This window comes from Klebsiella sp. BIGb0407 (genome assembly GCF_024807845.1).
Taxonomy (GTDB): domain Bacteria; phylum Pseudomonadota; class Gammaproteobacteria; order Enterobacterales; family Enterobacteriaceae; genus JGM124.
In genome coordinates this window covers 1-115,343 of the sequence record NZ_JANUEQ010000009.1, presented here as the reverse complement: position 1 = coordinate 115,343, position 115,343 = coordinate 1, and the positions used below count along the sequence as shown (strand labels likewise).

98 protein-coding genes, 1 tRNA gene, 1 other RNA gene and 1 pseudogene (1 of these 101 running past the window's edge) are annotated in these 115,343 nt (G+C 49.0%); 37 read left to right on the top strand and 64 right to left on the bottom strand.

The features are described from left to right. On the bottom strand, positions 1–1,534 hold the 5' portion of the coding sequence (malX, locus tag M2387_RS21860; RefSeq protein WP_259052632.1) for a maltose/glucose-specific PTS transporter subunit IIBC. The gene continues 62 nt to the left of window position 1, outside the view; 1,534 of the gene's 1,596 nt are visible here — the first part of the coding sequence; it begins with the start codon at positions 1,532–1,534; the stop codon falls past the left edge of the window. Between the two features lie 180 nt (positions 1,535–1,714). On the opposite strand from malX, the gene malI reads away from it, so the two are divergent. From malI to M2387_RS21840, 4 genes are all read left to right on the top strand, one after another. Then, positions 1,715–2,743 (top strand): Mal regulon transcriptional regulator MalI, encoded by a 1,029-nt coding sequence (malI, locus tag M2387_RS21855; RefSeq protein ID WP_259052630.1) that lies wholly within the window; start codon positions 1,715–1,717, stop codon positions 2,741–2,743. 444 nt (positions 2,744–3,187) lie between these two features. Continuing rightward, positions 3,188–3,511: an antibiotic biosynthesis monooxygenase family protein gene (locus M2387_RS21850; RefSeq protein ID WP_259052627.1), complete on the top strand. Its 324-nt coding sequence runs from the start codon at positions 3,188–3,190 to the stop codon at positions 3,509–3,511. Beyond that, a complete protein-coding gene (locus M2387_RS21845; protein ID WP_259052625.1) occupies positions 3,504–3,896 on the top strand; it encodes an amino acid-binding protein in 393 nt (130 codons plus the stop codon). The genes M2387_RS21850 and M2387_RS21845 overlap by 8 nt, the downstream gene beginning before the upstream one ends. A 1-nt stretch (position 3,897) precedes the next feature. Beyond that, on the top strand, positions 3,898–4,605 hold the full coding sequence (locus M2387_RS21840; protein WP_259052623.1) for an ArsR/SmtB family transcription factor: 708 nt from the start codon (positions 3,898–3,900) through the stop codon (positions 4,603–4,605). A 41-nt stretch (positions 4,606–4,646) separates the two neighbouring features. Here M2387_RS21840 and M2387_RS21835 read toward each other — a convergent pair whose 3' ends face one another. From M2387_RS21835 to M2387_RS21800, 8 genes are all read right to left on the bottom strand, one after another. Next, entirely contained in the window at positions 4,647–6,050 is a 1,404-nt protein-coding gene (locus M2387_RS21835) for an FAD-binding oxidoreductase (protein WP_259052621.1), read from the bottom strand. A gap of 27 nt (positions 6,051–6,077) precedes the next feature. After that, positions 6,078–6,893, bottom strand: coding sequence for an ABC transporter permease (locus M2387_RS21830; protein WP_259052618.1), 816 nt, complete (start codon positions 6,891–6,893; stop codon positions 6,078–6,080). Positions 6,894–6,897: 4 nt separating this feature from the next. Further along, on the bottom strand, positions 6,898–7,725 hold the full coding sequence (locus tag M2387_RS21825) for an ABC transporter ATP-binding protein (RefSeq protein ID WP_259052616.1): 828 nt from the start codon (positions 7,723–7,725) through the stop codon (positions 6,898–6,900). Then, positions 7,722–8,636, bottom strand: coding sequence for an ABC transporter substrate-binding protein (locus M2387_RS21820; RefSeq protein WP_409040246.1), 915 nt, complete (start codon positions 8,634–8,636; stop codon positions 7,722–7,724). The genes M2387_RS21825 and M2387_RS21820 overlap by 4 nt, the downstream gene beginning before the upstream one ends. Positions 8,637–8,718: 82 nt before the next feature. Then, positions 8,719–9,594, bottom strand: coding sequence for a creatininase family protein (locus M2387_RS21815; RefSeq protein ID WP_259052614.1), 876 nt, complete (start codon positions 9,592–9,594; stop codon positions 8,719–8,721). A gap of 29 nt (positions 9,595–9,623) precedes the next feature. Continuing rightward, entirely contained in the window at positions 9,624–10,085 is a 462-nt protein-coding gene (locus M2387_RS21810; RefSeq protein WP_259052613.1) for a RidA family protein, read from the bottom strand. Further along, positions 10,075–11,355 (bottom strand): amidohydrolase family protein, encoded by a 1,281-nt coding sequence (locus M2387_RS21805; RefSeq protein ID WP_259052756.1) that lies wholly within the window; start codon positions 11,353–11,355, stop codon positions 10,075–10,077. Before M2387_RS21805 ends, M2387_RS21810 begins: the two co-directional genes overlap by 11 nt. Positions 11,356–11,375: 20 nt before the next feature. Beyond that, complete coding sequence (locus M2387_RS21800; RefSeq protein WP_310572795.1) at positions 11,376–12,350, bottom strand: PDR/VanB family oxidoreductase; 975 nt, start codon at positions 12,348–12,350, stop codon at positions 11,376–11,378. A 202-nt stretch (positions 12,351–12,552) separates the two neighbouring features. Between M2387_RS21800 and M2387_RS21795 the strand changes: the two genes are divergently transcribed. Beyond that, entirely contained in the window at positions 12,553–13,476 is a 924-nt protein-coding gene (locus tag M2387_RS21795) for a LysR family transcriptional regulator (RefSeq protein WP_259052611.1), read from the top strand. Here M2387_RS21795 and M2387_RS21790 read toward each other — a convergent pair. The 3 genes from M2387_RS21790 to M2387_RS21780 are packed head-to-tail and all read right to left on the bottom strand — an operon-like array spanning position 13,473 to position 17,241. After that, positions 13,473–15,275 carry an ABC transporter ATP-binding protein gene (locus tag M2387_RS21790; protein ID WP_259052610.1) on the bottom strand — a complete coding sequence of 601 codons (1,803 nt, stop codon included), beginning with the start codon at positions 15,273–15,275 and terminating at the stop codon, positions 13,473–13,475. The two genes, M2387_RS21795 and M2387_RS21790, sit on opposite strands and share 4 nt — an antisense overlap. Next, positions 15,272–17,047 carry an ABC transporter ATP-binding protein gene (locus M2387_RS21785; RefSeq protein ID WP_259052609.1) on the bottom strand — a complete coding sequence of 592 codons (1,776 nt, stop codon included), beginning with the start codon at positions 17,045–17,047 and terminating at the stop codon, positions 15,272–15,274. The genes M2387_RS21790 and M2387_RS21785 overlap by 4 nt, the downstream gene beginning before the upstream one ends. A gap of 41 nt (positions 17,048–17,088) precedes the next feature. Further along, positions 17,089–17,241, bottom strand: a complete 153-nt coding sequence (locus M2387_RS21780; protein WP_259052608.1) for a hypothetical protein — start codon at positions 17,239–17,241, stop codon at positions 17,089–17,091. Between M2387_RS21780 and M2387_RS21775 the strand changes: the two genes are divergently transcribed. From M2387_RS21775 to M2387_RS21750, 6 genes are all read left to right on the top strand, one after another. Continuing rightward, complete coding sequence (locus tag M2387_RS21775) at positions 17,216–18,184, top strand: helix-turn-helix domain-containing protein (RefSeq protein ID WP_259052605.1); 969 nt, start codon at positions 17,216–17,218, stop codon at positions 18,182–18,184. The genes M2387_RS21780 and M2387_RS21775 overlap by 26 nt on opposite strands. Positions 18,185–18,273: 89 nt before the next feature. Continuing rightward, a complete protein-coding gene (locus M2387_RS21770) occupies positions 18,274–18,696 on the top strand; it encodes a hypothetical protein (RefSeq protein ID WP_259052602.1) in 423 nt (140 codons plus the stop codon). Beyond that, entirely contained in the window at positions 18,693–19,934 is a 1,242-nt protein-coding gene (locus M2387_RS21765) for an MFS transporter (RefSeq protein WP_259052599.1), read from the top strand. Before M2387_RS21770 ends, M2387_RS21765 begins: the two co-directional genes overlap by 4 nt. Before the next feature lie 123 nt (positions 19,935–20,057). Beyond that, on the top strand, positions 20,058–22,043 hold the full coding sequence (locus tag M2387_RS21760; protein ID WP_259052596.1) for a TonB-dependent siderophore receptor: 1,986 nt from the start codon (positions 20,058–20,060) through the stop codon (positions 22,041–22,043). Between the two features lie 325 nt (positions 22,044–22,368). After that, positions 22,369–22,647 carry a type II toxin-antitoxin system HicA family toxin gene (locus M2387_RS21755; protein ID WP_259052594.1) on the top strand — a complete coding sequence of 93 codons (279 nt, stop codon included), beginning with the start codon at positions 22,369–22,371 and terminating at the stop codon, positions 22,645–22,647. Continuing rightward, a complete protein-coding gene (locus M2387_RS21750) occupies positions 22,640–22,990 on the top strand; it encodes a type II toxin-antitoxin system HicB family antitoxin (protein WP_259052593.1) in 351 nt (116 codons plus the stop codon). The genes M2387_RS21755 and M2387_RS21750 overlap by 8 nt, the downstream gene beginning before the upstream one ends. 178 nt (positions 22,991–23,168) lie before the next feature. On the opposite strand, the gene M2387_RS21745 is transcribed toward M2387_RS21750, so the two are convergent. From M2387_RS21745 to licT, 7 genes are all read right to left on the bottom strand, one after another. Next, positions 23,169–24,539 (bottom strand): efflux transporter outer membrane subunit, encoded by a 1,371-nt coding sequence (locus M2387_RS21745; RefSeq protein WP_259052591.1) that lies wholly within the window; start codon positions 24,537–24,539, stop codon positions 23,169–23,171. Continuing rightward, complete coding sequence (locus tag M2387_RS21740; RefSeq protein WP_259052589.1) at positions 24,539–27,646, bottom strand: efflux RND transporter permease subunit; 3,108 nt, start codon at positions 27,644–27,646, stop codon at positions 24,539–24,541. Before M2387_RS21740 ends, M2387_RS21745 begins: the two co-directional genes overlap by 1 nt. After that, positions 27,646–28,767 (bottom strand): efflux RND transporter periplasmic adaptor subunit, encoded by a 1,122-nt coding sequence (locus M2387_RS21735; protein WP_259052587.1) that lies wholly within the window; start codon positions 28,765–28,767, stop codon positions 27,646–27,648. Before M2387_RS21735 ends, M2387_RS21740 begins: the two co-directional genes overlap by 1 nt. 42 nt (positions 28,768–28,809) lie before the next feature. After that, on the bottom strand, positions 28,810–29,370 hold the full coding sequence (locus tag M2387_RS21730; protein ID WP_259052584.1) for a TetR/AcrR family transcriptional regulator: 561 nt from the start codon (positions 29,368–29,370) through the stop codon (positions 28,810–28,812). Positions 29,371–29,531: 161 nt separating this feature from the next. Further along, positions 29,532–30,926, bottom strand: coding sequence for a glycoside hydrolase family 1 protein (locus tag M2387_RS21725; protein ID WP_259052755.1), 1,395 nt, complete (start codon positions 30,924–30,926; stop codon positions 29,532–29,534). Between the two features lie 12 nt (positions 30,927–30,938). After that, complete coding sequence (gene bglF / locus M2387_RS21720) at positions 30,939–32,801, bottom strand: PTS beta-glucoside transporter subunit IIABC (protein WP_259052581.1); 1,863 nt, start codon at positions 32,799–32,801, stop codon at positions 30,939–30,941. A 114-nt stretch (positions 32,802–32,915) separates the two neighbouring features. Continuing rightward, a complete protein-coding gene (gene licT, locus M2387_RS21715; protein ID WP_259052579.1) occupies positions 32,916–33,755 on the bottom strand; it encodes a BglG family transcription antiterminator LicT in 840 nt (279 codons plus the stop codon). Between the two features lie 251 nt (positions 33,756–34,006). Here licT and M2387_RS21710 point away from each other — a divergent pair, with 251 nt between their 5' ends. The 6 genes from M2387_RS21710 (at position 34,007) to M2387_RS21680 (ending at position 44,703) form a co-directional block, all read left to right on the top strand. Further along, positions 34,007–35,224 carry a nitrate regulatory protein gene (locus M2387_RS21710; protein WP_259052577.1) on the top strand — a complete coding sequence of 406 codons (1,218 nt, stop codon included), beginning with the start codon at positions 34,007–34,009 and terminating at the stop codon, positions 35,222–35,224. Between the two features lie 258 nt (positions 35,225–35,482). Beyond that, entirely contained in the window at positions 35,483–36,745 is a 1,263-nt protein-coding gene (locus M2387_RS21705; protein ID WP_259052575.1) for a CmpA/NrtA family ABC transporter substrate-binding protein, read from the top strand. Positions 36,746–36,757: 12 nt separating this feature from the next. Further along, positions 36,758–37,576, top strand: a complete 819-nt coding sequence (ntrB, locus tag M2387_RS21700; protein WP_259052573.1) for a nitrate ABC transporter permease — start codon at positions 36,758–36,760, stop codon at positions 37,574–37,576. A gap of 9 nt (positions 37,577–37,585) precedes the next feature. Further along, positions 37,586–38,383: an ABC transporter ATP-binding protein gene (locus M2387_RS21695; protein ID WP_259052571.1), complete on the top strand. Its 798-nt coding sequence runs from the start codon at positions 37,586–37,588 to the stop codon at positions 38,381–38,383. A 106-nt stretch (positions 38,384–38,489) separates the two neighbouring features. Further along, entirely contained in the window at positions 38,490–41,426 is a 2,937-nt protein-coding gene (gene nirB, locus M2387_RS21690; protein ID WP_259052569.1) for a nitrite reductase large subunit NirB, read from the top strand. 898 nt (positions 41,427–42,324) lie between these two features. Beyond that, positions 42,325–44,703 carry a membrane-bound PQQ-dependent dehydrogenase, glucose/quinate/shikimate family gene (locus M2387_RS21680; RefSeq protein WP_259052567.1) on the top strand — a complete coding sequence of 793 codons (2,379 nt, stop codon included), beginning with the start codon at positions 42,325–42,327 and terminating at the stop codon, positions 44,701–44,703. A gap of 128 nt (positions 44,704–44,831) precedes the next feature. Here M2387_RS21680 and M2387_RS21675 read toward each other — a convergent pair. The 4 genes and pseudogenes from M2387_RS21675 to M2387_RS21660 all read right to left on the bottom strand — a co-directional run bounded on the left by M2387_RS21675 (position 44,832) and on the right by M2387_RS21660 (position 49,686). After that, positions 44,832–46,427, bottom strand: a pseudogene (locus M2387_RS21675) (UxaA family hydrolase). Between the two features lie 34 nt (positions 46,428–46,461). Beyond that, positions 46,462–47,772 (bottom strand): MFS transporter, encoded by a 1,311-nt coding sequence (locus M2387_RS21670; protein WP_259052564.1) that lies wholly within the window; start codon positions 47,770–47,772, stop codon positions 46,462–46,464. An 18-nt stretch (positions 47,773–47,790) separates the two neighbouring features. Further along, complete coding sequence (locus M2387_RS21665) at positions 47,791–48,690, bottom strand: dihydrodipicolinate synthase family protein (protein WP_259052562.1); 900 nt, start codon at positions 48,688–48,690, stop codon at positions 47,791–47,793. A 228-nt stretch (positions 48,691–48,918) separates the two neighbouring features. After that, positions 48,919–49,686, bottom strand: coding sequence for an IclR family transcriptional regulator (locus tag M2387_RS21660; protein ID WP_259052560.1), 768 nt, complete (start codon positions 49,684–49,686; stop codon positions 48,919–48,921). 461 nt (positions 49,687–50,147) lie between these two features. Between M2387_RS21660 and M2387_RS21655 the strand changes: the two genes are divergently transcribed. Then, positions 50,148–50,936 (top strand): bestrophin-like domain, encoded by a 789-nt coding sequence (locus M2387_RS21655; protein ID WP_259052558.1) that lies wholly within the window; start codon positions 50,148–50,150, stop codon positions 50,934–50,936. Between the two features lie 53 nt (positions 50,937–50,989). Here the strand turns inward: M2387_RS21655 and M2387_RS21650 are convergent, their stop codons facing one another. The 7 genes from M2387_RS21650 to M2387_RS21620 form a co-directional block, all read right to left on the bottom strand. Beyond that, positions 50,990–53,074 carry a metallophosphoesterase family protein gene (locus tag M2387_RS21650; protein WP_259052555.1) on the bottom strand — a complete coding sequence of 695 codons (2,085 nt, stop codon included), beginning with the start codon at positions 53,072–53,074 and terminating at the stop codon, positions 50,990–50,992. Positions 53,075–53,087: 13 nt separating this feature from the next. Continuing rightward, positions 53,088–54,731, bottom strand: a complete 1,644-nt coding sequence (locus M2387_RS21645) for an alpha-glucoside-specific PTS transporter subunit IIBC (RefSeq protein ID WP_259052553.1) — start codon at positions 54,729–54,731, stop codon at positions 53,088–53,090. A gap of 39 nt (positions 54,732–54,770) precedes the next feature. Next, positions 54,771–55,859, bottom strand: a complete 1,089-nt coding sequence (gene bglB, locus M2387_RS21640; protein WP_259052552.1) for a beta-galactosidase BglB — start codon at positions 55,857–55,859, stop codon at positions 54,771–54,773. Next, positions 55,856–58,252 carry a hypothetical protein gene (locus M2387_RS21635; protein WP_259052551.1) on the bottom strand — a complete coding sequence of 799 codons (2,397 nt, stop codon included), beginning with the start codon at positions 58,250–58,252 and terminating at the stop codon, positions 55,856–55,858. The genes bglB and M2387_RS21635 overlap by 4 nt, the downstream gene beginning before the upstream one ends. Before the next feature lie 272 nt (positions 58,253–58,524). Then, positions 58,525–60,192: a hypothetical protein gene (locus tag M2387_RS21630; protein WP_259052550.1), complete on the bottom strand. Its 1,668-nt coding sequence runs from the start codon at positions 60,190–60,192 to the stop codon at positions 58,525–58,527. Between the two features lie 160 nt (positions 60,193–60,352). Beyond that, positions 60,353–60,607, bottom strand: a complete 255-nt coding sequence (locus tag M2387_RS21625; protein WP_259052549.1) for a hypothetical protein — start codon at positions 60,605–60,607, stop codon at positions 60,353–60,355. A gap of 575 nt (positions 60,608–61,182) precedes the next feature. Further along, entirely contained in the window at positions 61,183–61,692 is a 510-nt protein-coding gene (locus tag M2387_RS21620) for a YjjA family protein (protein ID WP_259052548.1), read from the bottom strand. A 176-nt stretch (positions 61,693–61,868) separates the two neighbouring features. Between M2387_RS21620 and M2387_RS21615 the strand changes: the two genes are divergently transcribed. Both M2387_RS21615 and M2387_RS21610 read left to right on the top strand, forming a co-directional pair. Continuing rightward, positions 61,869–62,318 (top strand): type II toxin-antitoxin system RelE/ParE family toxin, encoded by a 450-nt coding sequence (locus tag M2387_RS21615; protein ID WP_259052547.1) that lies wholly within the window; start codon positions 61,869–61,871, stop codon positions 62,316–62,318. A gap of 32 nt (positions 62,319–62,350) precedes the next feature. Next, on the top strand, positions 62,351–62,647 hold the full coding sequence (locus M2387_RS21610) for a helix-turn-helix domain-containing protein (RefSeq protein WP_259052546.1): 297 nt from the start codon (positions 62,351–62,353) through the stop codon (positions 62,645–62,647). A gap of 158 nt (positions 62,648–62,805) precedes the next feature. Here the strand turns inward: M2387_RS21610 and dagF are convergent, their stop codons facing one another. The 15 genes from dagF to M2387_RS21535 form a co-directional block, all read right to left on the bottom strand. Further along, complete coding sequence (gene dagF / locus M2387_RS21605; protein ID WP_259052545.1) at positions 62,806–63,546, bottom strand: 2-dehydro-3-deoxy-phosphogluconate aldolase; 741 nt, start codon at positions 63,544–63,546, stop codon at positions 62,806–62,808. Between the two features lies 1 nt (position 63,547). Further along, positions 63,548–64,660, bottom strand: coding sequence for a DgaE family pyridoxal phosphate-dependent ammonia lyase (locus tag M2387_RS21600; RefSeq protein WP_259052544.1), 1,113 nt, complete (start codon positions 64,658–64,660; stop codon positions 63,548–63,550). Beyond that, positions 64,644–65,783: an amidohydrolase/deacetylase family metallohydrolase gene (locus M2387_RS21595; RefSeq protein WP_259052543.1), complete on the bottom strand. Its 1,140-nt coding sequence runs from the start codon at positions 65,781–65,783 to the stop codon at positions 64,644–64,646. The genes M2387_RS21600 and M2387_RS21595 overlap by 17 nt, the downstream gene beginning before the upstream one ends. A gap of 64 nt (positions 65,784–65,847) precedes the next feature. After that, positions 65,848–66,498: a DUF4310 family protein gene (locus tag M2387_RS21590; RefSeq protein ID WP_409040198.1), complete on the bottom strand. Its 651-nt coding sequence runs from the start codon at positions 66,496–66,498 to the stop codon at positions 65,848–65,850. A gap of 2 nt (positions 66,499–66,500) precedes the next feature. Then, positions 66,501–67,292 (bottom strand): DUF4311 domain-containing protein, encoded by a 792-nt coding sequence (locus tag M2387_RS21585; RefSeq protein ID WP_259052541.1) that lies wholly within the window; start codon positions 67,290–67,292, stop codon positions 66,501–66,503. Positions 67,293–67,318: 26 nt separating this feature from the next. After that, on the bottom strand, positions 67,319–67,615 hold the full coding sequence (locus tag M2387_RS21580) for a DUF4312 family protein (RefSeq protein ID WP_259052539.1): 297 nt from the start codon (positions 67,613–67,615) through the stop codon (positions 67,319–67,321). Then, on the bottom strand, positions 67,615–67,980 hold the full coding sequence (locus M2387_RS21575; protein WP_259052537.1) for a glycine-rich SFCGS family protein: 366 nt from the start codon (positions 67,978–67,980) through the stop codon (positions 67,615–67,617). The genes M2387_RS21580 and M2387_RS21575 overlap by 1 nt, the downstream gene beginning before the upstream one ends. 18 nt (positions 67,981–67,998) lie before the next feature. Further along, entirely contained in the window at positions 67,999–68,337 is a 339-nt protein-coding gene (locus M2387_RS21570; RefSeq protein WP_259052536.1) for a transcriptional antiterminator, read from the bottom strand. A 484-nt stretch (positions 68,338–68,821) separates the two neighbouring features. Further along, entirely contained in the window at positions 68,822–70,759 is a 1,938-nt protein-coding gene (locus M2387_RS21565; RefSeq protein ID WP_259052534.1) for a BglG family transcription antiterminator, read from the bottom strand. A 218-nt stretch (positions 70,760–70,977) separates the two neighbouring features. Continuing rightward, entirely contained in the window at positions 70,978–71,601 is a 624-nt protein-coding gene (gene chuY, locus M2387_RS21560) for an anaerobilin reductase (protein WP_259052533.1), read from the bottom strand. Next, complete coding sequence (hutX, locus tag M2387_RS21555) at positions 71,601–72,095, bottom strand: heme utilization cystosolic carrier protein HutX (RefSeq protein ID WP_259052532.1); 495 nt, start codon at positions 72,093–72,095, stop codon at positions 71,601–71,603. Before hutX ends, chuY begins: the two co-directional genes overlap by 1 nt. An 11-nt stretch (positions 72,096–72,106) precedes the next feature. Then, entirely contained in the window at positions 72,107–73,444 is a 1,338-nt protein-coding gene (gene hutW, locus M2387_RS21550; RefSeq protein WP_259052531.1) for a heme anaerobic degradation radical SAM methyltransferase ChuW/HutW, read from the bottom strand. Between the two features lie 19 nt (positions 73,445–73,463). Further along, positions 73,464–74,303 carry a heme/hemin ABC transporter substrate-binding protein gene (locus M2387_RS21545; protein WP_259052530.1) on the bottom strand — a complete coding sequence of 280 codons (840 nt, stop codon included), beginning with the start codon at positions 74,301–74,303 and terminating at the stop codon, positions 73,464–73,466. Beyond that, the gene (locus M2387_RS21540) at positions 74,291–76,423 is read right to left on the bottom strand and encodes a TonB-dependent receptor plug domain-containing protein (protein WP_259052529.1); all 2,133 of its coding nucleotides are present in this window, start codon (positions 76,421–76,423) and stop codon (positions 74,291–74,293) included. The genes M2387_RS21545 and M2387_RS21540 overlap by 13 nt, the downstream gene beginning before the upstream one ends. Before the next feature lie 227 nt (positions 76,424–76,650). Further along, a tRNA-Phe gene (locus M2387_RS21535) sits at positions 76,651–76,726 on the bottom strand. Positions 76,727–77,113: 387 nt separating this feature from the next. On the opposite strand from M2387_RS21535, the gene M2387_RS21530 reads away from it, so the two are divergent. Continuing rightward, positions 77,114–78,301, top strand: a complete 1,188-nt coding sequence (locus tag M2387_RS21530; protein WP_259052527.1) for an SGNH/GDSL hydrolase family protein — start codon at positions 77,114–77,116, stop codon at positions 78,299–78,301. A gap of 42 nt (positions 78,302–78,343) precedes the next feature. Here the strand turns inward: M2387_RS21530 and M2387_RS21525 are convergent, their stop codons facing one another. From M2387_RS21525 to aspA, 4 genes are all read right to left on the bottom strand, one after another. Next, positions 78,344–78,919 carry a transcriptional regulator gene (locus M2387_RS21525; protein WP_259052525.1) on the bottom strand — a complete coding sequence of 192 codons (576 nt, stop codon included), beginning with the start codon at positions 78,917–78,919 and terminating at the stop codon, positions 78,344–78,346. Between the two features lie 38 nt (positions 78,920–78,957). Then, positions 78,958–80,664: a protein-disulfide reductase DsbD gene (locus tag M2387_RS21520; protein WP_259052523.1), complete on the bottom strand. Its 1,707-nt coding sequence runs from the start codon at positions 80,662–80,664 to the stop codon at positions 78,958–78,960. A gap of 237 nt (positions 80,665–80,901) precedes the next feature. Further along, on the bottom strand, positions 80,902–82,203 hold the full coding sequence (locus tag M2387_RS21515; RefSeq protein ID WP_259052521.1) for an anaerobic C4-dicarboxylate transporter: 1,302 nt from the start codon (positions 82,201–82,203) through the stop codon (positions 80,902–80,904). A 112-nt stretch (positions 82,204–82,315) separates the two neighbouring features. After that, a complete protein-coding gene (gene aspA / locus M2387_RS21510; protein ID WP_259052520.1) occupies positions 82,316–83,752 on the bottom strand; it encodes an aspartate ammonia-lyase in 1,437 nt (478 codons plus the stop codon). A gap of 334 nt (positions 83,753–84,086) precedes the next feature. Here aspA and M2387_RS21505 point away from each other — a divergent pair, with 334 nt between their 5' ends. From M2387_RS21505 to groL, 3 genes are all read left to right on the top strand, one after another. Next, a complete protein-coding gene (locus tag M2387_RS21505) occupies positions 84,087–84,566 on the top strand; it encodes an FxsA family protein (protein ID WP_259052519.1) in 480 nt (159 codons plus the stop codon). A gap of 135 nt (positions 84,567–84,701) precedes the next feature. After that, positions 84,702–84,992: a co-chaperone GroES gene (locus M2387_RS21500; protein WP_211992806.1), complete on the top strand. Its 291-nt coding sequence runs from the start codon at positions 84,702–84,704 to the stop codon at positions 84,990–84,992. A gap of 43 nt (positions 84,993–85,035) precedes the next feature. Continuing rightward, the gene (gene groL, locus M2387_RS21495) at positions 85,036–86,682 is read left to right on the top strand and encodes a chaperonin GroEL (protein ID WP_259052518.1); all 1,647 of its coding nucleotides are present in this window, start codon (positions 85,036–85,038) and stop codon (positions 86,680–86,682) included. 76 nt (positions 86,683–86,758) lie between these two features. Here groL and uxaC read toward each other — a convergent pair whose 3' ends face one another. Continuing rightward, positions 86,759–88,177, bottom strand: coding sequence for a glucuronate isomerase (gene uxaC / locus M2387_RS21490; RefSeq protein ID WP_259052517.1), 1,419 nt, complete (start codon positions 88,175–88,177; stop codon positions 86,759–86,761). Further along, entirely contained in the window at positions 88,174–89,367 is a 1,194-nt protein-coding gene (gene uxuA, locus M2387_RS21485) for a mannonate dehydratase (protein WP_259052515.1), read from the bottom strand. The genes uxaC and uxuA overlap by 4 nt, the downstream gene beginning before the upstream one ends. 373 nt (positions 89,368–89,740) lie before the next feature. On the opposite strand from uxuA, the gene M2387_RS21480 reads away from it, so the two are divergent. The 4 genes from M2387_RS21480 to M2387_RS21465 all read left to right on the top strand — a co-directional run bounded on the left by M2387_RS21480 (position 89,741) and on the right by M2387_RS21465 (position 94,873). Beyond that, positions 89,741–91,057 (top strand): MFS transporter, encoded by a 1,317-nt coding sequence (locus M2387_RS21480; protein ID WP_259052514.1) that lies wholly within the window; start codon positions 89,741–89,743, stop codon positions 91,055–91,057. A gap of 13 nt (positions 91,058–91,070) precedes the next feature. Then, on the top strand, positions 91,071–93,440 hold the full coding sequence (locus M2387_RS21475) for a glycoside hydrolase family 31 protein (protein WP_259052513.1): 2,370 nt from the start codon (positions 91,071–91,073) through the stop codon (positions 93,438–93,440). A 149-nt stretch (positions 93,441–93,589) separates the two neighbouring features. Then, positions 93,590–94,363, top strand: a complete 774-nt coding sequence (locus tag M2387_RS21470) for an FCD domain-containing protein (protein WP_259052511.1) — start codon at positions 93,590–93,592, stop codon at positions 94,361–94,363. Between the two features lie 153 nt (positions 94,364–94,516). Continuing rightward, positions 94,517–94,873 carry a DUF4156 domain-containing protein gene (locus M2387_RS21465; RefSeq protein WP_259052508.1) on the top strand — a complete coding sequence of 119 codons (357 nt, stop codon included), beginning with the start codon at positions 94,517–94,519 and terminating at the stop codon, positions 94,871–94,873. Positions 94,874–94,928: 55 nt separating this feature from the next. Here M2387_RS21465 and epmB read toward each other — a convergent pair whose 3' ends face one another. Beyond that, positions 94,929–95,975: an EF-P beta-lysylation protein EpmB gene (gene epmB / locus M2387_RS21460; protein ID WP_259052505.1), complete on the bottom strand. Its 1,047-nt coding sequence runs from the start codon at positions 95,973–95,975 to the stop codon at positions 94,929–94,931. Positions 95,976–96,015: 40 nt separating this feature from the next. Here epmB and efp point away from each other — a divergent pair, with 40 nt between their 5' ends. Further along, on the top strand, positions 96,016–96,582 hold the full coding sequence (efp, locus tag M2387_RS21455) for an elongation factor P (protein WP_259052503.1): 567 nt from the start codon (positions 96,016–96,018) through the stop codon (positions 96,580–96,582). A gap of 76 nt (positions 96,583–96,658) precedes the next feature. On the opposite strand, the gene M2387_RS21450 is transcribed toward efp, so the two are convergent. The 6 genes from M2387_RS21450 to frdA all read right to left on the bottom strand — a co-directional run bounded on the left by M2387_RS21450 (position 96,659) and on the right by frdA (position 102,151). Then, positions 96,659–97,252 carry a response regulator transcription factor gene (locus tag M2387_RS21450; RefSeq protein ID WP_259052501.1) on the bottom strand — a complete coding sequence of 198 codons (594 nt, stop codon included), beginning with the start codon at positions 97,250–97,252 and terminating at the stop codon, positions 96,659–96,661. 256 nt (positions 97,253–97,508) lie between these two features. Beyond that, positions 97,509–98,660, bottom strand: a complete 1,152-nt coding sequence (gene ampC, locus M2387_RS21445) for a class C beta-lactamase (protein WP_259052499.1) — start codon at positions 98,658–98,660, stop codon at positions 97,509–97,511. A 197-nt stretch (positions 98,661–98,857) separates the two neighbouring features. Then, positions 98,858–99,217 carry a fumarate reductase subunit FrdD gene (gene frdD, locus M2387_RS21440; RefSeq protein ID WP_259052497.1) on the bottom strand — a complete coding sequence of 120 codons (360 nt, stop codon included), beginning with the start codon at positions 99,215–99,217 and terminating at the stop codon, positions 98,858–98,860. Positions 99,218–99,227: 10 nt separating this feature from the next. Then, complete coding sequence (gene frdC, locus M2387_RS21435; RefSeq protein ID WP_259052495.1) at positions 99,228–99,623, bottom strand: fumarate reductase subunit FrdC; 396 nt, start codon at positions 99,621–99,623, stop codon at positions 99,228–99,230. Between the two features lie 10 nt (positions 99,624–99,633). After that, positions 99,634–100,368 (bottom strand): succinate dehydrogenase/fumarate reductase iron-sulfur subunit, encoded by a 735-nt coding sequence (locus M2387_RS21430; RefSeq protein WP_259052493.1) that lies wholly within the window; start codon positions 100,366–100,368, stop codon positions 99,634–99,636. Then, positions 100,361–102,151, bottom strand: coding sequence for a fumarate reductase (quinol) flavoprotein subunit (frdA, locus tag M2387_RS21425; RefSeq protein WP_259052491.1), 1,791 nt, complete (start codon positions 102,149–102,151; stop codon positions 100,361–100,363). Before frdA ends, M2387_RS21430 begins: the two co-directional genes overlap by 8 nt. 306 nt (positions 102,152–102,457) lie before the next feature. On the opposite strand from frdA, the gene epmA reads away from it, so the two are divergent. The 3 genes from epmA to M2387_RS21410 are packed head-to-tail and all read left to right on the top strand — an operon-like array spanning position 102,458 to position 104,669. Then, positions 102,458–103,435, top strand: a complete 978-nt coding sequence (gene epmA / locus M2387_RS21420) for an elongation factor P--(R)-beta-lysine ligase (RefSeq protein ID WP_259052489.1) — start codon at positions 102,458–102,460, stop codon at positions 103,433–103,435. A 35-nt stretch (positions 103,436–103,470) separates the two neighbouring features. Continuing rightward, entirely contained in the window at positions 103,471–104,007 is a 537-nt protein-coding gene (locus tag M2387_RS21415) for a GNAT family N-acetyltransferase (RefSeq protein WP_259052487.1), read from the top strand. Between the two features lie 32 nt (positions 104,008–104,039). Beyond that, the gene (locus tag M2387_RS21410; RefSeq protein WP_259052486.1) at positions 104,040–104,669 is read left to right on the top strand and encodes a LysE family translocator; all 630 of its coding nucleotides are present in this window, start codon (positions 104,040–104,042) and stop codon (positions 104,667–104,669) included. A gap of 62 nt (positions 104,670–104,731) precedes the next feature. Here the strand turns inward: M2387_RS21410 and yjgA are convergent, their stop codons facing one another. Beyond that, positions 104,732–105,280, bottom strand: coding sequence for a ribosome biogenesis factor YjgA (gene yjgA, locus M2387_RS21405; protein WP_259052485.1), 549 nt, complete (start codon positions 105,278–105,280; stop codon positions 104,732–104,734). Between the two features lie 99 nt (positions 105,281–105,379). Here yjgA and pmbA point away from each other — a divergent pair, with 99 nt between their 5' ends. Both pmbA and cybC read left to right on the top strand, forming a co-directional pair. Continuing rightward, on the top strand, positions 105,380–106,732 hold the full coding sequence (gene pmbA, locus M2387_RS21400) for a metalloprotease PmbA (protein ID WP_259052753.1): 1,353 nt from the start codon (positions 105,380–105,382) through the stop codon (positions 106,730–106,732). 61 nt (positions 106,733–106,793) lie between these two features. Beyond that, positions 106,794–107,183, top strand: a complete 390-nt coding sequence (gene cybC, locus M2387_RS21395) for a cytochrome b562 (RefSeq protein ID WP_259052484.1) — start codon at positions 106,794–106,796, stop codon at positions 107,181–107,183. A gap of 64 nt (positions 107,184–107,247) precedes the next feature. On the opposite strand, the gene dolP is transcribed toward cybC, so the two are convergent. The 4 genes from dolP to M2387_RS21375 form a co-directional block, all read right to left on the bottom strand. Next, positions 107,248–107,823 carry a division/outer membrane stress-associated lipid-binding lipoprotein gene (gene dolP / locus M2387_RS21390; RefSeq protein WP_259052483.1) on the bottom strand — a complete coding sequence of 192 codons (576 nt, stop codon included), beginning with the start codon at positions 107,821–107,823 and terminating at the stop codon, positions 107,248–107,250. Between the two features lie 88 nt (positions 107,824–107,911). Beyond that, the gene (gene diaA, locus M2387_RS21385; protein WP_211992824.1) at positions 107,912–108,502 is read right to left on the bottom strand and encodes a DnaA initiator-associating protein DiaA; all 591 of its coding nucleotides are present in this window, start codon (positions 108,500–108,502) and stop codon (positions 107,912–107,914) included. A gap of 19 nt (positions 108,503–108,521) precedes the next feature. Beyond that, positions 108,522–108,917, bottom strand: a complete 396-nt coding sequence (locus M2387_RS21380; RefSeq protein ID WP_259052752.1) for a YraN family protein — start codon at positions 108,915–108,917, stop codon at positions 108,522–108,524. Beyond that, positions 108,875–110,851 (bottom strand): penicillin-binding protein activator, encoded by a 1,977-nt coding sequence (locus M2387_RS21375; protein WP_259052482.1) that lies wholly within the window; start codon positions 110,849–110,851, stop codon positions 108,875–108,877. Before M2387_RS21375 ends, M2387_RS21380 begins: the two co-directional genes overlap by 43 nt. Before the next feature lie 62 nt (positions 110,852–110,913). On the opposite strand from M2387_RS21375, the gene rsmI reads away from it, so the two are divergent. Together rsmI and rnpB are read left to right on the top strand one after the other, a co-directional pair. Beyond that, positions 110,914–111,780 carry a 16S rRNA (cytidine(1402)-2'-O)-methyltransferase gene (gene rsmI, locus M2387_RS21370; RefSeq protein WP_259052481.1) on the top strand — a complete coding sequence of 289 codons (867 nt, stop codon included), beginning with the start codon at positions 110,914–110,916 and terminating at the stop codon, positions 111,778–111,780. Between the two features lie 104 nt (positions 111,781–111,884). Next, positions 111,885–112,264: RNase P RNA component class A (gene rnpB / locus M2387_RS21365), an RNA gene on the top strand. Positions 112,265–112,603: 339 nt separating this feature from the next. Here rnpB and M2387_RS21360 read toward each other — a convergent pair. Further along, positions 112,604–114,550 (bottom strand): M60 family metallopeptidase, encoded by a 1,947-nt coding sequence (locus M2387_RS21360; protein ID WP_259052480.1) that lies wholly within the window; start codon positions 114,548–114,550, stop codon positions 112,604–112,606. Here M2387_RS21360 and M2387_RS21355 point away from each other — a divergent pair. Further along, positions 114,470–115,343 (top strand): hypothetical protein (locus tag M2387_RS21355; protein WP_259052478.1); only part of this gene is annotated, 874 nt, incomplete at its 3' end. The two genes, M2387_RS21360 and M2387_RS21355, sit on opposite strands and share 81 nt — an antisense overlap.

Sequence of the window (115,343 nt, the reverse complement as noted above, 5' to 3'; positions counted from 1 at the left end):
CAATAACCACTTGCAGGTTATTATCATTCAGACGAATGACGCCAATGGCTCTTAATGATTTTAATTCCGCATCATCAACTTTACTCATGTCCTTAATCGACATACGCAGACGCGTAATACAGTTATCCAGCGTGATGATGTTCTCTTTACCACCTAATGCTTGCAACATAGCGGCAGAGTCATAGCCTGATTTAGTGGTGACCGGTGCGGTGGATTTATCTTTGCCCGCAGTTTTCTCATCGGTATCACGTCCTGGTGTTTTGATATTAAACCGGGTGATAGCGAAGCGGAAAATCGCGTAGTAAGAAACAAACCAGATAAAGGCAACGATTGGCACCATATACCATTTTGTTTCCAGGCCATGCAGAACCCCGAAGACCACAAAATCAATAAGGTTACCGTCGGTATTACCGATAGTGACGCCAGTAATCGCCATCACGGTAAAGCCTAAACCGGTCAATATCGCGTGGATCAGATACAGGAAAGGCGCGACAAATAAGAACAGGAATTCAATCGGTTCGGTGGTACCACCAATAACACAGGCAACCACACCAGAAATTAATAAACCTTTAATTTTATGACGGTTGCCTGGGTGGGCACAGTGATAGATAGCGAGTGCTGCACCCGGTAATCCGCCTAAGAATGCTGGCATTTTACCCTGTGACAGGAACTGGGTGGCGCTCCCGGAGAAGCCGTGCGTTGTCGGGCAGGATAATTGTGCCTGGAAAATGGTTAATGCGCCACTGACCTGGTTGCCACACACTTCCATGGTGCCACCGGCTTCAGTAAAGCGAATAATGGCAACCAAGATATGCTGGAGTCCGAAAGGTAATAACAGCCGCTCACCGGTACCAAAAATCATCGGACCGAAGGCTCCGGCACCGCTGATAAGGCTACCTAACCCAGAAATACCCATGGCAAACCACGGCCAGACTAGCGGAACCGCAAGTCCGACTAAGCCCAGTACCAGAGTAGTAATAATGGGTACAAATCGGGTTCCGCCGAAGAAGGCGAGTGCATCGGGTAAGCGAATAGTGTTAAAGCGTTCATGCAGGAAATAAACGATAATCCCGACAATCACCGCACCCAAAATTCCCGAATCAATAGATTGAATCCCCAGGATATTCTGAATGTTATGCGCTTTTAAAATAGCCGCGTCGGTGGTCGGTAAGATGCCCCGTACGGTCAGGTAAAAGTTGGTCGCCAGGTTAAATACCGCGAAGCCAACGAAACCGGCAAATGCCGCCACGCCTTTATTTTCACGTGCTAAACCGAGTGGGATCGCAATAGCAAACATCACCGGTAAAAAGCTAAAGGCAAACGAGCCTATTTTACTCATCCAGATAAAGGTTAACTGGAATGCCTGATGCTCAAGAAAAGGCAGCAGTGTGATGACATCACGGCTACTGAGTGAACTGCCGATACCCAACATAATTCCGCAGAACGAAAGTAGGGCGACAGGTAACATAAACGTCTTACCCAGGCTCTGGAAAAACTCCCAGAGTGTGATTTTTTGCTTTTGCGGTTTGCTCATACAGCGTCCTACAGACAGATGAAATCCAGAGATAAAATAAGATAAAACGTTTAACCAGCTTAAGCTGTCTGTTTGATCACAAAAATATCTATTATTTTGTGATGTAAGTCTCTAAACAGATAAAACGTTTTATCCTTGATGATGTAAAATAGGCTTCTATTTTCAGGGATGCGGATACTTATGACAGTCAGGAAAGTGACCATCACTGATGTAGCACAAGAGGCGGGCGTCTCTGTTGCCACCGTATCGCTGGTGCTGAGTGGCAAGGGGCGTATTTCTCAAAAAACAGCCGATAAAGTCAATGCCACTATCGAAGCATTGGGCTATGTGCGTAATCAGCAGGCCGCCTTTTTAAGAGATAATGTTTCTAATGTCATCGGCTTAATTGTCCCGGATTTAACCAGCCCGTTCTATTCTGAAGTCGCTTCTGGTATCAGTCACTATCTTGAAATACAAAATAAAATTGTCTTCTTAACTCAGTGCGGAAAAAGTCGTGAGAGTTTTAATCTCTGCCTGGATAGCTTAATCAGCTATGGCGTCGACGGTATTATTGTCGGGGGCGGATCGTTTCTTAATCATGAAGCGCTGCAACGTTTAGCTCAGCATAAAATTCCTGTTGTCTGCGCAGCCCGGGCTAGCGAGTGCTCTGGTATCGATGTTATTCGTCCGGATAACACCCTGGCAGCAAAAATAGCGACCGAGCATTTAATTAATAATGGACACCATCAGATTGCCTATTTTGGCGGTGAAAGCCATTCGTTAACTCGCGCAGAAAGAATCGGCGGCTACTGTTCAACCTTGATTCAATATGGTCTGCCGTTTAAAACGGAATGGATTATTGATGTTGATAATAAGCAGCAGCATATTATTGAGAAAATGACCGACTTTTTGCATCAATACCCTAAAGTGAGCGCCGTGATTTGTCATAATACCGCGACGGCGCTGGGGGCTTATCTGGGGGCATTGAAAATAGGTAATACGATTAGCTCGGCTGATAACTACAGTTATTATAATCAGGAAATTACCCTGCTGGGCTTCGATGATATCGGCAGTGAGGCCTTATATGATATCCCGGTTTCCTTTATTACTCAGCCCGCTCGCGAAATAGGTATTAATGCCGCGAGCAGGATTATTCAGCGCATCAACGAAAGTGATATTCCCCCGCAAAGTATTATGTTAGCGCCGGGTTTTTCTCAGCTTAAAAATTAAAAAGACCATTTAAACAGACATATCGCCTCTATTTTTCCAGACGGTTCCAGTCCGGGCCTGGTACGGCCAGCAGACGATTTCGATCTGTTATTCGAACCGTTTTTCCCTGTTGACGATGACGACTGGCCTGAGTAAATTAAGAGTTATCAAGGCGCGGATATCTTCGGACCCGTGCGTTTTAGTTAGTACCGGAAAAGCCATCCCCTCGGGATGGCTTTTCTCGTTTTAATTCCTGACAACGTGTGGCAGCTGGTTGGATTGGTTGAAATTCTTGATCAGACTCTGAAACGCCGGAGGTAAGAATTCTTTCAGAAAATCACTCTTATGACCAAATCCGATAGCAAACAGTATTGATCTCACTCGCATTCATACTTCGCTCTTAGCCGAAGTATCCCCTGGTAAATACAGGCACTCTGTTCCTGCCCATTCACAGAGGATAAAAATATGATTGCCGTGATTTTTGAAGCTGACGTTATTCCCGCTCAGCAGACCCGTTATCTGGCGCTAGCCGCAGAACTTAAACCTTTGTTAGCCGATATCGAGGGTTTTATTTCGATAGAACGTTTTCAGAGCCTGACGACGGAAGGTAAGCTGTTGTCACTCTCCTGGTGGCGGGACGAAGAGTCGGTATTATTGTGGCGAAAGAACCTGCTGCATAAAGAAGCCCAGGCTGAAGGCAAGGCGACTATTTTTTCGTTTTACCGTATTCGCGTAGTGCAGACCATCAGGGATTACACTTCAGCTCCGGGAGAGATGCACCATGTATGATATTCACGTTATATTAAACAACGAGCCCGGCGGGCTGGCCGCCCTGGGGGGAACCCTGGGACGCAATGGTGTTGGTCTGGAAGGCGGCGGTGTTTTCACGGTGGCTCAGCAGGCGCATGCCCATTTCCTGGTCGAGGATGGCGAGAAAGCTAAAAGGGTGCTGGAAAGCGCAGGTTTTCATGTGGAACATATTTGCCAGCCATTAATCCGTAAACTTAAGCAAGAACGTCCCGGTGAATTAGGCGAAATAGCCGCTATTCTGTCGGATAATGGCGTCAATATTCTGACCCAATATAGCGACCATGCTAATCAACTGATCCTCGTCACTGACAATGATATCGTTGCCGATAAGGTCACTCAACGTTGGGCGGTAATCGCGGAGTAATATGTTAAAACAGGCGAATATTATCGATGATGGCCAGGCGTTGGAGAACGCCATGGTGACGGTAGCCGCGGCCATGGCGGATGCCTCGAGAGTGAAAATACTCTGTGCCCTGATGGACGGGCGAGCCTGGACTGCCACCGAACTGAGTGTGGTTGCGGAAGTCAGTTCTTCCACTACCAGCGCGCATCTAGCCCGTCTGGTGAGCGGTAACCTTCTTACCTGCCTCAGTCAGGGGCGTCATCGGTATTATCGTTTGTCGGGCAGGGAGGTGGCGGAACTGCTCGAAAAGGTGATGGGAATTTCATGGCAGTCGGCCTCAAGCGCAAAAATCACCACACCTTCTTCACTGCGCCTGGCGCGAACTTGCTACGATCATTTGGCGGGTGAAGTGGCGGTCAGTATCTATGACGCAATGCTCGCCCAGGGGTGGCTGACCATTGATGGCAGTGCCCTCACGGCCAAAGGACTGCAACAGTTTGCGCAGCTTGGGATAACGCTTAATTCCCACTCCAGGCGTAAAAAATGCAGCGCCTGCCTGGACTGGAGCGAACGTCGCTTTCATCTGGGCGGTGAAGCAGGTGCCGCTTTTTTTGCGCATTGTGAACGGCAGCGGTGGATAACCCGCGTGCCGGGATACCGTGAAGTGAGTATCACTCTGGCGGGTAAGCGTGCGATTAACAAGTTGTTTGGTGTGACGGTGAGTGAGTAATTCTTCGGGTATATCGGCAGTTGTCACTGCCGATGATTATCTTATCTTTCAGCCAGCAACAAAGGGTCTTTATTTAATTCCAGGGTATCGCGCACCTCCCAGCCCCGGAGTTTACCTGGGTTAAGCAACCCGTCGGGGTCGATATATTTTTTCACCGCAACCACCTCGGGTTTAATTTCGCCCTGTTTGCCATCTTCAACCTGATAAACATGAGGATTATTGATTTTCACGTCATTGGCACGGTAGATATTCATAATCTCGTTCAATCTTTCTTCGCTGGAATAGCGAATAAGCTGTAAGCCACTGGCCGTGATATTGCCGTCATTGTCACGCAAGAATTCAATATGCGACATCACCTCATCGCCGAATAACGCCGCCATCTCGATAATCTGCTGACGATAGTTTTTATAATTAAATGCCGTCTGCAAATAGGTCAGAGAGGCGTCGATTTTTAGCGCGTGCAGCGTGGTGTGGTTCCAGCAATATTCCATCAGTGAGGCATTCGCCTCCTGTGCTGCATCGGAAGACTGACGAATTGCGCTACGGCCACGATATTTTTCCAGTAAACCGGCACAGAACCCTTCGCTTTCCTCGGCAATCACGCTGATTACCGCATGCTGAGTCCCTTGATAATGTCCGTTAAGATGGCTGAAATAAGAGGGGATCGGTGCCGCTAATAGCGCCAGTTCACGTTTCACCAGCCCCGGCGAGCAAGCAAACGCATTGGCATAGTCCAGCGCATCGCTAAAATCGTCGAATACGTCGAGGCGTTCAATCCACTGGTGAACCGGGGCCAGCGCCAGCTCTACTTCAAGTATAATGCCGTTGCTGCCGTAAGCGTGATGCAGCAGCAGTGCTTGCGGGGCGGGAACCTGCAAAATGCGCGGCTCGGCTTCGATGGTCATCACCTTAACGCTAAGGACATTCCCAGGCGCACCCAATGGGCCATAGGTTATCGATCCGATGCCACCAAAGCCGCCACAGTAAAGACCGCCCAGGCTTGCGAGTCGGTAGGTTGACGGCATGCAGCGCAGTTCCCAGCCTGTCGGGCGGCTCAGCGTTTCAATCTCAGAAAGACGAATACCCGCCTGGGCTCGCACCACGCCGTTACCCAGCTCGCAGACCTGATTAAAGGCAGTCATATCCACCAGAATGCCCCCTTTCAGTGGAACCAGCTGGCCGTAATTGCCGGTTGCGCTACCGCGTAAAGTCAGCGGTAATTGGTGGGCAACGCAGGCTTTTACCAGTAAACAGAGCTCTTCTTCATTACGTGGCTTAACTACCGCATCGGCCTGTTTACTTTCCAGCTGCTGCTTCAGTACCGGACTAAACCAGTGAAAATCACGGGAAAGACGTTTTACCTTGGGCCCCTGTAAAGTCCAGTCGAGATCAGGGAGCGACTGATGAATGAGCCCTAGCGCGTGTTGACGTTGTTCACTGTCCATATTCTTCCTGCCTGAAAATCAAAAGGGTTAATGAGATTGTACGGTTTCGCTTTCATGCCAGGTGCCCAGAGCACGTTTCGAAATCCACGACATTGCGCCAAACAGTGCGATACCGGTGAGTGAAATTAACAGCAGGGCGGCAAACATCAGCGGGATATCCAACTGGTATCCGGCCTGCAATATTTGGTAGGCCAGACCCGTGTCCGTGCCGCCGGTGCCGGCAACAAATTCAGCCACTACGGCACCAATCAGCGACAGACCGCAGGAAATGCGCAGGGCACCGAAAAAATAGGGCAGGGCAGAAGGTATACGCAGACGCAGCAGAATTTGCAGGCGGCTGGCGTGATTAAGCTGGAAATAACTCAGCAGGCCAGGTGATACGCTGCGCAGCCCCTGGGTGGTATTGGAAATGATTGGGAATACCGCCATCAGCGTTGAGCACACCAGCAGCGATAGGGTGGTGTCCTTGACCCAGATAATAATCAGCGGTGCGATGGCGACAATCGGTGTGACCTGGAGTAGCACGATATATGGGAATATTGCGGTTTCAAAAAAACGGTTTTGCACCAGTATGAAAGCCACCAATGCGCCGATGACGATCGCCAGTAAAAATGAGATCAAGGTGATCTTTAGCGTAAACAGCAGCGACATCATCAGTGAACCGAAATTAGCCCACAGGCTTTGCAGCATCACGCCTGGCGAAGGCACCAGAAACTGGGGAATTTTGAAATAGGTTACCCAGCTCTGCCACAGGATGACCACCACAACGGCGACAACTAAGGGATACAGCACCTTAAGGAAGGTCTGGTTATTGACCCATGGAGCGGATTTTTGCGTTTGCATAGGGTTACTCCATACCGGATTGGCTGGCTTGCAGCAGGCTATCCTGCAACTGTTTCGCATAGCGTGAAAACGCCGGGCTGACGCGGAAATCCTCGTTGCGTGGGAAAGGTTCGGTAATCGCGATATCCTCCACCACTCGTCCAGGCCGGGCGGCCATCATCACCACCCTCTGGGAAAGAAATACCGCTTCGTGAATCGAGTGTGTGACGAATACCACGGTCAGTTCTTGCTCACGCCACAGGCGCAGCAGATCGCTATCGAGCTTATTGCGGGTTATTTCGTCCAGGGCACCAAAAGGCTCATCCATCAGCAACAGTTTCGGCCGGGTGACCAGACCGCGAGCAATCGAGACACGCATCTGCATGCCCCCTGATAGCTCACGCGGTAAGACTTGTGAAAATTTTTCCAGCCCTACCAGTTCAAGGGCTTCAGTGACGCGGGCATCGGCTTCACCGCGCGGGACACCGGCGAGATCCAGCGGTAAACGCACGTTATTCTGCACGTTACTCCAGGGCATCAGGGTCGCTTCCTGAAAGACAAATGACAGCGGGACCTGTGCTTTTTCACGGCTATCGTGCCGCCACAGCATTAGCTTGCCGTCGCTAGGCTCCGTCAGCCCGGCGACCATTTTTAACAGCGTACTTTTTCCACAACCCGAAGGACCGAGCAGGGTGACAAATTCACCCTGATTGATGGTCAGGTTGACCGGTAACAGAGCGCGTGTACCGTTGCTGTAAATTTTCTCCGCCGATAGCACTTCGATAGCGGGTTCAGGCTTAGGCTTGGTTGGACGGATGTCGCTCATCACCGTCAGTTTGGGGGCGGTATTCATGGCATAACCTTCGCATCTTTGATCATGTCGAGGGTGTAAGTCTGCTCAAACGGGACTTTATCCGCGTCGATCAGCTTATTTTTCACCAGCATTTCCCAGGTCTTTTTCAGGCGAGGTTCAGTAATGATGCCGATACCGCCCGTTTGTACATCACCGCCGGTGACCAGCTCATACTTCTTCATCTGGGCGATACCGAAAGCTATCTGATCGGCACCCATACGCGGGTTGGCTTTAACTATCAGTTCATTGCCAGCGGTCGGATCTTGCAAGTAGTCCTTCCAGCCCTGCATCGAGGCTTTTACAAAAGCAGCAACGGCTTCAGGGCGTTTTTTAACCGTGTCGGCCATGCAGATAATTGAGTTGCCGTATGGGGGATAACCCCAGTCGCTCAGCATATAGACATAGAACGGCTGGCCGCCTTTTTCGATAGCCAGAGGTTCGGAGGTGACATACCCCTGCTGAACCAGGTTCTTGTCGGCGAGGAAGGGTTGTACGCTAAAGGTATAGGGGCGGACCTTGGTATCTGCAAGCCCAAGCTCGGCCTTCGACCACGGCCAGAAAGATTTATAGGCTTCGGTGGCCAGCAGGAAGGTTTTGTCCTTCAGCTCTTGTGCATGTTCGACTTTGTCATGGCTGATAAATACCGTGGGTGAATGCTGGAACACCGTCGCGACGGTGACCGCATGCACGCCCGCCTGCCAGGTGCTCAGGGCCTGACCATTGTCACCGAGCGTACAGTCTGCCTGTCCGGCAGCCATTAATTGCATCACATTGACTTGCGGACCGCCCATTTTGATACTGACATCCAGGCCCGCATCTTTGTACAAGCCTTTCGCCTGCGCCTCGTAAAAGCCACCGTGCTCGGCCTGGGCATACCAGTTGGTCAGGAAAGTAAATTTCTCTTCCGCCATGGCGGTGGTGGACACGCCGGCTAAAATCAGGGAGAGCAGGGTATAAGTCGGTGCATATTGTCTTTTCATCGTCAAGATCCCGTTATTCAGAGGCAGAAGAAGGTGGAGTAAAATGGGTTTGTACAAAACCGTTCCAGTGGTGTTTTCCCCAGGTCGGTTCGCTGCGAACTATCCATTCCATCTGGTGTATTTCGGTAATCGCTTGCGCCCAGCTTGCCGCCAGTGAATCAAGGATTGCGTGTCCTTGTTCAGCGGTTGCAGCAGTCGGGTCGCCAATCACCCCACTCGGGCCAAAATCATAGGAAGCCCATGCGGCTACAGGACGGCCTGATGACAGCGTCGGGCAAGGGAATTCAGGGGGATAATTAATAACTGCGCGCTCCTGGTGGACAGACTCCGGTGCCAGCGCCAGCATCACCGCGGTTTCGCTGTGACCGGCGTGCATCGCCATTTTTTGCTCTTGTGCGCTGAGATACTGATTTTCCACATTCGGAACCCGGAAAACGTCGTGGGGGATCATTATCATGTCGCCATGGCGCAGACGCATTTCTCTTGAGGCCATTTGCAGTACCTGTGGCTGTCCGCCATGGCCGTTAATCATCAATAGTTTACGGAATCCGGCGCGATACAGAGACTCGGCAATTTCTAAAATAGTTTGCAGCAGCGTGTCGCCGGTTAGGGTCAGCGTGCCGGGAAAATTCAGATGCTCGTCAGACTTACCGTAAGTGATGGGCGGAATCGCATAGGCCGGAATTTCTTTGGGAAGCCGTGCCAGTGCATGCCCTGCCACTCCGGAGGAGATCACACTATCAACCGAGCACGGCAGATGCGGCCCGTGCTGCTCAATCGCACCGGTCGGCAGGACGATGACGGTATTCGCTTTATCTGGCATATCGGCAATCGCCGTCCAGCTCAGAAAAGGAAGAAAACGCTCTGCGGGAATATAACCGTTAATCATGCTGTGCCTCGTGGTCGGAGATTATTGGGTTAGCGGGACAGGGGTAGCCAGGCTGTGGCTTCCACTTCAATCAGAACTTCAGCGCTGGGGAGCATTTCACTGACCTGCACCACCGTGGAAACGGGCGGCTGTCCCGGATAAAAAAGCTTTCTGACCCGGCTGTAATAGGGGAAGTGGTCGAGATTGCGAAAATACTGCACCAGCTTGATGACATCGCTCATTTGCCCGCCAGCCTCTTCAATGGTGTGACGAATACTTTCGAGCACATACCAGCTCTGAGCCAGAATCGGCCCCTGCTTGGCATCGGTCGAGAATTCACCGGTTTCGCCCAGCAGCAGACGCGCCTCTGGGGGGATATCCTGAAAACCACGCACAATCGTTGCCGTCTGCGGGTTGACGGGAATGATGCCGGAAAGAAACACGAAGTCACCGGCGCGACGCCATGCGGCATATTTGGCGAGCGGTTTACCCGCGCCCATTTCAAGACTCATGGGATAACTCCTGATTCCAGGTACGTTGATGGGTGAGAATGCCCTGGTGAATAACCAGGCGTGCGGCGCTATGTAAAGGCCAGGTCAGGCTATCGCAGTCCGGGAAGATAACCAGGCTGGCATCGCGACCCGGCCTCAGTGGCTGAGCGGTTTGTGTCTCACCGGTGAGCGCGGTGACATCGCAAATCAGTCGTGATTGCTGGTCAAAGAGGTTATCCAGCTGAAGCGCGAACAGCGCGCAGCTCAGGGTATCCAGCGGGTCATAACTCCCTGCGGGGCAAAAGGCATCCTGCACATTATCGCAGCCGAGCAGCAGCGGAATGCCCGCCGCCTGCGCCTCTTTAAATAGCGTGATACCGCGCAGGCGGGGGGTACGACCGGTGACGGCATCCTGTAGCAGCAGGTTAGTCATCGGCAAGGCAATCAAGGTGACGCGCTGAGTCGCCAGCAAACTCATCACTTCCTGCGCCTGTTGCTCACTACCTGAGGCCAGGGCACAGCCATGGCTGCAACAGATATGACCGCTAAATTCATTCTCAGATAAGTAATGCGCCAGCCAGCTCAGGCCATGTGCTACGGGGGAAAGCTCTTCATCGATATGTAAATCCAGATTCAGCTGCCAGCGGGAGGCACTGCGCATCAGGTTTGTCATCGCCATAGGATCCCAGTTTGAAGAGTGGATAAACCCGCCCAGCAAACAGTGTTTTCCGCTTTCTGCCACCGTACGGGCAATGTTCTCAGCGGTGTCGGCGTCTTTGAACAGACCCAGCGGGAGTAATGCCACCCGCTCCAGGGTAACGCCAGGGGGCGCCATCTCTGCCAGCTCAGACCATGCCAGGGGAGGAGTGGCGTCGTACCAGTCAATATGGGTGCGTAAATGGGTCACGCCGTGAGCCGCTGCCCATGCCATTCCGCTACCGGCGCGCTGGCGAAGGTCAGCCGCCGTCCAGTGCTGCCTGTCCTGATGCAGAGTTTCAATCGCCGCCAGCAGGCCGGGTTTAGACGGACGACTACGGGCAATAGTAAAGGTTTTATCGAGATGGGCATGGGGTTCAACCAGCCCCGGTAGCGCCAGCGCACCGCCTGCATTCCACAGGTCGTCCTGGTGCGGTTCTGCGGGCAGCAGGGATAAAATTTTTCCCGCCTGAAAGCGCAAATCCGCTGTCACTGGCTCACCATTTTGTACTGGCCAGTTCACCGGTAATAACCAGGCCGGAAGGCGAAGATTAGCAATACCGTTAAGCGCTGAAGCAGGAGGAAGAATATTCATCATATGGCTCCGCGTTAACATTACAGGTCGAGGACCAGAACAGGGCTTTTCGATCGCGAACAGCACAGTGTTATCTGCGTATTCTCGGCTTTTTCTTCTGCGCTTAATACGCAGTCACGGTGATCGGGAATACCCTCGATAACCTCGGTAATACAGGAGCCACACATCCCCTGTTCGCACGACAACATAATATCGACCCTGGCAGATAATAAGACTTCGGCAATCGTCTGATGGGGGCTGACTAAATATCGCTGCCCGCTGGATTTCAGCTGAATATGAAATTCCGCATCGTTAGTTTCGTTATTCAAGAGCGTATTGCTGAAACGCTCAAACGATAATTGATTATTCTGCCAGTGATATTCCTGCATAATTTCTTCCAGGCGTTGAATAAATCCGTCCGGACCACAAGCCATTATCCGGGTATTCTCATCGGGCTGACATAAACTGAGCGGTATCTTATGGCGCAGGGAATCACCGGCGCGGCTATCATGCAAAAACACCTGTTTCTCTAATGCGGGTGCAGCTAAACGCGGCAGAAATGCAGTCTGCTGGCTGTCTGAAATAAAGTAATGCAATTCAAAGTCAATCTGTTGCCGGGCGAGCTGCTCCGCCATAGCCAGCAGGGGAGTGATACCAATACCCCCGGCAAACAGCAAATAGCGTCCCGCCGCGGGCATGGCAAAATGATTGCGTGGCGGTGAAATCGTCAGGCTATCACCAAGGCGAAAATGATGATGAATAAAGTGCGATCCGCCGCGAGAGTTTTCTGCCAGTTTCACACAGATTTCATAATATTCGCCGTTACTATTTTCACTACAAAGCGAATACTGACGCGGGCCAATTTCCGGAATATAAACGTCAATGTGCGCGCCGGGTAAATAGGCCGGTAATAATCCGCCATGCTGCGCAATAAGCTGCAGTGAAATATTCCCTGTGCCATTGATATCGACAGTTTTAATTGTGACAGGAATTAATCCGGCATCTTTCATGATTATTTACCGTATTTTCTGAGGAATTATTTATAAAAAGGGGAACAAACCTATTCGCGACTTCTGTCTTTATATAACGATGCAGAGTCGGCTAAATTAGTGGTGAAACGATTGTTCCCGTTGCAATGAAAGCTACATTATTGTTATAAAACCGTTGCGTCCAGAGCTTTGATTCGCACATCCCGTTGCAAAAAAGAGAGCACTCACTATGTTCGCATTTTCCCGGTTTCTGCTGTACTTCACTGAGGTTGCCCGCCAGGGCTCGTTTCGTAAGGCATCCGAGGTCTTGCATGTTGCCGCATCGTCCATCGACAGGCAGATATTGCGGGTTGAAAAAGAGCTCGCCATGCCGCTGTTTGAGCGGCACCCCACCGGGCTACGGCTGACCGCCGCCGGTGAGCTATTGCTCTATTCTGCCAATAACTGGAAAAAGGATTTCGTGCGGGTCTGCGAACAGCTTGACGACCTGCGTGGGCTGCGGCGAGGTCATGTCCGGATCGCCACCATCGACGCGATTAATCGACAATTTTTCTCAACCATGCTCAAAAAGGTGCATCAGGATTATCCCAATATTTCTTTTACCCTGACGACCATGAATAACGTGGATATTCAGCAGGCGCTGATATCGGGTGAGACGGACTTCGGGCTGATGCTTAACCCGCAAAGTTCGCGCGAATTGCAGGTACGGGCTTTTGCTGAAATTGAGTTGGGCATCGTGGTGCCGCAAGGGCATCCACTGGGTGAGCGAAGCGGTGTACGTTTCAATCAGTGTATGGAGTATCCGTTTATCCTGCCCGCCGCGCCGCTGATGCTGGCCGAGCCGGTACAGGCGCTGATCAATATCAATAGCGGCATGATTAACGAGGTCGCGACATCGAATAATATCCATATGATCCGATCCCTGGTCAGGGAGAAAATGGGGATCGGTATTCTCTGTCGGCTCGATATTATGGATGAGATAGAAAGCGGCGAACTACAGTTTGTTCCCCTGACGGATCCGCAGCTAAAAACCTTCACCCTTTCGCTGTGCGTTTCTCCTTCCCGGCAGCTGTCTCTGGCTGCTTCTATGATGTTGAAACAGCTAGAGTTATTATTCAGTCAGATTCAGATCCCGGGTCAGGAACAGCCTTAAATTGCACAATTCTGGTGCTTTTCGCTCGCTGACGAATCAAAAGTTTCAAGGTGAGCTGTCCAGAGTGAACGATAGCGACCTTCAACCGCCAGTAACTGCGGATGGGTTCCCTGTTGCGATATCGCGCCTTGTTCCAGCACCAGAATCTGCTCTGCACCGACAATTGTCGACAGACGATGGGCAATCACGATAACCGTTTTGTTCTTCACCAGGCTGTCGATTGCCCGCTGTACCGCCCGTTCGCTTTCGGTATCCAGGGCGGCGGTCGGTTCATCGAGGATCACGATCGGCGCATTTTTTAATAAGGCGCGGGCAATCGACAGACGCTGGCGTTCCCCCCCTGAAAGCCGGCTGCCCAGTTCCCCTAATGGCGTATGCCAGCCCTGGGGAAGCGCCTGAATAAACGCCAGGCATTGTGCGGCCGCGGCGGCTTGTTCTATCTCTTCATCGCGGGCATTGGGCTTTGCCATGCGAATATTGGCCAGTACCGTATCGTCGAATAACCAGACTTCTTGAAACACCACTGAAATCAGCTTATTCAGCTCTGCGGTGGGTATATGGCGAATATCAACTCCGCCTATCAGCACGCGACCTTGCTGCGGATCCGCATGGCGCATTAGCAGTCGGGTGACCGTCGTTTTTCCTGAACCTGACGGCCCGACCAGGGCAGTCATTCCCCGTTCGGGGATCAGAATATCAGCCTGTTCCAGCACCGCTTCAGCCTGGTCCGCGTAACGAAAACTGACCCGCTCAAAAGTTATCTCAAACTGGCTGGGGATTTGATGCGGTTGTTCGATGGTAAGTGGCTGGACAGCCAGTAACTCATCGATACGGCGTAAAGCGGAATTAATCAGCTCCAGCACCGCGGTATAGCTAACAAAGGTTGCCAGCGGCTCGGAAAAACGCACCACAATCACCATCATCGCGGCTATAACGGGGATATCCCAGCTACCCGATACCACGCCACCGACTCCTAAGACTAATACTGCCTGAAGACCCAGTTCCACCACGCTTGCAATAATCGTTGAAGGTCTGGACCCCTTATGATGAGAGGCGGTTTGTATTTGCTCTAAGCGCGCGAATTGCTGGCGTAAAGCTGCCGTACTTTCCGTTTGCGGGCAGTGGGTTCTGAGCACTGCCAGCCCCTGCACATATTCAACAATACTGGCGCTGGTTTGCTGATTAGCCTCTGCCAGCTGTTGCATGGTGCGGGCAAATACCGGGCGTCGCCAGTGATAGAGCAGAGCAATCAGCGGAAACAGTAACAGCAGGCTAAGCCCAAGCTGCCACTGTAGCCAGAGCATCACCAGGGTAACCACCAGCGGGGTAATGATAGCCAGCAACAGCTGGTTGATAATCGCCAGCATATAATTCAGATTTTCATCCACACTGCTAAGTAACAAAGCGTTGATCTCCCCGGTGCGGGTCGATTGCAGAGTGGTTAATGGCATACGGCGCAGCTGTTCTCCCAGCCGCATTCGCAGCTCATGGGTGGCGGTGGCAAGCTGCCCGCGGTACTCAAAGCCCTGGCCATACCAGCGTAACGCCAGGGTGAGTACGCTCAGTATTGTCATCACCGCCAGCCAGAGCAGAGCATCGCTATTGAGAGGGCGTGAAAAGGCATTAATCACCGGGAACAGGCAAGCCAGTGCCAGCCCCTGAGTTATCGCCGCAGCCAGCAGGCTTAAACAGCAGCGGCGAAAAACCCCGGCCTGTGAACCTGTGGCGCGTTCCAGCTGACGCCAGCTGAAACAGAAAGCAGTCACTGGCTTGACAATAAGCGTGCGGATTCTATTCATAAAACGGCCTCTTTCGGTTCACTGCCTACTGACCAGCGCTGAGCCTGCTGATAATGTTGCCATAGCTCGCTATAACGCCCTCGTGCCGCCAGTAGGTCGTCATGACGCCCGCTCTCGCTGAGTTTGCCGTTATCAAAAACCAGAATCTGGTCGGCATGGCGGATGGTTGAGAGGCGATGAGCGACCATAATTACGGTTTTGTTTTTCATCAGGCTGGCCAGGGCGGTGAGTAAAGCGGCTTCGTTTTCGGCATCAGCAAACGCCGTGGGTTCATCCAGCACCAGGATCGGTCGGTTATGCAGCAGGGCGCGGGCAATCGCAATACGCTGACGCTGACCACCGGAAAGGAATAGCCCACGCTCACCAGCAGGCGTGTCGTAACCCTGAGGAAGAGCCATAATAAAGTCATGTGCCTGGGCTATTTTTGCCACAGCGATAACCTCATCGAGGCTTTTTTCCGGGAGCCCAAGGCGGATATTATTGGCGATGGTGTCGGCAAACAGAAAGGCGTCCTGAAATACAAAAGAGACCTGCTGCATTAGCGTGGTGGTTTTCATCTCGCGGATATCCACACCACCCAGTAAAATTTGCCCTGAGGTGACATCCTGAAAACGTGGGATCAATCGAGCTACTGTGGATTTTCCGGCCCCCGATGAACCCACCAGCGCAGTAAATGACCCGGCAGGTACCTGAAAGCTGACATCGTCCAGTGCCCTGGCCTCAGTATCGGATGAATAACAGAAACTGACCTCTTCAAAGGTCAGGCTGGCATCACGAGGTGAGTTATCCGTCTGCGTTTCCGGAAGGGGATCCAGGCTCAAGACATCCTGAATACGGGCAATGCTCAGCCGGGTTTTACTCACCATATGATTGAGCGCCATCATCGGCATAATGGCTTCAGCCATGCCATTACCGAGCAACAACACGGCCAGCCATAGGCTGAAATTGAATTCGCCGCTGGTGCTAAAAATATATATCGCCCAGCACAACGCCAGCAGCGTCGGCAGAGGGTTTAAAATAGCGAACGAGAAACGGGCTGAAAATCCGGCCTGCTGATACCAGCGGGTCAGCACCTGATGATAGTTTTCCAGCGCCTGCTGATAACGGCTAAAGGTCGTGGCGCCGGTATCGAAAGTTCGTACCACAGGCATGGCTTGCACAAATTCAATCACTGCGCTGCTCACCTGTTCCCGCGCCTCGTTATAACGCTGGTTCATCTCACCACCGTTACGCATCGCCAGCATTAAAACCACCGCACCGATGACCAGTACCAGTAAGGCGACGATCGCCAGACGCCAGTCCAGCCAGAATAACAGCACCCCACTGCACAGGGGGGCGACAAAAGCGCGGGCATACAGCGGGGTGCTGTCGGCGACGAATAAATGCAGCGACTTAACATCGTCCTGGATAATTTTCGTGAGCGGGCCTGCCCCCAGGCGCTGGACTTCGTTTAACGGAATTTGCGCCAACTTTTCAGCCAGCTGGCTGCGGATCTGGTTTTCCAGGCGAAATGCCGCGTAGTGCGACTGATTAAACGCCTGTAAACGTAACAGATAACTCAGGCACAGGCAGAGAATCGCCGTGCTTATCGGAACGACAGGCCAGGCGGTGGGGTTCAGGCTTAAAGCGTGCAAACTCCAGGCCAGTGCCAGTAAAAAGGCAATACCGGCGATGACCGATAATCCGGAAAGACACATCGCTATTCGCACCTGTCCGCGAACCGGATACATAATGTGCCAGGAGCGATTTTCAGGCGTTGCAGATTGAGGCATAAGGGGTCGGTTCTCCTTCCTGACCGTCATTTTAGTGGGGTTTAATTCAGCTCGACGGCACTGGCAAAGTCGGTAATAATAACTATTCTCAATTGACGCTCTACCCCATTTGAGCCGATTTCAACCCGGATCCGTTTCGGGTTTCTGTCATCATCAGGAGTCAGCCCATTGAACGTCTCGCCAGAAAAATCCATCACTTCCCCTGAAGTCAGTATTTCCAATCTGATTACTGAGTTTCATCGCGCACAGCTGAGCAGCGATGCTGACTGTAGCCTGATGCGCGCGACGTTACAGGAAGGTCTCGATGTGCTGGTATGGCGTGGGCAGTTCCGACAGCCAACGACGATGCATTTGCGTGATGACTGGGGGCGAATCAACTTTTCCTGTTCATTGCAGGGTGATTCTCAGTTCAAGTTAAAAGGCTATAACGAACGGGAACATGAGCTGAAACAGGGAGCTGGGTGTATCAACTTTACCCCTGACTGCCAGGGAACCTCCTCTTATGCGGGGGAGTTTGAGAGCGTCACGATATCGCTAAGCCCTGAACGGCTGGCAGGCTGGGTACCTGAACTGTCGGGTAAACTGCAACAACAGCTGGACACTGGTCGGCTGTATACGGGCTGCGAATGTAATGCCGAAATGCGCGCCACGGCACAGGTATTAAGCCATGCCCTCGCGGGCCTGGTACAGACTCCCACCGCCAGTGAAGGGCGTCATATGCCATTATGGTTATTAGGCCAGAGTATGGTTATGGTGAGCCTGGCGCTGGCCGGGCAGGATGGGACTCCTGCTATAACGGAAACGCTGAACCTGGCGGACAGGAAGAAACTACAGCGTGCCAAAGACCTGCTGCTGGCCGACCTGTCACAAGCTCCCACAATAGCCATGCTCTCCAGAGAGAGCGGATTAAGCGTGCTGAAGCTAAAACGTGGCTTCCGACAGCTGTTTGATAACAGTATTTATGGTCTGTTTCAAAGCGAGCGTATGCATGAGGCAAGACGCCGACTGTTTGCCACCGGAGCGCCGGTAATGGTGGTGGCAGCCGATTTGGGTTACACCAATGCCAGCCATTTTAGCGCTGCATTTCAGAAGCAATTCGGCGTGACGCCTTCGGCGTTTAAACGGCTGCATATTTAGCCCGATACGGGTATAAACAGACTGGATCCGGGTTGTAAGATAACGGTGAATGATTATCATTTCCTTTATTTGCTAGTGAAGGAAATACCATGTCTGAGTCTTATACCCCGGTACTTCAATTTATCGATACTCAGGCCTGGCCTGAGGTGCGATTATCGATGCCAGAGCAGATCCCGGATACTCAAGCTGAAAGTTATATGGCACAAATAGCAGAGCTCTACGCCAGAGCGCAGCGCTTTGTGCTGTATATGACCGGGTCTGATTTACCGCATCATTCACCGGTTTTTATGAACCGCTATCTGCAGTGGACACGCGATAATGTGAGCCTGCAACAGCGCTATTGCGCAGGGGCGATCCGTATTGAAGCGGATGATGCCCGCCGGGAGAAATATCAGCAATGGGCGCAGAATCTGGCCCAGTCAGGGCAGTCCCCTTATGGCTATTTTGTGGTCGCGACGAGAGCGGAAGCCCATGCTTTGGCTGCAAGATTGCTGGATAACCCACCATCATGAAGCACTACTTACCCTACTGGTGTTTTTATCTTCATCAGGGAATGATCACCGCCCTGGTGATGCAGGGCGTCGCCGGTTATTTCCGCCATGCGGGTTTAGACCTGGCGCAGTTAAGCTGGCTGTCACTCAGTTTCTTGCCGTGGATAGCTAAATTTCTCTGGGCTCCCTGGGGGGAGCGTCATGCGATTCCACTGCGGGGTAATCCCTATTTAGGCAGCCTGGTATTGTTACAGCTGGCGATGGCTGTAATGCTGGTGGTCACCGGTATGCTTTCCCCTGAAGGGTCGCTGGTAGCGATGATCCTGATGCTGATGTTACTGGTGATGCTCTCCGCGAGCCACGATATCTATGCCGATGGAATTACGATTTGTACCACCACCGCTTCTGGCCGCCCGCTGGCGAATATGGCGCAGGTGGGAGGTAGCTATCTTGGTATCCTGTTCGGTTCTTTTGCCTTTCTGAGCATCACCGAGTGGGCAGGGTGGCGCAGTGGTTTTATCGCCCTGGCGCTTCTTTCACTGCTGATGCTTATCCCGCCGCTCTGTTTTACCCGACCTTCGCTCGGGCTTGCAGATACTGTAGCTAAGCGCCCGGCCCTGAACTGGATGACAGTGAAAACGCTCTGGCCAGTGCTGGCCTTTACCGCCATTTTCTATCTGGCGATGCGCGGCATGATGGCATTGCAGACGGTAATGCTGATAGATCAAAAGCTCAGCCTGAGCGAGCTGGGGCTGATTATGACCCTCTACAGTACCTTCGTCAGTATGGCCGGAATTATGCTGGCGACCTATCTGATCCGCCGTTTCGGGGCAGTACGCTGCCTGCTCCCCGTGATGGTCACCCATGCCCTGCTGGCAATCGTGCTGGCGACAGGTTACTCATGGTGGTCATTAACCGCCTGGATAGTATTATTTGGCGTGGTTAACCTTGCGGGCGCTATCGGTTTTGTCACCCTCTACAATGTGCTGATGGGCTTAGTGCGTCCTCATCAACCCGCCTCTGATTATGCCCTGTTTCAGTCCACCGATGCCGCTGTGGCAATGATAGTCTCGCTGGCGGCATTGCAGTTTGCCTATCACACCAACTATCACACTACGCTTGCGGTTTTAGCCGCAATTGCGGTGATTTGCCTGTGGCCTGCCAGACGACTCGGCCGGCGTATCTTTGCGGACTATCACGAGGCATTGAATAACCCTGACGAGCACCCAGAGAACAGGCTGGATCCGGGGAGAAATTGAACCGATACGGGTAGCTCAATAAATGAAAACAATTATCATTTAACTTTCTTGATTCTCGGTGTTATGGCGGTTTCTGGGTGTGATTAAAACCGTCATCTGTTCACGTCTTTCATGGGTTTAATAATGAAAATAACCATACTTTATCCACTCGCCCTGACCGGTATTGTGCTTTCATCCCCGGCGTTTGCCGCCGAGGAAGATACGATAATTGTTTCTGCCAGCAAACAGTCCAGCTATTCAGCTTCGGCGAATAACGTCTCTGCCACCAAAGTCAGTGAAGCAGAGCTTAAAGATGCGGGCGTAACCAGCACTGATAAACTGACCCGGGTCCTGCCAGGCCTGAATATGGCGAATAACGGCAGCCTGTTATTCCCGTCGATTTCATTACGTGGCGTCTCCTCAGCCCAGGATTTCTATAGCCCGGCCACCACCCTCTATGTTGATGGCGTACCCCAGCTGGCAACCTATACGGTACAACAGCTTTCTGACGTATCGAGCGTTGAGATGCTGCGCGGTCCGCAGGGAACGCTATACGGTAAAAGTGCCCAGGGTGGGATTATCAACATTGTTAGCCAGCAACCAGACAGTACGCCGAGGGGCTATATTGAGGGCGGTGTGACCAGCCGCGAGGGCTATCACGGCAAAATTAATCTCAGTGGCCCGATACAGGATGGCTTGTTATACGGCAGCGTAACCTTGCTGCGTCAGGTGGATAACGGCTCGATGACTAACCCGGCCACCGGCAGCAGTAATCTGGGGGGAACCAAAGCCAATGTCGGCAATATTCGCCTGCGTTTAGCGCCTGACGGCCAGCCCTGGGAAACCAGCCTGGCGATTACCGAAGATTGCACCCGTGCCACCCAGGATACTTATCTGCCTTTTGATCAGGTTGATGGTCGTACCCTGGAAATTGCACCCGGTTCACCGGATCCTAAGTTAAAACGCTGCACCCACAGCCAGGCAATGAGCGGTAAATACACCACCGATAACTGGGTCTTCAGCCTGGTTGGTGCCTGGCAGCAGCAGAACTACGAACGTACCTTCCCGAACAGTACCTTAATCGCCGATATGCCAGAGCGCTGGAATCAGGATGTCCAGGAACTACGCGCGGCGACTTATGGCGGCGGACGTAGCGTCGATATGGTGTTTGGTCTCTATCGCCAGAATACCCGTGAGAAGCTGGACCTGACTTACAGCATGGGTGGGATGCCTGTGATGCAAACTCAGGCCAATACCGCGCAGGAAACCCTGGCGGCATACAGCGATTTAACCTGGCACCTTGATGATCGTATTGATCTCGGCGCGGGGTTACGTGTCTCACACGATAAGGCTAATACCCGCTATAACAGCACGCAGTCGAGTGACAGTGATGATCAAGTACTGGGACAACTGTCAGCCAGCTATCTGCTCAATGAAGACTGGCGTATCTATACCCGCGTGGCTCAGGGCTATAAGCCAGCAGGGTTTAGCTACTTTCCAGCGAGCGGGACTCAGGCTGCCCCTTATGAAGCTGAAAAATCGATTAACTATGAAATTGGTTCCCGTTATCAGCACGATGAGATTCAGTTGCAGGGGGCTCTGTTCCATACCCACACCAGAAATATGCAGCTCTACTCTGGCCCGGTTGGCATGCAGACCCTGAGCAATGCGGGTAGTGCTGATGCCAGCGGTGTCGAGATGATGCTGAAATGGCAGTTTATGCCAGCCTGGTCCTGGGATATTAATGGCACTTATGTGCGGGCAGAATTTACCGACAGTAGCGAGAGCTATGCCGATAAACGCGTGCCGTTCGTTCCTCGTTATAACGCCGGGACCAGTATCAATGGGATTATCGATACTGAAATAGGGCCTTTAATGCCACGCGTCGGCTTAAATGTTGTCGGGCCGCATTACTTTGATGGCGATAACGCTCTGCGTCAGGGAACCTATAGCACCACGGATTTACGTCTTGGCTGGCAGGCCACTGAGCGCGTGAATATTGCCGGTTATGTCGATAACCTGTTTGATACCCGCTACCGTACCTTTGGTTTTATGAGCGGGACTAGCGGTTATGCCCAGGTCAATAACGGGCGTACTGTTGGCGTCGATGTACGGGTAGATCTGTTCTGATCTTCTTGATGTGAAAGTAATAACTCTGATCCTGGTACTGGGAATGAACAGTACCAGGATTTTTTTCGGTGACGTTCCCCCCCCTTTTTTTGCAAAAAGCTCCTTCATCGCATGATTTCCAGACTGACTTCAGCAAAACGTTTTTCCAGTCGACTCTTTGCATCTTCAACCTTCATGCTTCAGTGGACACCAGCAATTACCCCGGCGGCTCAAACTTTGTTTTTTAAAGTTTCACCCATTCTCGACCCCTGGTGACGTCATATATTGACGTCAATGTGAGGCAAGGATAATATGACGTCATAAAGTGACGCTACTGGATGTAGGAATGATTAAGCTTAAGGATCTGAGCGGGAGGCATCGCAAAACGTTTGATGACGTTATGACGGTTCCACCTAAGCCAGGTATCAAATGGGCTGATGTTGTCAGCCTCATAAACTACCTGGGTGGAAAAGTGAAAAACGGGAATGGATCCCGACGCCGCTTTGTTTTATCGGGGACTCTCTATTTAACCCATCAACCGCACCCAGGTAACGAGATGGACAAAGGCGCGGTTGTTGGGTTGCGTGAGTGGTTAGAAAATTCAGTAGGGGTAAACTATGAATAAGACCAACAACATTATGATGATCAAAGGCCAGCCCGCTATGGTGACCTTTGAAGCAGAAATTGGCGCGTTTCGCGGTAAATTTCTTAATGTTAACGGCTACTGTGATTTCGTTGCTGATAGTATCAATGGTCTGTATCAGGAGGGGGAGACTTCTCTAACTGAGTATCTTCGGGACTGTGAAGAAGAAGGTATCAAGCCGTTCCGTGAGGACGAGCAGGAGCGTTTGACCGTTCGCGTATCAGGTCGCCTTGGATCTCGTCTTGCCGCAGCAGCTAAGCAGCATTCAATTTCTAAAAATCAGCTAATTGTCGAAGTATTGGAGCGAGAATTTGCTTTGACGTAATGAAATATCAATTTAGGGAAGGCCGCAGTGCGTAATGCCGATCGGTTAAGCCTGAAATAATCGGTTGAACGAGCCGATGGCTGTGTAAGAATCCGGTAATATCATGGTGAATTGCCCCCCAAAAGTTGGCTATCCACTTTTGGGGGGCAATTCAGTCAGGGCGGGGAGAATGTCAAATTTAAGGCTGGTTGATCCCACCCCCCAGAGACTGCCATAGCGTGATTCGGTTATTCAGTTCCGTTTGTTGCAGCGTCAGCAGCGACTGCTGTGCTGACCACAGGGTACGTTGTGCCGTCAGAGCTGTCAGATAGTCACCGCTTCCTGCCTGATAACGTTTCATTGCGATATCAAAGGTTTGCTGCTCAGCGGCAACATACTGACTCTGAGCATCTAACTCCTCATTCAGCGTCTGACGACGCGCCAGGGCATCGGCGACATCCTTAAAGGCGCTCTGAATGGTTTTTTCATAGGTGGCGATTAGCCCGGTTTTCTGTGCTTCGGCATAGCGCAGTTGTGCCAGATTACTGCCTCCGGTGAACAATGGCAGCGTGATAGACGGGGCAAAGGACCATATTTTCATCCCGCCATTAAACAGGGAAGAGAGTGAATCGCTGCCAACGCCTGCGCTGGATGTCAGGGATATCGTCGGGAAGAAGTTCGCCCGAGCCGCGCCAATACTGGCATTAGCGCTCTGTAAATTATGCTCTGCCTCCTGAATATCCGGGCGATTAAGCAGCAGGGTCGAGGCGATATTCGCCGGTATCAGCGTAATCGTCTCACTGCTTAAGCTGTCCAGCGTTCCCGGGAGTAAATCATCCGCGACCGTCTGCCCGGCGAGCAGATTCAGCGCATTTTTATCCTGCATCACCAGCGTCTGATAGTTCGCGACGCGGCCGCGAGCCTGCTGGTAGACGCCCATCGCCGAGCTGACATCTGTGAGCGCCACTGTTCCGGCTTCCATCTGCCGTTTAACAATTTTTACCGCGCTGGCTGCGTTATCCATGGTCTGCTGTGCCAGGGCAAGATTACTGTTATCGGTGGCAAGCTGGACCCAGGCGCTGCTGATTTCGGCAATCATCGTCAGGCGGGTATTCTGAGCGGTGTATTCGCTGGCAAGCCAGGTCTCACGGGCGGCTCTCGACAGGCTTTGGTTGCGGCCAAACAAGTCCAGCTCAAAACTGCTGACCGCACCCTGAGCCTGGGCGCTACCGCTGACGCCTGCCGCAGCCGTCCGGCTGCGGGTCTCGCTCAGTTCGCCATTGAGTGTGGGTAACAGCGAGGCGCGAGTCTCACCGTACTGAGCACGGGCGGCATCAATATCAGCAATGGCTTTCTGGATATCACGGTTACCGTTTAGCGCCAGGCCTATCACTTTTTGCAGCCGCGTATCTTTGACTACCTGTTGCCAGTTACCAATGACAACCTTCGATTGCCCCTCACTTCCCGATAACATCGCCGGGACCGGGGCGTCAGGTCGCTGGTAATCGGGGTCCAAAGAGACACAACCGACGCTGAGAAAGGCAATAAATAACACAGAGAGACGAAACATTATTTATGCTCCCGGAGTGGTGCGGTGAACAGGCGTTTTACCAGCACAAAGAATAAAGGTACGAAGAAAATAGCCAGCACTGTCGCGGTGAGCGTGCCGCCAATAATGCCGGTACCAATAGCGATACGACTATTTGCTCCCGCACCTGAAGCGAGCGCCAGCGGCGTGACGCCAGCGATAAAGGCCAGAGAAGTCATGATGATGGGACGCAGACGCGTTTGGGCTGCGCGGATCGCGGCGCGGGATAAAGAGTAACCCTCAGCGACGGCGGCCTCAGCGAATTCAACAATCAAAATGGCATTTTTCGAAGACAGGCCAATGGTTGTCAGTAAGGCGACCTGGAAATAGACATCGTTGCTTAAATCACGCATCCAGGCAGCCATGGCCGCACCCAGCAGGCCGAGCGGGATAACCAGGATCACCGAGATAGGCACAGACCAGCTCTCATACAGCGCCGCCAGGCAGAGGAAAACCACCAGAATTGAAATGGCGTAGAGGCTGAGCGCTTGTCCGCTGGCCTGTTTTTCCTGCAACGACAGGCCACTCCATGACCAGGTTGAACCGGCGGGGAGATTATTAGCCAGGGTTTCAAGTACTGTCATGGCATCGCCAGAGCTGGTGCCATCGGCGTTCTCGCCCTGAATTTCATAGGCGGCAGAACCGTTATAGCGCACCAGGTTTTCCGGGCCAAACTCCCAGTGGGTGGTGGCGAAAGCAGAGAAGGGGGTCATATTGCTATCGCTGCCGCGGACAAACCATTTCCCGAGGTCAGAAGGGGCCGAGCGTGAGTCACTGTCGCCCTGGATATAGACCTTTTTCACCCGGCCGCGGTCGATAAAGTCATTAACGTAGGTGCCACCCCAGGCGCTGGAAAGCGTCGCGGAAATATCGGTTAATGACAGGCCCAGCGACACCGCTTTTTTATTATCAATATCGACCTGTAACTGCGGGGTCTGGGGCATATCATTGGCGCGTACCGCCTGCAAAGAAGCATGCTGGTTCGCCTGGCCAATCAGGGTATTGCGTAACTCTAATAACTCCTCACGACTGGTGCCGCCGCTGGCCAGTAATTCAAAGGTAAAACCACTGCTTTGCCCCAGCCCGTCCACTGACGGCGGCGTCATGGCAAATACGGTGGCATCCCGTATAGTGCCGAGCTGCTGGGTGGCGCGTAAGGCAATCGCCTGGGCGCTGTCCTCGGCATTTTCACGCTCTGACCAGTTTTTTAACGAGACAAAGGCCATACCTGCGTTTTGGCCGCTACCGCTAAAACTAAAGCCGTTTACCGTGAAAATCACGCTGGTATTGTCTTTCTCATTGGTGAGGAACCAGTCGGTAACCTGTTTACTGACTTCTGCAGTACGTGAGTTGGTGGCGCCCGCCGGCAGCATATACTGCACCATAATTTCGCCCTGATCTTCGCCAGGCAAAAAGCTGCCGGGAAGCTTCCAGATGGCAAAGGTCATGGTGGCGCAAATCACCAGATACACCACCATTACCCGGCCTGAACGGCTCAGCGTATTCAGCACCCGGTGTTTATATTTACGTTCAGTCGAGCCGTAAAAACGGTTAAACGCGCCGAAGAAGCCTGTTTTATGCGGGGCAGAATGGCGCAGTATGGAACCGCAGAGTGCCGGTGTCAGGGTTAAGGCCACCACCACGGAAAGGACCATCGCCGAGATAATGGTGACGGAGAACTGACGGTAAATCACCCCGGTGGCACCGCCGAAGAATGCCATTGGCAGGAAGACGGCCGAGAGTACCAGAGCAATAGCCACCAATGCCCCGGAAATTTCCCCCATCGATTTTTCAGTCGCTTCCCGCGCCGGGAGCCCCTCGTCGCGCATAATTCGCTCGACGTTTTCCACCACCACAATGGCATCATCAACCAGCAGGCCGATGGCAAGTACCATAGCAAACAGGGTTAAGGTGTTAATCGAGTAGCCAAACAGGGCCAGTACACCAAAGGTGCCGAGCAGTACTACCGGAACCGCCAGCGCCGGAATTAAGGTCGCGCGGATATTCTGTAAAAACAGATACATCACGCACACCACCAGAATGATGGCTTCGAATAGCGTCTTAACCACATCCTCAACCGAGATTTTAATAAACTCGGTACTGTCTTTAGGATAAGCAACGTCATAGCCCTGCGGCATATTACGCTGATATTCATTGATTTTATCTTTCACCAGAGTGGCAGTACTCAAGGCGTTAGCACCGGGAGCCAGCATCACCGCCATCCCCGCTGCGGGGTGGCCGTTGAGTTTTGCAACGGCGGTATAGTCTTCGTTACCAACTTCCACCCGGGCAACATCACCCAGGCGAACGATGGCGCCGTTAGCCTGGCTCTTAACGATGATATCTTTGAACTGCTCGACGGTTTGCAGACGCGACTGGGAGCGGACGGTTGCCGTCAGTTGCTGCGTATCCGGGGAAGGCATCGCCCCGATTTTACCGGCAGAAACCTGAACGTTTTGCGCTTCAATCGCCGTTTGCAGGTCAGAAGGCATCAGTGCGTAGGAGGCCAGTTTTGCCGGATCCATCCAGATACGCATGGCATATTCAGCGCCAAAGACCTGTAAACTGCCCACTCCGTTAAGACGGGCTAGCGGATCCTGGAGGTTACTGACCAGCCAGTCGGCGATATCGGAACTACTGGCTTGGTCGGTTTTGTCATATACCCCGAGGATCAGTAGAAAGTTACTTTGCGATTTAACCACCGTGACGCCAGCCTGCTGTACTTCAGTGGGAAGGCGTGATTCGGCTTGCTGGACTTTATTTTGTACCTGGACCTGAGCGGTATCCGGGTCGGTTCCTTGCTCGAAGGTGACGCTTATTCTGACCGAACCGTCAGAGCTGCTGGTCGAGGTAAAATAGAGCAGGTTATCCAGCCCGGTGAGCTGCTGTTCAATCACCTGAGTGACGCTATTTTCCAGGGTTTGCGCAGAAGCACCGGTATAGGTCGCGGAGATCTGTACCGACGGAGGCGCGACATTAGGATACTGGGCGACCGGTAGCGTTCTAATCGCCAGGATCCCGGCGAGCATAATAATAATCGCGATGACCCAGGCAAAGACCGGGCGGCGGACGAAGAAACGTGCAAACATCAGATATCTCCTCCCGCGGGGTTGACTTCAATGGTCTTAACCTGCTGACCTGCAACCACTTTTCCGCTCCCTTCAACCACCAGTTTATCGCCAGCCTGGAGGCCGTTTAATACCAGCCATTTGTCACCATAGCTATCACCCGTTTCGAGTTTACGCTGCTCGACTTTGTTATCACCCGTTACGACAAAGGCGGTGGCGATGCCTTTGGCATCACGCGTAATGCCCTGCTGCGGTGCCAGGATTGCATCCTTCATGACGCCTTCATCGACTTTCGCGCGAACGAACATACCCGGTAGAAGTTGCTGAGTCGGGTTCGGGAAAATGGCGCGCAGCGTGACCGAGCCCGTTGACTCATCGACCGCCACTTCGGTTAAAGCTAAACGCCCTTTTTCACTGTAGGTTGAGCCATCTTCCAGAATCAGCGTGACGTTCAGCTCTTCGTTATTTGCAGCCAGCGCCTGTTTGCGTAGACGAAGCAGATCAACGCTAGAACGCGTCAAGTCGACGTAAATGGTCTCAAGATCGCGGATTGTTGCCAGAGCGGTTGTTTGCTCCGCTGAAACCAGCGCGCCAGGGGTAACGGAAGATATGCCGATTCGGCCGGAAATAGGGGCTTTAAGGGTTGTCCAGTTCAGGTTGATCCGCGCGCTTTCCAGAGCAGCGGTTTTCGCCTCAACATTGGCTTTATCCTGGGCGCAAGTGGATGCGGCGTCATCGGCATCCTGGCGGGATATGCCGTTCTCTTTCACCAGTTGAGCATAGCGTGATGCTTTAGCGCAGTCGGCATTGACTAACGCCTGGACCTGCTTCAGGGCAGCGGCAGCTTCGTTAAAAGTTGCCCGGAAACTATCGGACTCGATTTGATAGAGCGCCTGCCCGGCTTTGACATGATCCCCTTCTGTAAACAGGCGTTTTTGAATGATACCTGTCACTTGAGGACGGACTTCGGCGCTGGATGCCGAACTGGTTCGCCCGGTTAGTTCATTAACGATAGTGAGAGGCTGGCGGGTTAAGGTGATAACCCCAACCTCTTGCTCTGGTGGCTGTGGGGAGGATACGGGCGCAGTATCACACCCGCTAAGAAGCATTAATGCGGCAAGTGTGCTCAGGACATGTTTCATTTTTTTCTCAGATTATTTTTTGCAAGTGAATACGGGGAAACGTTATTTATCGGTGACAAGCAGATTGATAATTTCCTGATAGATTTTTTCTAACTCGACAGGGGAGACTTTCTGGGGCGTTAATCGGCGGTAGAGAGAACCTTCCATCATGACTGCGATTATCTCGACACAACAGCGCACCCGCTCAGGGCTCAGGTGTGGATATTCTTTTTGCAGATGTTCACAGGCATTGTTAAACATTCTCTCGTCAGCTTCTGCAAGCCAGGCCGCCACTTTCGGGTTGCGTGTCGCTTCTGCAGTCATCTCAAGCATTAGCGCATCGTCATCCTCACTTAGCGTCAAGCGGCTGGCGAGTGCCTGCGGCATCAGGTGAGTGTGAATTTTGCCCTCCATCATTTCATTGATGCGATAGTCGATAATTCGGCGGATCATCTCTTCGATAATGGCGTCTTTATTGGCGAAATAACGGTAGATTTGACCGACGCTGAGTTTAGCTTCTGTGGCTATCTGCGACATGCTGGCGGCGTGAAAACCGCTTTCGCGAAAACAGCGGCGTGCGGCGGTGATGATTTCGTTTTGTCGTATTTGTAGTTTGCTGGTCATACATCGATTCTCAGATTAAGCAATTGAGAATGAACGTTCTCAATTTGGATTAATTTAACCTAAGAATGTGAAGGAAGATTGAGTGGAAAAGCATCTAAAGAGGAGATGTGCCACTCCTGACAAACGGTGGAGTGGCACAGGATTTATGTGGTTTTTCTATATCAGTCTTTTAAAGAAGCACCTTTGGTAGCAATCACTTCTTTGTACCAGTGGAAGCTTTTCTTGCGGCTACGCGCCAGAGTTCCGTTGCCGCTGTCATCACGGTCGACATAAATAAAGCCGTAACGCTTGGACAGCTCGGCTTTTGAGGCGCTGACCAGGTCGATAGGACCCCAGCTGGTATAGCCCATAACCTCAACGCCATCATCGATAGCTTCACGTACCTGGACCAAGTGATCGTTAAGATAGCTGATACGGTAGTCATCCTGAACTATGCCATCAGCATCAGGTTTATCTTTAGCGCCCAGACCATTTTCAACAATAAACAGCGGCTTTTGATAGCGATCCCACAGCACGTTCAGCAGAGTACGCAGGCCAATAGGGTCAATCTGCCAGCCCCACTCAGAACTGGCGAGGTGTGGATTAGGCACCATGTTGAGAATATTCGCGCGTGCCTGATGATTCAGCTCTTCGTCGGTGGTGACGCAGCCGGTCATATAGTAGCTAAACGAGATAAAATCGATGGTGGCTTTCAGCGCGGCGCGATCGGCATCGGTGATCTCAAGCTGAATGCCGTTATCGCGGAAGAAGCGCAGCATATAGCCCGGATATTCTCCACGACACTGCACATCACCGAAGAACTGCCAGGTGCGGTTTTCTTGCAGGGTTTCGAAGATATCTTCGGGTTTACAGGTCAGCGGATACACCAGACCACCGAGGATCATATTACCGATTTTAGCATCAGGAATAATCTCGCGGCAGGCTTTAACCGCCAGAGCGCTGGCTACCAGTTGATGATGGATAGCCTGGAAAACTTCAGCCTTGCTGCTGGTTTCTGGCAGCCCAACACCGGTCATTGGGGCGTGGAGCGACATATTAATTTCGTTGAAGGTCAGCCACAGCTTCACTTTCTCTTTATAGCGCGCAAATACCGTACGCGCGTAGCGCTCAAAGAAGGTAATCACTTCGCGACTACCCCAGCCACCGTATTGCTTCACCAGTCCCCACGGCATTTCATAGTGTGACAGGGTGACCAGTGGGGTGATGTTATGTGCTGCCAGTTCAGCAAACAGGCGGTCGTAAAATGCCAGCCCTGCTTCGTTAGGCTCTTGCTCATCACCGTTCGGGAAAATACGCGTCCAGGCAATCGACACGCGCAGGCAACTAAAGCCCATTTCGGCAAAGAGTTTAATATCCTCTGGGTAACGGTGATAGAAATCAATCGCCACATCTTTAATGCCGCTATCGCCCGCTACACGTTCAACAACTGAGCCAAAAACCCCCTGAGGCTGGACGTCAGAAGTGGACAGCCCTTTACCGTCTTCCAGGTAAGCGCCTTCAACCTGATTCGCGGCTACCGCGCCACCCCATAAAAATGCATCTGGAAAAGTTTTCATCATGTGCTCCTGTTATTGATGACTAACGCTGAGTAACGGTGAACCGGCCTGAACCGAGCTTGCTGCCATAGTTATGACCTCATGGTACTCGTCACTGTTACTGATAATAATAGGCGTTGCCAGGTCGTATCCGGCATCGATAATCGCCTGACGATCGAACTCGACAAGCAGGTCACCCGCTTGCACTCTGTCACCGACTTTGACATGTGCCGTAAAAGGTTTTCCATCGAGTTTTACGGTGTCGATACCCACGTGGATCAACACCTCAATTCCGTTATCGCTTAGCAGGCCGATAGCATGTTTGGTCTGGAACAGCGAGGCCACTTCTCCGGCAAAGGGAGCAATGACTTTGTTATCAGAAGGAATAATTGCCACACCTTTACCCAGCAGACCGCTGGCAAACGTGGTATCCGGAACCTGATCCAGAGCCAGTACGGTACCGGTCATAGGTGACAAGATATCGTTTTCAGTCACAGGCACTACAGCGACTGGGGCAGGTTTATTGTCTTTTGGCATTCCGGCCACCAGAGTCATGACGCAGCTCAGCGCTAACGCAACCAGGCTACCAATAACGCCTCCCCACAGCGTGGAGTCGACTCCACCAGGCGGGATCATCTGGGCGAAAGTAAAGATATTGGCAAAACCGAAGGAGTAGACGTGGGTATCGCTCAAACCGACAATCGCACCACCCACAGCTCCAGCGACACAGCCGAAGATAAACGGACGACGTAGCGGTAAATTCACGCCATAAACCGCCGGTTCGGTGATACCAAAAATACCCGCGGTGACTGAAGAACCCGCCAGCACTTTCAGGCGTTTATCCTGGGTACGCAAGAATACGGCAAAGACCGCACCGACCTGACCTGCAACAGCCGGAAGCAACATAGGCAGCATTGAGTCACTGCCCAGTGCCGATAAGTTGTTGATCATCAGCGGCACCAGCCCCCAGTGCAGGCCGAAAATTACACAAACCTGCCATAACGCACCCATCGCCGCGCCTGCCAGCCATGGCGCCATGTCGTAAATCCAGGAATAACCGTTTGCCAGCATCTGGCTCAGACCCGTGGCGACAGGCCCAATTGCGAGGAAGGTTAAGGGTACGGTGATACCGATACAAATCAGCGGAGCGAAGAAGTTTTTCATCGAGGATGGCAGCAGCTTCATGCTCTTTTTCTCGATCCAGCAACTCAGCCAGGAAGCAAGAATAATCGGGATTACCGATGAGCCGTAGTTAAACCAGGTGATAGGGATACCGAGAAAGAGTTCGGTAGCCGCGCTCGCCTGCTGGCTGGTATTGAAGGCTTCTATCATCATCGGATGAACCAGCGAGCCACCAATAATCATGGTGATAAACGGGTTGCCGCCAAATTTTTTCCCGGCGGTGTAGCCCAGTACCATAGGTAAGAAGAAGAACAGGGCGTCACTGGCGGCAAACCAGATTTTATAGGTGCCGCTATCAGTCGTCAGCCAGCCACAGACGATAGCCAGTGCCAGCAAGCCTTTCAGAATACCGGAGGCCGCCAGAATGCCGATAAATGGCGTAAAAATACTGGAGACAATGTCAATAAACTTGCTGAACAGACTGGTTTTTTCACCCGTGTCATGAGTCTCAACTGGGGTGTCATCGGTTAATCCCGCTTCACGGCGAACCGCCTGCCAGACATCGTTAACGTGATTACCAATCACCACCTGGAACTGGCCGCCACTTTCGACAACCATAATAAGGTCAGGATTTTTCTTCAGTCCTTCGGCATCGGCTTTTTTATTATCTTTTAGTTTGAAGCGAAGCCGGGTCGCACAATGTACCAGACTGACAATGTTCTCTTTGCCCCCGACGTGGCCGAGAATATCTTTTGCTAAAGCTTGATATTCCATCTCTATTTCCTTACCTCTGACTGAGTCTAAAAATAAAAAAACCCGAGAACATCCCCCTTATCAGGAAGACACGCTCAGGTTTTGCCTGCGTAATGCAGTAGCAATCCGTTTTTTTTAGGCTTTACGCCCTTCTTTTCTCACCCGTTCAATATGAATGGCGATAAACATCACTTCTTCTGTTGTCAGCTCGCGCTGATAACTTTTTTCCAGGTGCTGCGCAATTTTTTCTGCGCATTTCCAGGCTTTTGCGTAGTTTTCTTTAACCGCTATATGTAGAGAGACATCATCATCTGCGACTACCGTGCGGGTTAACATCCGCTGGGCGAAGAATTTTAAATGTGTCAGGAATCTCTGATAACTTAATGATTCTTCGTCATATTCTATCTGTAACTGATATTTCACCAGATGCAGTATTTCCTGCATCACCCGGGTGATATGCATCACTTCAGGCATTTCATTTTTTAGCTGTGCTGTAACCAGATGCAGAGCGATAAAACCTGCCTCATCCTCAACCAGTTCGACCTTTAACCGCTGAGCGATAATCGCTCTTGCTTCTTGCCCCAGGGCGAACTCTTTTGGGTAGAGGTGTTTAATCTCCCACAACTGCACGTTTTTAATCGCCAGCCCTTTCTTTTGCCGCTCGATAGCAAAATGGCAGTGATCGGTTAACGTGATATACAAACTGTCCTGCAATTTCCCCAGCCGTTCTGCGGCCAGTCTGATGATTTGATCGCAAGTCGTCATCACTTCCAGGGGTATCTGGTTAAGCAGTTCCCCCAGACGATGAATCATTTCATCACTTTGTAGCGCAAAAACTTTTTCGATTTTGTCGTTATCCAGAGTGTCACCCGTACGTTTCTGGAAGGCCAGTCCACGACCCATTACGACCTGTTCGCATCCCCGTTCATCCTGAACCACCACCACATTATTATTAAGAACTTTGGCGATTTTCATCGGAACCCCAGAAACAAAAAAACCTGACCTCCGACAGATGTCAGATGATCAGGTTTTGCCTGCCTTACGCAGTAACAATCCAGTTCGCGCATATTATCAGTTTCTTCTTACGTCTCAATGAGAGGTAAGAAGAAACGTGATGAAGATCGAAATAAGAAGTGATACCAGAAGGTCACCCTGCCAGGGGGCTCAATACTCAGTCAGGCACAATTCTTGCTTCACTCCTGTTTTATCCCGGATATCAGGTTTATATGACTCTCTCAGCCCTCAGCTTTGTGCTGGCATCGAAAAAAAGCGAAATCACCGGTCTCGAACAGCTATTAAAGATGGGCGAGCTGGTGGGTGCGGTCAGTCAGCTTATCCATGTGCTACAGCGTGAACGGGGAACGGCAAATATCTTTTTATGTTCCCAAGGGAAAACCTGGGCCGGGCAGCGAAGTGAGCGGGCACTGCAAGTGCAAATGGCTGAACAGGTGGTTAATCAGCATATTCTGGCGCTGGATTTAACCGGCCAGCACACGGGCAATGCGCCACGATTATTCAGCCGTATCGCTGCCGTATTGCATAGCCTCAGTACGTTATCGCTGCTGCGTCAGCAGATTCAGGCGCTGGAAATCACCCAGCCTGATGCTATGCGTCAGTACACTGAGGTGATACGCACCCATTTAGCGCTGGTATTTGAAGCCGCTGATATCTCAGGCGATCCGGCAATTTCCCGTGCGTTACTGGCGATGTTCAGCTTTATGCAAGGGAAAGAGCTGGCCGCTCAGGAGCGTGCCACGGGCGCTGCGGGCTTTACCGCGGGTTACTTTGACGATAACGCTCATCGACAGTTACTGGACCTGATAGAAAGTCAGGAGCGCTGTTTCCAGACGTTTAGTGAATTCGCTGATGCGCGTTGCATGGCCCTCTGGCAGCAACAGCTAAGCGCTGATAGCAGTGAGTTTGAACGATTCCGGCGTATTGCCTGTACCGGTGTGACGCCAGAAGGCGAGGCGGGGCAGGTGGCATTGCACTGGTTTGCCGTTACCACCGCACGTATTGATGGCATGAAGATTGTGGAAGATTTGCTGGAAGATATTCTGATGGAGTGCTGCCGTCAGCGCATCCATGAAACGCAAATCGCGCTCAAACTTCAGCAGCAAGATATCGAGCAAATTCCACAGCTGGAAAACCATTACGCCTCACTGATTCCACTACAACTGAGTCGTTCGGTACTGGAACTGGTAGAGCAACAGTCACGTCAGTTGCAGGCCCGTGAAGCAGAGCTGGCGGAGCTTCGCGCTACGCTGGCAGAACGAAAATTAGTTGAACGAGCAAAAAATTTACTTATTCAGTACCAGGGACTGACCGAACCACAGGCTCATAAAACGCTGCGCGATATGGCGATGAACCAGAATAAAAAACTGACAGAAATTGCTGAAGCCATGCTGGCGGTATCCTCCGTATGGGTGAAAAAGGACAAGTGATTTAAGAGCGGTCTTTGCACCAAAGTGATGTGCATGGCGTTCTGAATCGGTGCAAGTCGGGTGTGATATCAACAGCAACTACCCGTTACTGGCGCAGTTTTTAAGTTGGCACACAAACTGCATTACTTTTACAACATAAACACCGGGCCAATGGCGGTCTGGTAAGAGTTACGGATAAAGACGTCCATTAGTACCCAGGAAACTGGGTTCTGAGTGGACGTTTTTTTTGGTTATTTTTCAACCTTACAGGAAGCCGCAATGACGCAAAACGACAAAAAAACTTTCGGGGAATTATCCCGCCGGCGCTTCATTGCAGGCAGCGTCGCGTTAGGCGGCAGCATGATGATGCCTGGCTTTATGAATAGCGTCTGGGCCGCAGGCTCTGATGCGCCAGAAAAAAGAGAACTGCGGGTGGGTTTTATTCCGCTGACTGACTGTTCTTCGGTGGTGATGGCGGCAGTGAAAAAATTTGATGAGAAATACGGCATCAAAATCATCCCCGTCAAGGAGTCCAGTTGGGCGTCAGTACGCGACAAACTGGTCTCCGGTGAACTGGATGCAGCGCATGTGCTGTACGGTCTGGTATACGGACTACAGCTTGGCGCTTCCGGCCCGCAGCATGATATGGCGATGCTGATGACGCTCAACAATAATGGCCAGGCGATTACCCTGTCAAACCAGCTAAAACAGGCTGGCGTCACGGATGCCGGGTCGCTGAAAAAAGCCGTCGATGCCAGCGACAAAGGGACTTACACCTTTGCTCAGACCTTCCCGACCGGCACACATGCCATGTGGCTCTATTACTGGCTGGCCAATGCCGGGATCCATCCTTTCGATGATGTGCGCAATGTCGTGGTACCGCCGCCACAAATGGTGGTGAATATGAAAATCGGCAATATGAGCGGCTTCTGTGTCGGTGAACCCTGGAACCAGCGGGCGATTCAGGACGACATTGGCTATACCGCTATTACCTCGCAGGAAATCTGGCCCGATCATCCGGAAAAAATTCTCGGAACGACCTCGGCCTGGGTTGCCGCTAACCCTAACTCTGCCCGTGCACTGACCGCTGCGGTGCTGGATGCCTCACGCTGGATTGATACTTCCGACGCTAACCGTATCGAAACCGCACAGACCGTCGCGGCGCGCGCCTATATCAACACCCCGGTAGCCACCATCGAGGGAAGGATGCTCGGGAAATACGATAACGGGCTGGGGAAACAATGGCAGGATGCTCACGGCATGCGCTTCTTCAATGATGGCGCGGTCAATTACCCCTATCTCTCCGACGGTATGTGGTTCCTGACTCAGCATAAGCGCTGGGGGCTGATCGATAGCGATCCTGACTATCTGTCTATTGCCAAAAAGATCAACCGTACCGACGTCTACAAACAGGCCGCGACCGCCGTCGGCGGAATTAATTTGCCAGCAAGCGATATGCGTACCAGCACGCTGATGGACGGAAAAGTCTGGAACGGCAGCAACCCCGCTGAATATGCCAACAGTTTTGCGATGAAACGCTAAGTGAGATACCCGATGTCGACAACGTTGAAAACCCAGGCCGGGCTACAGGCTCGCATAGCGATACAAAACTTTATCCAGCAGGCGATACCGGCCCTGCTCGGTATCCTCATCTTGCTGGCGCTCTGGCAGATTGCCGCTCTCACCAGCAAAGGCTTTCCGACACCGCTAAAAACCTGGGAGTCAGCCAAAATTATTTTTGCTGAACCCTTCTATATTGACGGGCCTAATGATGTGGGCATTGGCTGGAATGTGCTGGCGTCATTACAACGCGTGATTACCGGTTTTGGTCTGGCGGCATTAGTCGGTATTCCGGTGGGATTCCTGATTGGTCGCTTCAGCTTTATTGCCAGCATGCTTAACCCGATGATTTCCCTGTTACGTCCGGTGAGTCCGCTGGCTTGGCTGCCTATTGGCCTGCTGCTGTTTCAGCGCGCAGAACCTGCCTCTACCTGGACCATTTTTATCTGTTCTATCTGGCCGATGATCCTCAATACCGCGGAAGGCGTCAGCCGTATTCCGCAGGACTACCTCAATGTCGCGCGTGTCCTGAAGCTCAGTGAATTTACCGTGATGCGCAAAATCCTCTTTCCTGCCGTGCTGCCCTACATTCTGACCGGCGTGCGTCTGTCGATCGGTATTGCCTGGCTGGTGATTGTGGCTGCCGAGATGCTGACCGGTGGCGTCGGGATTGGGTTCTGGATCTGGAATGAATGGAACAACCTCAACGTGGAAAACATCATTATTGCCATTCTGCTGATTGGCGTAGTGGGCATGTTGCTGGATCAAGGGCTGGTGGCGATTGCTCGCCGTTTTAGCTACGACAATCGTTAGGAGCCTGAAATGAAAAATGACCAAGCTATTATCCGGGTACAAAACGTCAGCCAGAGTTTTCAGACCGCAAAAGGCCCTTTTCTGGCACTCGATAACGTCAGCTTTGATATTGCGCGCGGCGAGACGGTCAGTCTGATAGGCCATTCCGGTTGCGGAAAATCCACCCTGTTGAATCTGATTGCCGGGCTGAGTCGCCCGACACAAGGCGTCTTGCTCTGTGATAACCAAGAGCTGACTGAGCCAGGCCCGGAACGCGCAGTGGTGTTCCAGAACCATTCCCTGCTGCCGTGGCTGACCACTTTTGAGAACGTAGCGCTGGCGGTACGTCAGGTGTTCCAGGGGCAGATGAGCAAAGCGGAGATGCAGGAGTGGATTATGTATAACCTCGAACTGGTTCATATGGATCACGCTGCCGATAAACGCCCCGGTGAAATTTCCGGCGGCATGAAGCAACGCGTCGGTATTGCCCGCGCTCTGGCGATGAAACCGAAAGTTTTGCTGATGGATGAGCCCTTTGGCGCACTTGACGCTTTAACCCGCGCGCATCTGCAGGATGCGGTCATGGAAATTCAGGTCCGACTGAAAACCACCATCCTGTTGATTACCCACGATGTTGACGAGGCAGTACTGCTCTCCGATCGCGTCATGATGATGACTAACGGCCCGGCGGCGAAAGTGGGTGAAGTCTTGCATGTAGAGCTGGAGCGCCCGCGTTCCAGAGTCGCGCTGGCGAATTCCCCTCTGTTCCACCAGTACCGCCAGCAGGTGCTGCAATTCCTGTACGAAAAACATCAGGCCGTAGTCTGACTCAACCCAACAGGTGCCATTGAATCTTTAGAACGCAGATGAGGCACCTGTGATGACCATAAAACGAATAAATGAACCGTTATCCCCAGAGGTAGCGAGGAGCAATGTGATGTCTAAACCCGTATTAGTGATGGCCGGACACGGCATGGTTGGCCACTATTTCTTGCAGCAACTGGTTGAGCGTGAATTACATCTGCAATATCAAATTATTGTGTTTGCGGAAGAGAAAGCCCCGGCCTATGACCGGGTTCATCTCTCGGAATTTTTTGCCGGTCGCAGCGCGGAATCGTTGTCGATGGTCGAGGGCGACTTCTTTGAATCGACCGGAATTGAATTACGCCTCTCCCATACAATTGAACATATTGATAGCCAGCACCGCTTTGTTGTCGACCGACAGGGGCGGCAGACGGCCTATGATTTACTGATTCTCGCGACCGGATCTTATCCCTTTGTACCACCGATCCCGGGCAACGATGCGCCGGGCTGTCTGGTCTATCGTACGCTTGATGATCTGGTTGCTATTCAGGAATGTGCAGCCCAGGGCAAAGTTGGCGTTGTCGTGGGCGGGGGATTACTGGGGCTGGAAGCGGCCAACGCCCTTAAATATCTCGGGCTACAAACCCATGTGGTGGAGTTTGCCCCGCGGTTAATGGGCGTTCAGCTTGATGAAGGCGGCGCGGGCATGCTGCGCCATAAAATTGAGGCCTTGGGCGTACAGGTACATACCGGCAAAGAGACCCGCGCTATTGTGGCGGGCGAAACCAGCAGTTACCGGATGGAGTTTGCCGACGGCAGCCATCTCGAGACCGACTTGGTGCTGTTCTCAGCGGGTATTCGCCCGCGCGATCGGTTGGCTAAAGACGGTGGACTGGAGGTAGGCCCGCGCGGGGGCATTGTTATTAACGATCAATGTCGCACCTCCGACCCGGCTATTTTTGCCATTGGTGAGTGCGCCTTATGGAACGGTCAGATTTTTGGCCTGGTGGCGCCGGGTTATCAGATGGCTCGTACCCTGGCGGATACGCTTTGTGGTAGCGAAGTAGCGTTTAAAGGTGCGGATATGAGCACCAAACTTAAGTTACTCGGGGTTGAAGTTGCCTCTATCGGTGATGCCCACGGCCGGACGCCTGGCAGCCAGAGTTACAACTGGGTCGATGGCCCGGCTGAAATCTATAAGAAAATCGTCGTCTCCGGGGACGGTAAACGCCTGCTCGGTGCGGTGCTGGTGGGGGACAGCAGCGAATACAGCACGCTATTGCAGATGATGCTCAATGATATGCCTCTGCCTGCTCATCCTGAGGGGCTTATTTTACCTGCCAGTGCGGGTGCCGCTCCGAAAAGCCTTGGCGTTGCCGCCCTGCCGGACAGCGCGCAAATCTGCTCCTGCTATAACGTCAGTAAAGCCGATATTTTTGATGCGGTGAAGGGCGGCTGCGGCGATATGGCGGCGATAAAATCCTGCACCAAAGCGGCGACGGGCTGTGGCGGATGTGCGGCGCTGACCAAACAGGTGATGGAGTGTGCGCTGGCAGAAATGGGCGTGGAGGTAAAAAAAGATATTTGCGAGCACTTTGCCTATTCCCGTCAGGAGATCTATCACTTAGTGCGTATCGGTCAGATCCGCAGCTTTGAAGATCTGATCCATAAACATGGCCAGGGCAGCGGCTGTGAGATCTGTAAACCGCTGGCAGGTTCGATCCTGGCATCCTGCTGGAATGACTACCTACTTAAGCCCGAGCATTTACCGTTGCAGGATACTAACGATCGTTATTTTGCCAATATCCAGAAAGACGGTACCTACTCGATCGTACCGCGTATTCCGGCGGGCGAAATTACCCCGGACGGGCTGATAACCATTGGTCAGGTCGCCAAACGCTACAACCTCTATACCAAAATTACCGGCGGTCAGCGTGTCGATCTTTTTGGGGCGCGCCTTGAGCAGTTACCCGAGATCTGGCAACTGCTGGTCGATGCCGGGTTTGAAACCGGCCATGCCTACGGTAAATCCCTGCGCACGGTTAAATCCTGCGTTGGATCTAACTGGTGTCGTTACGGAGTACAGGACTCCACCTTACTGGCGCTTCAACTGGAGAGCCGCTACAAGGGGCTGCGCTCGCCGCATAAAATTAAGATGGCGGTTTCAGGCTGTACCCGTGAGTGTGCCGAAGCCCAGAGCAAAGATGTCGGCGTGATTGCCACGGAAAAGGGCTGGAATCTGTTTGTCTGCGGCAACGGCGGCATGAAACCACGCCATGCGAATTTACTGGCTCAGGATATGGATACCGAAACCCTGATCCGCACCGTCGATCGTTTCCTGATGTTTTATATCCGTACCGCCGATCGCCTGCAACGTACCAGTACCTGGATGGATAATCTTGAAGGTGGGATAGATTACCTGCGCCAGGTGGTACTGGAAGACAGCTTACACATAGGTGCTGAACTGGAAAGCGAAATGGAGGCGGTGGTCGATACGTATCAGTGCGAATGGCAAACCACTCTCGCGAGCCCGGACCGTCTGGCACTGTTTAAGCCGTTTATCAACAGCCCGGAACCGGATGAAGCGGTGGTGATGGTCACTGAACGTCAGCAGATCCGCCCGGCCACCTCGCAGGAACGATTAGTTATCCCTACCGTAACCGTTAATCATCCTCGCGTTGCGGTACAGGGATGGGTCGAATTATGCGACTTAAGCGCTATCCCGGAGAACGCCGGTATGGCGGCAAGACTGTCGAATCGACAGATTGCGCTGTTCCATTTGCCGGGCCACCCGCAAAAGGTTTTTGCACTCAGTAATCATGAGCCTGACAGTGACGCCAACGTGCTGGCGAGGGGAATACTGGGCGATGTAAAAGGTGAGCCGGTAGTCATTTCACCGCTCTATAAACAACGTTTTCGTTTGCAGGACGGGCGCAGTATCGACGATACCGAGAAGGTGCTGAATGTCTGGCCGGTGAAAATAGAGCAGGGTCGTGTCTGGGTGCAAGAGCAGCCGCAGGTAACCGAGCCGAAAGTTGCTGAGATCATCGCTATGGCCAGCGTGTGAATAAAGCCTCTGCTTCAGAATCTACGCAACTAACCGGTGCCTTTTCAGGCTCCGGTTAGTTGCTAATAGAGGGTTTCTACGTCGCCAATAAACAAATGAAAGGATTTATTGGCGTAGAGAATATGGACACCAACTCACAGCTCTGTATGGCTTCGGCAGTGCCTGGTACAGGCAAAAAGAATGGCTACAGATGTGAGCGAACGTCTGTCATAGCTTGCACTGTTAATGAAGGGCGATTTAACCTGCTCAGATAACAGTATAACGGTGACAATATCAGTCTCAGGTAAGGGGAAGGGGCTTATTTGCATTCGGTATAATCTGAAAATGATAATTATTGGGAACTTTTTTCATCTACTTACAATTTTTACAATATCCCACTATAGACCCTTTTAAAATAAGGGTTTTATTAAAATAATATTATAATTTTCATATAATTATTTTAATTCCTGGTCACAATACCTTCGCCAATTCTCTTATTGTTCTGTGAGCAATTAATTTCCTTTTTACTACTCACTTGTAGTTATTAGTATTAAAAGTGAAAATTATATATCTATTTGATTTTAAAGCTATTAATTGAATTATCTGATGCTTTTATTAGCATGATGACCCTGTTTTTTCCCGTAGCTGTAATGCCATAAGTGAAAAGATGACAGATTAAAATTCGCCATATACTGTTTAAGTGAGACTGTTTTCTACTCAGTAGTTAACTTAAAAAAGTTTCAATTGTGTTTCAAATGCAGCCGGAAAAGCGTATTTCACGCAGGTATGTATTTTGACCAGAAGGATAGTGGTGTTGGTGCTATATCACGGAAACATTTTTATATCGGCGAATAGCGATAGTTTCCCTGGTGGACGCTACCAGACAGCAGAAAAGAAATAGTTGTCATAAGGAAACAACATGGTAAATAAAATAACTGGCGCGGTGTTACTCGTCATAGGATTAATTCTACTGTATATGGGCGGCCAGCTTGCTCTTGTGGGAGGCAGTCCATTCTATGTCATTATGGCAGCAGGCATAATGATTACCGCAGTACTCCTCTTGTGTCGTAAACCTGGTGCACTTTCTCTATATGCCCTGTTGATGTGGATAACCCTGGGATGGATTATCTGGGAAGTGGGTATGGACAAGTGGCAATGGATCCCGCGTGGCGATCTGTTTGGCGCTATCGGTTTATGGCTTGCGATGCCCTGGGTTGTTAAGCCGCTCTATCAGGGGAAACGCCGTTTTCATCCCTTCCTTGGTAGCACCGTTATTATTATGGTCGTCGTGGTGATTGGGCTCTGTTTTTACGATCCACTACCACAAGCGGGGAAAATCACTAATTTCCGTGAACAAATGTCTGACACCAAACCAGATACTGATTGGGTCGCCTATGGTGGAAGCAATTCCGGGCAGCGTTTTTCAAATCTTAATCAAATCAATAATAAAAATGTTGGGGATTTGGAAGTCGCCTGGACCTACCATACGGGTGATGTACGTCAGGATAAAGATGCCTCTGAGTACACTTTTGAAGCTACGCCACTGAAGGCGAATAACATGCTTTACTTGTGTACACCACACAGTGAAATCCACGCTTTGGATCCGCAAACGGGTGAAGCGAAGTGGAAATTTGTTCCTGAGAAAAATCGTTCTTACTTACAACAACATCAGACTTGTCGCGGCGTCAGCTATTATGAAGATGCGCCTGTTCAGTCAGAAAACCCTGCCGTAGAAGATGCTGCTCCGGCGATGTGTCGTAAACGCGTGTTTAATGCTTCTCCTGATGCGAAGCTCATTGCTCTTGATGCAGACACCGGTAAACTCTGCACCGACTTTGGTAACAATGGCATTGTCGATCTGCATGATAATATGGGTAAAGTTCGTCCACATGCCCTGATGCAGACCGCAGCCCCTCTGGTTGCCGGAGACAAAGTGATTGTCGGCGGATCGGTGATGGATAATGGCTATAATAGCGGGAATCCTTCTGGTGTGATCCGTGCCTATGACGTGCACAATGGAAAGTTAGTCTGGAACTTCGATCCGGCTAATCCTGAAAAGACCACCCCTATCGCTGCCGATGGACAGTATCCCCAGGATACCCCTGTAGCCTGGGGAACACTCAGCGCGGATATGAAAAATGGCATCGTCTATGTGCCCTTTGGTAATGCATCCCCTGATGAAGTCGGTATCGGGCGTGACGCAGATAGCAATACTGAGAAATTCCGCGATACGCTGGTGGCGTTAGATCTGAATACGGGGGCGTTTAAATGGCGTTACCAGACTTCCCATCATGATCTCTGGGATCGCGATAACCCTTCTCAGCCTTCTTTGCTGGATATTGACTACGATAATAAAAAACAACCTGTTGTCATTCTACCCACTAAAACAGGTAACCTTTTTGTACTTAATCGTTTAACGGGTGAACCTGTTTATCCAGTACAGGAAGTCAGTGTCTCGACTGAAGGTGGCGTTCCGGGTGAAAAATTCTCACCGACTCAACCGGTTTCGAGCCTGAACTTTATTCCTGAACCGCTGACCGAGAAGTCAATGTGGGGGATCTCACCCTTTGACCAACTGAGCTGCCGTATTGATTTTAAATCGCTACGGTATGACGGTAACCCCTGGACTCCTGCTACCGAACAAGGATCGCTGATTTTCCCGGGTAATATTGGTGTCTTCAACTGGGGTTCTGTTGCCGTTGATCCAGAGCGCCAGATGCTGATCGCAGCGCCTGTACGTCTGGCTTATAAGTATCATCTGATCAAACGGACCCCAGGGACTGAAAACGATCGCTTATTTACCAAAGACGGGCAGCCGTACTGGAATGAAAACTTCCAGGGTGACTACGCGATTCAGATCCAACAGCTGGCCTCTAATCTGGGCATTCCTTGTATTGCCCCACCTTGGGGACGTATGGTCGGCGTAGACTTAAAAACGGGTAAAACTGAATGGTTACGGCGTATTGGTACGACGCAAAACCTGAAAACAAACTTCCTTCCAGGCGGTTTCCCAATAGGATTCCCTATGGGAATGGTGGCTCATGGCGGGCCATTGATCACTGGCGGTGATTTAGTGTTCCACGGCGCAACTGCTGATAACTTTATCCGTGCTTATGACAGCTCAACAGGAGATGTCCTGTGGGAAAAAGAACTGCCAGCAGGGGGTCAGGCAACACCTTCAACCTATATGGGAAATGATGGCCAGCAGTATATCGTTATTGCCGCAGGTGGCCATGGGTCACTGGGGACTAAACAGGGTGATAGCGTCGTCGCTTATAAATTAAAATCAGCGCCTTAAGTAATGAAAAAAGGATATCTGTAAACTTCCCATAATACCGGGCGGTTTATCAGGCGACTATTCGGGCCTGAATTCGGTACTCTACCGGACTCAGGCCCTTTTATTTCCGGGAAGGCATCGCTGGATACTTAAAGTTCCAGAGAGCGTTTCCACAGCATAAAATCATATTGTTCAAGCGTATCCGCTTTGGTTCGCCATGTTCCGCTGGCGGTAGCGATGACCTTCTCAAACAGACCATCAGCAATTTTTGAAAGTGGTGTTCCCTCGATAATCGGCCCACAGTCATAATCGATAATATCCGGCATCTTGTCTGCGAGCGTAGAGTTGGTTGACACCTTGAGAACCGGAACGATAGGGTTTCCTGTCGGGGTGCCTAACCCGGTTGAGAAAATAACGATATTGCACCCTGCCGCAACCAGTCCCGTTACCGCATCCACATCATTACCCGGCGTACAGACGAGGGAAAGACCGCTCTCAGCCATAGGTTCGGCGTAGTCACATACTGCGCTAACCGGTGCTCTGCCGCCCTTTTTTGCCGCACCGGCAGATTTAATGGCGTCGGTAATTAACCCGTCAGCAATATTTCCCGGGCTGGGGTTATCGGCGATGGTGGTGCCGAAAAAGTTCGCGACATTTTCATAGTTCTTCATTAACGACAGAAACTTTTCTTTTAATTCGCGATTCATGCAACGCTGGACAATATCGCCTTCTGCGCCGCACAGTTCCGGAAACTCTGCCAGTCCGGAAGCGCCGCCCAGGGTGACAAGACGGTCTGAAACTTCACCCATTGCCGGGTTCGCGCTGATCCCTGAAAAACCGTCCGAAGCACCACATTTCACGCCTATTTTAAGGTGCGAGAGCGGGACCTCTTGCCGCTCATCCACGGGGGCTTCGCGAATGGCGTTATAGGTCTGGGTTAATGCATCTTGCATCATTTTTTCTTCGCTGCTCCAGTCCTGCTGTCTGAAGTAGATAACCGGTTTGCTGAAGTGAGGATTTTGCTTCGCGAGCGCGGCTTTGAAATCGACAATTTGCGCTTTTTCACAGCCCAGAGCAAAGACGGTGACACCGAGTACATTGGGGTGATTGGAATAGGCGGCAAGGACATCGCACATGGTCATGCTGTCTGAGGTCGCACCGCCGCAACCGGAATTGACGGTAATACAACGGATACCGTCAAGATGAGGAAAAGGCAGATGCCGCGTATCGTTTAAGGCTCCCGCCGAGGTTATCTGGCGAGCGAAATTTTTCAGGCCATTATTGGCATAACCGAGAGCGTCGTTCAGGGCATCAGTGACCCGCTGAACGTTGCGGTTTTCGCAGAATACCAACGGAATAACCAGCCAGTAGTTTGCCGTGGCGACCCGGCCATCTTCGCGAACGATCCCCTGGAAAGTTCGTGACGTCCAGGCGGAGACGTCGGGCTGCTGCCAGTCATAGGGCGCAATATCGTCGAGAGAAACCGGGGCTGCATAGTGTTTGATATTCTCGGTGGTGATAACTTCGCCGCGGTTGATGGGCTACGTTGCTTTCCCGACAGGTACACCGTACAGAGAAACGATATCGCCGGGATTCACATCCTGAGTAGTAAACTTATGTTTGGCTTTAACATTGCTACGCAGAACGTACTCTTCATCGTTCCAGCTAACCCGCTGGTCTTTGTGTAAGTTTTGCAGCGCAACGATTAAGTTATCCGTAGGGTCAATTTTTAAGATGGTCTGCATTTTATTTATCCTTTTTTATAAGCACATCTGGTCATTAGTGGTGGGTAACCCCGACGCTGATTGCCTCTTTCTTGCCAGCGAGTGCGGCAATAAGCGCGGCGCAGCAGAGCGTAATGAGCGAAAGAGCGACCAGACCAGCCGAGTCGTTACCGAAGAAGGCATCGACCTCTACACGAATCAAGGGTGCCAGAAAGCTACAAAATGCGCCCATGGTGGTACAAAAACCGATACTGGCGGCCAGCGCGGAACCTGACACAATCTGTGCCGGGAAAGTCCAGAAAATAGGTTGTACCGAGAGGAAGCCGATCGCTGACAGCGACAGAGCGGCAATCGCCAGCACCGGGCCGGCCCAGGCAGAAACAAACAGACCGAGTGCCGCAGCCAGCATACAGATGACTGAGATCAGAACCCGCTGCTCTGGCATTTTGTCCGCCAGACGCGGAATATAATAGACCCCGAAAGCAGAGCAGGCCCAGGGAATGGCGGCGACTAACGATTCCTTAAAACCGAGCGTAGAACCCATCAGGGAAGCCACTTGCGAAGGCAGAAAGAACATGAGGCCGTAGACGCTTATCTGGATGGTGCCGTAGATGAGTGCCAGGTGCCAGACTTTAAGGCTTTTCAGAGCGGTACTGACGCTGCTGGTTTCAGTCTGTAGCTGCTCTTTTTGGAGCTGTTCAATCAGCGCCGCTTTTTCTTCTGTTGTCAGGAAACGTGCTTTGGCGGGCGTATCATCAAGCCAGAACCAGGCAAAGATCCCCATAATAATTGCCGGGATCCCTTCGATAAAGAACATCCAGAACCAACCCGGCTGGCCGAGAAATCCGTGCATTTCCAAAAGTGCGCCAGAGAGAGGGGAGCCTAAGGTCAGTGCCAGAGGGACGCCAAGCACGAAGATACCCACCACGGATGCCCGTACTTTATTGGGGAAGTAGATAGAGGCCAGTAACAGAATACCGGGATAAAAACCCGCCTCGCCTAATCCCAGTAAAAAACGCAGAACAATAAACTGAGTTTCCGTCTGGACCAGGCCTGTGAGAGCAGAGAGTACGCCCCACAGAGCAGTGGTGATACTTAGCCATTTCTGTGCGCCAATCTTATTCAGGATCAGGTTGGCGGGAATACCAAACAGTGCGTAGGCGGCAAAAAAGATCCCCGCCCCGAGGGCAAAGGCGGAATTAGAGAGCCCAATATCCACCTGCATCGCTTCTTTGGCGAATCCCACGTTAACTCTGTCGATAAAGGCGATGAAGTACAAAATAAACATCAGTGGAACCAGGCGTTTCCACGATTTACTGATGGCGGAATTTAAGACCGGATCATCGTAAGCTGTAATTGTTTTCATAATACCTCCGCATCGGGGTCAGGCATTAATTTCGATACCCGCGCGGGAAAGTATCTGTTGAATACTTTCGGTCTGGCAGGCTGAGAGGGTGCTAAAAGGTGGCGTGCAGCGGTCGGACTGAATAATGCCGCGCAGCTGTAACGCTTTTTTGAACGTAGGAATAAAAGGGTCATTGATGGCGTAAATATCCATTAAATCATCCACTTTTTGTTGGTACAGCGAAACTTTGCTGAGATCGTTATCGCTAAAGGCCTGTATCCAGTCACGGAATATTTCAGGGCAAATATTGGATAATCCACCGATACAGCCATTCCCTCCGGATAAGATATTGTGCGCAAAGTTGTTGTCATACCCGGCATAAACTTCAAACTGCGGCAGCTCAGATTTGACTAAGCGAATAACCTGCGAAGTATGGTTGGTATCCGGAATGGTATCTTTCAGGCCGATAATATTCGGGAACTCTCTGGCGAGTTTCAGACAGACTTCGGGTGAAACGGAATAACCGGTGCGATCCGGGAAGTTATAGATGAATATTTTGGCGGCGGTACGGCGGGCTATCTGGCTATAAAAAGTATAAATACCTTCATCAGTCAGGCGGAAATACCATGGACTGATAATCATCACACCATCAAGACCACACTCATCAGCATAGTTTGCCAGCTCCACACACTCATCAATATCCATACGGCTGGTACCCGCATAGGCTTTTATTCCGTCGCGTGGGAATTCAGATGCCATATGAATAATCTGGCGAGATGTTTTCATATCCAGCGAGAAAAACTCACCGGTGCTACCCATAACGACAAATCCCGATACGCTTTTTTTAATGGAATCGTACAGGCGGAAGCTTCCTTCTGGATCCAGCCTGCCATGTTCATCAAAAACGGTTATTGCAGGGGTAATGTAACGGCTTTGCATATTTCACCTTCCTTTTGTTCGTATATACGAATGCTGTTTGTATTTTAAAGTCAATACAAGTAAACACGCCATGAAGATGAAGTCAAATGACTCAAAATATGTATGGGTAATTGATTAACTCAATGAATAGATTAAGAAACAGACAGGAAAGTCGGATGCCACAGTGGGGAATTAAATATAGTTATTGTGTGGGTAATCACAATTTCTGTGGCATTTTTTTCGAATAAATCAGTAGTTCTGGATATCGGGTAACTTGTTCAGCACACTTTCGATACGCTGTTTCGCGTCTTTTAATGAACCAATTACCTGCTGTATTTTTTCATCAGTAGCGCGGAAAGAAGGGAGTGAGACGCTGATCGCTGCCAGAATGGTCTCTTTCTGCTGCAAAGGGACGGCCAGGCAGATGGTGTCATCGTTAATTTCCCGATCGTCCATAGAATAGCCGTTGGTGGCAACCAGGGTTAGCTGCTGACGAAGCTGAACCATATTGGTGACGCTACGTGCTGTCACGGAAGGAAATCCTTGCGGATAGAGTTCGAGAATGTCTTCGTCGCTGTGCTTGTGCAGAAGCGATTTTCCCAGAGCGGAGCAGATAGCTGGCAAGCGAGTGCCTATTTTAGAGACCAGCTGAACGGTTTGGTCACCCTGTACTTTATCAACATAGAGCACCCAGGCATCATCCAGAATACCAAGCTGGCAAACTTCATTGCACTCATTGACGACCGCATGCATCTCGCTATTGATCATCTTAATCCAGAACTCTTTTTCGACTGCTGAGCTGGCAAGAACTGCACATGAGATACCAAGGGTATAAATGCCGCTATGGGTGTCGTAACTGATATATTTTCGGTATTGCAAAGATTTGAGGATAGGGAAAATGGTGCCCTTGGAAATATCTGTTTTGAGCGACAACTCAGAGAGCGTCATGCCATCTACATTGGCGAGTGTTTCCAGAATAACTAAAACGCGTTCGGTAGGTTTATGAAGTGTCTTCATATTTTTCCTTATCACAGCTCACAGACAAGCACTCTTTAACTAGCCCTATTTAACTACAGATCCCTACTTATCTGTAGTCTAACCAGAGTCTATTTTTATGCTTCGTTATTTTTTCACTGTTTCAATATCAGGCTCTCTTTCCGCAGCCATCGATTGAAGTGCATTACCCGGTAATCCTGAGGGAGGGTTATCAATATCCTTGCCGTACTTTAGTTGGCGAAAATTGCATTAAAGATCTGGCACAGAATTAAGCCTGCTCACATAATGTGTTAATCACTGTCCGCGGCAATCGCTGGCAGTGATTGCAAGGTCAGGAAGGGTGGTTCAAGTTGCTCAGGTGTTTCCATAAAGGATGGTCGAATGACATAGCTTGCCTGTGCCCCTCGTCTGTCTGAATCGGATGCCTGTCAGTAACGCGAATTATTTTGGCTGGATAACGTTAATCCGAATTTAGGTGTCATATGAATTATTCTGGATTGCTGAACGATACGCCGATAGATTCTATTTTTTTATTTGTTATCACATTTGGATTATCGGTTTTTTTTGCCTGGACAGGGAAATTTGTTTTTAAACGTAAGAAAATTAATGATGAACTGGGTGACGATGACGCGAAAATTATATTAGGTGCTATTTTATCCCTGTTAGGTTTATTAATTGGTTTTGTGCTTTCTATTTCAATCAGTGGTTATAATAATCGCCAGCAAACTGAAGAAAATGAAGCCATGGCTATCGGCAGTGCCTATCAAAGAATTCAAATATTAGACGGACAGCAGCGAACAGATTCAATCATTTTATTAGGTGAGTACTTAAATTCACGCATAGAGTTTTTTAAGTCAGGCGTCAGTGATGACAATAATCAGTGGCGACTCATTTCTTTAGAAAAGCAATCCAAACTCTGGGGAATTGGCGTTGCGGAGGCTAAAGCTGCACCAAATCCGGTGATGGCGTCAGTGCTGGCAGCATTTAATGAACTGTATATCTCAGAACAAAAAACCATGGCCAGCTGGCGACATCAAATACCCAATGCGGCCTGGTTTCTGTTAGTGTTTTTTGCCATCTGTTCCAATGTATTGCTTGGCTACAATATGCGAAAAATCCAGGGGAAAAACTGGCTGATATTTATTCTCCCCTCATTAACAACCCTGGCATTATTTATGATTGCGGAGATAGATATCCCTGGGGAAGGTATTATTCATGTGACACCGGACGACTTAATTTCACTGAAATCTTTTTTATTTAAAGCCGGGTAAATAGAATTGACAGGATGATATGGCTGATAGTGGCCATATCATCCTTAGCCCCGTTAAAGGGAATGAATTTCACCTGTTGCAGTATTGAGGGTAAAGTTTTTCGATGGTGCTCCCTGCAAGTATTTATCAATTACTGAAAAAAGACTCGCAAAGCGTAAGCGAAAAACGGTCTCAAAACTGTCATTTGCTGATAGTTTCTCAGGTGTTGCCGGTAAGCTCTGGGCTAACTGGCGGGTCAGTAATTGATACTGCTGTAAACGCTGAGGAGAAATATCCGCCAGAGCCAGTTCATCCGCATTACGTAGTCGGTACACGTCGGTAGCCAGCACATAACCATCCCAGGCACTGAAATCCGCTAACTGCATTCCGGCTTCTTGCACCAGCTGTTCTGCTTTTGCCCGAGCTGTCAGCCATTTCTGGTTATCTTTCTGCAGGTAATGCTGTGCGATATTGATACGTTCAGGCGTTTCCCCTTTGGCACAAATCTTATTCTCTTCCCCGAGCGGTGTTTTCATGACTTCCTGATAAGGCGTCTGATTATCAAGCTGACTCAGGATCAGCATATCCGCGCCATTCAGGCTGAACAGCTGCTGACGGATTTCACAAGGCCATTCGTCGGGGATAAAACGCAGACGCGCCAGTTCACGGATATGCCAGTCGGTAAATTCATAGTAATTACTGGCCTGCAAAATATCCTTATTCCACAGCTTCGGCGAATGTGTTGCCTGCAGGTGATCCCACTCGGTCTGATAGTGTTCAAAGAGTTCATTAAACTGCGGCACTTTGTCGAGTACGACGGTCTCGACAGTCATGGTAACCGGGCTTTGCGTGCTCACTATTTTATAGGCGGGAACATAGGCCGCCATTGAGGGGGCCTGAATATTGAATAGCACAGAGCCATCATCATATTTGCGCACTCCGGTATCATTGAAATGCATATGACCGCCGATATGGATACCAATCCCTGTTTTCGCCAGCGCGTGGGAGGTATCTTCCTGCGGGGCACGTTTTAGCTGGAATTTCCCTTTACCGAAGATAGCCTCCAGCTCTGGGGCCGCACCGTTATCAAACTCCACCATCGGAAAATGGCTGAAGGTCAGCAGGGTCTTATTCTGCTCTTTCGCACGTTTCGCTACCGAGGCCATCCAGGCGATGGTTTGCTGCTTATGCGTCAACATTTTGTTATACCCGGCATCGCCGGAGCCTGAAAAACTGGCAGCGCTTGCATGCAGGGGGTCCGCATCGGCTTTGGGTAAATAGACGTTTGCATCCACCGCCATCAGCCATAAACCGGGAACAGGCTCGACCAGGTAGCTGCTATCGGCAACGTTAAAGCAGGGACCATAATCCGCCTGGCGATAGCTTCCGCCGGTTCCCTGAGCACAAATTTCATACTGGCGCTCGGCAAACTGGCTGGCTGCTCGTGCTTTGTCGTAGCTGTATTCAGGGTATGGGTAGTTGCTGTAAGGCGTTTCCCAGTAGATATCCTGCTCGCGCGGGTTCAGGCCAAAATCGGCCATAGAATCGAGAATGTATTCATAGCCACGGTGAGCCACCTCCTCACTGCAAATGACCGGTAGCTCTTCACCCGTATCCAGTACGGCACTTTCCCCGCTATAGGTTTTGCAGGCTTTCATTCCCCGGCTATAAATAGCCTGATTTTTCCCATCTTCACCCAGATAATCACTTTTACCGCCCGGCATATCAAAAGGCCGATTAGGATCGTGATTACCTGGCGTTGCGAAAAAGCGCATGCCATATTTTTGTTCATATTCATGGAGCACTTTTACCAGGCCACGCAGATGAACTGACTGACCGTCATCACTAAAGTCACCGGGCAGGGCAATAATTTTTATGCCTTTACTCCCGGCATCATCCAGGGCTGCGCGCAGAGCAAAGTAGTTTTCATTAAACAACCGCGTTGATGTCAGCTGGGCATACATGGTGCGGATAGTCGCCTGTTTACCGCTCTGACTATTCTTAAGCCCATGAAAACTGCCATCCTTAAATTCACCGTAAACATCATGAAAGTGAATATCGGGCATAAACGCCACCCGATAGGGTGCCGTTGTTTGTGCCAGCCCGGCGGTGCTCCCTGCGATGAGCAGAAGCGCACCGGATAAAAAATGATATTTCATTAGATGGCTCCTCTTATTCTGCAAATGCCGGGTCAGCTTTATCCCGACCTGCCGCACGTTCAGCTATCACTTCTTGTTCAAAGTATTCGCGCAGTACGCTGACGGACAGACCAATAATAATTTGCAGATTATGACCTTTACGCACAACACCCAGCGCCCCGGCCTGTTTTAACGTCGCATCGTCGGCGACCAGAGCCGGGTCATTAATCACCAGGCGTAAACGGGTCTGACAGTTACTGATGGTATCGACGTTATCACTGCCGCCTACACAGCGCAGAATAGCGATGGCTTTTTCTTGATCGGATGACTTTACGCGTGACATGGCAGGAGCGGCAGCCTGCTTATCGCGGTAATCCTGTTTTGAATAGAGACGGACTTCGCTATCTTCGCTGCCGCGCCCCGGCGTCATAATATTGAAACGCAGGATGACATAGCGGAAGACGGCAAAGTTTATTGCGGCAAAACCGAAGCCGATAGCCAGATGGATCCAGATCAAATGGGCGTGATTCTGGGAATAGAAGATCCAGTTAAACAGGATCATATCGTTCATTCCTCCTCCCATAAAACCTACCACTCCGGCCAGGTACAGCACCATACAGAGCACGGCCCCGATCAAGGCATTCAGTAAATACAGCAGGGGTGAAATAAACAGATAGGTGAACTCAATAGGTTCCGTGATCCCGACACTCATCGCGGTAATGATCGCCGGGATCACCAGGGCGGCGACCACTTTTTTCTGGCTCTTATTTGCGGTGGCATAAATCGCTAACCCCGCCCCCAGTGAGCAGAAGACGCTGATATTACCGTAGAGAGAATACCCTCCCTGCGGAAACTGTTCGCGCAGGGGGACGGCTGATGCCGCATAAGTTGAGACGTTTTCAATCCAGTGAGTGTATAAACCGCCGTCCACGACCGCCGGGCCAAAGAAGAATGGGAAGTAAACAAAACGATGTAGCCCGGTCGGCACCAGAATACGCTCCACAAATGCGAACAGCCCGATACCCAGGACGTCAGCTTCAATATAGAAGGTCTGCATCGCATTGATACCTAACTGGACTTTAGGCCAGATAAGGCAGGTCAGGTAGGCGAGTGGGATCATGGTAAAGAAGGCGATGATAAAGACCAGCGCCATGCCCTGAAAAATGGCGAGATAGTCGTGCAATTTTTTGTCAAAAAAGCGGTTATGGATCCAGGTGACTATTCCCCCGACAAGCAGTGAAAAGACGATACTGGTATCCAGCGTTTTGATGCCGCCAACCAGCGCCAGCCCGCTTTGCCCGCCCACTTCCTGGTCGAAATTGACGCCAAAATCAGCCCCCCAGAATGTCAGCATACCGTTGGTGAAATAGTTAAAGGCCATATAAGAGAACAAGGCGACCAGTGCCGCACGGGCCTGGGCTGATTTTGCCAGACCAATCGGCAATGCCATACAGAATAGCAGCGGGAAATTACGGAAAATCGTCCAGCCACCTGACTTCAGCAGGGTCATGACCTTATAAAAGTTCGAGTCCGGGCTGGCAAGTTCCCCCATAATACTCGGCATAGTGAGGATATTGGTGACGGCCAGCAGCAAACCGGTGAAGGGTAGAAAGGCTATCGGGACGGCCATTGCACCACCAAAAATCTGAAAAGCACCCATGATATTGCGTTTTTTCATTTATTATTATCTCCAGGCTATCAGTCTTAGAAGATGAGGTCACAGAGGTTTGATATCGCTCAGCCAGTTGCCTTGCTCTATCTCCAGGAGCAGCAACATGGTTAAAGCCTGAGCATAAGGAACCGGAGCCATGGCAATATCGCAGTAATACTGAATATCCCAGCCCAGCATGGTGCCGCGTGATGCTTCCAGAACCATTCCTTCGCCATCAATACGCGTCATAACAGCATCAAATGCACTTCGTGCATGAGCGCTTACAGATTTATCCAGAATCCCCATGCGCACACCACGCAGCATGCCGTAGGCGATGGCAGCTGTAGCAGAGGATTCCTGAGGGGAGAGCGGGTCATCGAGTACGGTGTGCCACATGCCATTGTCAGCCTGTAACTCGCACAGGGTATTTACCTGGCGAGCGACGACCTGTGTCAGAAAACGGCGCAGCGAAGGGGTGATATTTTCCCCGAGCAAAGCAATAAACTCAGGAATGACCACAGTAATCCAGGCATTACCCCGGCCCCAGAAGACTCCGGCAAAATGGTGTTTATCGACGAAGGTCCAGCCGTGGTACCAGAGCCCGCTTGCGGGATCGCTGAGATAGCGGGTATGAAGCAGAAACTGATATTCCGCTTCATCGATTAAATCACGACGTTTTAGTACTACCCCGGCTACGCCCAGAAACAGGCAGGTCATAAACAGCGTGTCATCCCAGAGCTGCCCGGTATTAGCCTGCTCTTTAACCACATGCTGCAGGCCACCTTCTTCAGTTTTGGGTAAATCATGTAGCAGTGTATCTGCCCATACGCTGACTCTTTGTAGCAGGTCAGGGCGCTGATACTCTCCGGCCAGCAGTGCCAGAACAATCATCGGAGAGGTAGTATTAATCTGTATCTCGGGTAGCCCTTTGGCTATCTGCTTCTCATACCAGGTCAGAACCGCCTGTTTCAGTAAGTCATCTTGTTGAAATTCAGCATAATGCCAGAAGCCATACAGCCCGATACCGACTTCCCACTCCCACTCCTCAAAGTGGATAGTGAAACACTCGCTGCTACCGATATCATGCAGATTTTTCAGGCGGCAAAACCCCTTCACCACGCTATCCAGCGTGCCCATCAGTTGCGCCCGGCTCATGCCTGAACTCCTTTGATGAGGATCTGCGGTCCGCTGTCGTCAAGTTGTGGGAAAGAAGGAGCATCGTCCATAAGCGAAAAATTCTTATCAAGGACAAGTGTCATTGCGCGTGAAGAGAAGGCTGCGAAGGCAGACTCATCACCATAACCGGCTTCGATATACCAGCGAGCCTGCCGACCCATCGCACGGCACTCTCTTCCCGCGGTTAATCCTGTTTCTATACTTTCCAGAGGAAGCGAACAGAGAATCAGAGCAAAAGCGTTACCTGCGCGAACCAGACGTGCACAGTCGGTTGCGATAACCAGGTCAAAAGCCTGGACCGGGAGGTGGATATGAGTCCAGGGTAGAGCATCCTGCGCGTCGATATTCCATTCTACTAACAGCCGATTTTCGTACTGCTGAACCAAGGGCATAATGCCGTTGCCTGCCCAGAATGAAGGGCGCTTTTCACCCCCCGGCTCATCTTCTCCCGGATGATTAATCCAGATTCGGGCTTCTGCACTGGAGGCGAACTGGAGATCAACCAGATGCTGCTGATGGCCAGGCAAACCCGTAAGATGGTCGACACAGGAGGATAAGATAACCTCAGGCGCTTTCCACACAACGATGTTACCCCCGCCGCAGCGATACCATGCTGCGAGTTCTCCCTCGGGCATATCCGCATACTGTTGTGTCACTATCGGAGGGGTGTAATCACTGGCACAGAACATTGGCAATGAAGCACATTTGCGATTACAGGTGCCATTACCCCAGGCTACGGCGCCATAGGCTGACAGTTCCGTCAGGCTACCCGCCAGCAACTCTTTTTCATATACCCGCCCCATGGTGCCTGCGGCGACACCACTCTGGTAATGCAAAGCGCTGAGTAGCATTAAGCGGTCAATGCACTTTCCGGCTCGCATACGAAGGGCTTCGCTTTCTGCCATCTGCCAGAGCGCGAACAGCCCAATGTAGTCCACGGGATAATAGGGGGCAGAGTTCCACTCGACGAAACCGTGCTGTTCCACAGCGTCGAACCACTGCAATAGCCGGGCTTCGGCAATGGCCTGCTGTTGATGGCCATAGCGACCAGAGGCAATAAAACGCTCGTCGGGAAAGCACTGCCCCGCCAGATATTGCGCGGTATGAAAACAAAGCGCGTGATTCTCACTCCAGAACCACATCACATCAGAGCCCAGTTCGTCCAGCCAGTAGCGGTATCCCAGCACGGTAGATTTTACCCGACGCCATAGCGGGGCAGGGAAGTGCTCGCCATGGTGGTAACGCCAAATCCACAGTAAGGGGACCAGGGAGAAGTCAGAGCAGTCTTCACGGGCACTGATACGTTGCAGGGTGCTGTTCAGCAGACTTTCAGCCTGCGGACCATATTCATGAAGATGCATCATCGCCAGTAAGCGGCAGGTCCTGTCCATGCCGTGAGTAGCGGTATAGCGCAGAGACTCAAGTTTTCGTCCGGCCAGCGTCTTTGCGGTCGTCACTGCCGGAATCTCCGGCATAACATTGATCCCGATGCTGCGGGTTAGCGATATTGCACCGCGTTGCAGCGTCAGACGTAACTGGTAGTGCGCTTCTCCGAGAGAGCGTGGCAGTGGGAGAGCAAGCGACAGATCTCCCGTATTAGTTTTTCCAAAATTAATGAATTGCGGCTGGAAGTTATCGTTGCCCATACCACGTAGCTCTCCGCGCAGGACGATGCTGTCCGGGGCCGGAACGGTGCAGTGAATATGCACGGAATGCTCGAAAACGGACAACTCGGGGCGTAAGCCATTGGCAAACCGACTTAATTCATCAGCTGATTGACCTTCAATACCGGGTAACCCGACACCCAGCGTTAATGAGTCCAGGTAAACCATGCTCAGGGAAAATATTGTGTCACGCTCAAACAGTTCATCAAGATGTATCAGCAGACTGTTTTTACCCGCCTTCAACGGCAGCTTTACCTCGCAGTACTGCAGGGTATTCCGTGTGAAGGGGGTGAAACAGGCTATCTGAATTGCTGTATGCCAAATCCGTACGCCGCCACAGGTACCGAGCTGAAAGCGAAATTCGCCATCAACAGGGGCAAACAAATCCACTTTCAGCCAGCGTTGTCCGTGAAACGGCAGATGAGAGAAATCAGAAAAAGAAACGGAATTATTAGGCCCCGGAAGTGTCATTTCCTCACAGGAAAGTGCCTTGGCGGGGTCAACAGCACGCAGGGCTTGTGTTTCCCGGAATACCCGGCGGCAGAACGACTCGCCTTTAGGGCCTGCACCGTTACGAAAGTGATAATCTATAGCAGGATCAGTGATTTCACCGGTATAAAACTCAGCAAAACGATTCATTTTTGCCGCTGAGAAGAGAAAACGCGTCAGCGCCTCGCCCTGTGCTAATTGCCAGTCACCCTGTGACATATTTTCTTTATCTCCTGCAGGACTGATTTATTCAGCGCGTATCATCAATGGCTTTGTAATATCCGTCGAGCAGTGGATGAAAGGTATTCGTGAGATATGGACGAAACTTCACAAAGCAGGGGGTAAGCGAGCGAGTAACGTGATTGGCGTCATATTTTTGGATAGCAGCGAAAATATCGTTGTGAGAGTGATCACGAAAATTTTTGGGGCGAGAAATTTGATGTGACAGGCGTCACATCAATATCTCCATCTTACCCAGAATCCTGGGACGCTTATCCTTTTAAAGCCCGTAGCTCTTCACTGAAACTGTCTGCCAGAGCCATGACACGGCTGACATCAAACAGGACATGAAGGCCTGGAGAAGCTTCCGCGTGTCGGGTGCAGTAATCGTCCATTTCTGCGGCACAACGATACAGCTCCTGAATATTGATCAGGCTGATTTCACGCATACTCCAGCTGTTCTCTACTTCTTTAGCGAAATACAGAGTAAAAAAGGCCTTTTGAGCATGGATAAACAGCTGGCAGTAGAGCGCAAATCCCTGCCATTCCTCCAGCCAGCGCCGTTTTAAAGCCCAGGGAAATAAAGCAGTTTCAGCAAAGAGCAGCGCCTGTTTATGCAGCGCTGCGACGGCATCGCGCGTCTCATCTTTCTCTGTGGCAATACGTGACAGGCAAGTGGCCGATCTCTCAACCTCTTTGGCGCTAAAAGAGATATCGCGCTCTGAGCCTGGCAGCCAGTGATTACGGTTTAGCTGCCCATAGAGACTCCATACCGCCTGACCATAGCTTTCTGGCACCTGGCTGTGACGGTGGAAGACATGGTCGCGTACATAGATAGCCTGATATAACACCTGTCCGGCTTGTTCCATAAGCGTACTGAACTCGGCAAAGACTGCGGGTTCAGGACGCCAGCCATAGCTTTCATCAAGCCAGAGTATCAGCAACTGAGACTGGGTGAGTGGGGTATTATTACTGCGTAACATACGGCTGCAAGCAAACAAGTTACATTCACTCAATGTGCCCATGATCCAGTGATTATCGACGCCTTCCCAGCTGGTTTTACAGACTGCGCCGCGTATTGCCGGATTACTTCGACACCACAACAGCCGCCCCTGGAGTTCGTTAATCCGCGGATAAGGGAAAATTCCCCAGCCCACTTCCTCGCCCACCAGATCTAAATCCACCCAGACTTCCCGGTCGTTTACTGCCAGTAGTGCCGGGTTATTCGGAAAGGAGGGCCAGAAGCGTTCAGGGGTTATTTTTATTGAAACGCCAACATTTTCGGGGAGCGGACGGATGGCCTCCAGCACATTGTCGAGATCATGATTTCCGGCAGGGAAAACCCGCAGCACCAGATGTTTATTTTCATCCTGTATCGCCTTTGCGAGAGCGGCGAAACAGCGGCTATAGAGCGACAGACTCCGGGCATCGCTTGTGCCATCGTTATTATCCCCGGCTAACTCCCAGTTAGGTCGTGAAACCGGAAGTAAACCATCAGTATTAGAAATAGCGACCAGAAGGCCGCTCAGCGAGGGGATTTGCTGGCAAATAAGCGAGACTTTATCCGCCAGGTAACGACACCAGAAGTCTGCGTCGAACTGCACTCCGCGTTCGGCATCGAAGAGGTGCGGATGGGCGCACAGTAAATCTGTGGGAAAACTTAACTCTTTTGCCTGCAGATAGAATCGTAACCCTTTGCTCTGGCAGCGTTTAGCCAGCCGGTTCAGATAGACGCAACGGGCACGCTGCTGGCTGGAAAGGTAGTCATTATAATTATGAGGCGTATAGCCTTTGGGTGAGACCAGTTTATTAAACAAATCGGCCTGTCCAACAATGATGGTGTTGAATTCATAAGAAACGGCATATTCCAGCAGCTCACAAGCCTTATCCCAGTTCCAGTACGCCTGATTATTTAATTCCAGCGCGCGCGTCTGCCACATTTATTTAACCCTGTTGTCATTCATTTTCCTTTTGTCAGTGATACCACAAAATGTAAACAATAAGTGTGCGGGAGCAGACGATGTTGCAATCCGCAATTGATTCAGGCATTAAATCGTCAGGATGGGATGCGGGGAACCGAATCATTATTACCGGGCTGCCCTACCTGAATATCTGCGTTCTTCTGGCTCGTTTCTGTAACAAGGGTCGCATGTCATATTCTTTAGCATCAGCAGAGTGCGAGATACGCACATTCAGTCTATGAAGGTTTGGTGGCAGGACTGGCATACTGGTCAGCAAAGTATTCGTCATCACCAGGTACTGAAGTTCTGATGGTAATTTCGGCAGGCCTGTCAGCGGGTTGTTACCTACCTCCAGGTAATGCGGCTTTTTTCCATGCAAACCAGATAGCTTCATAATCTTCTGCGGTCTGTGGGAGCGTGGCAGTAGCATGCGTTTTTCTGTAGCCGTCATATTCCAGGATATAGCTGCTGGAATCATAAAAGGTGACCGAGAGCGTCTCATGGTTGTTGGCGTTCAGGTTACAGAAATGGTTCTTCTGGTTTCGGTGTGACTGAATATTTTCCTGGTATCCGGAATAGGCGAGCATTCTTAGCTGTTCAAATATGTTGGATATATCTTCTCGTGTTATTCCGAGCGGCGGGTGATGAATTATCCGAATGCACTCTAATGCTGCAGATTGGTGAGTATGAGCAAAGAATGTCTTTATTTTTATCCAGACTCTTATATCAGGAGGGAGATCTGTGTGGGAATGATTGACACTGATAGCGGCGGGAAAATATCGGGTACTAACATCAACGATCATTATGAAGAGCCTTATAATATTAAATATATATGCTAACCGCCAAACTTTCTGGCAGTTAGCACCATGATATTAATATTGTGTGGGCTTTTATTTCATAAATTGTTTATTTTTAAGATTAAAATACTGTCATGTTTTTGGGGACGGTCTGTTTATCTGGTGGTGATAATCAAAGGCCGAGATAGGACTTGCCCTGGTCCAGTACCACATTACAAGCTTTGGTTTTTAGCTGTTTACCTAGCTCTGTTTCCCCGAGCGCATTGAGGTCCAGCTTTTGATTACTGCCGGTATTCAATAGCCCGGCAATCCCCTGCTGGTAGCTCGTCTCTTTAGACTGCTTTTTATTACTGTTTAGTCCCAGTTTAGATTGGAGCTGATCGGTTAACCCATTGACGTTATTGACCACTTTATTGCGGATACAATATTCCAGCACGCCCGTCGCGTTGGTCATACTGCTGGAGGCAACGGCATTATTACCGCCACCCAGCAGCTTGGTGATGGTGCCAAGGGAAAGTCCGCCATCCGTCGTGCTGGCGGTGGTTTTACTACCTGAGCTGCTGCCTAACAGGTCAGAAGCGGCACCGTTGAGGCTATCTTGCCAGCTTGCTGCATGGGCTGTGGTGCTTAATAAGCAGATAGCCCAGCCAACGGAACATAAGGATTTGGTCATTTTTTTCATCGTGCTGCCTCTGTACTTACTCTGTCTGTGTTCTGTATTGGCAGTTTACTACTGGAGATGAGTAAATAACGCATAAGTGAATGTGAACAACAAAAAAATCGGATTTCTCTGCCTGTCAGCTCAACGGTGAGTGAAAAAAGCCCTGAAGTCAACCAATGGGTTGACTTCAGGGCTGGGTGAGTATACTTTCTCAACATAAACGGCTGATGTTTGATATGTATCCAGGATGGATAGCGATGGCTCTAAGGAAGAAAAGAAAGGTAGCGTATCCCGTAAGGTTGTTAGATGAGGCTCGTAAAGAGCTGTTTGCTTTTGATGCGGCTAACAGAGCTGAATTTATCGCAGCGATTGACGATTTTGAACAGTATGGACCTGCTCATGTGATGGTTGATACCGAAAAAATTGAAGGGGACCTCTACGAACTCAAAACGCAGTCGCCAACTCACTGGTTAAGGGGATTCTATTTCCATTTGCAGGAAGGGTTGTATGTGATAACTCATATCTTTGCGAAAAAAACGAATAAAACCTCTAAAACCAACAAAGAAACCGGCCTTTCCAGATACAAAGCTTGCAAAGAAGCGATGACACGGGTGACTGCGGGTAAACACAAGACGTCTGGAAAATAATCATTTTCATATAAATATCAATGGGTAAAAATATGACTATAAACCTACATGACTGGGGCGATGTCCGGGATGAATTACTCCTGGATCGGGCCACCGCAGAAGCGCTGGAAGTAGTGCAGATGAGAAAACAGCTCATTGCCGCTATGGCTCAGAAACGCCGACAGAGTAAAATTACGCAGGAAAAGATCGCGGGGCAAATCGGTGTCAGTAAACAGGCTATCAGCAAGTTTGAAAGTGGTAATAGTTCACCGACTCTTGACGTTGTTTTTCGTTATGCGGACGCTCTGAACATTGATTTATTCAGCAAGCTTAAACAGGCATTTGCCTGAACCATCACCCTCTAGTTTTATGACAAGTGTTCTCATCAGTCATATCAAAGAATGACCCCAGGAGTAAATTTTTGCTGACTCCCGGGGCCACCCTTGGTTTTATCGATAAATCGGATGATATATATTTTTATTCACATTTATTCCGGTCGGGGAATAAATTAATTTACGGCTTCTTTAACCATCTTTAATAGCTGGCTAACGTCTTCAGGTCGAGTATTTCCGGTCTCTTTATCGATAATAGAGCTGTAGATATGAGGAATTATTTTTTTCACCCCGGCATCGAGAGCAATTTGCAGTATTTCAGCAAAATTATCTACGTCAATACCACCGGTAGGCTCAAGAGAAAAATCAAACTCTGCGCACGCTTTGGCGATAGCTTTATACTCTTCAAGATGCGTTGTACCTTGCATATTAAAGAACTTAATAGAATCAGCTCCCATATCTTTAAGCATCATAATCGCTGTTTCAATAGGAATAATAGCGTCAGGTGCTTCAGAACTTAATGGGCCGGTTGAGATTTTAACCATCCCAGGGGTACCCGTTGGTGAGATGAGTGCATTTACAAAAGTCTCATTCTGCCCTAACAAAGCACGACTGACAGGGGCCCCGGTAAAAACTTGATTAACGTGCTGAGGCTGAACTTCCTTAGAGATTAAAGAAACCATCATGGATTGATTAGGGTCGCCAGCGCCTAATCCTACCGATAACGCATTGTCTGTTAGCTGAGCATAGATTTTCATATCCGCAATAGCGCTTTCAATATCCGGATAGTTTTTCGATAAAACCCCTACGACGACAAAGCTTTCGGCGGCAGCATAAATATCTTTAGCATTTTGATGGCTACCCGCCAGGACGTTCAGACACACGCGATCGCGGTAGAAATTGGGTGATAATTTCATATTAAATTCCTTTCACTAATAAACGAATACGTTCAGAGATAACATCAAGTTGCTCATTACTGACGCTTCGAATATCGGCCTCTACCTTACCTTCATTGGCTTTGTACTCACGGAAATAGATAGCGGTATCCCCCTGTTTTAATTCACTCATAATTTCATAGGTGGTTTTTCCGATCTGCTTTTCAGCAAAACTAATTTCAGCTCTGGCAATATCGCGCCCCGCAGCGTCCCATACAACCTGTGCCGAGATTGAGGGAATAGCATTTAAATCAGCCATAAATTTACTCATCCGATTAACCATCTCAGCACCCGTTTCTTTAGGAGCTGTTAAATATTGTTCGATGGCAAGCGTCAGGCCCAGAATCCCTTCTTTACCCACTTTCATCGCGCGGCCAATACCCTGACTTTGGCGTTTAACCCATTCAACATAGGTTTTTTTACCGATAACCAGGCCGCTGGTGGGGCCTTCAATAGCCTTTGCTCCGCTATAAATAACCAGGTCGGCACCGGCCTGGTAGTAAGCCGTTAAATCTTCTTCCGCAGCGGCATCAACAATTAATGGTAATTGATGTTCGCGGGCAACGCGGGCGGCATCGCTGACGGTAAGCATACTTTTTTGTACGCTATGATGAGATTTAATATAAAGAATGGCCGCGGTTTGTGGCGTTATTTTGGCTGCCAGTTGGGCGGTACTGCATTCGTTAGCAAAGCCTGCTTCAATAACTTTCCCGCCGCCCAATGTCACCATGGTATCTACTGGGGCACCAAAGTTAACGTTATGACCTTTTGGCAGAATAATTTCACGAGGTACGGACTTGTTTGATGAATGTAGGTTAAGTAATAAATCGTCATCATCCTGGATGATAACGGCTGCCACCGCTTGAGCGATGCCTGCTGATGCACAAGAAACCACAACCGCATCTTCCACTTTAAGTAACTGCGCGATAAATTCGCCCGTTTTATTGACTAAATCTTTAATTTCAAAATAATTATTAAGACCGTAAGCAACACGCTCAACGACTTCTGGTGTGGGGGTTGAAACGCCAAGTATCGTCATGCGACCGGAAGCGTTAATAACCTGTTTAAGTTGATATTTATTATAAACAGATGGCATGTTCGCATTCTCCTTGCGCCTGAATAATGGATTTTCCGCCGACGATAGCGGCTATGGGAATAAAACGATGTGTACCGATTCGATGCTCGCCTTCGGCATCGGTCAATTCTGTCGGCTCTTCTTTAAGGGAAAATAGCGTGATATCAGCATCAAAACCGGGTCTTAAATAGCCTTTAGCTGGAAGAGAGAGTAAGTCCGCGGCTTTTTCAGTGACGCAGCGTAATATCTGTTCAGCGCTAAAACCCATGCACAGAAATTTGGTCATAACAAATGCCAGACTATAAACTGGGCCATTCACACGGTTTCTATGGTAGATATCTGAGCTGATAATGTCTGGGTATGTGCCGATACGCATGGCTTGTTCTGCCACTTTAAAACTGAAGCTTTCGCCCCCGTGACCCACATCGAGAATAACTCCACGCGCTAATGCACGGGCAATTGACGGCCTGAGATAGCCCGTATCATCTAAAATTCGGTTGGGCTTACCATTAAAACAGTGAGTAATAATATCGCCACGCGTCAATAAATCGGCAACCTCATCAATATCCGGAGGGTTATTACCAATATGCACCATCAAGGGCAGGCGGTGTTTTTTCTGCATTTCTTTGGCTTTAATTAGCGGAGCAATACCATTTTCGCCCACCACGCTTTTACTCATCCGTGCTTTCAAACCGACAACGAAACCGGAATGTCGCTCAATCGCCTGTTGAAAGCAGTCATCATCGATGTTATTCATATCGGACAATTCATTTTGAGCAATAATGCCAATGCGTGAGATATTTAATAAGGAAAAGACATTGGTTTTAGATTTGAGCGTCAATTGGTAAAATTTATCAATATCATCGGCACCCACGCTGCCAGCATCAACCAATGAGGTGACTCCGCCTGCGGCACCCGCTAAGTCAGGATCATCGAAATAGATAGGGGATTCAGCAAAGCAGTGAGCATGCGAGTCAATCCACCCGGCACTGACGTATATTTCACCTTTAAGGTCGATAACTTTATCCGCTGACTGATTACCGGCGAGTTCCGGACCTACCGCTTCTATCTTTCCATCTTTGATAAGAATATCGATAATTGCCCCATCGATACGTTTACCCTGTTTGATGATTAAAGAGTACATAATTACCTTCTTTATTATCTGGCGGCTGCTAATCGTTGGTGGTCATATCAGCAGCCCCGTATGCCTAAGCTACCATCGGGAAGAAATAGCCAAATAACATCGCCCCTAAAATTGCCCCACCAGCAACCGGCTTTTGCCACACATAGAAAATCAAGGCGCCGATTAAAGAACCAATACCAATTGGGATAGATGCGGCCATGGCGGCTAAAATAATCAAAGGACCAAGGAAACGACCTGAGGTATTACCTGCCCCCATCATGACGTCGGCACCAAAGGTGGAGTTGGCCTGTGCGATGGTGAATTTACGGGCGAAAACAATTATCAGCCCGATCAATGCCCCAAGAAACAGCCCGGTCAGTAAAGCAAGCCAGAAGTTGGTGACTAAAATATCCCATCCGGCTGCGAGGAATAGAGCAGGAACACCCAGCCCAATACCGGTCTGCAGCGCGCCACCGATATCCAGGATACCCACCAGCGATCCTTCAATAATTCGCGCAAACAGGAAGCTTGCTCCGAAAGCGGCGACGGCACCGTAAACCCCGGTATCAAGCCCTGCACGCAACATGGCTACGAAGGCGACTTCGTTAAAGGCACCGAAACCATAGACCACGTACATGTGGGTACCGGCGAAGATCCCGGCAGATAACAGCCCGACAAAGATGGGAAAAGACCACTCCGCGTACCAAAAATCCTGCTTATTCATTTCAGTTGTCATGATTATTTCCCGCTCAGCAGCCCGTGGATATATTCAAGCCACAGTGGTTTATCGAGGTTAAAAGAGGTGATCATCTTCAGGTCGAATTCGCGGAAGAATCCACTGAGTACGAACAATAGAACGACGGCTATCATCATTGTGCGGGTGATACGGTTCCAGCCATTATCATCAACGCCTTTTCCGATTAGGATACCCAGGACTAATCCCGGGATAGCGTTACCCATAATGAGCTGCGCGCAACCGCCGAACAGCGTTGCCCAAAAACCAGAGCGACGACCAGCGTCCATTGCTGCCAGCCAGAAAATAACCGGCATGACGGTGTTAACCAGCAAGTTCGCTGCCGGAACGAGCACGTTAATTGCGGTCGTTTGTAGCGCCGCCGGGACGGCTGATGCGGTGGTATTTAAGAATGCAACGACGAGTGCACCGATGACGGTACAAGCAATCGCCATTTTTTTCGGGTTATGCAGAGTCTCGGCAACATTACGGTTCTTTGTCAGCAGCGCTGCCGCACCCCAGTTAGGAATAATACGGTGGTCAACATCCTGGGTGAATGCGCCGGCCGCGACAGAAGAAGCCCATGCGTTAAAGAAGAACCCTAAACCAAAGGAAAAGTGTGATGCGGGGTCACCCTCGCAGGCGTTTAATTCACCCAGTGTCCGGAATGCCCCCATTCCTTGTATCGTTGGTGCATGGAACATACGCGCGGCACCCGCCCCAAGGCCAAAGCCGCAGAGGCCACCAATGATCAGGGACATGCCCAATATTTCTAAAAAAGATGCAGTTTCACTCATGGAAATAACTCCAGACCTGATTGCTTTTATTGTTCTGTAAAGACTATTTCGTTAACAGAAAGTAGGGTAACGTCCAGCGAAACGTCGAGCACAACACGAAAGTGTTCGCGCTTACGTGGCAAAAAGATAAAAAGAAACTTTTCTGTCCGTGATTGCGAATACGCACTGACTATCTCTACATCCTTTGGTTCAATGCGCAGGATGATGTCGGTGTTGTCTTTGAGTACGGTCTTTTGTATTGAATTTAAGGCATCAGCAATGGCTTTTTGCTTTGTGTCACCTTGTCCTGTTATCCGTACAACCGTTTCGATGGATTTTTTCATTAAGCAGTGCCGTATTTTTTATTAAATGCTTTGACTAAGCGCTCACCTAACTCTTCTTTATCCATAAAACCGAAACCGAGCACGTTGCAACCATCAGCAATCGCCGTTTCGCCTTCTTCGATAGAACGCATTCCATAGCGTGCTTTATAGCCATATTTGGTTTGAGCAGTAATCGCACCAGCACCGCCACTACCGCAAAACGAGATACCCAGATCGGCTTGTTCAGCATTCATGACATCACCAAGTTTCATATCCGCCGCAACGCCAGGAACGACAATGGCTTTACCCCCTGCAGTTTCTACGCCGACAGCAACTTTTTGCCCTTTCCCTAAACGATCTCCGATGACAATAACGATTTGTTTCATATTTTTATGCTCCAGGAATTAGTCATTAGAACGAACAACTTCAAAGTGAACAGAGAGTAAGTAGGTCTCTTCAGGCGCTAAGCCGGGCAAGGTATCAACCACCCTTTGCGCTAACCCAATAGAATGTTGAGATATTTCATCAAACAAACTGATATCGACTTCGGGTAATGCTTCGCCTGTTTTCGCTCTGAAAACCATGGCTCGTAAATGAGATACCAGCATCTGCTGCTGTACCTCCGTGGCGTAGCAATCTTCTTGCTTGAGCCAGTGAGTAATCATTACCAGAAGTTCTTGTGTGACTTCATCGATATCGAGTTTGTGTTCTGCCATATTAAAAATTACTACTGATTCGGTCATAACTATTTAAAATCCAAAGTAATAATGTAAGTTAGACGACTCTGTTTCTTGATGACTAATACCTTAATCTGTTCTGGCTTTTTTTTGCAGGCAGTGAATTTCCACTTGGAAGTGGAAATTATATGGAAATAGATAAAGGGAAAATGCGTTTGTTTTTTGAACCAACCGGAAAATAAATGGAAATAAATATCTTAGAAGGTGAGTTGTAAAAAATTAATCAGCAGAGTTTTTTTAAATTAATTATTTAAATTCAATTGATTAACGTCTTATTTTTTGAATCGTAGATGACAGGAAAGAGATTGATGCAAAGTGGAAATGAAAAAATGCTCAGAGAGGGTATCTGAGGTTTGTCACTTCCACTTGTGGCTTTTTATCACTGAGTGAAACACGAATTACTGAAAAAGAAATGATGAAGCTGTGGTCAGGATCACGTAAAGAAGCGCAACTTCCCTCTTTCCGGCCGAAAGTGGAAGTTGCCGCTAACTCACAGAATGCGGGCTAAGCTATCTTTAGCTATTATCTGGAATTCATTAAAGTTTTTGACCGTCATTAAGCGTTGAGTGGTTTTTTCTTTGACGAAAGTGACAAACAAATTATAGAGCGCCATCGCCTCTTCATAATCAGCCTTACTGATCGCCAGCAGGAAAATAACATAGGCTTTTTCTTTGGTTTCCTTGTTCCACTCTATGCCTCTTGGCACGATAATGGTGGCGACAACGGTCTTGTTGGCCAGTAATCCCAGAGAATGGGGCAGGGCGATACCTTCGCCGAGTAAGGTAGAGACAATTGACTCCCGCTCTTGCAGCGAAGGGTAAAAATCGGCGGTGATATATCCATCCTGCTGCAGTTTTTTGCAAACCGTTTGAAAGAGTGTTTCCTGGCTAATTTTTTCGTTGAACACCATAAAGAAACGCTCATCAAAAAATTGCTCGATAATATACGGGCGCGTTTGATCAACCATCGCTAAACGCCCCACTTGCTTAAGCTGATAGGGGGTGGGAAAAGGGGCTATCTTAATGACGGGTTTATTTTTCTCAGAAATACGCACCGTCGTAATAACGAAATCTTCATCAATTTCCTGAAGTGATTCATATTCTTGTAGGGTGAGACCGCGGCTGAATTTTAACTGTGGAAATTCACGCATGATCTTAGACTCAACGACCCGAAATGTTGAGTTACCCGCATCAGTAACCACAAGTATTTCCGTTTGACGTACCGATCCCGCGCCATAATTTCTCTCAAGGCTTACGCCGATATGCACCGCCAGATAACCAAGCTCATCTTCACTGATCGGATAGGGAAGTAACTTCTTGCTGGCACTCGTCAAGGCGCTAAGAGCAACATCATAGGCAAAAGGATAATATTGTTTTATATCGGACAGGAGAGGGTTAGTGGTAGAGATATGATACTGAAGCCGGGTAATCAGTGCCGCCAGATGCGCATTGAGATCTTTTTTAAGTTTTTCATCATTGCGTAAATCATAGTTATAAAGAGAATTAATATAATCCAGGATATGCTCGGCCAGCGCATTATGACTGCCATTTTTTTGGCAGCCAGGATCCTGGCTGGTAATACGCTGGGCAATGACCTGATCGTGTAAATAACTGATTTCAGGGTTGGCCAGATCGTTACCTAGAAAATAGATCAGTCCCTTTGATATTTCGTCGCAGGCTTTAAGAATAACTTCTTCATTATCATTATTTTTAGCAATTGTAGTTAACTCATGGCCACGCGTAATACGTAATATGGTCACTGCGCAGCTGAAAACGAGGTAAATATGCCCCTCGTTACTGAGTCGAATATCGAATCGATTCATACCGTTATGCAGTAATTTATCAATATACGTGAGGTCAATATTATCCAGGCACTCAGGGGAGAAAGTCGTTAGATCCTGATTGATTTGCTCAGAGAAACGACGCCACAAGGTTTCTGTGATACAGGCTCTGATAGCCAATTCATTACCGTTTAATCGGATACCTTGATGAGGAATACTTTCTAAAACAATACTGTATTTTTGCAGGTGCTCTCTGACGGCCCCCATATCTTGCTGCAGTGTCCCCCGGCTGATAAACCACTCTTCTGCAATATCATCCAGCTTCACCGGTAGCGACAGCATCAGAAGTTTTAATAGCAGGGCATCGATACGCTCTTTGCCGGTACGCGGGATGCTATTCTCTGCTTCATTTTGCTGGGTGAAAGTCTCAAACAGCGCATCATCATCAATTTTCAAACGATAGCCATGCCCGCGTTCATAGAGGATATGTGCGCTATAATCTTGAATCAACTCGTTGATTTCATTTATGTCTGAGCGAATTGTCCGCGTTGAAACGGAAAAACGCTTGGCAAGTTCATCCTGAGGCATAACCTCATTAAGAATACTGGCAAAAATTTGATTATGTCGCTGTTGAGTGAATAGAGCCACGAAAACACCTTTAAAATCAATGCTAAAAATATTAGCTGTCAGACTAAAGTCGCATTTTTGATGAGCCGATGGCTGGACTCTATCAGAGGTTTGGTGGGTAGCGGAACTCAAAAGATGGTCAAAGAATTAATTTTAATGACGAATTAAACAACTTATCTTCAACGCAAAGCCGTTGCCTGTAGCGTCTTCGCGGCGCGATATTCCGCGCCGCGAGAGAATTACGTCGGTTTAAGTTCAGGTTCAACCAGACTATAGACCTGATTATTCAGGGCTGGCGCATTAGCCAGCTCATGAATATGCGCGGCAACATCGGCGCGTCTCACAAAACCATGAAGCTCTTCACCTTGTATTCGCTGTGCTTTGCCTGTCGCGCCGCCGTTGAGCAGACCGCCAGGACGAAGAACAGCGTAATCCATCTGGCTGGTTTGTAGCCAGCTTTCCGCCAGCGATTTTTCTCGTACGGCCTGACCAAAAGCCGCTTTCGCACGCGGTGATAGAAATTGCCAGCTATCGCCGCAGCCAAGCGATGTCACCAGTATCATCCGTCTGAGACCCGCTTTTTCAGCCTCATCAATGACCGTCCGGTGTGCAAGATAGTCCTGGCCACCGCCCATAGAGGAGATGACGATGGCGTCCGGACCCGCGGCTTCGCAGGCAGAGGCAACAACGCGAGTATTACATGCATCGCCATTGAAAACCTTTACCCCCTTTTTTTCGAGTTCAGCCGCAGCCTGTACATTGCGAACAACGGCAATCACAGGCCGCTTTTCCGCCAATGCCAGTTCAAGCGTTTCTGCTCCAACGCCGTTGCCGCCCGCACCAAAGAGTAGCCAGGGTGTCATCAGACATTTTCCTTAAGCCATGCGGCCAGCGTGTGGAAACTCTGAACCTGTTCACTCAGTAACTGGCGATGTTCATCCCGGCCGAGAAAAATTTTAAACATGGCGCTACCCGCCTCGTTGAAGAAGAGGATAGATGCGGTATCCATTCCCATAAATTTACGTTCAATCAAGGCGATATGCTTGCAGTTCTCGGCTTTGATGTGCCCCGTCATCCCTTTTTTACCCCGCAGGTTAAAGTAGCCGTGGCGGTGAAATCCGGAAGGCAGTTCGCCGCTAAATTCGAGGATAACGTCAGCAGTATGGACCAGAGTGGTGACTTTGCCCCACTCACTGACGTTTTCCCAAACGGTGTCAAACTGGTCGCCCGAAACAACCGTCGGGGAAGGCAGGTTTTGTACGACATCCAGCAGCGTGGTGTTGTATTGATTGGCGATGGTTTCCAGCGTACCGTCCGGCTCAGTCTTTAAAAAGTCCTGCAAAGAGACATGACTCATAATTACTCCTGTTATAGTTTCTCTACCGCAATACGCGGCGCGTTAAGTTTCTGAATCAGTTCATCAAGAGACTGCAAAATATTGCTTGCCCAGAAACGGCCTTCATTGGTAAGGCGCAGACAGGTTGAGGGATCTCTGGTCAATCCTGCCTGATGCCACTGGGACAGTAACGGGGCTAATTTTTCAGCATGAGGGGTCAGTTCATCCAGCGGGACGCGCGCCGTTTCAATACCCGACTGCAGGATGTGTCGCCATTGGAAACCGGATTCTGCGGTACGCATCATCATCATTAGCGGTTTTTTCCCGGCGGCGATGGACTCATGCCAGGTTGTAAGGTTACGTTCTACCATCCAGGAGTAACCGTTCACCGAGCCACCTGCTCCAGAACCAAATGCCAGGCAGTCGGCACCCTGTTTAATCAGAAGGTTGTACAGGTTGCGCTCGCGCGTGGTACGCGCCCAGTGGCTGTTGCTGATGCAACGCCAACCTGCATCATCCATGAAATCACAACCTTGAAGGTAGAGGTCACGGCGTTCAGCCGGGGAAGGAACAGTAGTACGGCCATTTTCTACAGCTTTGCCCAATGGCGTATTGGGGATCAGGTTTAAGGCATAGAGATCAACACCGTCGAGGCCAATATCACGGGCGATCGCCAGGTCTTCCCCCCATATTTTTGCATCCTGCCCTGGCAGGCCGAAAAGCAGATCGCACACGACTGCCGCACGATCTCTATTCACCAGTCCTTGCATAAAAGCCCTGGCCGTTAAACCATCTGAAGTTCGGGCCATCTTCTTACGAATTTTGCTGTTAAAAGACTGAATACCAATAGAAAAACGATTTGCCCCCGCATCCAGACATGCATCAATTCGGTTATCGTCAAAGTTAAGAACCCGGCCTTCAATCGTGATCTCACAGTCTGGCGCCAGAGGGAGCTTGTTCCTTAGCACGGTGATTATTCTTGCCAGATCCCGTGCCGACAGCGCTGAAGGCGTACCGCCGCCAAAATAAACGGCGTGAACAGGCGCTGACTGATGTAAAACGCTGTCCGCTTCCATTTCGATTTCACGAATAAGGGCATCGGTGTAGAGGGCGCAATGATCCTCCTCGAAACGGTTTTGATAAAAACCGCAGAACGTACAGTGCGTCGCGCAAAAGGGGATATGCAAATACACCAGCCTTTTACGCGGAGTCACGCGCTGGCTGATGACATTTTGCCAGGTTTGCGGCAGCTGATCTTTTGCTACAGGAGCCGCTCCACGCCACGGCATCATGGCTCGTCGGTCTTTAAAGGGTTGGTTTCCCTCCAGCGCGTAATGCCCGGTGAGATCCAGCGCGTTTTGTATATTCATAGGTTTACATCACATCCCTCTATTGGGGCCAAAATTGCTGGTGCAGAGACTCAACCGCGTCAGCGACACGAGGCCCCATGCCCAGGATCAGGGCTTGATCTACGATTACAATGCGTTGATTTTTCCAGGCGCTGGTGTGGGTTATTCCGGTTATCGCGCGTAGACGATTGAGGTCGCCATCCACCATCTGTGAGGTCACGACAATAAACTGCGGATTTGCTGCAATCAGCGATTCCGCGCTGTAGCTTTGATACTGCTGATGAGTCGCCACATTTTCAGCGCCGGCAAGGGTCAAAATGGCGTCAGCCACACTGCCTTTACCGGCCACCTGCGGTGCGCTCGCGCCGGCAGAAAGAATAAATAGCGTTTTTACCGGCACATGTTTCGACTTAACGCTCTGTTGAACACGTTCTAGCCGCTGGTGTATATCACTGACCAGGGCATCACCTTGCTCAGGGATCTGCAGCGTTTTTGCCAGTTGGCGGATGTTGGCATACATCTGCTCAACCGTTGTCGGAACACGTGGTAAGGTCACAACCTTAACTTTTTGCCCGCGTAGCTGATCCAGAACGAGTTGCGGTTCGGCATCCTGCCAGGTGATAAAGCTGTCCGGTCGCAGGGACAAAATGCCTTCGCTGCTCAGTTGCTTCCAGCTGCCAATGTGTGGGATAGCGGCTGTTTCCACAGGATAAGTGGTGGTTTCATCCACCCCAACCACCTGGTTACCGGCACCCAAAGCAAAAATCAGCTCGGTCAGCGAACCGCCTGCGACAACCAGTCTTTCGGCAGCCGTCGTACTGAAAGTGCAGGCGAGAATCAGTAAGCCAGCGGTGAGTTTCTTCATTTTCAGAAATTCCATGCAAAGCCTACTGCGGCGTTGAAGCCTGCGGCAGGAATAGACTCATGTGCAGTCTGGTAACTTTTATTGGTCAGGTTATTCAGCGCAAGGTTGACCTGATACTGCTCCTGCGGGCCAAATTCAGTATTGAATGCCAGGTTGAGGGTTGCCCAGCCCGGATAGTTAATTTCCTTGCTGCCTGTTTTATCGTTGGCGCTGGAGGCTGCGCGGACAAAGATATCCGAAGTCACACTGGCGCTATTGAGCAACAGTGTATTTTTCAGACCGGCTCTTCCTGTCAGAGTTGGTTCACCCGTGTCTCTGGTTTTGATGGTGTCGCCTTCATACTGGCGGCGAATAAGGTTACCGCTTAAATAAGGAGAGATGGCCCAGGCGTTGTACTCTGCGGTGAGTTCCATCCCCCAGGTTTTAGCCCGGTCAATGTTGTCATAGTAATAATATCCGCCCCGGGAAGAGGTGGTGTTACCCTGGCAAATGGGTTGTCCGGCACAGGTCAGACTGGCGATATAATCTCTGGCTTCGGAGTAGTAAATTGCAGTGTCAATCAACCACATATTGCCTTTATAACGGGCACCTAACTCATAGTTATTGGAGTGTTCCGCCTTCAGGTTCGGGTTGCCATAGGTGACGCCGCCGCCTGCAGAAGTCTGCATAAATAGCTGAGTCAGTGTCGGAAAGACGTATCCCTGAGCATAGGCAGCGCGCAGTTCAATATCTTTGAAGCCGGAGTAGCGCAGGCTGGTGGAGGTGACTAATTCGTCATCATGCTCTGATTTCTTTCCGGATGACTGCCAGGTTGTGTCGCTCAGACTGTCGCTGCGATTCAGTTTGGAAGAGAGCCAGTACTGGCGTGCACCAAAGGTCCAAGTCCAGTCGTCAGCGAAATGCCAGTCGTTTTGTGCAAACAGGGAGGCATTACTCTGCTCAGCTTCAATATGTGACAGGGTACGGGTTTGGATATCAAAGAAGCCGGTCGCCGCGGTCTGACGTGTGCTGCTGTTGCTATCCTGTTTGACTTTATCGTGCTGGTACTGAGTCCCGATAACCAGTTCGTTATTTGCCGGAAGAGAGAAGTTGCTCTGTAGCGTCATTCCCTGGGTGTACTGTTTATCATTGGTCTGGGTCTGATTGCTGACCGTCAGCGCCTTTATCATCGGACTAGGGATAACCTGAGTGGTTTTAACCCGATTTTCGAATTTACGTTCAATAGTCTGGCTGTAAGCATCGAGGTGGATTTTTTTCAGGTAATCCCCGCCGGCATCATAGTCATAGAAAATACCGACTTTTTCGCGCAGCAGTTTCGGGATCCGGACGCTGAATTCGTCATACTGGTTTTCAGCATCGCTGAGCCAGGTTTGCGTGGAAGCCTTATAGCGATCGAGTGACAGCCCCAGCTTATGGTTATTGAAGTTGTAACCCAGCCAGGCACCCTGGCTGTTATTGCTGAAGTTGGTATCAGGCAATCTACCATCCGGGGTGTAACGATCCCCCTGATCTGAGTTGCTGGCGTTGATGCGATAATCAAAGTTGTCGATGCTGCCCCAGGCGGCGGCTGACTCCTCCCACCCGACAGTGGCGGAGTTATAGACAGCTTTGATACTGCCTGCGAGCGGTTTATCTCCACCTTTTTTGGTAATGAAGTTCACCACGCCGCCAATGGCCTGCGAACCGTAGAGAACCGAGTAGGGGCCCTTTACTATCTCGATACGTTCCAGTGAAGACTCATCGATAAGCAAACCAGCGCCATAGTTCTGGCCCGCTCGCTGATAGCTGACAGCCTGTCCGTCGATCAAAATCAGCACGCGTGAAGAGGCTTCACCGCGAATACGAATTTGTTTACGACCTGCCAGCGAGTTGTCGGTGACTTCAACGCCGGGAATATCTTTTAGATCGTCGGCAATAGAAACGCTGGTCGAGTTTTGTAGGGTCTGACGGTCAATCACCTGAATGGTTGCCGGACTGTTCCAGAGACTACTTTCTGTCCGGTTAGCGGTAACGATTAACGTATCGTCACTGGAGGGTTTAGATGGTGCTGTGGTATTGGCTGCAGAAACAGCGCCTGAAACACATAATGTCAGGGCTGAAAGGAAAAATGGCCTGCTGTTGAACTGTGGCAACATATGAGAACCTTTATGATTATGTAAATGATCATCATTATCATTTGCATTTATATAAAAGTTGTATCCATAAGTTCAATCTGAAAGATGTAGAAACAATACATCTTTTGATCTGTGTCAATTTACTCTGCTGTATGAAGGGTAAACGAGGCATCTGGCAGGGATATGCAGGATTTTATCCAAACGTCAGAAAGCAAAAAACCAGCCCTTAGGCTGGTTTTTCTAAATAGTGGTGCCCGGACTCGGAATCGAACCAAGGACACGGGGATTTTCAATCCCCTGCTCTACCGACTGAGCTATCCGGGCAACGGGGCGCATTAAACCCTAATTGGCGTATGGCGTCAATGGTATTTCAGTAAAAAAGCGTTGTTTGCTCAACTTTACGGCAGGTTTTACTGTGCTGTAGGAATTTAAGACATATTTTGGTTGATAAGCGACCATTGCGGGCCTTTTCAGGAAAAAAAGAACGTATGGTTGACTCATGTAAAGAGGACGCTGCGTTTATCTCTTCTTATGGCGCTTTTATCTTACTGATGAGAGGGGGAAAGTGTGATCCCTGAACAATATAGAGATTTTGAATAGGTCGAAAAGCGAAATAAGATATATTTTAGTAAACTTTTAAATCATTTTCTGAAATACCTGTAGCGATCTACCAGGTAATAATAAATTATAATAATGACATGGATGACAAAAATGATATCGATTAATGGCCCGGCGTTACTGGCAGTACAAGCACTTAATGTCGTAGTGAAAGCACCAGCACTTCACGTGTTGTCTCCGCTATTAAAAATAGCAACAATAAAAAGTAGTAATGCAGAGCTTTTACAGAAAAATAAATTCATAGAAAAAATGAATATATCTATCGATAAATCAGATCCCATTCAAGTTGATTTGGCGGCGAAGTTTAAGCGTACGATAAAAGATTTTCAGCTTAATCCTAAATCTATAACAGATAAATATAATATCGTCAGAGAGGGGGGGGATGTTCTGGCGGAAAACACTAATTTTAAACTCGCAAAAGCTATTGGTAAGCTCTATCCTCATCCTGATGTCACTCTGGATAATATTGACCGGCTGGTGGTATTCGGTGACAGCCTTTCTGATTCCAACGGTCGGATGTTTGACAAATCACTTCATATCTTTCCTTCCTATAATCAGTACTATGAAGGCAGATTTACCAATGGTTTTGTCTGGGGTGAATACCTGTCATCACCTGCTTTTTTGAACAAAAAGATGGTTAATTTTGCAGAGGGAGGAAGCACTTCAGCAAGTTACTCACCCTTAAACCTGCGCAGTAATTTCTTATCAAATCTTGATAGCCAGATAAAAGAGTACCAGCCTTCGGCCAGAGATTTAACGGTTCTTTTTGCAGGTGCTAATGACTATATTGTGTTACATAAAAATGATGTTTTGAAAGTTGTAGAAACCCAGATAGATGACGTTGAAAAATTATTAAAAAGTGGAGTCAAAAATATTTTGGTTATGGGAATGCCCGATATATCTCTGACGCCAGAATCTGAGCATTCTGGTCATAAAAGAGAATATGAAGATATCAGTATTGCGCATAATGTTTTATTACAGAAAAACATCGAAAAATTAAAAGTAAAATATCCAGCGGCAAAGATATTTTTCTTTGATACTTCGGCGGCATTAAAGGAAATTATTACTATCGCTCGTCAGATTGGCTACGATACAACACACTCCTATACGACACACGGTTATATTCATAATCCTTTGGAAACCGATCCGGATCTCAATATATCACCGGAATATCTTTATAATGATGGTGTTCACCCGACCCAGGAAGTTCATCAGACTTTTGCGACGATATTGAATAGTTTTATAGTTAAGAATTATTCAGACAAAGCCGCTGCCGCTTAATTTATGCTTTGGTGCGGTATAAGAAAATACCGCACCCTCTAATCAGGTCAGCGCGCCGCCCTGGCGGCACAAGGCAAAGCGTAAGATATCCTCCGCCAGACGGCGGGCGGTGTCGATATCAGCCTGGTTATGTTTGACCAGCAATTTAGACAGACAGCCTTCCAGCACCAGTTCCATCTGGTCGGCCACCATTGCCGGGTCATCCACTTCAAGCTCGGCCAGCAAGGTATGGGTATAGTTCCAGGCTGCTTGCTTCTGCTGATCGGCGAGCTGATGAACAGGATGAGTGGGGTCAGGATAAAAAGTGCAGGCTGCAATAAACAAGCAGCCAGGATAACGCTGCTTATTGAGACATTCAGTAAGAGCCTGATAGCGTTGCAGTAGTTTCTGTTGAGCGGAAAGCTCTTCATTAAGCATTAACTGACGCTGCCAGACTTCCACTTTGCCGCTCAGATAACGCAGTGCGTCATACAGCATCGCTTCTTCGTCAGGCCAGAACTGACGGATTTCTGCAACCGGGTGATGAGCTTCCTTAGCCACAATATCCAGCGTAATACGAGCAATGCCTTCGCGTTCAAGGACATGCAAGGTATGTTCTAAAACCTCTTCACGTTGCACGTGGTTCTCCTCTGGTTAACTCAAACAGTCAACATTATCTAGGGTATCAGGTGGTGCAAATGAGTACTAAACTCGCCAGCATCCATAAAGCCGGTGACTCTTAAATCGCGTTGTTCATGGCCTTGAGGGTCAAAGAACAAGATAGTCGGAAGCCCCAGGACATTAAGGTGTTTCAGTAAGGCTCTGTCCGCTTCATTATTTGCCGTAACGTTGGCTTGCAGTAACACCATACCAGATAGCGCTTGCTGTACCTGTGGGTCACTAAAAGTATATTTCTCAAAAGCTTTACAGGCAGTACACCAGTCTGCGTATAAATCGAGCATCACCGGTTTCCCCCGGGCTTTTTCCAGCGCCTGGTTCAACTGGTCAATATTTTCAACAGAGATAAAGTGTAGCTGAGACTGTTCACTATGGCTTGATGGTGCACCAAATGCCCAGTCTTGCAAAGGGCGAACGCTCACTATTGCGGCAACCAGGAAGAGAATTTGCAGTACTCTTACCCAGGATTTATGCACGCTCAGACTGGTAATAAAGGCCCAGCAGAAGAAGGCGACACCCAGTAAACTCCAGAGACGCAGGCCCCAGGCATCCCCGATAACGCGTTCAAGTAAAAAGACCGGTAGGGCGAGAATAACAAAACCAAAAGCGATTTTCACACTCTCCATCCATGGGCCGCTTTTTGGAAGCAGCTTGTTACCAAAGACGGTTATCAGTACCAGAGGTAAGCCCATTCCTAAGGCATAGAGATAGAGTGTTCCTCCCCCCAGCCAGAGATTGCCGCTCTGGGCGATATAGAGCAGGATTGCACTTAAGGGTGCGGTAGTACAAGGTGAGCAAATTAACCCGGCTAATGCCCCCATAGCAAAGACCCCATAAACGGAGCCCCCTTGCTGGCGCTGACTGATCAGCGTCAGGCGGGTCTGTACAGAAGAGGGTAATTGCAGGGTAAATAAACCGAACATTGACGCCGCTAACAGGACAAACATCGCTGACAGCCCGATCAGTACATAAGGGTGCTGCAACGCGGCCTGAAACGGCAAGCCGACCGCCGCGACCACTAAGCCTAATGCCGTATAGGTCAGTGCCATCCCTTGGATATAAATAAAGGCCAGCATCAATGCCCGGGGTGTGGAGAGTCGTGTTTTCCCCCCGAGGACGATGCCTGAAATCAGCGGATACATCGGTAATACACAGGGAGTAAAGGCGATACCGATGCCAATCAAAAAGGCCCATAACGCTGAGAAAGGTAGCGCATTGCCCGATGTGACTGGGGAGGTCTCAGCTACTGGAGAATCGGCTATCGTTGATGCCGGCAAAGCTTCGACGGCACTCAGGGGAACCGTCAGCGTTTCTGGAGGATAGCATAAGCCCGCCTCAGCACATCCCTGGTAAGTGACGCTCAGAAAAGCACCTTTTTCAGCACTGTTCAGAGTCAGGGGCAGGCTAAAATGGTCGGTAAAAATCTCTGTTTTGCCGTAAAACTCATCTTCATGCCAGGTTCCCTCCGGGACTTCAAAAGAAGCTAGCCGCGCATCGGTCGGTAGCACTTTTATCTGCTGGCGATAGAGATAGTAACCCGGTTTAATCTGCCAGTTCAGGGTGACCTGATGCTCGGTTTGTTGAAAATCAAACGCAAAGGCTTGTTCGGCAGGCACAAACTGAGATTTGTTGGTGTTATCAAATAATCCAGCAAAGACTTGTGAACTACAAAACAACAGGATGAATGTAAGAATGCGCAATGCCATAGAAAATCTTCACTGTTTGTAGGTCACTGGCAGAGCCAGTGATTCGGGGAATAGTAGAAAAATAGCGCAAAAGCGGCTGTCTGGTATGTATTGGCTCGTGACATGTTTGTTCGCGATGAGACAGACACAACGCTTATAACGTAGAGGTGATACGTCATCGCTGCCTGAATTGACAGCGATGAACTATAGCATGTAGCTGTGGACACAGGCGGCTAAACCGTCTGTGTTTAAGGATATTTACAGAATGATACCGCCGAGAATAAACCCGAATACCACACAAAGCGTGATGGCAATGACGCCCGGGATCATAAACGGATGGTTAAATACATATTTCCCGATGCGCGTTGAGCCGGTGTCATCCATTTCAACAGCAGCAAGTAGCGTTGGGTAGGTCGGTAATACAAACAGGGCAGAAACCGCTGCAAAAGAGGCGACAGCCGTTAATGGGCTTACCCCAAGCATTAATGCCGCAGGTAACAGAGCTTTAGCCGTGGCTGCCTGAGAGTAGAGCAGCATAGAAGCAAAAAACAGTACTACAGCCAGCAACCACGGGAAGTCATTTAACAGGTCACCGGCAAAGGTTTTGATATCACCGATATGTGCCTGAACAAAGGTATCGCCTAACCAGGCAACGCCCAGTACGCAGATACAGGCGCTCATACCAGACTTGAAGGTACTGGCATTCAGCACTTCACCGGTATCGATTTTACAGCTGAAGCTAATCAGTGCAGCGATAGTCAGCATAAAGACCACAATCGCTTCATTACGCGGCAGTAAAGGGTCTTTAATCAGGCCAACGGTATCGCTGATGGCAGTGGCATAAAACATCACCGCAAGGATACCAATCACAAATAATAATACGGCACGTTTAGCATGCGGTTTCAGTTCTAATACCTGAGAGCCGCGCAGCTGAACTTCACCTTTAGCCAGACGTTCCTGATAAACCGGATCATCTTTCAGTTCACACCCAAGGAAGTTACAGACCCCAGCAGTCAGCATAATGGCAATCAGCGTCGAAGGAATACAAATCGCCAGCAGCGTCAGGTAGCTAATTCCCAGTGGCTCAAGGACGCCAGAGAAAAAGACCACTGCAGCAGAAATAGGAGAGGCAGTAATAGCAATCTGAGAGGCAATAACGGCGATAGATAAAGGACGGGAAGGGCGAATGCCTTGTTCTTTAGCGACTTCGGTTATTACGGGTAGTGTCGAGAAAGCAGTATGTCCGGTGCCTGCAAGAACGGTCATCGACCAGGTTACGAGTGGGGCCAGAAAGGTAATATACTTGGGATGGCGGCGTAACATACGTTCAGCCAGACTCACCAGATAATCCATACCCCCCGCGACTTGCATCGCTGCAATCGCGGCGATAACTGCCATGATGATTTCAATCACGTCAAAGGGAATAGAACCGGGGTTTATCTGGAAAACCAGTGTCAGTACCAGAACACCCAAGCCTCCGGCGAAACCGATACCTATGCCGCCAAGTCTGGCTCCAAGGTATATCGCCAGCAGGACGATAACGAGCTCTGCTGCAAACATAATGACTTCCTCACTATTTAATCAATTGAAAATGAATTGTTGTATTTTAGTTATCGCTAAAATGAAAAAAGGCACGTCGATAGACGTGCCTTTTTGGCGTTATTCGGTCGAGCTATTTATCGTTTTCATCTGTATACCGTTTGGCTTTATATGCCGGATGCATCAGGTTTTGAACGGAGAAGATATCATCCAGTTCATCCTCTGTGAGCAAACCACGTTCCAGCACAACATCACGTACGCTCTTGCCTGTCTCAGCGCAAATCCTGCCCACAATATCACCGTTATGGTGACCTATGTATGGGTTCAGATAGGTGACGATACCAATGGAGTTATAGACGTAACTTTCACACACTTCTTTGTTTGCAGTAATGCCGTTAATGCATTTCTCCAGCAGATTATAACAGGCATTTGTCAGAATATGTATAGACTCGAACATCGCCTGGCCAATTACTGGCTCCATTACGTTTAACTGTAACTGACCTGCTTCTGAAGCCATGGTTACGGTCATATCATTACCAATGACTTTAAAGCAGACCTGATTCACCACTTCAGGCACCACAGGGTTAACCTTGGCTGGCATAATTGAAGAACCTGCCTGAAGTTCTGGCAGATTAATTTCGTTGAGCCCGGCACGAGGACCTGAGGAGAGCAGACGTAAGTCGTTGCAGATTTTCGACATTTTAACAGCAAGACGTTTCAGTGCACTGTGAACCATCACATAGGCACCGCAGTCAGAAGTTGCTTCAATTAAATCTTCGGCAGGCACACAAGGCAGACCACTGACCTCGGCCAGTCTCTGTACCGCAAGCTGCTGATAACCATCCGGAGTATTCAGGCGTGTACCAATAGCGGTTGCGCCAAGGTTTACTTCCAGCAGTAATTCTGCAGTACGCAGCAGGTTTTTCTGCTCTTCAGTTAACAGAACGTTGAAAGCGTGGAATTCCTGCCCCAGACTCATAGGAACCGCATCTTGTAATTGCGTGCGACCCATTTTCAGGATTGATTCAAATTCGACAGCTTTACGCTGGAAGCCTTCACTAAGCTGGTTGATCGCTTCAATCAGCTTAATAATTGAGGCATAGACCGCAATGCGGAAGCCGGTAGGGTAGGCATCATTGGTTGACTGGCACTTATTCACATGGTCATTCGGGTTGAGATACTCATACTCACCCTTCTGATGGCCCATCAACTCCAACCCGATATTGGCCAGAACTTCGTTGGTGTTCATATTGACCGAAGTACCCGCGCCGCCCTGATAAACGTCGACCGGGAACTGATCTAAAAACTTACCCTGTTCTAAGATTTCATCGCAGGCCTTGATGATGGTATTAGCGATAGACTTAGGGATCGTTTGTAGCTCTTTATTCGCCATGGCAGCGGCTTTTTTGACCATCACCATACCGCGAACAAACTCAGGTATATCGCTGATTTTATTGTGGCTAATGTAGAAGTTCTCAATCGCACGCAGAGTATGGATGCCGTAGTAGGCCTCCGCTGGCACTTCCCTGGTTCCCAGTAAATCTTCTTCGATACGAATGTTGTTTAGCATGTAAACCTTCTTATTTAAACTATCACAATGTACGCACACAGGATATCTGGCGCTGATAGGAATAGACCGATGATTATGCCCAATATTTGCTTATTGACCTTGATGATATGCTGATGATAGCTAAATGTATTAACCTGGATCACTTATTCTTGTCGATGCAGGACAACAATTGTCGATTTGTGACAGAGGTCAACAGTTAGCAGAGTGAAAAAACACGTTCTTCCGGCCCTTGAATTTTGGCTATAGTGTCGCCATCTCTTACAGAATGAACGTGACAACCCCATTTTTTGTGAGCGCCTGAGTTAAGGGGCTTGCCTGATGACAGGAGTATTCAGTGCGCTGGATCCCATTTATTGCCTTCTTTCTCTACATCTATATTGAGATTTCTCTCTTTATACAGGTCGCGCATATCTTTGGTGTTTTTCTGACGTTGATTCTTGTGATACTGACTTCCGTACTGGGCGTATCGCTGGTGAAGAATCAGGGTTTGAAGAACTTTATGCTGATGCAGCAAAAAATAGCTGCGGGTGAGAGCCCAGCGGCCGAGATGGTTAAAAGTGTTTCACTGATCATCGCCGGTATTTTACTTATCTTGCCGGGGTTTTTTACCGACTTCCTCGGCCTGCTGCTATTGCTGCCACCAATACAGAAACATTTAACGGTTAAACTTATGCCCCATCTGCGTTTTTCCGCGATGCCGGGTGGCGGATTTGGCGGCGGAAATACCCATCAGGGCAACACCTTTGATGGCGAATATCAGCGTAAAGATGAGACAACAAAGCGTCTTGAAGACCAGGACCGCCAGGATCGTTAAATTTTCGAATTTTTTTTGTGACACCCCCTTGAAGGGGGCGTTAATAACCCCCACTTATCTGGGCAGCAGCCGAATCCTGTTTGGGGCGGCGTTACCTAAATAACTGATACTGACTTTCTCGAAGGAGAGCTATCAATGAGCATTCGTCCATTACACGATCGTGTTATCGTCAAACGTAAAGAAGTTGAATCTAAGTCTGCAGGCGGCATCGTTCTGACCGGCTCAGCAGCTGGTAAATCAACTCGTGGCGAAATTATCGCTGTCGGTAAAGGCCGCATCCTGGAAAACGGCAGCGTACAAGCGCTGGACGTTAAAGTAGGCGATATCGTTATTTTTAACGACGGCTACGGCGTGAAGTCCGAGAAAATTGACAACGAAGAAGTGCTGATCATGTCCGAAAGCGACATCCTGGCTATCGTTGAATAATATCCGCGTACGAACACCTGAACGAATTTGAGGAATATAAGAAATGGCAGCTAAAGACGTAAAATTCGGTAACGACGCTCGTGTTAAAATGCTTCGCGGCGTAAACGTACTGGCAGATGCAGTGAAAGTTACCCTCGGCCCTAAAGGTCGTAACGTGGTTCTGGATAAATCTTTCGGTGCACCGACCATCACCAAAGATGGCGTTTCTGTAGCACGTGAAATCGAACTGGAAGACAAGTTCGAAAACATGGGTGCTCAGATGGTGAAAGAAGTTGCTTCTAAAGCCAACGATGCAGCGGGTGACGGTACTACTACCGCAACCGTACTGGCTCAAGCTATTGTGAATGAAGGCCTGAAAGCTGTTGCTGCTGGCATGAACCCAATGGATCTGAAGCGCGGTATTGATAAAGCAGTTATCGCTGCAGTTGAAGAACTGAAAGGGTTATCTGTACCTTGCTCTGACACCAAAGCTATCGCTCAGGTTGGTACTATCTCAGCTAACTCCGATGAGACTGTAGGTAAACTGATCGCAGAAGCGATGGACAAAGTCGGTAAAGAAGGCGTTATCACCGTTGAAGACGGTACTGGCCTGGAAGATGAGCTGGACGTAGTTGAAGGTATGCAGTTTGACCGTGGCTACCTGTCTCCTTACTTCATCAACAAGCCTGAGACTGGCGCTGTAGAACTCGAAAGCCCGTTCATCCTGCTGGCTGACAAAAAAATCTCTAACATCCGTGAAATGCTGCCAGTTCTGGAAGCGGTTGCTAAAGCCGGTAAACCACTGCTGATCATCGCTGAAGATGTTGAAGGTGAAGCTCTGGCGACTCTGGTAGTTAACACCATGCGCGGTATTGTTAAAGTTGCTGCGGTTAAAGCACCTGGTTTCGGCGATCGTCGTAAAGCCATGCTGCAAGATATCGCTACTCTGACTCGCGGTACCGTTATCTCTGAAGAGATCGGTATGGAGCTGGAAAAAGCGACTCTGGAAGACCTGGGCCAGGCAAAACGCGTTCTGATCAACAAAGACACCACCACCATCATTGATGGCGTTGGCGAAGAAGCTGCGATTCAGGGCCGTGTTGCTCAGATCCGTAAGCAAATCGAAGAAGCAACTTCTGATTACGACCGTGAAAAACTGCAGGAGCGCGTAGCGAAACTGGCAGGCGGCGTTGCAGTCATTAAAGTGGGTGCTGCGACTGAAGTTGAAATGAAAGAGAAAAAAGCACGTGTTGACGATGCTCTGCACGCAACTCGCGCAGCAGTTGAAGAAGGTGTGGTAGCGGGTGGTGGCGTGGCATTGGTTCGCGTTGCAGCTAAGCTTGTCAACCTGACTGCACAGAACGAAGATCAGAACGTAGGTATCAAAGTTGCGCTGCGCGCAATGGAAGCTCCACTGCGTCAGATCGTTGCTAACGCCGGTGAAGAACCTTCTGTTATTGCCAACAATGTTAAAGCGGGCGAAGGTAACTTCGGTTATAACGCAGCAACTGAAGAATACGGCAACATGATCGACTTCGGTATCCTGGACCCGACTAAAGTAACGCGTTCTGCTCTGCAGTATGCTGCTTCTATCGCTGGTCTGATGATCACCACCGAATGCATGATCACCGACCTGCCAAAAGGCGACGCTCCTGATTTAGGCGGCGCTGGCGGTATGGGCGGAATGGGTGGAATGGGCGGCATGATGTAAGTACTGCCCAAGTCCTTGCTCTAGTAAAAAACCCGCAAATTTTGCGGGTTTTTTATTGGGCAAAATGATATTTCTATTAGCCCACCTGTGTAGCAGAAAAATAACGCTGAGCATTATTAAAGCTGATATCACGAACCAGCTGCCCGAGCATTTTCTCATCTGCCGGGATTTCACCTTTTACTGCCAGCTCACCGAGCATATTACAGAGAATGCGGCGGAAGTATTCATGGCGAGTGTAGGACAGGAAGCTGCGTGAGTCTGTCAGCATACCGACGAACTGGCTTAATAGTCCCAACTGGGATAGCTGTTCGAGCTGGCGCTGCATGCCGTCTTTCTGATCGTTGAACCACCAGCCGGAACCGAACTGAATTTTCCCGCCGATACCCCCTCCCTGGAAATTACCGATCATGGTCGCCAGCACTTCGTTATCGCGTGGGTTCAGGCAGTAGAGAATAGTGCGCGGGAGTTCATCGGTTTTATCCATTTCATCGAGCAGTCGCGAAAGTGGCCAGGCAACCGGCGCATCGCCAATAGAATCAAAGCCGCTGTCTGCACCTAGCAGATTAAACATACGCGTATTGTTGTTTCGTAGCGCACCAATATGCAGCTGCATCACCCAGCCACGCTTTGCATATTGTTTACCGAGCCAGACCAGTACTGCGGTTGTAAACTGCGCCGTTGCCGTTTCATCCGGGATTTCGCCCGTGAGGCGTTTCTGCAGGATAGCATCAAGCACGGATTCATCAGGTATCGGCGCATAACGAAGTATTTCGATACCATGGTCAGAAGCAATGCAACCATGCAATGCAAAATGCGTGAGGCGACGTTCCAGAGCGGTCAGTAAATCGCTGAAACGACAGATATCCACATCGGCACTTTGCCCTAACTTCTCGATATAATCCGTAAATCCGCTCAGCTCAATTTTAAAGGCACGATCCGGGCGCCAGCTGGGGCGGACTTCAATATCGAAGCTGTCATCCTGCGCAATTTGCCGATGGTATTCCAGGGAATCAACAGGGTCATCCGTAGTACCAACCATGCGCACATTCATCTGCTGCATGATGCCACGTGCTGAAAACTCATCCTGACTGAGCTTTTCATTGGCTTCATCCCAGATACCCTGTGCCGTTTCCGGGCCGAATATTTTCCCTGTGATACCGAACGGGCGACGGAGTTCCAGGTGTGTCCAGTGGTAAAGCGGGTTACCCAGCGTCATTGGCACCGTTCTGGCCCATGCCTGATATTTTTCGTAATCGCTCGCTGGGCCCGTTATCAGATGTTCCGGGATACCGGCAGACCGCATGCCACGCCATTTATAGTGATCCCCTTCGAGCCAGATCTGACTGAGGTTATCAAAGCGGCGGTTCCGGGCGATTTCCTTTGGATTGAGGTGGCAGTGATAGTCATAGACGGGCATATCCGCCGCATAGTCATGATAGAGGCGGCGGGCAATATCACTGTGCAGTAAAAAATCTTCACAAAGAAATTGTTTCATGGTCTTTCCTGAACATAAAATGCGCGATGAATACCCATTTCCAGGCCACGAATTTCCGCCAGGCCCTTCAGGCGTCCGATGGCTGAATAGCCGGGATTGGTTTTCTTCTTCAGATCATCCAGCATCTGATGGCCATGATCCGGGCGCATCGGGATCAGGAATTCTTGCCCGTTCTCACGACGACGATGCTCTTCGGCGGCCACAGCACGGATTACCCGATACATATCCACATCTCCCGCCAGATGCGCAGCTTCGTGGAAAGTATTCGGATTCTCTTCACGCAGAGTTGAGCGTAAGTGAAGGAAATAAATGCGTGGCCCAAAGGTTTCAATCATCTTGACCAAGTCATTATCAGCACGTACCCCGTAAGAACCGGTGCACATGGTGTAGCCGTTGGCATCGCTGTCCAGGGTATCCGCCATCCACTGCATGTCTTCAATGGTCGATACTATGCGTGGTAGACCGAGGATTGGGCGCGGAGGATCGTCAGGATGGACAGCCATTTTCAGGCCAGATGCTTCCGCCACGGGAATAATTTTTTTCAGAAAATAGGCAAAATGTTCGCGTAATTTGGCTTTATCGATCCCGGAGTAACGCTGCAGGTGTTGATTGAACTGCTCAAGCGTATAACCTTCTTCAGCTCCTGGCAGACCAGCAATGATGTTATTGATGAGTTTTTGTTTTTCATCATCCCGCATGGTTTCAAAACGGGTTCTGGCCTGTGCGAGTTCTTCCGCCGTATAGTCCTCTTCAGCCCCTTCACGTTTTAACAGGTAAATCTCAAATACCGCGAATTCAATCTGATCAAACCGTAGAGCTTTGGAGCCGTCTGGTAACTCGTATTGAAGATCAGTACGCGTCCAGTCGAGGATCGGCATAAAGTTATAACAGACAGTATAGATACCGCAGGCTGCCAGGTTACGCAGAGATTGCTGGTAATGGGTTATCCATTTTTCATAGTCACCGGTTTGTGTCTTGATATCTTCATGAATCGGTATGCTTTCTACTACCGTCCATTCCAGACTATTGGCTTCAATCAATGCTTTGCGCTGCTGGATTTCTTCTATAGTCCAGATTTCACCGTTCGGAATATGGTGCAATGCTGTCACTATTCCGGTAGCTCCTGCCTGACGAATATCAGATAACGTCACTGGGTCTGTAGGTCCGAACCAACGCCAGGTTTGTTTCATAGGTAACTCCTTGAAAGCAGAATGAGACTTTTTGGTTATCCAAAAATAACGGCGCTGTGTTTTTATTGCTCATGCTGCGATGAAAAATAGCCACATTGCGCTTGTTTTGAACATTCTCGTACTTGAGCAATCAAGATGTCAATCAAATCATCTAATTTGGTCAACCAAAAATGAGTTTTATAGTGAATTGATTGCCCAAATTTGAAAAACAAGACTTGAGTCACCCTATTGATCTGATTTTTTATACAGAATGGCTCAGCCTGCAGTCTTTATGTATAAAACTGTCAGGGTGATAAATTTGGTTTACCAATAAAAAGTTAATAACACAGAGTTTTGGTAAACATATCAGGTCGCCGATTTCAGGAGTGTAACCATGAGTCAAGGGCTAAATTCTATGCCTACTGGGTTAGTGAAAAAGAAAAGAATTATCACTAAGTTACGATGGTGGATGCTGAGCTTATTTTTATTAGGGGTAACAGTTAACTATATTACTCGTAACTCTTTAGGTATTCTGGCTCCAGAGCTTAAAGTCGATCTTAATATTAGTACCGAACAGTATTCATGGATTGTCGGAGCGTTCCAGCTCGCCTATACCATTTTCCAGCCAATATGTGGTTGGTTTATTGATGTTGTCGGCTTAAAACTAGGTTTTCTGGTCTGCGCCATAGTTTGGGCATTAACCTGTATGTTCCATGCGGGAGCAACGAATTATATTCAATTAGTCGTGCTACGATTTTTTATGGGGAGCTCTGAAGCTGCTGCTACCCCAGCAAACGCCAAGACGCTCGGTGAATGGTTTCCGAAAAAAGAACGTCCCATTGCTGCCGGGTGGGCGGGTGTTGGCTTCTCACTTGGTGCAATGATCGCCCCGGCTATTATTTATTTTTCACATTCATTATTTGGCTGGCGGGGAGCATTCATTGTTACTGGCGGCTTAGCATTAGCATGGGTTATTTTGTGGTGGTTGTTTTATCATTCACCAGAAAAACACCCTAACTTAGGTGAAAAAGAATTATCTTTTATTCAGCAAGACAATGAGCCTCCTGCTGTTAAATTACCTTTTTTTACTTCACTAAAAATAGTCGCTAAAAATAAACGCTTTTACGGTATTGCTATTCCAGCATTTATGGCGGAACCCGCCTGGGCTGTAATGAGTTTCTGGGTGCCATTATATCTGGCCCAGGAATATGGCATGAATCTTAAAGAAATTGTTATGTTCATCTGGCTTCCTTTCCTTGCTGCTGATTTGGGAAGTATTTTTAGTGGTTATTTAACTCGCATCTATGCTCGTTTATTTGGTTGTAGCCAAATAAACTCGATTGTTGCAAGTTCTGTCACCGGGGCATTTATGATGCTGTCTCTGGTGGCTATTGCAATTACCCGAGACCCGTATGTTGCTATCATCCTCATTTCGATTGGCGGTTTTGGCCACCAAATTATTTCCTGTATGCTAAGTGCGTTAGTTGTTGAATCCTTTGATAAAGGACAAATGGCTACCGTGAATGGTATGCGCGGTTCCTGTGCCTGGATTGCCAGTTTTATATTTTCTTTAATCATTGGTGTAACCGCAGACAAAATTGGTTTCAACCCACTCTTCGTAGCAATGGGGTTCTTTGATTTGATTGGTGCGATTTTCTTAGTCGCTTTTATTGCTGAGCGTCGTGGCAAAAAGAATACAACTCAGGCTTAACAGGGTAAGTGTAATGAAGATATTAAAACAGTGGACTTTAAAGCATACGGGTAATCATCATGTCGAATTACTCGTCGAAGGGAAACATACTCTTTCTATCTCGATTTTAGATACTGAGCTCTTTCGCGTTGCGCTCAAACCAAATGGTGAGTATTCGTTAGACAGAACCTGGAGTATCGACCCCAATCAGGACATTCCGTGGGAGGGGCGTCCAAGGGATGAGCTGAGCGGTTTTAAACTACCGCCATTTACGGTTGAACAGCATGAAGAACAGCTGGTAATAGCAACTGAATTACTCAAAGTGACGGTTCATCAGCCGCTTTGGTTAGAATGGTCATATCGGCATAGTATTAATGAACCCTGGCAATTCCTGACACAAGACAGAACGACCAGCGCTTATTTATTAAATGCACAAGGTCATGGTGTTGCCCACTATCAAAGTCGTTATCAGGATGAGCGGTATTATGGTTTAGGAGAAAAGGCAGGCCCGCTCTCTCGTAATGGTAAACGTTATGAAATGAGAAACCTGGATGCGATGGGTTATAACGCCGCCAGCACAGACCCTCTTTATAAACATGTTCCTTTTATTATTACTCAACGTGAAGACGTCAGCTTTGGTGTTTTCTATGACAACTTGAGTAACTGCTGGATAGATTTGGGCAATGAACTAGACAACTATCATAAACCTTATCGTCGCTGGCAAAGTGAAGCCGGGGATATTGATTACTTCCTTTTCACCGGAAAGCAGGTTCTTGATATCACTAAACGCTTTGTTCGGTTAACCGGTAAAACTATTTTTGGACCGAAATGGAGTTTAGGCTACAGTGGTTCAACGATGCACTATACCGATGCTCCCGATGCGCAGCAGCAGCTTCTGAAATTTATTCAGTTATGTGAACAGCATGCGATACCCTGTGACTCATTCCAGTTATCGTCCGGGTATACGTCGATTAAAGACAAGCGCTATGTCTTTAACTGGAACTATGACAAAGTCCCTGACCCGAAATTGATGACGGCGTCATTCCATCAGGCTGGCTTAAAACTTGCTGCCAATATTAAACCCTGCTTGTTGCAGGATCACCCTCGTTATCAAGAGGTTGCTGATAATGGGTTATTTATTACTGACCCAGAGACAGAGAAACCTGAGCGTTCTTGCTTCTGGGATGACGAAGGCTCTCATATAGACTTTACTAACCCGGCAGCTATTTCCTGGTGGAAAGATAACGTTAAAACTCAGTTATTAGAGATGGGGATAGATTCAACCTGGAATGATAACAATGAGTATGAAGTATGGGACGGTGAGGCGCGTTGTTTTGGATTTGGTAAACCAATTCCAATAAAACACATTCGTCCGGTGATGCCCCTGTTAATGATGCGTGCCTCGATGGAAGCGCAGGTCGAATTTGCACCGGAAAAACGCCCTTATCTGATTTCTCGTTCTGGCTGCGCGGGCATGCAGCGATACGTTCAAACCTGGAGTGGTGATAACCGTACTAACTGGGAAACATTGCGCTACAACACCCGTATGGGCGTGGGTATGAGTCTGTCAGGTTTATATAATGTCGGCCACGATGTGGGTGGTTTTTCTGGCGATAAGCCCGATGCAGAACTGTTTGTTCGCTGGGTACAAAATGGCGTCATGCATCCACGCTTCACTATTCATTCGTGGAACGATGATCATACGGTGAATGAACCCTGGATGTACCCGGGGGTCACCGGCGCTATTCGTGCGGCGATTGAATTACGTTATCGCCTGATGCCTTATTTATATACCTTATTATGGCAAGCGCATGCCGATGATGAACCTATGCTACGTCCGACATTCCTCGATCATCAGCATGATAAGCAGACATTTGAAGAGTGCGATGAGTTCTTATTAGGACGTGATTTACTGGTTGCAAGCGTAGTTGAAGCCCAGTCGCGGACCCGTTCATTATGGCTGCCTGAAAATACTCATGGCTGGTATGACTATGACAGTAAGGCTTGGTACAGCGGCGGCCAGTGGATAACCGTAGACGCACCCTTAGAGAAATTACCTTTATTTGTCAGAGCAGGAGCAGGTTTACCTGTTTCATCGCACTTACAATATGTTAATCCTCAGCGGGATACCGAGCGTGAGCTACATCTGTTCCCAACATTAGGCCAGGCAGTATCCAATGGCCTTATATTTGAAGATGATGGCGAATCCTGGGGATATACTAAGGGTGATGCGCTCTGGGTTAACTGGACGCTGGAAACTAGCGCAAATAAGTTATCTTTAGTGATCGAGACAACCGGCGACTATATCCCTGAATGGAAAAAATTACAGGTGTGCCTGCCAGAAAAAGAAAAACGGCCTTTATATATTAATGGCGTTTTATCTAATGAATGGCATTTAAAGTAATGACGTAAATATTATGATTAAAAAGGCCATGTGTTATCACATGGCCTTTTTTATTTTTACTCATATTCTCTTTAGATACAGTTAATTATATTGAAAACCCAGAGGGGCATTAATATAATTAATTTAAAACAACCTTAGGTTCATTGGTCATGTCAGATGCAAAGCGCCCCTATCAGGTAGTCGGTCATGTCTTACGCCAAATGATCATTGAGATGAATTGTTCTGTGGGTGACAGGCTACCGCCTGAACGTGAAATTGCAGAACGATTAAATGTTTCTCGTGCTGTGGTACGGGAAGCTTTGATTATGCTAGAGATTGAACAATTAGTTGAGGTCCGTAAAGGTTCGGGCGTTTATATTGTTGCACTCCCTCATCAGAGCGAAAGTGTGCCGACTGACCCTTCTATCCTGAATGCCGCAGGTCCGTTTGAACTGTTGCAGGCACGGCAGCTACTGGAAAGTAATATCGCAGAATTTGCGGCAACCCAGGCAACACCACTCGATATTGCGCGTATGCGCAGTGCCCTGCAAAGGGAGTGTGATGAGCTGAAAACCGGAGAAGATGAAACCGGTGACCGAGAGTTTCACCTGGCCATTGCCCAGGCAACGCATAATAGTATGCTGGTTGAATTACTGAAACAGTCCTGGGGCTGGCGGGAAAATAACCCAATGTGGCTGATGCTTCATACCCGGATCGTTAATAAAGATTTCCGCAAAGAGTGGATAACGGATCACCAGGCTATCCTTGCGGCAATGATTAAAAAAGACTCCGTAGCAGCCAAACAAGCAATGTGGCAACACCTGGAAAATGTTAAGCAGCGTCTGCTGGAGTTATCAGACGTTGACGATCCGTATTTTGATGGTTATCTGTTTAATTCCTACCCGATTGATTTTATTAAAAATATAAATCCTCCGCTGGTTTGAACAGTGTGGTTTTATCTCCCAAACCAGAGTTCCCTTTCCGTATAACGCGTTGCGACATCCATAATGTGTCCGGGGATTTTTTCTTTTATGCAGACTTTGGTATAAGATTTCAGCGGGTGATAAAAGCTCAACACAATAATGATGGGGAACAAGATGCGCATAAAACTTGCAGTGGGAATGGTTGGAGCAGCATTACTGCTGGCTGGTTGTAGTAGCTCAAGCAATGATCTTACGGCGGGTGGTCAGAATGTTCGCTTCGTAGAAGACAAACCGGGTAGCGAATGTCGTCTGCTTGGAACGGCAACCGGCGAACAGAGCAACTGGTTATCCGGCCAAACGGGTGATGAGGGCGGCTCAATGCGCGGTGCAGCAAATGTATTGCGTAACAATGCTGCTGCGATGGGTGGAAACGTACTGTATGGCGTTAGCAGCCCAAGCCAGACGCTGTTGTCCAGCTTTGTACCAACTGACAGTAAAATGACCGGACAGGTATATAACTGCCCTCAATGATAAGGTCAGTCTGATCTACCGCTTACCTGATGGTAAGCGGTGATACGGTTCTGATTCAGCTAGCGTCTGAAGTACGTTGCTGGCGTAGCTGTAAATCCAGCATCGTTTTGCTCGGTTCGCCGCCAATCTCACGTGTCAGCTTAGGCACCATATAGCCTGATACCAGCGTTAACAGCTCGCGCATAATTGCCCGCGCCTCTTCATCCTCCACCATAAAATGCGCTGCACCCTGAACTCTGTCGAGCACATGCAGATAATAGGGGAGTACGCCTGCGTCAAACAGCGCCCGGCTTAAATCAGCCAGAGTGTAGGCATTATCATTGACTCCACGCAGTAACACGCTCTGATTCAATAGCGTGACGCCAGCCTGACGCAGTTTTAGCATAGCTGTACGGAAGTCATCGCCAATTTCTTGTGCGTGGTTGATATGATTGACCAGCAGGACCTGTAAGCGCGAGCGAGAAAGCCTTGAGATTAAGGTATCGGTTATACGGTCAGGGAGTACAATCGGCAGCCGGCTATGAATACGCAGCCGTTTAATATGTCCGATACTTTCCAGCTCGGTTATCAGCCAGTCCAGCTCATGGTCTTTCGCCATCAGCGGGTCACCGCCAGAAAAGATAATTTCATCAAGTTCCGGATGCTCACTGATATAGTTGAGCGCAGCTTGCCAGTTACGCTTATTGCCCTGGTTCTCGGCATAAGGAAAATGACGGCGAAAACAGTAGCGGCAGTTAACCGCACAGCCACCTTTCACTAATAGCAGGGCACGGTTACTGTATTTGTGCAGCAACCCGGGTACGACGCTGTGCTGCTCTTCGAGTGGATCGGTGCTGTATCCCGGCGCGATGATAAACTCTTGCTTTGCTGTTAACACCTGGCGTAGCAGAGGGTCATCCGGGTTCCCTTTTTCCATTCGGGCAACGAAAGCCCGGGGAACGCGCAGGGCAAAAAGGCGACGTGCTTCACGTCCCTGGAGCAGTGAAGGGTTATCTGCCAGGTTTAAAATCTGAAGTAGTTCATCAGGATCGGTTATAACATCGGCAAGTTGCGTTAACCAATCTTCTCTGTCGGGGGTGTTTAGGGTTACAATGCTTGCCATTTTTTGGCTAATCTACCAGTTAATTAATTCAGAGGGCCTTATGGCAACTTATTCTAGCAACGATTTTCGTGTCGGTCTTAAAATCATTATGGATGGCGAACCTTATGCCGTCGAATTCAGTGAATTCGTCAAACCAGGTAAAGGTCAGGCTTTTGCGCGCGTTAAACTGCGCCGTTTGTTGACCGGATCTCGTGTTGAGAAAACCTTTAAATCGACTGACACTGCAGAAGGCGCAGACGTTATCGATATGAACCTGACTTACCTGTATAACGACGGTGAGTTCTGGCACTTTATGAACAACGAAACCTTTGAGCAGCTGGCAGCTGATGCTAAAGCTGTAGGTGACAATGCTAAGTGGCTGCTGGATCAGGCTGAATGTATCGTTACCCTGTGGAACGGTCAGCCTATCTCTGTTACTCCACCAAACTTTGTTGAACTGGAAATCACTGATACCGATCCTGGCCTGAAAGGTGATACCGCTGGTACCGGTGGTAAGCCTGCAACATTAAGCACTGGCGCAGTTGTTAAAGTGCCATTGTTTGTACAGGTTGGCGAAGTAATTAAAGTTGACACCCGTTCAGGTGAATACGTTTCTCGCGTGAAGTAATTCAGGCGGGTCGGGAATGGGATGCTTTGGCATCACATTCCCGATGCAAGGAGGCTGCTCTGGCGGTCTTATCTGGCTAAGACATGTTCATAAATAATGACAACCGGTTTTCTGCCCCTAATTTGACTCTGATATTACGTTTGTAAGTGTACACTGTCTTAATACTTATCCCCATTAGTCTGGCAATATAGGCATTATGTACTTCATCTTTCCAAAGTTTTAAAATACGCTCTTCTCGTAATGTGAGTAGCGGTATTAATGCGCGTTTTTTGTTTTTTTCTTCAACCGGAAGAATAATGTTTTTCTCGATAATACTTTCTAACTCATTAAGTTGTATGGATTTATCCAGAATATGAATATTTCCGCGATTTTTACTGACATCACCGATATGTGAGTGATGATTACTTTGTAATAAGATGATACTGGTGTTTTCAGCTCGTGTTTCTTGAATGATCGATAGCTGGCGTATATTTTTCAGGGTAGTGAGAAAACTGGTAAAGTCAGCAATAATAAGATTAGGCTGCCATGTCATCATCATTTCACGGGCAAGTTGCAGGTTATCTGCCTCAGTAATAATAATATTTCTTTCTCTGAACTTATCCTGACTGAGCCAGGTTTTTAAACCAAATCGACTGAAACAACATTTATCAACTACCAGTATTTTATACATATTCACGATTCACGTAAGTGATAACAACTCCCTTTACAGGGCGGCAAACAAACAGGTTCTATGATATGAATAAAAAAAATAAATGAAGCGATAAACTACGTTCTAATTCACCATCAATTCCAGGCTTAAAGATCTTGTCATGGACTATTCTCCGCATGCCGGTGAGGAACTTCCTTTCGTAAGCAGAGATGTACTTGCTGTTAGGCCCAGCACGTGGGGTATATTAAACGTTATATATCAATGCTGATACGATAGCTTATTGTAGGGCCTTCAAAATGGTATAGGCCGTTTTGATGCGATCGTCATTTGGATAGTTTTTATTGGCTAAGATTACTATGCCTATTTTTTTTTCCGGAATAAAAGCCACATAAGCACCAAAACCGCGCGTTGAGCCGGTTTTATGTACCCACGAAGCCTTGACCAGAGAAACCGGTGGCGTAATTGGGACGGAGGTCTGTGGTTCTAATGCGACCTTACGATTACTACAATAAATCACCACGTCAGGCTCTGCTGGCCAGTTAAAAATATCCCAGCCTAACCCTTGGTACATGCTGCCGATACGCCAGTAACGTGATTGAGCGAGTATGATACCTTGCTGAAGAGTTTCATTTTTAACCTGTTCCGGATCCATGTTTGTTTGTATCCAGGTGGCCATATCTTTTACTGTCGATATCAACCCATACGTCTTTGCTGATAACATACCGGGAAGTAAGCGGACGGGTTTATTATTGCTATAGCCCCACGAGTAATGTTGTTGATGCTCCTCAGGTACGTTAACCCAGGTATTGTTCATGTGCAGCTGTTGCAGAACCCGGGTCTTTAAAGCTTCCTCAAAACGCATTCCCGAGGGTTTAACCGCCAGGGCACCAAAGAGTCCGATACTTGAGTTACCATACAAACGTTTAGTTCCGGGTTCCCAGTCTGGCTGCCAGGAGTTGTAGAATTCAAGCAATGAAGATTCATTGGTCACGTGGTTGGGTATTTGCCAGGGAAGTCCGCCAGCAGTATAGGTTGCTAATTGTAATAAACTGATATTATTCCACTTATTGGAAATAAGTGCTGGCCAGTAACATCTTGCAGGATCATTCAGATTAATTTCACCGCGAGCAAGGGTATCGCCACCTAATACACCGGTAAACGTTTTACTTACCGAGCCAATCTCAAACAAACTATGCTCAGTGACTGGAATATCATGCTCAGTATTAATGACACCATAGGTAAAATACCAGGGCTTACCTTGATAAATAACGGCCACAGCGATACCCGGGATATCATTTTTTTTCATTACCTCCTGAATAGTTTTATTAATAACTTGATTCACTTTTCGGGGCGGTTTTTTTTCGTTGCAAGCTAAGGCAGAGTTAGCCATAGAAAAAATAAAGATACAGCAAAAACACTTTTTTAGCATGGGGTTCATCCATAAAGTTGAGTCAGATATCCAGTTCTGACAGATATTCGCAGTCTGTTCTATTTAGATAATAATGGAAAATAATCTTATTTTTTATAAAAAATAATCATCAGTATTATTTTTTCTTTTAATTGTCATGTTGAATAGTCTAATTAAAAGCCTGCAAATTTTATGCAGGCTTTTAAGGTTCATGATAACTAAAAACGTATCACGCCAACTAAGGTAACGATACTGAGAATCGCTGCCAGGCCATAAAATACCCATTTTCCGGAAGGAACATGAATTTTTAAATCATGCATACCGTGATGAATACGATGTAATCCGCACCATAATGGCAGAACAATCATCAGGAAAACGAATAACCGGCCTATCCAGCTATTAACGAAAGCATGAACACGTGCAAAATCCAGTGCTTCAGCAGGAAAGAGGCCAAGTGGCAGCAGAATGCCTACCAGTAAGACAATAACGGGGGCGAAGATAGCTCCCCACATACCACCAGCACCAAAGAGCCCCCAGAAGACGGGTTCATCGGAGCGTTGAGGTTTTTGATTCATCATGATTTTTTCCCTACCAGAATAATGCCACAAACAGCACCACGCAGGTCACCAGTACGGTAACCACCCAGAGTCCCTTAATCACTGGCTCCGGCCCCATTTTTTCATCTTTAATAATGACAATTGCGGCCTTAGGAGCGAGTTCAAACCAGGTTTTGGTATGCAGTAATGCGGCTGCGAGCGTGATGATATTAAGGATCAGAACGACAGGATTCTGTAAAAAGCTGACAAATCCAGCCCATTCTTCAGGACCGTGTTTTAGAGAAAATAGCCCGTAAATCAGTAATAAACTAAACCATACAGTAGGGACCGATGTTCCTTCACGCAGCATATAAAAACGATAAAAACCGAGTTTTTTCCACCATGTCGAAGTCATTGGGGGAACATATGGTTTACGTTTCGTGGTCATAGTGCACTCCTTAGCGTGGTTTCAGGGTAGCAATCAAAAAGTCTTTAGAACTTTCGACTTTGCCCTGCTGGATAGCGGCAGCCGGATCCACATGTTTAGGGCAAACGACAGAACAGAAGCCAACAAAGGTGCAGCTCCAGACGCCATTCTTGCCATTTAACTGCGGCATACGTGCGGCTTTACCGCGATCGCGGTTATCCAGATTATAACGATGGGCCAGTGTGATGGCTGCCGGTCCAATAAATTCCGGATTCAGGCCAAACTGTGGACAAGCTGCGTAACACAGACCACAGTTGATACATCCAGAGAACTGGTGATATTTAGCCATCTGGGCTGGGGTCTGGGTATTTGGACCTTCTGCCAGTGGCCGGTTATTCCCGATGATATAAGGCTTAATCGCCTCAAGGCTCTCAATAAAGTGCGTCATATCGACGACTAAATCGCGTTCAATCGGGAAGTTTGACAGTGCTGAAATCTGCACACCCTCCGGATATTCACGCAGGAAGGTTTTACAGGCCAGTTTCGGAATGTTATTCACCATCATGCCGCAGGAACCGCAAATAGCCATGCGACAAGACCAGCGATAGCTCAGGTCGGGTGCGAGGTTATCTTTGATATAGCCCAGAGCATCCAGCACCGACGTCTGCTCATCGAACGGGACGTCATAAGTGACATTATGCGGTTCGCTGTCCGTTTCCGGGTTGTAACGCATAATGGAAACTTTATGTGTTTGCATCTCAGCCATTGGCCTTCTCCTTCTTATCCGCAGCATCAGCTTCTGCACCGTAGACACGTTTTGCTGGCGGCAGGGTAGTAATTTTGACATCGCCATAATCAAGACGAGTGGTGCCGTCGGCCTCACGGAAGGCCAGAGTATGTTTTAAAAAGTTAACGTCATCACGCTCGGTACAGCCTTCATCAAGCCGCTGGTGAGCACCACGAGACTCTTTGCGCGCCATGGCAGAGTGCGCCATACACTCAGCCACATTCAGGCCATGTCCCAGCTCAATGGTGTAGAGTAAGTCGGTATTAAAGACGCTAGAGGTATCGGTTATTCTGACGCGACTGAAGCGTTCTTGTAGCTCAGCCAGTTTATCGATAGTTTTTTGCATCAGTTCCGGCGTACGGTAGATTCCACAGCCTTCTTCCATCGACAGGCCCATTTCATCGCGAATAGCTGACCAGTTCTCGGTTCCTTCCTGATTGACCAGTTTCTTCAGTTTATTTTCAACGTCAGCAGCCTGAGCATTGAGGACTGAATCATTCGCCTGTTGAGCCTGACGGGCATGTTCAGCCGCTTTTTCACCTGCCAGACGACCAAAGACCACTAATTCAGCCAGCGAGTTAGATCCGAGTCGGTTGGCGCCGTGTAATCCCACCGAAGAACATTCTCCGACGGCAAACAGACCTTTAATACGGGTCTCACACTGATTATCGGTTTCGATACCGCCCATGGTGTAATGCGCGGTCGGCCGTACCGGAATCGGTTCTTTTACCGGGTCGACGCCGACATAGGCTTTTGCCAGTTCGCAGATAAACGGTAGTCGTTCCAGCAGTTTTTTCTCACCCAGATGGCGCAGGTCGAGATAGACCACATCCCCACGCGGGGTCGCGATGGTGTTGCCTTTCTGAGATTCATGCCAGAAAGCCTGTGAAACACGGTCACGCGGACCCAGTTCCATATATTTATTTTTAGGTTCGCCGAGCGGTGTTTCAGGCCCCATTCCGTAGTCTTGTAAATAACGGTAGCCGTTTTTATTGACCAGAATACCGCCTTCACCGCGGCAGCCTTCAGTCATCAGAATACCAGAGCCTGGCAGGCCGGTCGGGTGATACTGAACAAACTCCATATCGCGTAACGGCACACCATGGCTCAGCGCCATGCCCATGCCGTCACCCGTAACGATACCGCCGTTGGTATTGTAGCGATAAACACGACCCGCACCGCCGGTCGCCATGACCACGGAATTGGCACGAATTTGGGTGAGTTCACCTTCCATCATGTTCATGGCTACCAGGCCGCGAGCCTGACCGTCATCGACGAGAATGTCGAGGACGAAGTATTCGTCAAAACGCTGGATCTGTGGAAATTGCAAGGAGGTCTGGAACAGGGTATGGAGCATATGAAAACCGGTTTTATCGGCCGCAAACCAGGTTCTTTCAATCTTCATCCCCCCGAAGCGACGAACGTTGACGCTACCGTCCGGACGGCGGCTCCACGGGCAGCCCCAGTGCTCCAACTGAGTCATTTCTGTCGGGCAATGGCGGACAAAGTAGTCCACGACATCTTGCTCACATAGCCAGTCACCACCGGCGACGGTGTCATGGAAGTGATAGTCAAAACTATCGCTATCTTGCGTGACGGCAGCAGATCCTCCTTCAGCGGCAACAGTATGGCTGCGCATTGGATAAACTTTTGAAATCAGAGCGATTTTAGCTTGCGGGTTAGCCTGGGCTGCGGCGATGGCTGTTCGTAGCCCGGCACCACCGGCACCTATAATGGCGATATCGGCTTGAAAGGTTTTCACGACACTCCTCCTGATTTTTATTATTTCGCAAAGCGATATTGACTAAAGATAGCTCACCGCAGAGGGTGCCGCCGTTGCGAAAAGATTCCTGACCTTATTGGGAGGCAGTATAGACGCGTAAATAGTATGGAATTTTGATGTATTCGATTTTTTCATCGTTCTGTGGAACAACGCATGCCTGATGTTATTAAAAAGGCGTTTTTCTGCGATATACGAGCTCAGTTAAGAAAAATAATGCACATAATTTGTCTCTGTTCTGGGATACAGGTAGACTTTTCGACCTTGTTGATTGACGGAGATTTACTTATGAGCGAAACGGCCTCCTGGCAGCCAAGTGCGTCCATTCCTAACTTACTTAAACGTGCAGCTATTTTGGCTGAGATTCGACGTTTTTTTGCCGATCGTTGCGTTCTGGAAGTGGAAACGCCTTGTATGAGTCAGGCAACGGTCACCGATATTCATCTGGTACCGTTTGAAACACGTTTCGTCGGACCCGGACATTCCGGGGGATTAAATCTCTATCTGATGACCAGCCCTGAGTATCATATGAAACGTTTACTGGCAGCAGGTTGCGGGCCGGTGTTTCAGTTGTGCCGTAGTTTCCGTAATGAAGAGATGGGGCGTCATCATAACCCTGAATTTACGATGCTGGAGTGGTACCGTCCGCACTACGACATGTATCGTTTAATCAATGAAGTTGATGATTTGCTGCAACAGGTGCTGGATTGTGAACCGGCTGAAAATCTCTCTTATCAGCAAGCTTTTCAGCGTTACCTGGAAATAGATCCGTTGTCAGCCGATAAAGCAGCATTACGTACTGCGGCAGCAAAACTCGACTTGAGTAATATTGCTGATGAGGAAGAGGACAGGGATACCTTATTACAGATGCTGTTCACCTTCGGCGTTGAGCCTCTGATAGGTAAAGACAAACCGGTTGTGATTTATCATTTCCCGGCAACTCAGGCGTCACTGGCACAAATCAGTAGTGAAGATCACCGTGTTGCTGAACGCTTCGAAGTTTATTTTAAAGGTATTGAACTGGCTAACGGTTTCCATGAGCTGACAGATGCCCGTGAACAACGCCAGCGTTTTGAACAGGATAATCGTAAGCGTGCTGAGCGTGGGTTATCGCAACAACCTATTGATAACTTGCTGCTGGGTGCGCTGGAAGCGGGTCTGCCAGACTGCTCTGGCGTCGCGCTGGGCGTTGACCGCCTGGTGATGCTGGCGCTGGGTGCTGACAGCCTGGCCGAAGTGCTCGCATTCACGGTGGATAGAGCTTAAATCCGTAGTCATCAAACCAAAAAGATTCGTCGCTAATGTTGAAAATAATACCGCTTGATAGCGAAAGAACGGCTCTTTTCGCGCAGGTGGATGGGCTGTATGAAAGTGCTTTTCCATTACATGAAAAACGATGCCATGCAGCTAAAATACGTGCTTTAAATCATGCAAATTATCAGCTACAGGCTTGGTTTGATGCTGAGATGTTTATCGGCATGATTGGGATGTGGGACTTTGGCGATTATCGCTATATCGAACACCTTGCGGTGAATGACACCCTGCGTGGCCAGGGTTATGGCAAACGCATGCTGAATCAATTTTTGCTGCAGTCTCCACTCACTATTCTTGAAATTGACCCACTGACGACAGAAATTGCGCGAAAACGACTCCGTTTTTATCAGTCATTAGGTTTTCAGGTAAACCATTATTCGCATACTCATCCGACGTATCATGAAAATCTTGCCGACCATCAGCTGATTGTTCTGAGCTATCCCCAGCAAATAGACTCACAGCAATATCAGCGTTTTTTGAATGATTTACGTCATGAAGTAATGGCTGATAGTACTAACGTTTAAACAGACTAGCAGAGCCGTTTTAGAGGAGCATTATGGATCTCAGTACCCTTTTTCTTTACGTTGTGGCAGTCAGCGCGGTCATGGTCACCCCAGGACCTTCGATGCTGCTGGCATTAAATAATGGTGCCACTTACGGAATGCGGATCGCAGGTTACGGCTTTATGGGGGCGGTGCTGGCAGATTTACTGCTAATCGCTGCCGTGGGATGTGGTTTAGGGGCATTACTTCAGGCTTCTGAGCAGCTATTCACTTTGGTTAAGTGGGGCGGTGCCCTGTACCTGATTTACCTGGCCTGTATTTTATGGCGTGCACCGGCTCAGGCATTGCATGTCAGTAATAGTGCGGCTTTCACTACCGGTAAAACGGCATTTTTACGTTCTCTGATGGTCGGGTTATCTAACCCGAAGGGCCTGTTGTTCTTCTCTGCCTTTTTGCCACAGTTTATTCGCCCTCAAGAACCTATCCTGAGTCAGTATCTGATTCTGGCTCTGGTGAGTGCGATTATTGATTGTCTGATGATGACGATTTATGCCTGGGGTGGTCGTCATGCGATGCGTCGTTTTTCCGCCCAGGTGATGCGTGGGGTGAATCGCAGCTGTGCAGGTATGCTGGCTGTACTGGCCGTTGGGGTTGCACTTTACCGCCGGAGTAATGTGACGTAATTTGAACAAGCAGAAAGACTTAACAGTACACCGCTAAGTCTTTCTGTTGTAGTGACAGAAAATCAGTCCTGGCTTTCAGCCAGTTCACGCAGATAAGAGAAAATCTGACGATATGACTTAGGCGGCTTATTGGCCGCTTTTTCTTTCTGTGCGTTGCGGATAAGCACACGCAGTTGCTGGCGATCAGCCTCAGGATAAAGTCTCAGTACTTCACTAATTGCTTCATCACCTTCGTCAACCAGGCGGTCACGCAGGGCTTCAAGCTTATGGAACAGCGAAACCTGCTGATTGTGGCGGTTCTTTAACTTATCGAGAGCCTGACGAATAGGCTCCACGTCACGAGAACGCATCATTTTACCGATCAGCTGCAACTGACGGCGGCGTCCTTCTTTTTTAATTTTCTGGGCAAGTTCAATAGCGGCACGGAGATCGTCATCCAGTGGCATTTTCTCGAGGGCATTTTTGCCAAGTTCAACTAATTCAACACCCAGGCGTTTAAGCTCTTCGGCATCGCGTTTAATTTCGCTTTTGCTGACCCAGATAATCTCATCATCATCTTCGTCTTCATTTTCGGGCACGTCATCGAGCCAGTCTTCGGGCTGTTTGGTCATATCAGGCTCCTTAAAAAGTTGACGCGAATATTACCAGTAAAGGGACCAGACTGCGAAATTGTTCTGATCCTGTTAGACTGGAATGACTCTCCTTACACTATGGCAATCGCGATGAAAGTAAACACGCAAGTAGCACAACAACGTCAAACCTTAGAGCAGGCGGTTTCTCTGGCACTGGAGTTAGCAGCAAAGCACTCAGATGGTGCCGAAGTTGCGGTCAGCAAAACCACCGGAATAGGGGTCAGTACCCGCTATGGTGAAGTAGAAAATGTTGAATTCAATAGCGATGGTGCATTAGGTATCACCGTTTACCATCAAAACCGTAAAGGTAGCGCTTCTTCCACCGATCTCAGCCAGGATGCCATTACCCGTACGGTACAGGCCGCGCTGGATATTGCACGCTATACCTCACAAGACCCTTGTGCAGGCGTAGCTGATAAAGAGTTACTGGCTTTCGATGCCCCGGATTTAGATCTTTTCCATCCAACAGAAATGGATGCAGAGCGGGCCATTGAATTAGCCGCCCGGGCTGAAAATGCCTCTCTGAATGTGGATAAACGCATTACCAATACCGAAGGCGGCAGTTTTAACAGCCACTACGGCATCAAAGTCTTCGGCAATAGCCACGGCATGCTGCAAAGCTACTGCTCCACACGTCATTCGCTCTCCAGCTGTGTCATCGCGGAAGCAAATGGTGATATGGAGCGTGATTACGCTTATACCATTGGTCGCGCGATAGAAGACCTGCAGAGCCCTGAGTGGGTTGGCGAGGAATGTGCGCGTCGTACTCTTTCTCGCCTGGCTCCACGCAAACTCGCAACCATGAAAGCACCAGTTATTTTTGCCTCTGAAGTGGCAACGGGCTTATTTGGCCACTTGGTCGGAGCGATTGCTGGCGGCTCTGTCTATCGTAAATCTACCTTCTTGCTGGACGCATTAGGACAGCAGATATTCCCTGACTGGCTGACCATCGAAGAGCATCCACACTTACTGAAAGGTCTTGCCTCAACGCCTTTCGACAGCGAAGGCGTTCGGACTGAACGCCGCGACATCATCAAAGATGGTGTGCTTCAGCAGTGGCTGTTAACCAATTATTCAGCGCGTAAACTGGGCCTGAAAAGTACCGGTCATGCAGGCGGTATCCATAACTGGCGTATCGCAGGTCGTGGTCTCGACTTCGACGGTATGCTCAAGCAAATGGGTACCGGGCTGGTGGTGACCGAGTTAATGGGGCAGGGCGTCAGCGGTATGACCGGTGATTATTCACGGGGTGCGGCGGGCTTCTGGGTCGAAAATGGTGAAATCCAGTATCCGGTCAGTGAAATTACCATTGCCGGTAATCTTAAGGATATGTGGCGTGAAATCGTAACCGTTGGTAACGATATTGAAACACGTAGCAATATACAGTGTGGTTCTGTTCTGTTGCCTGAAATGAAAATTGCCGGGCAGTAGTTCGTTGTGTGGCGTGAGATATCACGCCTGTTTTTAAATAAAATAATACCAGGTGAGCAAATTGCGTAAACACTTGATTGCAATGTTAACAATGTCAACCCTCCTCCTGAGCAGTGTTTCAGCTATGGCAAATGATGTTGCTGAAGACATGGATATCCTGGCTCAGAACTACAATTCAGTCCTCACTGCCAAAGAGGCTGCAACCCTGAAAACAGCTTTAACGAAAATGCGCGCTGCCGCGCTGGATGCGAAAAAGGGCGTACCGCCAAAACTTGAGAAAGAATCAGCAGATAGCGCTGCAATGAAAGATTATCACCACGGGTTTGATATTCTTATCGGACAAATTGATGGTGCGATGAAACTGGCTGACGAAGGTAAAGTCGACGAAGCGAAAGCTGCGGCTGAAGGATTTAAAGCGACTCGTAACGAATACCATAAAAAGTATCGTTAATCAGTTGATGAAAATAACAGGCAGTGATGATTCTGCCTGTTAGTTCTTCATTCTTATCTTGCGACTACTTTAAAAAAGTAAATGCCGTGGTGACGTGTTTCACGCCGCTGACCCGACTGGCTGTATCGGCCGCCGCTTTTCCTTCCCGCTCAGTAACCAGACCCAGCAAGAAGACTTCACCATCTTCGGTCGTCACTTTTACGCTGGTTGATTTCACCTGATCGCTTGCCAGTAACTGGGAACGGACTTTGGTGGTTATCCAGGTATCACTGGACGCTGTGCCTAAGCCAATTTTTGGCGCGTTACGAATTTCGTTATAGACCTCAGTCGCACCATCGACACCCATGGCTATTTGTTTGGCTCGGGCAGACACTTCAGCATTAGGTGCTTGACCTGTAAGGAGCACTTTTCCCTGATAGGCGGTCACGTTGATACGCGCATCTTTCTTGATTTGCTCATCTTTATTGAGCGCATTACTCACACGTAATTCTAGCGTTCCATCATCAACCTGGGTACCTACGGTACGCGGATCCGTCGCCGTTTTGGTTGCCACAGCGGTACTGCCGACGAGTACTGCACCGACACAACCCTGAAGTAGCAACGCGGAGACAAGGACTGCGATGGGAGTAATAACCTTCATATCGATTCCTTCTTTTGAAAGAGGTGTTATCTCTCAGGTCTGTCAGACAACATTGCAGGTATTCTTTTATCACTTTTAGGATAAAAAACTACCCGTCCTGGTGAGGGAATAATGTGTTGTCTATAAGGTCACATAAGCAGTTTACGGTCAGCATATGCATTTCCTGAATACGCGTGCTGTGGTGAGAAGGAATGCGGATTTCGACATCCTGCGGCCCCAGCAAGCCGGCAAGTTCACCGCCATCGTAGCCTGTTAAGGCAATAATGGTCATATCCCGGGTGACAGCTGCTTCCACTGCTTTGACAATATCGCGGCTATTGCCACGGGTCGAGATAGCTAACAAAATATCGCCTGCCTGACCGAGAGCGCGTACCTGTTTGGCATACACTTCCTGATGCAGACGATCGTTGGCAATCGCTGTTAAGACCACTGTATCCGCATTTAGTGCAATTGCGGGTAAACCAGGCCGTTCTGTTTCAAAGCGGTTAATCATACTGGCAGCAAAATGCTGGGCGTTCGCCGCAGATGTTCCATTGCCACAACACAGGATCTTATTCCCGTTCAGTAACGACTGAACCAGAGTGATAGCTGCCCGAGAAATAGCATCTGGCAAGGCTTCTGCTGCCGCTATCTGGGTTTGAATACTTTCTGTGAAGCAGGCTTTGATTCTTTCAAGCACGTTGATTTTACCTGGTTTTTTAGATGTCAGCGGCAAACGCGTTGGTCAGCCACTCTATTTCATTGCCGGTGAAAGCTAACACATCAAAACGGCAATCTACAGTATCAAAACTTTCACCTGTTCCATTCAGCCACACTTGTGCAGTATGAAGCAGGCGTTTTTGCTTTCGGACGGTGATGCTGGCGGCAGCGCTGCCGAAAGCATCATTACGGCGAAAACGCACTTCGACAAACACGATAACCTGGTGATGTCGCATGATGAGATCTATTTCACCGCCACGAACATATACGTTCGCGGCAATGAATTGTAACCCTTGAGACTCAAGGTAGCGACGCGCTTTTATTTCATAGCCTGCGCCGCGCTGTTGAGTATTCAAGAAACCGGAACGACCTGGCCTTGACTGAATTGTAACCAGTTAAGTTTTCTGTTTACGACACAATCTGTCGTGGCACTTAACTGCCCGGTATTACCATTGAGTGTAAAGCCAGGGCTCTGACGCAATTCAGCAAAATGATTGGCGAGAGACCAGGCATCAACCCCCATGGCATACAGGCGTGCCAGGGAGTAATCGTTATTGACGCTAGTCAGAGCTTGCTGCATTAGCTGCGGGTTACCGCCAGAGAGCAGCGGAATTTCGCTGTACTGCAGGCCTTCCATTTCAAAGCGGAAATCCGGGCCGCTGATACCCTGTGCGCTACGGGAGCTCGCGTATAGCTGAGCGCCACCACGACTTCCGGTACGCATGGTAATCATTGGTTTAATCAGCGCCATTTCATCTGATGAAGCGACAATATAAACCGCGTCAACGTTTCCACCGCTGCTGGTTATTTGAGGCTCAACAGGTACCGTCGGAATAGTCAGGTCACCAATAGTGACTGATTCAGGAGGATTATTCGCTGTGATAACGGGGGTTCCGGTAAGTGCGATTCCAGACCCGCCATTGATCCCACGTTTTAAATCACTCATCGAACCTAAGCGTTGCTGCAATACGGTGCCACCACCTAAGCTCTGCCATTCACTGGTAAAGGCTTTGGCAACTCGCTCACCCAACGGGCTGGAGGGCACCAGTAATAATGGGCTGCGCTGGTTTTGCTGCCAGATATGGTGGGCTGCATCACGGGCTTCATCCTCGGGGGATAAAGCGAAATAACAGATATTTGGGTGATTCTGAGTCGCTTCTGGTTGGTTGAGCGCCAGAATATTCAGTGAGCTGTTCACACCAGACAGGGCGTCGACATCATTTTTCAGTAACGGACCGACGACAATTGTCGCACCATCTTGCTGTGCCTGGGCCAGGACCTGATCAATCGGCTGGCTGCTGGTATCGTAGATCTTAATTTCTGCGTTTGGGTTAGCGGGAACAGACGAAACGGCTGCTGACTGAGGCTGTTCATCAACCGCAGGTATTACACCCGTGAGAGAAGACAAATCATCGCTGGCGAGACTTTCAGCCGGTGCTTCCAGGGAGGCCACAGGCTGTGAACCTTGGGTTCTTGCCGCTTCAAAACCTTGCTGGATACTGTGCCCGAATAATCCTGCCTGGCCATTCAAGGGTAATAACAAAGCTATTTTCCCGATGGAGGCAGAACCGACATTTATGTTCTGAAGATTAGTCAGCTGGGTGGGTAAGAGTTTCGCTCCCGGATTATTCGGGTAGCGTATCTGCCATTCCTGGATACCGGTTTTTAGTTTCTCTAAATCCGTGCGATTGTTGGTCCAGATCTGCTGAAGCTCCAGCCAGCCTTGCAGGGTGTTCTCATCGGCATTAATGACCAGAGTATTCATTTGCTCAGGCGTCATTGATGATACGGCTTGCCAGGTACCATCGATATTTTCCTGTTTTTTGTCATTGCTTAATAGCGGCTCCTGGGCAATGTAAGCACGCACTAAGGCCAGTGAAGGGTGTCCGGCGCTGGCTGCAATCACCGCACTATAGTAAGCCTGCTGCTGATTAGCATCGAGTCGGGTGGCATCAATATTATTGAGCAGGGCAGAGGCGGCAGCATAATCCTGCTGTGCTGTTTTAATTTGCGCCATGAGCAATGACTGCTCTAGTTGCTGAGCATTATTCAGCTTTTCTGGCAGCTGGTTATAAATACCGATAGCCTGCTCAGTCTGTCCTTCTTGTAACAGTGCACGAATGGCGAGTAATTGCCATTGGGTCTTGCTATCATCTGAGCTCTGCTCAATTTTTTGCAGATACCAGGCTGAACTGGCAGTACCATTGGCTGGAGGCAGCTCCTGGGGTGTATCGGATGTCTGTGAAGTACACCCGGCAAAAATCAGTGCAGCGAGTAACACAGGCAAACTGCGTCCGACTTTTGATAGTTTTAAGGTTGAGAGTCGCATTCAATATCCAGTGGTTTTTTAATCTCAGTGTTCAATATTAAAACGGCAATACGGATGAAACAATGAAACAACACGAAACGGCAGCGATTTTAGCGAAAACGCTCTATATCGTCCCGACGCCGATTGGCAATCTCGGCGACATCACACAGCGGGCCCTCTCGGTGTTACAGAGTGTTGATCTGATTGCTGCTGAAGATACGCGTCATACTGGTCTTTTATTACAGCATTTTGCAATAAATGCGCGCTTATTCGCACTTCATGACCATAATGAGCAACAAAAAGCCGAAACTTTGCTGGCAAAGCTACAGGAAGGGCAAAGTATTGCTCTGGTATCGGATGCCGGAACGCCATTGATTAACGATCCTGGCTATCACTTGGTTCGCGTTTGTCGTGAAGCCGGTATTCGTGTTGTACCGCTGCCGGGCCCTTGCGCTGCTATTGCAGCACTCAGTGCGGCAGGGCTCCCTTCGGATCGTTTCTGTTATGAAGGTTTTTTACCGGCCAAAACTAAAGGTCGCTGTGACGCACTCAAAGCGATTGAACAAGAAACCCGAACCCTGATTTTTTACGAATCAACCCACCGTTTACTGGATAGCCTTGAGGATATCTGTACTGTCCTGGGCGAGTCGCGTTATGTGGTGCTGGCGCGTGAGCTGACCAAAACCTGGGAATCGATTCATGGTGCACCGGTTGGGGAATTACTGGCCTGGGTGAAAGAAGATGAAAACCGTCGCAAAGGGGAAATGGTCCTGATTGTCGAAGGTTTTAAAGTGCAAAGTGATGATGCACTTCCGGCTGATGCACTCCGTACACTGGCGTTGCTACAAACTGAGCTGCCGCTGAAAAAAGCGGCTGCGCTGACCGCAGAGATTCACGGTGTGAAGAAGAACGCGTTATATAAATACGCCCTGGAACAGGCCGAGAAGTAAGTATTACGATTTTTCGCCCTGTTTTGTTCAGGGAGTAAACAAGAGATACACCGAAACGGGTGTATTGAGTGACAGTGGCGGTGAAACCCACTATACTTCGCCGCGAAGCTGACCAGGCAGTCGCCGCTTCGTCGTCGTCCTCCTTAGGGGGAGACGGGCGGAGGGGAGGAAAGTCCGGGCTCCATAGGGCAGGGTGCCAGGTAACGCCTGGGAGGCGCAAGCCTACGACCAGTGCAACAGAGAGCAAACCGCCGATGGCCCGCGCAAGCGGGATCAGGTAAGGGTGAAAGGGTGCGGTAAGAGCGCACCGCGCGTCTGGTAACAGTTCGCGGCACGGTAAACTCCACCCGGAGCAAGGCCAAATAGGGGTTCATAAGGTACGGCCCGTACTGAACCCGGGTAGGCTGCTTGAGCCAGTGAGCGATTGCTGGCCTAGATGAATGACTGTCCACGACAGAACCCGGCTTAACGGTCAGCTTCAACTCATTCAAAAACAATACGTTGGTGTGTCTCAACAGAGACGCACCAACGGCTGTTTCATTCCGTATATATTCAAACGTGGCAACCGCTACTGTCTCCATTTCAGATTACCAGCAGGCTGTTTTTTACGCCGCAGCGAAAAATCTCCTCTGAGATACGTTGTACTTTGCGAAAATCGGGTTTATCGATCGGCTTAGCAGTCTCTTCGACCTTGCGGGGATGCAGGATGAAATCGACTATATCGCTTCTTCGTTGCACACGAAGCCTTTCTGGAGTCGTGACATTCTAATTTTAAATAGATGGCTCATCAGTAATATAAAAACAGTCATATTACTGATGAGGATTATTCAATTGATATTATATCTAATATATATTCGTCATCACGAGAAAATGCTTTTATATAAAAAACCTCCCCAATCGTTGAGTTTAGTGTTGAGTCTGTTATCCATACTCGATCGTTTAATGCTGCATAGTGATTTTTCCCATAGGTTATTTCAGATAAATATCCTTTATTTGAGTGAAGCATATATTGATAGTTTAGAAAAGAGTCATCCTCACTAAATGAAATAATAACGTCATTATTTTTAATATAGAATCCAGTGACTGTATTTAATAGTAAAATATATTCAGCTCTTCTTAATCTATTTTTTAGAGCGATAGTATGTTCGTTTCTGGATTCATTATATCTATCCCATAATTCACCTAAGGAACTGTGAGTTGTTTCATCTGCTAAATTTGTTGAGTCATTATCTGTAAAGATACTTTCAATATCTTCTTGCAATTTATTTATCTTTATAGTGGAGTAATAAGATATATGCTCCCCTTGAAAATCTATAATTATTTTAAAGACATCATTATCTAATATCTCATCAATGTCATTGGGGAAGATGGAAATATAGAATACTCCATCTGCTGATACATTATTACAATAGTAAAAATCACCTTCATTAATTTCTCCAATATAATAATCATTTATAAAGAATATATATCTATATGGAGTGTACCATTCTTTATCTAAAGTGAATGTTATTGATTTCTTTTCTATAACCACATCACTTATAGCGTTTTTAAGATGAATTAACTCAGGGATGTATTGAGATTCTGGCATATCTAGCCGATGATAGTTATCATTATTATATTCCCAAATGGGTTCTTCTAAACCAGGTAGTAAAGATAACTCGAAAATAGTATTTAAATCCAGTTCAAGTCCCCACCTGAAGAAAAAAGGCAATAAGTTAATATTAACTAACTGAGAAACTGTAATGATAAATGTTTGTTTTTTACTGTCATCATCTTCAGTTAGCGGGGGGGCATCCATCAATCTGTATTTCTGATTTAATTGTGGATAGAAATGTTCTCCAAATGTGAGATACAACTGCCAGAAAAGTCCTGACTTAACAAAAACATCTTGTATATCAAATGATTTACTTAGTGAGGTATCCGCTATAAAGTTTTCTATACTTTCCCTGTATTCATCTATCTTGGAAGCTCTACCGGTTAAAGCTTCTTGAACAGAGAGTGAATAAATATTAGCGGTGGCTTCGATTAATCCTGTACCAGAAGACCATTGCCATGGATATTGTTGTCTTTGAACCCCATTTATGTACCATACGTCAAATCGACTATTTGATTGTCCTAAAAGTTGAGGCATAGCTTCGATGTTATATCCAGTGTATTCATTGTTAGCATAAATGTAATAAAGATCCGATTCAATATGTAAGTTTCTATTGTTATCTAACTTGTAGTCAGATTTTCCATTTTCTACTAACCCATTTATATTATTTTCTACGTCTATAAAAAATTCATAATCCTCCATTAAGTCCTCAGCGTCATCTATATATAAATTAGCACTTGAATATGTGATGATAATATCTGAAAGACTATTGCTTAATATTACATATGGTGCTGAGTTATAAATAAACATTTCATTCTTGAATTCATTACTTGTGTTTTCATGCAGTTTGAAATGGGGGATTCTTTGGTGTTGTGAATTCATTTTAATATAAACTTCTCCGTCCTCATTGTGGTTGATGAAGCTTAATAATCCACTAGATTCTATAGAGAGTGAGTTGCTCCCTGCTGATAATGGGTAAATATCTATATTACTGCCAGGTAATCCTATAGATACAAATAAGTTATCTTCAGTCTCACCATCAACAAAAATAGTAAGAATATCATTTTTATTAATATAGAATGGAATATATTGATATTGGCTCCAGGAACGGGATCTCCTATCTTTAATGGTATAATACTCAGGAAGACCGTTAGGGGAAATGAAGTAATTTTCCACATTGCCGCCGGTATTGCCGCCGGTATTGCCGCCGGTATTGCCGCCGGTATTGCCGCCGGTATTGCCGCCGGTATTGCCGCCGGTATTGCCGCCAGTATTGCCGCCAGTATTGCCGCCGGTATTGCCGCCGGTATTGCCTCCGGTATTGCCTCCGGTATTGCCTCCGGTATTGCCTCCGGTATTGCCTCCGGTATTGCCGCCGTTACTGCCGCCGGTATTGCCTCCGGTATTGCCGCCAGTATCACCGCCGGTATCACCGCCGGTATTGCCGCCGGTATTGCCGCCGGTATTGCCGCCAGTATTGCCGCCGGTATTGCCGCCGGTATTGCCGCCGGTATTGCCGCCGGTATTGCCGCCGTTACTGCCGCCGGTATTGCCTCCGGTATCACCGCCAGTATTGCCGCCGGTATCACCGCCGGTATTGCCGCCGGTATTGCCTCCGGTATTGCCTCCGGTATTGCCGCCGGTATTGCCTCCGGTATCACCGCCAGTATTGCCGCCGGTGTCACCGCCAGTATTGCCACCAGTATCACCACCGTTACTGCCTCCGGTATTGCCGCCGGTATTGCCGCCGGTATTGCCTCCGGTATTGCCGCCGGTATTGCCGCCGGTATTGCCGCCGGTATTGCCGCCAGTATTGCCGCCGGTGTCACCGCCAGTATTGCCACCAGTATCACCACCGTTACTGCCTCCGGTATTGCCTCCGGTATTGCCGCCGGTATTGCCGCCGGTATTGCCTCCGGTATTGCCGCCGGTATTGCCGCCGGTATTGCCGCCGGTATTGCCGCCAGTA

What these genes read in the sequence shown, in the direction of transcription:
- malI (WP_259052630.1), top strand. Translation starts at nt 1,715, where the DNA reads ATGACAGTCAGGAAAGTGACCATCACTGATGTAGCACAAGAGGCGGGC.
- M2387_RS21850 (WP_259052627.1), top strand. Translation starts at nt 3,188, where the DNA reads ATGATTGCCGTGATTTTTGAAGCTGACGTTATTCCCGCTCAGCAGACC.
- M2387_RS21845 (WP_259052625.1), top strand. Translation starts at nt 3,504, where the DNA reads ATGTATGATATTCACGTTATATTAAACAACGAGCCCGGCGGGCTGGCC.
- M2387_RS21840 (WP_259052623.1), top strand. Translation starts at nt 3,898, where the DNA reads ATGTTAAAACAGGCGAATATTATCGATGATGGCCAGGCGTTGGAGAAC.
- M2387_RS21835 (WP_259052621.1), bottom strand. Translation starts at nt 6,050, where the DNA reads ATGGACAGTGAACAACGTCAACACGCGCTAGGGCTCATTCATCAGTCG.
- M2387_RS21830 (WP_259052618.1), bottom strand. Translation starts at nt 6,893, where the DNA reads ATGCAAACGCAAAAATCCGCTCCATGGGTCAATAACCAGACCTTCCTT.
- M2387_RS21825 (WP_259052616.1), bottom strand. Translation starts at nt 7,725, where the DNA reads ATGAATACCGCCCCCAAACTGACGGTGATGAGCGACATCCGTCCAACC.
- M2387_RS21820 (WP_409040246.1), bottom strand. Translation starts at nt 8,636, where the DNA reads ATGGCGGAAGAGAAATTTACTTTCCTGACCAACTGGTATGCCCAGGCC.
- M2387_RS21815 (WP_259052614.1), bottom strand. Translation starts at nt 9,594, where the DNA reads ATGATTAACGGTTATATTCCCGCAGAGCGTTTTCTTCCTTTTCTGAGC.
- M2387_RS21810 (WP_259052613.1), bottom strand. Translation starts at nt 10,085, where the DNA reads ATGAGTCTTGAAATGGGCGCGGGTAAACCGCTCGCCAAATATGCCGCA.
- M2387_RS21805 (WP_259052756.1), bottom strand. Translation starts at nt 11,355, where the DNA reads ATGAATATTCTTCCTCCTGCTTCAGCGCTTAACGGTATTGCTAATCTT.
- M2387_RS21795 (WP_259052611.1), top strand. Translation starts at nt 12,553, where the DNA reads ATGTTCGCATTTTCCCGGTTTCTGCTGTACTTCACTGAGGTTGCCCGC.
- M2387_RS21790 (WP_259052610.1), bottom strand. Translation starts at nt 15,275, where the DNA reads ATGAATAGAATCCGCACGCTTATTGTCAAGCCAGTGACTGCTTTCTGT.
- M2387_RS21785 (WP_259052609.1), bottom strand. Translation starts at nt 17,047, where the DNA reads ATGCCTCAATCTGCAACGCCTGAAAATCGCTCCTGGCACATTATGTAT.
- M2387_RS21780 (WP_259052608.1), bottom strand. Translation starts at nt 17,241, where the DNA reads ATGGATTTTTCTGGCGAGACGTTCAATGGGCTGACTCCTGATGATGAC.
- M2387_RS21770 (WP_259052602.1), top strand. Translation starts at nt 18,274, where the DNA reads ATGTCTGAGTCTTATACCCCGGTACTTCAATTTATCGATACTCAGGCC.
- M2387_RS21765 (WP_259052599.1), top strand. Translation starts at nt 18,693, where the DNA reads ATGAAGCACTACTTACCCTACTGGTGTTTTTATCTTCATCAGGGAATG.
- M2387_RS21760 (WP_259052596.1), top strand. Translation starts at nt 20,058, where the DNA reads ATGAAAATAACCATACTTTATCCACTCGCCCTGACCGGTATTGTGCTT.
- M2387_RS21755 (WP_259052594.1), top strand. Translation starts at nt 22,369, where the DNA reads ATGATTAAGCTTAAGGATCTGAGCGGGAGGCATCGCAAAACGTTTGAT.
- M2387_RS21750 (WP_259052593.1), top strand. Translation starts at nt 22,640, where the DNA reads ATGAATAAGACCAACAACATTATGATGATCAAAGGCCAGCCCGCTATG.
- M2387_RS21745 (WP_259052591.1), bottom strand. Translation starts at nt 24,539, where the DNA reads ATGTTTCGTCTCTCTGTGTTATTTATTGCCTTTCTCAGCGTCGGTTGT.
- M2387_RS21740 (WP_259052589.1), bottom strand. Translation starts at nt 27,646, where the DNA reads ATGTTTGCACGTTTCTTCGTCCGCCGCCCGGTCTTTGCCTGGGTCATC.
- M2387_RS21735 (WP_259052587.1), bottom strand. Translation starts at nt 28,767, where the DNA reads ATGAAACATGTCCTGAGCACACTTGCCGCATTAATGCTTCTTAGCGGG.
- M2387_RS21730 (WP_259052584.1), bottom strand. Translation starts at nt 29,370, where the DNA reads ATGACCAGCAAACTACAAATACGACAAAACGAAATCATCACCGCCGCA.
- M2387_RS21725 (WP_259052755.1), bottom strand. Translation starts at nt 30,926, where the DNA reads ATGAAAACTTTTCCAGATGCATTTTTATGGGGTGGCGCGGTAGCCGCG.
- bglF (WP_259052581.1), bottom strand. Translation starts at nt 32,801, where the DNA reads ATGGAATATCAAGCTTTAGCAAAAGATATTCTCGGCCACGTCGGGGGC.
- licT (WP_259052579.1), bottom strand. Translation starts at nt 33,755, where the DNA reads ATGAAAATCGCCAAAGTTCTTAATAATAATGTGGTGGTGGTTCAGGAT.
- M2387_RS21710 (WP_259052577.1), top strand. Translation starts at nt 34,007, where the DNA reads ATGACTCTCTCAGCCCTCAGCTTTGTGCTGGCATCGAAAAAAAGCGAA.
- M2387_RS21705 (WP_259052575.1), top strand. Translation starts at nt 35,483, where the DNA reads ATGACGCAAAACGACAAAAAAACTTTCGGGGAATTATCCCGCCGGCGC.
- ntrB (WP_259052573.1), top strand. Translation starts at nt 36,758, where the DNA reads ATGTCGACAACGTTGAAAACCCAGGCCGGGCTACAGGCTCGCATAGCG.
- M2387_RS21695 (WP_259052571.1), top strand. Translation starts at nt 37,586, where the DNA reads ATGAAAAATGACCAAGCTATTATCCGGGTACAAAACGTCAGCCAGAGT.
- M2387_RS21680 (WP_259052567.1), top strand. Translation starts at nt 42,325, where the DNA reads ATGGTAAATAAAATAACTGGCGCGGTGTTACTCGTCATAGGATTAATT.
- M2387_RS21670 (WP_259052564.1), bottom strand. Translation starts at nt 47,772, where the DNA reads ATGAAAACAATTACAGCTTACGATGATCCGGTCTTAAATTCCGCCATC.
- M2387_RS21665 (WP_259052562.1), bottom strand. Translation starts at nt 48,690, where the DNA reads ATGCAAAGCCGTTACATTACCCCTGCAATAACCGTTTTTGATGAACAT.
- M2387_RS21660 (WP_259052560.1), bottom strand. Translation starts at nt 49,686, where the DNA reads ATGAAGACACTTCATAAACCTACCGAACGCGTTTTAGTTATTCTGGAA.
- M2387_RS21655 (WP_259052558.1), top strand. Translation starts at nt 50,148, where the DNA reads ATGAATTATTCTGGATTGCTGAACGATACGCCGATAGATTCTATTTTT.
- M2387_RS21650 (WP_259052555.1), bottom strand. Translation starts at nt 53,074, where the DNA reads ATGAAATATCATTTTTTATCCGGTGCGCTTCTGCTCATCGCAGGGAGC.
- M2387_RS21645 (WP_259052553.1), bottom strand. Translation starts at nt 54,731, where the DNA reads ATGAAAAAACGCAATATCATGGGTGCTTTTCAGATTTTTGGTGGTGCA.
- bglB (WP_259052552.1), bottom strand. Translation starts at nt 55,859, where the DNA reads ATGAGCCGGGCGCAACTGATGGGCACGCTGGATAGCGTGGTGAAGGGG.
- M2387_RS21635 (WP_259052551.1), bottom strand. Translation starts at nt 58,252, where the DNA reads ATGTCACAGGGTGACTGGCAATTAGCACAGGGCGAGGCGCTGACGCGT.
- M2387_RS21630 (WP_259052550.1), bottom strand. Translation starts at nt 60,192, where the DNA reads ATGTGGCAGACGCGCGCGCTGGAATTAAATAATCAGGCGTACTGGAAC.
- M2387_RS21625 (WP_259052549.1), bottom strand. Translation starts at nt 60,607, where the DNA reads ATGAAGCTATCTGGTTTGCATGGAAAAAAGCCGCATTACCTGGAGGTA.
- M2387_RS21620 (WP_259052548.1), bottom strand. Translation starts at nt 61,692, where the DNA reads ATGAAAAAAATGACCAAATCCTTATGTTCCGTTGGCTGGGCTATCTGC.
- M2387_RS21610 (WP_259052546.1), top strand. Translation starts at nt 62,351, where the DNA reads ATGACTATAAACCTACATGACTGGGGCGATGTCCGGGATGAATTACTC.
- dagF (WP_259052545.1), bottom strand. Translation starts at nt 63,546, where the DNA reads ATGAAATTATCACCCAATTTCTACCGCGATCGCGTGTGTCTGAACGTC.
- M2387_RS21600 (WP_259052544.1), bottom strand. Translation starts at nt 64,660, where the DNA reads ATGCCATCTGTTTATAATAAATATCAACTTAAACAGGTTATTAACGCT.
- M2387_RS21595 (WP_259052543.1), bottom strand. Translation starts at nt 65,783, where the DNA reads ATGTACTCTTTAATCATCAAACAGGGTAAACGTATCGATGGGGCAATT.
- M2387_RS21590 (WP_409040198.1), bottom strand. Translation starts at nt 66,498, where the DNA reads ATGACAACTGAAATGAATAAGCAGGATTTTTGGTACGCGGAGTGGTCT.
- M2387_RS21585 (WP_259052541.1), bottom strand. Translation starts at nt 67,292, where the DNA reads ATGAGTGAAACTGCATCTTTTTTAGAAATATTGGGCATGTCCCTGATC.
- M2387_RS21580 (WP_259052539.1), bottom strand. Translation starts at nt 67,615, where the DNA reads ATGAAAAAATCCATCGAAACGGTTGTACGGATAACAGGACAAGGTGAC.
- M2387_RS21575 (WP_259052537.1), bottom strand. Translation starts at nt 67,980, where the DNA reads ATGAAACAAATCGTTATTGTCATCGGAGATCGTTTAGGGAAAGGGCAA.
- M2387_RS21570 (WP_259052536.1), bottom strand. Translation starts at nt 68,337, where the DNA reads ATGACCGAATCAGTAGTAATTTTTAATATGGCAGAACACAAACTCGAT.
- chuY (WP_259052533.1), bottom strand. Translation starts at nt 71,601, where the DNA reads ATGACACCCTGGCTACTCTTTGGTGCGGGCGGCAACGGCGTTGGAGCA.
- hutX (WP_259052532.1), bottom strand. Translation starts at nt 72,095, where the DNA reads ATGAGTCATGTCTCTTTGCAGGACTTTTTAAAGACTGAGCCGGACGGT.
- hutW (WP_259052531.1), bottom strand. Translation starts at nt 73,444, where the DNA reads ATGAATATACAAAACGCGCTGGATCTCACCGGGCATTACGCGCTGGAG.
- M2387_RS21545 (WP_259052530.1), bottom strand. Translation starts at nt 74,303, where the DNA reads ATGGAATTTCTGAAAATGAAGAAACTCACCGCTGGCTTACTGATTCTC.
- M2387_RS21540 (WP_259052529.1), bottom strand. Translation starts at nt 76,423, where the DNA reads ATGTTGCCACAGTTCAACAGCAGGCCATTTTTCCTTTCAGCCCTGACA.
- M2387_RS21530 (WP_259052527.1), top strand. Translation starts at nt 77,114, where the DNA reads ATGATATCGATTAATGGCCCGGCGTTACTGGCAGTACAAGCACTTAAT.
- M2387_RS21520 (WP_259052523.1), bottom strand. Translation starts at nt 80,664, where the DNA reads ATGGCATTGCGCATTCTTACATTCATCCTGTTGTTTTGTAGTTCACAA.
- M2387_RS21515 (WP_259052521.1), bottom strand. Translation starts at nt 82,203, where the DNA reads ATGTTTGCAGCAGAGCTCGTTATCGTCCTGCTGGCGATATACCTTGGA.
- aspA (WP_259052520.1), bottom strand. Translation starts at nt 83,752, where the DNA reads ATGCTAAACAACATTCGTATCGAAGAAGATTTACTGGGAACCAGGGAA.
- M2387_RS21500 (WP_211992806.1), top strand. Translation starts at nt 84,702, where the DNA reads ATGAGCATTCGTCCATTACACGATCGTGTTATCGTCAAACGTAAAGAA.
- groL (WP_259052518.1), top strand. Translation starts at nt 85,036, where the DNA reads ATGGCAGCTAAAGACGTAAAATTCGGTAACGACGCTCGTGTTAAAATG.
- uxaC (WP_259052517.1), bottom strand. Translation starts at nt 88,177, where the DNA reads ATGAAACAATTTCTTTGTGAAGATTTTTTACTGCACAGTGATATTGCC.
- uxuA (WP_259052515.1), bottom strand. Translation starts at nt 89,367, where the DNA reads ATGAAACAAACCTGGCGTTGGTTCGGACCTACAGACCCAGTGACGTTA.
- M2387_RS21480 (WP_259052514.1), top strand. Translation starts at nt 89,741, where the DNA reads ATGAGTCAAGGGCTAAATTCTATGCCTACTGGGTTAGTGAAAAAGAAA.
- M2387_RS21475 (WP_259052513.1), top strand. Translation starts at nt 91,071, where the DNA reads ATGAAGATATTAAAACAGTGGACTTTAAAGCATACGGGTAATCATCAT.
- M2387_RS21470 (WP_259052511.1), top strand. Translation starts at nt 93,590, where the DNA reads ATGTCAGATGCAAAGCGCCCCTATCAGGTAGTCGGTCATGTCTTACGC.
- M2387_RS21465 (WP_259052508.1), top strand. Translation starts at nt 94,517, where the DNA reads ATGCGCATAAAACTTGCAGTGGGAATGGTTGGAGCAGCATTACTGCTG.
- epmB (WP_259052505.1), bottom strand. Translation starts at nt 95,975, where the DNA reads ATGGCAAGCATTGTAACCCTAAACACCCCCGACAGAGAAGATTGGTTA.
- efp (WP_259052503.1), top strand. Translation starts at nt 96,016, where the DNA reads ATGGCAACTTATTCTAGCAACGATTTTCGTGTCGGTCTTAAAATCATT.
- M2387_RS21450 (WP_259052501.1), bottom strand. Translation starts at nt 97,252, where the DNA reads ATGTATAAAATACTGGTAGTTGATAAATGTTGTTTCAGTCGATTTGGT.
- ampC (WP_259052499.1), bottom strand. Translation starts at nt 98,660, where the DNA reads ATGCTAAAAAAGTGTTTTTGCTGTATCTTTATTTTTTCTATGGCTAAC.
- frdD (WP_259052497.1), bottom strand. Translation starts at nt 99,217, where the DNA reads ATGATGAATCAAAAACCTCAACGCTCCGATGAACCCGTCTTCTGGGGG.
- frdC (WP_259052495.1), bottom strand. Translation starts at nt 99,623, where the DNA reads ATGACCACGAAACGTAAACCATATGTTCCCCCAATGACTTCGACATGG.
- M2387_RS21430 (WP_259052493.1), bottom strand. Translation starts at nt 100,368, where the DNA reads ATGGCTGAGATGCAAACACATAAAGTTTCCATTATGCGTTACAACCCG.
- epmA (WP_259052489.1), top strand. Translation starts at nt 102,458, where the DNA reads ATGAGCGAAACGGCCTCCTGGCAGCCAAGTGCGTCCATTCCTAACTTA.
- M2387_RS21415 (WP_259052487.1), top strand. Translation starts at nt 103,471, where the DNA reads ATGTTGAAAATAATACCGCTTGATAGCGAAAGAACGGCTCTTTTCGCG.
- M2387_RS21410 (WP_259052486.1), top strand. Translation starts at nt 104,040, where the DNA reads ATGGATCTCAGTACCCTTTTTCTTTACGTTGTGGCAGTCAGCGCGGTC.
- yjgA (WP_259052485.1), bottom strand. Translation starts at nt 105,280, where the DNA reads ATGACCAAACAGCCCGAAGACTGGCTCGATGACGTGCCCGAAAATGAA.
- pmbA (WP_259052753.1), top strand. Translation starts at nt 105,380, where the DNA reads ATGGCAATCGCGATGAAAGTAAACACGCAAGTAGCACAACAACGTCAA.
- dolP (WP_259052483.1), bottom strand. Translation starts at nt 107,823, where the DNA reads ATGAAGGTTATTACTCCCATCGCAGTCCTTGTCTCCGCGTTGCTACTT.
- M2387_RS21375 (WP_259052482.1), bottom strand. Translation starts at nt 110,851, where the DNA reads ATGCGACTCTCAACCTTAAAACTATCAAAAGTCGGACGCAGTTTGCCT.
- rsmI (WP_259052481.1), top strand. Translation starts at nt 110,914, where the DNA reads ATGAAACAACACGAAACGGCAGCGATTTTAGCGAAAACGCTCTATATC.